We start from the raw sequence: 115,343 nt of genomic DNA, 5'->3' as shown, positions 1-115,343 counted from the left end.
AGTTTGTGCAGGTCACCGGGGAGGGAGCCGGCCGCGTTGAGGAGGATGTCGTCGCCGGACACGATCGCGTCGAGGGCGCCCAGGACCTGGGTCTGGGTGGGGCGGGCGTTCTCGTCCCCGTCCTCGCGCGCCGCGAAACTTTCCGTCACGCGGGTCTCCCAGTGGTGCTTGGACCGCGTGTACGCCTCTACGTGGGCCGGGTCCGCGGAGTAGCCCCGCAGCGCCTCCGTCAGTGCCGTCAAGGACTCGCGGGCATCCGCCACCACCGGGTGCGCCGACAGCTTGTACGCGTCGAACGGGGCGATGTTCAGGTTCACGAAACGGACGCCGGGGCGGGTGAAGAGCGTGGCCGACGCCGTGGTGAAGTCCGTGTAGCGCGTGCCCACGCCGATCACCAGATCCGCCGCCCTGGCCAGCTCGTTCGCCGTCGCCGTGCCGGTGTGGCCGATGCCTCCCACGTCCGCCGGGTGGTCATGGCGCAGGGCGCCCTTGCCCGCCTGCGTGGACGCCACCGGGATGCGGGTCGCGTCCGCGAACGCCTTCAGGGCCTCCTCGGCCGCGCTGTGGTGGACGCCGCCGCCCGCGATGAGGAGCGGGCGTCCGGACGCGCGCACCGCCTGCGCCGCCGCCTCGATCCGGGCCCGCTCCGGGGGCGGGCGGCGGATCGTCCACGTACGGTCCGCGAAGAAGTCGTCCGGCCAGTCGTACGCCTCCGCCTGCACGTCCTGCGGCAGCGACAACGTCACCGCGCCCGTGTCGACGGGATCGGTGAGGACGCGCATCGCCTGCAGCGCCGACGGGATCAGTTGCTCGGGGCGCGTGATCCGGTCGAAGTACCTCGACACCGGACGCAGACAGTCGTTCACCGACACGTCGCCCGCGTACGGCGCCTCCAGCTGCTGGAGCACCGGGTCCGCCGGGCGCGTCGCGAACACGTCGCCGGGGAGCAGCAGTACGGGAATGTGGTTGATCGTGGCCAGGGCCGCGCCCGTCGTCAGGTTCGTCGCCCCCGGGCCGATGGACGTGGTCACCGCGTGCGCCGACAGGCGATTGCGCTGGCGGGCGTAACCGACCGCCGCGTGCACCATCGCCTGCTCGTTGCGGCCCTGGTGGAACGGCATCTCGTCGGCGTACTGGAGCAGCGCCTGGCCCAGACCCGCGACATTGCCGTGGCCGAAGATGCCCCACGTCGCGGAGATCAGGCGGTGGCGGGTGCCGTCGCGGTCCGTGAACTGGTGCGCCAGGAAGCGGATGAGGGCTTGGGCGGTGGTGAGGCGGGTCGTCTGCGTCGGGCTTGTGCCGGTTGGGCGTTGCGTCATCGGTAGCCCTCCGTCGCGTGGTCCGGGTGGAAGCTGATTCTCCACTCCCTGGTTCCGTCCGGGCCCGCCATCACGTTCAGGTAGTACATCGCGTGTCCCGGCTGGGCGATCGACGGGCCGTGCCAGCCGTCCGGGACCAAGACCGCGTCCCCCGTGCGGACCTCCGCCAAGAGGTCGGTGCCGCCCGGCCGGGACGGCGACACCCGCTGATATCCGTAACCCTCCGCGCCGGTCGCCGCGTCCCCGGCGATCTCGTAGTAGTAGATCTCCTCCAGGCGGGTCTCCGCGCCCGGCCTGTGCTCGTCGTGCTTGTGCGGCGGGTAAGAGGACCAGTTGCCGCCCGGGGTGATCACCTCCACCGCGATCAACTGGTCGCAGTCGAAGGTGTCCGCCGCGGCGAAGTTGCGGACCGTCCGGGCGCTGACGCCGCCGCCCCGCTGCTCGATCGGTACCTCAGGGGCGGGGCCGTACCGGGCGGGGAGTCGTCGCCCGCACTTCGCTCCTGCCAGCGCGAAGCGGCCTCCCGCGCCGGAGGCGATCTCTGCGCGGGTGTCGCGCGGGACGTACGCGAAGTCGCTCGCGCCGCTGAACACGTCCGCCCTGCCCAGGAGTTCGATGATCCGGCCGTCCACCGTCACGGAGCAGCCACCCGTCAGCGGCAGCACGATCCATTCACTCTCACCGGTGTCGAAGGTGTGCGCGGTGCCGGGTGCCAGTTCGAGGATGCGGAGTGCTGCGCGGGACCAGGTCGGGAGGCCCGTCCTGTCCGCGTTCACGGAGAGGGCGTACGGGGGCTCCGCCGCGGTGCCGTTCGGGAGGTGGGTGTTGGTCATCCCTGCGCCTTCTCCTTGCCGTCGTGGGGTGGGCCGGCCGTCGTTCCGGGTTCGGTGGGGGTCACAGGAGGGACACCGCCGTGTCCACCGCCTGGGCCACGTCGCCGTCCGGCGGGTACAGCAGCGAACGGCCCGCCACCAGACCCTGCACCGTCGGCAGTCGCAGCGCGCCGCGCCACTTCTCGTACGTGGCCTCCTGGTCGCCGTCCTTGATGTCGCCGCCCAGCAGTACGGCGGGCAACGTCGATGTCTCCAGAACCCGCGCCATCGCCTCCGGGTCCTCGGGGTCGTCGGTGACCGGGAGCTTCAGCCACGTGTACGCCGACGTGCCGCCCAGGCCGCTCGCCACCGCGATGGACCTGGTCACCGCGTCCGGGCGCGTGTCGTTGACGAGGCCGCCGGTGGTCGGGTCGCGGCGCGACAGGAACGGTTCCACGAAGACCGGGAGGCGGCGGGCGGCCATCGCGTTCACGGCCTGCGCCGCCGCTTCCAGCGTCCGTACGGAGGCCTCGGTACGGTCGTCGTAGTCGATGCGCAGCAGCAGCTTGCCCGCGTCGAACCTCATGCGGTGCAAGGTCTCCGGGGTGTAGCCGGTGAATCTGTCGTCCAGCTCGAACGCGGCGCCGGCCAGGCCGCCGCGGTTCATCGACCCGATGACGATCTTGTTGTGCAGGGCGCCCAGGAGGAGCAGGTCGTCCAGGACGTCCGCGGAGGCCAGGACGCCGTCCACACCTGGGCGGGACAGGGCGAGGCACAGCCGTTCCAGGAGGTCTGCGCGACCCGCCATGGCGAGGGGGCGGTCCCCTGCGGCCAGCGCTCCGCGGGCGGGGTGATCGGCGGCAACGATCATCAGCCGTGCTCCGGGGCCGGGGAGGAGTTCCCGCCGGGTACGGGCCGCGGCGGCTTCCTCGACGGCGTGGGGGCGCTCCGCGCGGGTCCGGGCGAGGGTGCGGGGGTCCGGGGGTGAGGGCGACGTGGCCGACTGCGCGGGCTCCGACGGCTGGGTGGGGGCGGGGGAATCCAGCAGCCGCCCGCCGCGCTGGTGCCGCTCATGCGGCGCGGGGGCGGGGCCGCCCCGATAAGACCCCTCCCCATCACCCTCACCGACACCGGCGGCGTCCCGCCCCGCCTTGGGCAATCTGCCGCCAGGGGCGGCAGGGTGGGCAAGGCGGCCCCCCAGCGCCGGACCGCTGTCGCCATCGGGCAGCAACTCATCACCGCCCCGGCCGGAGGCCAACGCCGAGTCACCCATGCCGCCGGGCGGAAGCCCATCACCGCCCCGGCCGGAGGCCAACGCCGAGTCACCCATGCCGCCGGGCGGAAGCCCATCGCCGCCCCCGCCAGAGGCCAACGCCGAGTCACCCGTGCCGCCGGGCGGAGCCCCATCGTCGTCATCGGCGGAGGCCGGGACTCGGCCCGCGGACAGGGCCGCGAAGACCTCGGCCCGCACCGGCATCGCCGAAGAGCATTCGAGCCGCGATGCCACAATCGCCCCCGCCGCGTTCGCGAACCGCAGGGTCCGGCCGAGTTCCCACCCCGCCAGCACTCCATGACACAGCGCCCCGCCAAACGCGTCGCCCGCCCCGAGCCCGTTCAACACCCGTACGGGCAGGGGCGGGACCTCGACCGTCTCCCCCGTGGAGGTCATGGCGAGGACCCCGTCCGGGCCCCGTTTCACGACGGCGAGCCGCAGGCCGAACGACAGCAACGCCCGCGCCGCCGCGACGGGTTCCCGCTCCCCCGTCGCGATCTCGACCTCGTCGATGTTGCCGACGGCGATCGTGGCGTGCCGCAACGCCTCCGCGTAAGGGGCCCGCGCGGTCTCGGGGTCGGCCCAGAACATCGGCCGCCAGTCGAGGTCGAAGACCGTGTCGCCGGGGACACCGCCGTCCGCCCGGTGGGCGAGGGCGCGGAGCGTCGCCGAGCGGCTGGGCTCCGCGCTGAGCCCCGTACCCGTCATCCAGAAGATCCGCGCGGAGCGCACCGCGTCGAGGTCCAGTTCGGCGGGCTCGATGGCCAGGTCGGGGGCGTTCGGGCGGCGGTAGAAGTAGAGCGGGAAGTCGTCCGGCGGGAAGATCTCGCAGAAGGTGAGCGGGGTGGGGAGGTCCGCCACCGGCGTCACCCAGCGCGCGTCGACGCCGAACCGGGTGAGTTCCTCGCGGAGGTAGTCGCCGAACGGGTCCTGCCCCGTACGGCTGATCGTCGCGGCGCGCAGGCCGAGCCGGGCCGCCGCGACGGCCACGTTCGTCGAGGAGCCGCCGACGAACTTGCCGAAGGTGTCGACGTCCGCGAGTCCGCGCCCGGCTTGCAGCGGATAGAGGTCCACCCCGATGCGGCCCATGGTGATCAGGTCGAACGCGTCCTCGTCCCGGGCCATGCGGTGTTCCCTCCGTGTCGGACGAACCTCGGCAACCTCGTGAGCCTCCCGCCAGATCTAGCCCGCGCGGGCAGCGCTGTCAATGTTTTGTCCGGACATTCGGACTATGCCTTGACACTGTTCCGCCGCCCCTCAAGGCTTGCCCCATGACGACCAGGACGAATAGGACTCCCCTCCCTCGTATCCGTGTCGGCTCCGCCCCCGACTCCTGGGGCGTCTGGTTCCCCGACGACCCCCGTCAAGTCCCCTGGCAGCGTTTTCTCGACGAAGTCGCCGAGGCCGGCTACGAGTGGATCGAGCTCGGCCCGTACGGATACCTGCCCAGTGATCCGCGTGTGCTGGGTGAGGAGACCGGGCGGCGCGGCCTGAAGGTGTCCGCCGGCACCGTGTTCACCGGGCTGCATCACGGGCCCGCCGTCTGGGAGCGGACCTGGGAGCACGTCGCGTCCATCGCCGCCCTCACCCGCGACATGGGCGCGGGCCACCTCGTCGTCATCCCCTCCTTCTGGCGCGACGACAAGACCGGGGAGGTGCTGGAAGGGGACACGCTCAGCGCCGAGCAGTGGCGGTTCCTGGCCGACGGCACCGAGCGGCTCGCCCGTGAGGTGCGGGAGCGGTACGGGCTGCGGGTCGTCGTCCATCCGCACGCCGACACCCATATCGACACCGAGGAGAACGTCACCCGTTTCCTCGACGCCACCGACCCCGATCTCGTCTCGCTGTGCCTGGACACCGGGCATTACGCGTACTGCGGCGGCGACAGCGTCAAGCTGATCCGGACCTACGGCGAGCGCATCGGCTATCTGCACCTCAAGCAGGTGGACCCGGCGGTCCTGGCCGGGGTGCGCGAGCAGGGCACGCCGTTCGGTCCGGCCGTGGCGCGGGGGGTGATGTGCGAACCGCCGCGCGGCGTACCGGAGTTGGAGCCCGTTCTCGCGGCCGCCGCCGAGCTCGACGTCGACCTCTTCGCCATCGTCGAGCAGGACATGTATCCGTGCGAACCGGAGCGTCCGCTGCCGATCGCGCGCCGTACGCGGGGCTATCTGAGGTCGTGCGGCGTGTAGCAGTATCGGCGGATGAGTCCTCGCGCGACGAGTTCCTCACCGCCCGGCGCCCCGCCCGCCGCCCGGCCCGCCGTACCGCCCGTCGGCGGGCCTGCCGTACCGACTGTCCGCGGGCCTGCCGTACCGACCGCCGGCGGGCCTGCCGTACCGACCGTCGTCGGCGGGCCTGCCGTACCGACCGTCGTCGGCGGGCCTGCCGTCCGGACCGTCGTCCGGCCCGTCCGCAGCCCGGACGGCTCCTGGGAGACGGTGTCCGCCCGGCCGCATCCACGGTTGCGCCCCGGCGTCATCGGCTACCGCGGCTTCCGGCTCGCCTTCCCCGGGCCGCGCGCCCGCCTGGAGGCGCCGATCGGCGCGGTGACGCTGATGCTCGGTTTCGAGGGGTCGGTCCGTATCACCGAGGCGACCGGCGGCTGGGTCGGGGTGCGCGACGGCAAGGGCGGCACCCCGCCCGCCGGGCTGCGCACGGTCGAGCTGTCCACCGTCCTGTCCGGCATGTCCACCACCCCCGTACTCGGTGAGCACGACGGCCGCCTCGCGGGGATCGAGGTGCTGCTGACCCCCTGGGCCGCCTTCACGATCTTCCGGACCGCCCTGCACGAACTGACCGGCTGGCGCGGGCACCCGGACGACCTCGGCGCCCTGCCCGGCGAAGCCGCGACCGGCGAACTCGCGCACCGGCTGGGCGCGTTGTCCTCCTGGCGCGCCCGGTTCCACCTGCTCGACGAGGTGCTCGGGCACTGGCTGGCGTCCGGGCCGCGCTGCGCGAGCGGCACGGTGCGCGCCTGGTACGCGCTGACGCACAGCGGCGGCTCCGCGCCCGTCGCGCAGGTCGCCGAGCAGGTCGGCTGGGGCGTACGCCATCTGGAGAACCGTTTCCGGGAGCAGATCGGCCTGACCCCGAAGGCCGCCGCCCGGGTGCTGCGGCTGCAACGGGCCCGGCGTCTGCTCTGCGCCGGCAGCACCCAGGCCGAGACGGCGGCGGCCTGCGGCTACTACGACCAGGCCCATCTGAGCGGCGAGTTCAAGGCGATGACCGGGTGCACGCCCCGCGAGTTCGCCCTCGCGCGCGGCCCCCGCACCGATCCGGGCGGGCCGCCCGCCACGGACCGTCTGGCGGGCGAGGCGACCAGTCTCGTCCTGCGCCGGCCGGCCCGCCGCGCCGGTCCCGGCAGTGCGTATTTCTCCAAGACCCGCGATCCGCGCTGACGGCACCCTTGTCCTTCGGGTCACGCACCCGGGGGGATGCGGGGGACGGTGGGCCGGGCCGGATGCGGGGGGGCCCGGCCCACCGCTAGGAAAAGGCATGGTTTGTGGGGCGTACGGGGCTTGTCTCCTGTCCCGTTCCGCGCCCGGGTATGCGTCCGCGGCGGGACCCGATTGCTGCATTCCCGTAACAAACGCCCCTTTCTTGCCACACATGTCCGGCCTACGCAGGTTCTGCGTCACAGGAGTCACACAGGCCCTCCCTTCACCTCAAGACCCATCGTTCTCGGGTCGAAGGTGGGTGATCGTCGGCGGCCACCCCCGCGCCGCCGTCGCGACACCCGTCAGGGAGGAGCCACTGATGACCGACCGCAGGCTCTGGTCGTACAAGGAGATCGCCGCGCACATCCGGGTCCAGCCCGACACCGTCCGCTCCTACCGCAAACACGGACTGCTGCCCCCACCCGACCATGTGGAGAACGGCAAGCCCTACTGGTACGCCGACACGGTCCGGTCCTGGGTCGCCTCACGCCCACGCAACCGCGACCGTTCGAGAGAGTGAGACCGGAGCGAATCGAAGGGGGCGCCGCCAGGCGCCCCCTTCGGGGGCGCGGGGAACTGCGCGAGCAACCACGACGCACCCGCAGAGCCCGACACCCGAACCCCCTACGGCGCGAACGGCGCGTACGGCTCGATCACGGCGCGAACGGCTCGACCACCGTCACCCCCGCCCCGGACGCCCCAAAAGCCCCGGACGCCCCGGAAGCCCCACCCATAGCGGCCAGCGCACCCCCCGCCTCCCGCAGCGGAACAACCGACGTCACCAGCAGCTCCGGCCGCAACACCCCACCCCGCACCAGCTCCAGCATCTCCGGATACGCGTGCGCAGCCATCCCGTGGCTGCCGATCAGCTCCAGCTCCCAGGCCAGCGCCCGCCCCATCGGCACGACCGGGTCCTCGGGCAGCAGCCCCACCTGTACGTGCCTCCCCCGGCGCCGCAGCCCGTTCACGGACGCCGCGCAGGTCGCCGCGGAGCCGAGGGCGTCGAGTGACAGGTGAGCGCCGCCGCCGGTCAACTCCCGTACGGCGCCCGCCACATCATCCGTCCCGCGCGCGTCCAGGCACGCGGCCGCCCCGAACTTCCTGGCCAGGTCCAGCGCGTCCGGTGCGATGTCCACCGCCACCACCCGCGCCCCGGCCGCCGCCGCGATCATCACGGCGGAGAGGCCGACGCCGCCGCACCCGTGCACCGCCACCCACTCCCCCGCCGCGACCCGCCCCTGCCGCACGACGGCCCGGAACGCGGTCGCGAACCGGCAGCCGAGCGCGGCCGCCGTCGTCGCCGCCATCCCCTCCGGCAGCGCTACGAGGTTGACGTCGGCGTGGTCGAGGGCCACGTACTCGGCGAACGAGCCCCAGTGCGTGAACCCGGGCTGCGTCTGCCGCTCGCACACCTGCTGGTCACCGGCCGCGCACGCCGCGCACCGGCCGCACGCGCACACGAACGGCACCGTCACCCGGTCCCCGGCCCGCCACCCGCGTACGCCGGCGCCCACCTCCTGGACCACTCCGGCGAGTTCGTGCCCGGGGACGTGCGGCAGCACGATGTCCGGGTCGTGGCCCATCCAGCCGTGCCAGTCGCTGCGGCACAGGCCTGTCGCCTCCACCCGTACGACGACGCCGTGCGGCGCCGGGGCCGGGTCCGGCACCTCACGCACTTCGGCCGGTCCGCCGAACCGTTCGAACACGACGGCGCGCATCGTCCACCCACCTCACTGCCTTCGCGCCCTGCGACGAGATCCGCAACAGGCGACATATCGGTCAATTAACTAAGCTTCCGGCACATACCTCGGTACACAGGAACACGTACCGGCACGCACGTGTACGCACGCAGGGAACCCCGGAGGGAACCGCCTTGACGCACCCGCAGCCCCCCGGATCCCCCAGGGCCCACATCCCCCAACAGCCCCTGCCGCCGGGCCCGCAGGTTCGCGCCGGTCTCTGGAAGCGCTGCCTCTGGGGCGGCCTGGCCCTGTGGGTGCTGACGGCGCTCGTCACGTACGCCACGAAGAACACCACCCTCCTCCCCACCCTCATTCTGCTCGGCAGTTTCCTCGTACCGGCGGTCTTCGTGCTGTGGGCGTACGAGCGGCACGGCCGCGACCTCGGGGTGCATCTGATCCTCGGCTGCTTCCTGGTCGGCGGCGTCCTCGGGGTGCTCGGCGCCTCGGTCATGGAGTACTACCTGCTGCACCCCTCGGTCTGGATGTTCGTCGGCGTCGGCCTGATCGAGGAGGCCGTCAAGCTCCTCGCCCTGATGTACGTGCTGCGCCGCCATCCCCGCATCCGGGGGCTGCGCGCCGGGCTCGTCCTGGGTGCCACGGTCGGGTTCGGGTTCGCCGCGTTCGAGAGCGCGGGCTACGCCTTCAACGCGGCGGTCACCATGAAGGGCATCGACCTGCGCTCGCTCCTGGAGACCGAGGTGCTGCGCGGGCTGCTCGCCCCGTTCGGGCACGGCCTGTGGACGGCGATCGCCGGTGCGGTGCTCCTCTCGTACCGCAGGCCGAACGGGCACTTCCGTTTCGCGGCCCCGGTCGTCCTCACCTACGTCGGGGTCGCCGTGCTGCACGCACTGTGGGACTCCATGCACGGGATCGCGCTGTGGCTGGTGGTCCGGCTCACCAGTACCGGGCTCGACCGCTCCCTGTTCGCCGAGGGATACCTGCCCGCGCCGACCAGCGCGCAGGAGCACCTCTTCACGCTGTTCTCGGTCGGCGGGCTCGTGCTCGTGTCGCTGGTCGGACTGGTCTGGGCGCGTTCGCTCGCACGCCGCGATCCTTCTTGGACTAGTACCCCCTAGGGGTATACAGTCGGCTGGGTCAGCGCGGGTCGGAAGGTGCCGGGGGTACCCGGCCTCCCCGGCCCCGGCCTTACAGCTAGGAGAACGACATGAGCGCGCGGACCGAACTCCACCAGACCGGCACCGACGACGCGGCCGACCAGTCCTCCGTCACCAGTGTCTACGAGGTCAAGGGCATGACCTGCGGGCACTGCGAGGGCGCGGTCGCCAGTGAGATCGGTGAGCTCGACGGCGTCTCCTCCGTGCAGGCGGTCGCCGCCTCCGGACAGGTCACGGTCGTCTCCGAGGGCCCGCTCGACGAGGAGGCCGTCCGCGCCGCCGTCGACGAGGCCGGATACGAGCTCGTCGGCAAGGCCTGACGGCGGGACGACCCGGACGCGCCCGGACCGGACCGAACCGGGCCCCGGCGGGCCGGCCCGGCCGCCGTACCCTCGACAGCACCATGACGGACGCGCCCCTCACCGACATCGACCTCGCCATCGGCGGCATGACCTGCGCCGCCTGCTCCGCCCGCATCGAGAAGAAGCTCAACCGGCTCGACGGCGTGACAGCGACGGTCAACCTGGCCACGGAAAAGGCGAAGGTCTCCTACGCCGCCGACGCCGACATCACCCAGCAGACCTTGATCGACACGGTCACCAAGCTGGGCTACACAGCCGAACCGATCACCAAGGCGGAGAAAAACCCTGCCAAGGGCGCGGGGAACGGCGCGACCAGCCACGACACACCGTCGGCCGAGAACGCACCGGACACCCCCACGGCGACCGGCACCCCTGTCGGCCGGCGTCTGAAGATCTCCGCCTGGCTGACAGTCCCGGTGATCCTCATGGCCATGATCCCCGCCCTGCAGTTCGACAACTGGCAGTGGCTCTCCCTCACCCTGGCCGCCCCGGTCGTCGTCTGGGGCGGCCACCCGTTCCACCGCGCCGCGTGGACGAACCTCCGCCACGGCGCCGCGACCATGGACACGCTCGTCTCCCTCGGGACGCTCGCCGCGTTCGGCTGGTCGTTGTGGGCGCTGTTCCTCGGGGACGCCGGGATGCCGGGGATGCGGCACGGGTTCACGTTCGTCACCGAAGGGGCCGACGCGTCCTCCACGATTTATCTGGAGGTGGCGTCGGGCGTCGTCACGTTCATCCTCGTCGGCCGGTATCTGGAGGCGCGGGCCCGGCGCAGTGCGGGTGCCGCGCTGCGGGCACTGCTCGAACTCGGCGCGAAGGACGTCGCACTGCTCGGCGCGGACGGCGTCGAGGTGCGGGTGCCCGCCGACCGTCTGGCGCCGGGCGACCGGTTCGTCGTACGGCCCGGGGAGAAGATCGCCACGGACGGCACGGTCGTCGAGGGCGCGAGCGCCGTCGACGTCTCCCTGCTCACCGGGGAGTCGGTGCCGGTGGATGTCGGGGCCGGGGACGCCGTCACCGGGGCGACCGTCAACGCAGGTGGGCGGATCGTCGTCGAGGCCACCCGGGTCGGCGCCGACACGCGGCTCGCGCACATGGCCCGCCTCGTGGAGGACGCGCAGACCGGGAAGGCGCGGGTGCAGCGGCTCGCCGACCGGGTGTCCGCCGTCTTCGTCCCGGTGGTCGTCGCGATCGCCCTGGCCACGCTGCTCGTACGGTGGGGGGTCACCGGTGACGTCACCGCCGCCTTCAGCTCCGCCGTCGCCGTACTGATCATCGCCTGCCCGTGCGCCCTCGGCCTCGCCACACCCACCGCGCTCATGGTCGGTACGGGGCGGGGCGCGCAGCTCGGCATCCTCATCAAGGGGCCCGAGGTCCTGGAGGCGACCCGCGCGGTCGACACCGTCGTGCTCGACAAGACCGGCACGGTCACCACCGGCCGCATGTCCCTGCTCGCCGTGCACCCCGCCGAGGGCGTCGACGAGAAGGAGCTGCTGCGGCTCGCCGGCGCCGTCGAGCACGCCTCCGAGCATCCGGTCGGGCGGGCCGTCGCCGCAGGCGCCGTGGACCGCGCGGGTGAGCTGCCGCCGGTGGAGGGTTTTCGCGGGGTGCCTGGACTCGGGGTGCGCGGCAGCGTCGAGGACCACGTCGTCTTCGTCGGGCGGGAGCGGTTGCTCACAGAGGCGGGGATCACCGTTCCGGACGCGCTCGGGACGGCCCGGCAGAAGGCCGAGGCGGAGGGCGGGACGGCCGTCATGGTCGCCTGGGACGGGGTGGCCCGGGGCGTACTGACCGTGGCCGACACCGTCAAGGAGACGAGCGGCCAGGCCGTCGCCGAACTGCGGGCGCTCGGGCTCACGCCCGTACTGCTCACCGGGGACAACCGGGCCGCCGCCGTGGCTGTCGCGCGGGCGGTCGGGATCGAGCCCGGCGACGTGATCGCCGAGGTGCTGCCGGAGGAGAAGGTGGAGGTCGTCCGGCGGCTGCGGGCCAAGGGGCGGGGTGTCGCCATGGTCGGCGACGGCGTGAACGACGCCGCCGCGCTTGCCACCGCCGACCTGGGCCTCGCCATGGGGACGGGCACGGACGCGGCGATCGAGGCGGGCGATCTGACGCTCGTACGCGGCGATCTGCGGGTGGCGGCCGACGCGATCCGGCTCTCCCGGCGGACCCTCGCCACCATCAAGGGGAACCTCTTCTGGGCCTTCGGCTACAACTGCGCCGCGCTCCCGCTGGCCGCCGCCGGACTGCTCAATCCGATGATCGCGGGGGCCGCGATGGCCTTCTCCTCGGTCTTCGTGGTCACAAACAGCCTGCGACTTCGGAGATTCACTTAGGAAGTCCTGGACCTCCACACAATCCACACGGCACAATTGCAGCAACCTCACGCGTGAGGTTCGAATCGGCATATCGGACCGCTTGCGTACACATGGGACATAAGCAAGAGACGCAGATCACAAAGATGAGAACGTAACCCTTTGCGGGTCCCGTGAGTCTAAGGAGGCGATGCAGGAACGTCTTGGGGGGCGTGAATGCATCGACGGGACCGTCTTGGGGGACGGGACCGACTGCGTTGGCCGGGGCACGTGCACCGGGGAGCTTGAGCGGCCCACCCGTGCGTACGTGTTCCGGCGGCCGACGCGGACCACAGACGCCCGGCCGGATCCCGTGGGGGGAATCCGAACCGGGAAAAGGAGAGCGCCCCGACTGTCGACCCGTGGGGGGATCGACAGGGGGGCGCTCTCCGCTATTCAGGGGGCCGACGGGCCTCGGGTGAGGCTCAGCGCTCCTCGACGGGGACGAAGTCCCGCTCGACGACGCCCGTGTAGATCTGGCGCGGGCGGCCGATGCGCGAACCCGGCTCCTTGATCATTTCCTGCCACTGGGCGATCCAGCCCGGGAGGCGGCCGAGGGCGAACAGGACCGTGAACATCTCGGTCGGGAAGCCCATGGCCCGGTAGATCAGGCCGGTGTAGAAGTCGACGTTCGGGTAGAGCTTGCGCTCGACGAAGTAGTCGTCGGCCAGCGCGTGCTCCTCCAGCTTCAGCGCGATGTCGAGCAGCTCGTCGGACTTGCCGAGCGCCGAGAGGACGTCGTGCGCCGCCGCCTTGATGATCTTCGCCCGGGGGTCGAAGTTCTTGTAGACGCGGTGCCCGAAGCCCATGAGCTTCACGCCGTCTTCCTTGTTCTTCACCTTGCGGATGAAGGTGTCGACGTCGCCGCCGGCGGCCTGGATGCCTTCCAGCATCTCCAGGACCGACTGGTTGGCGCCGCCGTGCAGCGGGCCCCACAGGGCCGAGATGCCCGCCGAGATCGAGGCGAACATGTTGGCCTGCGAGGAGCCGACCAGACGCACCGTGGACGTCGAACAGTTCTGCTCGTGGTCCGCGTGCAGGATGAGCAGCTTGTCGAGCGCGGAGACGACCGTCGGGTCCAGCTCGTACTCGGCGGCCGGCACGGAGAACGTCATGCGCAGGAAGTTCTCGACGTAACCGAGGTCGTTGCGCGGGTAGACGACCGGGTGGCCCTGCGACTTCTTGTACGCGTAGGCGGCGATCGTCGGAAGCTTGGCGAGCAGGCGGATCGTCGAGAGGTGACGCTGCTTCTCGTCGAAGGGGTTGTGGCTGTCCTGGTAGAAGGTGGACAGCGCGGACACCACCGACGACAGCATGGCCATCGGGTGGGCGTCGCGCGGGAACCCGTCGTAGAACCGCTTGACGTCCTCGTGCAGCAGGGTGTGCTGCGTGATCTCGTTCTTGAAGGTGGAGAGCTCGTCGACGGTGGGGAGCTCGCCGTTGATCAGCAGGTACGCCACCTCGGTGAAGGTGGAGCGCTCGGCCAGCTGCTCGATCGGGTAGCCGCGGTAGCGCAGGATGCCCTGCTCGCCGTCCAGATAGGTGATCGCGGATTTATAGGCGGCGGTGTTGCCGTATCCGCTGTCGAGGGTCACCAGTCCTGTCTGGGCCCGGAGCTTCCCGATGTCGAAGCCCGTGTCGCCGACGGTGCTGTCGATCACCGGGTAGGTGTACTCGTCATCGCCGTACCGCAGTACTACAGCGTTGTTGGTCTGCTCGCTCACGTCTCGTCCCTCACCGACGTAGTGCCTCTTCTTCGAGGTGCCCTGACTGTCTCTACCATCCCCCACTTGGCCCAGCAGAGTGCACTCGGGGTCGTCCATTGGGCCTATTGACGGCACTGAGTGCCGCCAACCTGCTCATCCTGCCCCCTTCGCCCTGGTTCCGGAAGTGCCGTGTGAGCTTTGCGACGAATTTGATCGATCAAAATTCTTGAACGGTTGACCCTGCCAACCGGAAATCGAGTGCTGTACAGCGTCTGCCCGCCGAAACCGTGCGCACCGCCTGACCTAGAGCCTTGCGCGAACCGACCAGGACCACCAGCTTCTTCGCACGGGTCACCGCCGTGTAGAGCAGGTTCCGCTGGAGCATCATCCAGGCCCCGGTCGTGACCGGGATCACGACACACGGGTACTCGCTGCCCTGCGAGCGGTGGATCGTGACGGCATAGGCATGCGTCAGCTCGTCCAGCTCGTCGAAGTCGTACGGCACCTCCTCGTCCTCGTCCGTCAGGACCGTCAGCCTCTGCTCGTCGGCGTCGAGGGAGGTGACGACGCCGACCGTGCCGTTGAAGACGCCGTTGGCGCCCTTCTCGTAGTTGTTCCGGATCTGCGTGACCTTGTCGCCCACCCGGAAGACCCGGCCGCCGAACCGCTTCTCGGGCAGCTCCGGGCGGCCCGGGGTGATCACCTGCTGGAGCAGTCCGTTCAGCGTGCCCGCGCCGGCCGGGCCGCGGTGCATCGGGGCGAGCACCTGGACGTCACGGCGCGGATCGAGCCCGAACTTGGCGGGGATGCGCCGGGCGGCCACGTCGACCGTCAGCCGCCCGGCTTCCTCGGTGTCCTCCTCGACGAAGAGGAAGAAGTCCTTGAGTCCCTGGGTCTGAGGCGGCGTACCGGCATTGATGCGGTGGGCGTTGGTGACGACGCCGGACTCCTGGGCCTGGCGGAAGATACGGGTCAGGCGGACCGCCGGAACGGGGCTGCCCTCGGCCAGCATGTCGCGCAACACCTCGCCCGCGCCGACGCTCGGCAGCTGGTCCACGTCCCCGACGAAGAGCAGGTGGGCGCCGGGCGGGACGGCCTTGACCAGCTTGTTGGCGAGGAGCAGGTCGAGCATGGACGCCTCGTCGACCACGACCAGGTCGGCGTCGAGCGGCCGGTCCTTGTCGTACGCGGCGTCACCGCCCGGCTTCAGCTCAAGGAGCCTGTGCACCGTGGAGGCGTCGGCACCGGTCAGCTCGGCGAGCCGCTTGGCGGCCCGCCCGGTCGGAGCGGCGAGCACCACCTTCGCCTTCTTGGCGCGGGCCAGCTCCACGATGGAACGGACGGTGAACGACTTGCCGCAGCCGGGGCCGCCGGTCAGCACCGCGACCTTACGGGTCAGCGCCAGCTTGACGGCCTCCTCCTGCTCGGGCGCGAGGTCGGCCCCCGTACGGCCGGCGAGCCAGGTGAGCGCCTTGTCCCACACCACGTCGCGGAAGGCGGGCATCCGATCCTTGTCGGTGCGGAGGAGGCGGTTGAGCTGGGCGGAGAGGGAGATTTCGGCGCGGTGGAAGGGGACGAGGTAGATCGCGGTGACGGATTCGCCGTGCTCGCCGGGGACCTGTTCCCGTACGACGCCGGGCTCGCCGGAGTCCTCGTCGGGGAGGGCGAGTTCGGCCAGGCACTCGATGACGAGCCCGGTGTCGACCTGGAGCAGCTTGACGGCGTCGGCGATGAGCCGCTCCTCGGGGAGGAAACAGTGCCCCTGGTCGGTGGACTGGGAGAGGGCGTATTGCAGACCGGCCTTGACGCGCTCGGGGCTGTCGTGCGGGATGCCGACGGACTGGGCGATGCGGTCGGCGGTGAGGAAGCCGATGCCCCACACGTCGGAGGCGAGCCGATAGGGCTGGTTGCGTACGACGCCGATCGACGCGTCCCCGTACTTCTTGTAAATCCGCACGGCGATGGAGGTGGACACCCCGACGCTCTGCAGAAAAACCATCACCTCCTTGATCGCCTTCTGCTCCTCCCACGCGTCGGCGATCTTCTTGGTCCGCTTGGGACCGAGGCCCGGCACCTCGATGAGCCGCTTCGGCTCCTGCTCGATGATGTCGAGGGTGTCCAGGCCGAAGTGCTGGGTGATGCGGTCGGCGAAGACGGGGCCGATGCCCTTGACCAGGCCGGATCCGAGGTAGCGGCGGATGCCCTGGATGGTGGCGGGGAGGACTGTCGTGTAGTTCTCCACGGTGAACTGCTTGCCGTACTCAGGGTGCGAGCCCCAGCGGCCCTCCATCCGCAGCGACTCCCCCGCCTGCGCGCCGAGCAGCGAGCCGACGACGGTCAGCAGGTCGCCGGCGCCTCTGCCGGTGTCCACGCGGGCGACGGTGTATCCCGTGTCCTCATTGGCATACGTGATCCGCTCGAGAACCCCCTCGAGCACCGCCATGGGCCGGGCGCCGCCCTGACCGCCCTGCGCCTGCTGCTTCGCCATGATCCGACGGTATCGGTGGGGTACGACATCGTGGCGCCCGCCGGGTGTTTCGAGGCTGACCTAGGGTGCGGGGATGGTTGAGATGAGCGGGGCTGGTACGACCGGCGGGGTGCCGGTCAGTGTGCGGCGGCTGCTGCCCGACCTGTTGACGGCGGTGGCGCCGGTGGTCGGCGAGCGGGTGGTCGGGGTGTGGCTGTACGGGTCGGTGGTGACGGGGTCGTTCGAGCGGGGGGTGAGCGATGTCGACGTACTGGTGGGGGTGGAGGGCTCCGAACTCGGCTTCGGCGTCGACGAGTTGCGGGCCGTCGAGGCGCGGGTCCTGCGGGCGCACCCCGGGTTCCGTGACCGGCTCGACCTGACCTTCGCGCCGACCCCCGCGCTCGCCGGAAGCCTCCTCGAACCCCTCCTCGTCGTCTCCCCCGGCGAACCCCCGCACACCGCGCGCGTGCTGCCCCGCTGGGCGCTGACCCGGGCCCTCGTCCGCGAGACGGGCCTGACACTGGCGGGCCGCCCGGCACGGGAGACGCTGGCCGCTGCGCAGCCGGACGAGGTGCGCACCGCGCTGATCGACTCCGTCGCGGGGCTGCGGGACTGGGCGCCGCGGGTACGGCACCGGGGCGGCCACGCGTACCTGATCCTGACGGCGTGCCGGGCCCTGCGGACGCTGACCACGGGCGAGTTGGCGGACAAGGCGCAGGCCGCGCAGTGGACGGCCGAGCGGTGGCCCCGCCTCCGGCCGCTCCTGGAGGCGGCGCTGGCTTGGCGCCGGACGCAGGCGGTACGGGATGAGACGCCGGTCCCGGAGGAACTGGTCTTGCTAGAGGCCGAGTTGCTGGACCTGGTGGCGGCGACGGCGGGCGCGGGGCAGGCGGGGCCGGGCGGGCGAGTGGGCGACTGAGGTCTGTGGCCATCGGGGTGAATGGACCTGGCACGACGCAAGCCCCAAACGTCGGAGGGCCGGTCAGCTCGCACCCAAGAGCGGACGGGGTTCAGAGCACCCAGGTGGCGTGCCCCATTGCACCACCGCCGAAGCGGAGTCGAGCGCAGAGCTCCCAGCCGGACTCGAACCTGCGGCCAAGCGCTTGGAAGGCGCTGAGGTGGCGCCAGGGAGGGCAGTGCCTGACCTGGTCAGTGTGAATGATCGGCTGATAACGAGACGATTTCGACGCACATTCGAAAGGCGGTTGCTTCGCTACCAGTCGCGCCACCTGTCGGTGAGTTCGTAGCGCCCCAACCCTTGTCGCGCGGTCAGAGCGACTACATCGAGTCCCTGCTCAGTGAGAGCCTTGTCGATGTAGTCGCACAGCTGCTCACGCTCGTCCGTCTCGTAGGCGCCGCCGTTGTGCTCGTCGTTTATGGCGTTCAAGGCCAGAACAACACGCTCCACGGCGGCGAAAACGCGCTCGTCGGAGGCGCCTTGGAGCGACGGAAGCTCCGCTTCGAACGCGTCCAGGACGTTGTCGGTGACGCTGAGCAGACGTTCGGGGAACAGCTCGGCCATGCACGCGCACTCCGGATCCAACGTGCCGTCGGCCAACTTCCGTTGCTCCTCCGTTATGCCCTCTCGCCAAGCTGTCGTAGGTCTCTCGGTCATAGGTGGACCGTACAGCTGGCCACTGACAGCCTTAGGTTCTGATCGCAGACAACTGAGAACCTCCAGCCACCGCTGGCCAGCACAGCACCTCACAGCCAGTTTGCTGCACCAGCCATCCGCGTCGTCGGTCCATGCCGCCGTCTCGGAGGTGCGTCGCGAAAATCGTCAAGCAGGTGGGCGAACGTCACCCTTCCTGCATGGCACGGGCGCTGCGCCCCATGGCTACCGCCGTGACCCTCGGGGTCTCTCACCGCGCTCTTCGAGATTGCCGGCATCGCCACGACCATCGTAGACATTCGATCCGCCGGGAAGCGCCTAGCTGGCTACTTGAAGCGGCCTCGCCACGTGTACGCCTCGGCCGGCCTGGCTGTTGCCTTCGCTGCCGCTGGGGACCCGACAGCCGGAAATCAGACGCTTGAGCAGCGCATGGGCGCGCTGGAGGCGTGGCGTCGCGGACTTTCCAACGAACTCAGGAATCGAAAAGACCAGTTGAAGGACCAACTGGCGGGCGACTTCAGTAATGCGCTTACCGCCGCTACTGAGAAGACTATCGACGACCAGTTCAAGGGCTGCGCGAGTATGTGGAAGGGGCACAGCACTCCTTCTGGGCGAGCTACCGAGGGCCCAGCATCTTGGTCGTAGGAGTCGCGCCTGGCCTGATCGCAAACATCGCCTCCTCTCTGCCTACCTGGAATAGGCACAACGCCTATCCGCGGTGATTGATCGGGATCTCGTAGACGATCTCGCAGTGAGCGGCGGGTACGACGATGTCCGCGGTCTCCACGGGCTGCCCCTGGTCGCTGTAGTACGTGCGACGGATGTGGGTGACGAGCCCGGCCTTCTGGATGCCGAGCAGTGCGGCTTCCTGGGCGCTGGCCTGTCGTGGTTCGGGCTGCTCGACGGCGTGGCTGACGGTGATCCCGATAGCGGCCATGCGGTTGACGACGCCTGACCCGGCATGTGGCCCACCCTCGGGCAGGACGACGAGCGTGCCGGAGGTCAGCTCGTAGGGCTCCCAACTGGTGGAGAGCTGCACGGGGCGACCGTCGCCGAGGAACTCATACGACGTACGGACGCAAAGGTCGCCGACACCGATGCCCAGCCGCGCCGCGATGTCGGCGGGCGCCGGCACCTTGGCGTCGGTGCGACTTTCCCAATCTCCTTGCCTGCCGACAGCCTGCATGTCGGCGCGGAACGGCGACCCTCCGGGCTGCTCGCGAGCCGACGACCGCACGACCCGCACTCGTTGGCGGGGTTCGGCGACGTAAGTGCCCGAGCCTGCGCGTCCCTCAAGCACGCCCTGGGAGATCAACAGCTCCTGCGCCCGCCGGACCACGTTCTCCCCGACGCCGCACTCCTGCCCGATCTGCGCGCGGGAGGGCAGACGGTCTCCGGGCTCCCACACGCGCTCAGCGATCCGCTGCCGGAGTTCATCGACGAGGCGGAGGTAGGGCGGCTGCTCAGGCATGTGGCAAATCTAGTCCACTAGCTCTAGGCCTCTCCAGGTCAGCACCGTGGCAGGGGCTCGGTGGAACAAGAACCCCCGCCGCTTCAGCCGACGACCGTCATAGGCCGGAACGCGGGCCCACGAAGGCGCAGGGCGCGGGCGTGGCGTGGATCACAGCACAGGCCCGATGAGTTCCGCCCAGGCCGCACGTCATACCCGGTGACACCATCCGCGCCCCGGACGACAGGAACGCCGCCATGACCACCAGCGCCAAGGGCCCCGCCAGCTACTTCCCCTCCATCGAGAAGACGTACGGGCAGCCCGTATCGCACTGGCAGGAACTCATCCGGTCCTCGCCGCTGACCAAGCACATGGAGCTGGTCACCTGGCTCAAGGCCGAGCACGGCCTGGGGCACGGGCACGCCAACGCGCTGGTCGCGTACACGCTCGCCGAGGAGCGGAACAAGTAGCGCTCGGCGGGGCGGTCAGATGCCGCCCATCGGCTTCATGTCCACCTTCACCGGCGTCCCCCACACCCGCACCACCTCGTAATCCGTGAACTCGTGCACCAGGCGGTACGCCATCGCCGCGTCCGGGCGGCGGCGCTGGGCCGCCAGGTAGAGGTCCGCCTCGCGGCGGTCGTGGCGCGGGGTGCCGCACAGTTGCCAGACCTGGCCGTTCCACATCTCGGGGATCCAGCGCTGCTGGGGCTGGGGGCGGTCCTCGCGGGTGCCGTAGCGGGAGAGCACCGGCTGCTCGTCGGCGCGGCGGGGCGCGGGGCCGCCGCCGTACTCGGAGCGGCGGGCCTGGCGGCGGCGGGTCTCGCAGAGCAGGCACAGGTCGGGCGCCGACTCGTCGACCGCGCCCTGGGGGTGCTCGGGGCAGCGGGTCGTCGGCGCCGAGCCGGTGACCGTGTCGTCGAGCAGTTCCAGCGCCCTCTTCACGTCGCCGCGCACCTCGTGCAGCTTGGCGTCCGAGGTGTCCCCGGTGAGCGCGTCCCCGTGCTCCCCGAGCAGGCGCAGGGCGCGGCCTAGTGCGGTGAGCTGCGCGTGGTTCACGGTCCTGGTCTCCGTTCGTCGCCATTTCGCGGGGATGCGTGTGCGTGTCGTACGTCCTCAACCATCGCACGCGGCACCGACAACCCCCGGCCGACGCCCACAGCCCCCGTCACGCTCATCACGATCCGGTCACGACAACCGGAACCCCTCTTGCCATCCGCTCATGTAATCGATTCCAATCTCCGAGCAAGGTCGATGTAATCGATTCCACGCAGCCACGAGGAGGTGGCCGACGCGATGGCGAGCATCAAGGATGTCGCGGCCGCGGCCGGGGTTTCCGTTGCCACGGTGTCCCGGGTTCTCAACAGTCACCCGTCCGTCAGCCCGGACGCGCGGACCCGCGTCATGGCCGCCGTGGACGCCCTCGGCTACCGGCCCAACGCCGTCGCCCGTTCCCTGCGCACCGATCAGACCCGGACCCTGGGTCTCGTCATCAGTGACGTGCTGAACCCTTACTTCACCGAGCTGGCCCGCTCCGTCGAGGAGGAGGCCCGTGCCCTCGGGTACAGCGTGATCATCGGCAACGCCGACGAGCGGCCCGACCTGCAGGATCATCACGTACGGACTCTCCTCGACCGGCGGATCGACGGGCTGCTCGTGTCGCCCACGGACGGCGGGTCCCCGCTGATGCTGGACGCCGCGCGCGGCGGCACCCCGATGGTCTTCGTCGACCGGTGGATCCCGGGGGTCGACGTTCCCGTCGTGCGGTCGGACGGGCAGGGCGCCGTCCGGGACCTCGTCGCCCATCTGCACGTGCTCGGGCACCGGCGGCTCGCCATCATCGCGGGCCCTGCCGCGACCACGACGGGCAGTGAGCGCGTCGCCGCGTTCCGGGAGGCGCTCGCCTCGTACGAGATCGAGCTGCCGGACGCGTACATAGGGCAGGGCGACTTCCAGGCGGGCAGCGGGCGCCGCGTGACCGACGGGTTCCTCGACCTTCCCGAGCCGCCCGAGGTCGTGTTCGCCGCCGACAACCTGATGGCGCTCGGCGCGCTCGACGCCATCCGCGCGCGCGGGATGCGCGTCCCGGACGACATCGCGCTCGCCGCGTTCGACGACATCCCCTGGTTCGTGCACACCGATCCGCCGGTCACGGCGATCGCTCAGCCGACCACGGAGCTGGGGCGGGCCGCCGTGCGCGCGCTCGTCGAGCGCATCGAGGGGCGGGCGGCCGACTCCCTCACACTCCCCGCCCACCTCGTCGTACGGCGCTCGTGCGGAGAGCCACCAACCGCCAACAAGCCAGAAACGCCTACCTCAACGGAGAGGAGCAACCGGTGAGCAACCCGGACGAGTTGCTGCGTATCGAAGGGATACGGAAGACCTTCCCCGGCGTGGTCGCGCTCGACAGCGTCGACTTCGAGCTGCGCCGGGGCGAGGTGCACGTCCTGCTCGGCGAGAACGGGGCCGGGAAGAGCACGCTGATCAAGATGCTCTCCGGCGCCTACACGCCCGACGCCGGCCGCATCACGGTCGGCGGCGAGCAGGTCCGTATCCATGGTGCGCAGGACGCCGAACGGCTCGGCATCGCCACGATCTACCAGGAGTTCAACCTGGTCCCCGATCTGACCGTGGCCGAGAACATCTTCCTGGGGCGCCAGCCGCGCCGCTTCGGTCTCATCGACCGCAAGAAGATGGACGCCGACGCCGAGGCGCTCCTCGCGCGCGTGGGCGTGAATGTGTCGCCACGCGCGCGTGTGCGTGAACTCGGCATCGCCCGGCTCCAGATGGTGGAGATCGCGAAGGCGCTCAGCCTGGACGCCCGCGTTCTGATCATGGACGAGCCGACGGCCGTGCTCACCTCCGAGGAGGTGGAGAAGCTCTTCGCCATCGTGCGCGCGCTGCGCGAGGACGGCGTCGGGATCGTCTTCATCACCCACCACCTGGAAGAGATCGCCGCTCTCGGCGACCGGGTCACCGTCATCCGCGACGGGCGGAGTGTGGGCCAGGTGCCCGCCTCCACCCCCGAGGACGAGCTGGTGCGGCTCATGGTGGGGCGCTCCATCGAGCAGCAGTATCCGCGGGAGCGGCCCGAGACCGGTGCCGCGCTCCTCAAGGTCGAGGGGCTCAGCCGCGACGGCGTCTTCCACGACGTGAGCTTCGAGGTGCGGGCCGGTGAGGTCGTCGGCATCGCCGGGCTCGTCGGCGCGGGACGGACGGAAGTCGTCCGGGCCGTCTTCGGAGCCGATCCCTACGACGCGGGCAGCGTCGAGGTCGGCGGGGCCCGGCTCCCCCGGCACGACGTGAACGCCGCCATGGCCGCCGGCGTCGGGCTCGTGCCCGAGGACCGCAAGGGGCAGGGGCTCGTCCTCGACCAATCGGTCGAGGAGAACCTCGGGCTCGTCACCATGCGGACCGCGTCCCGTGGCGGGTTCGTCGACCTCAAGGGGCAGCACACCGCCGCCGAGCGGATCGCCGGTCAGCTGGGCGTGCGCATGGCCGGGCTCGGCCAGCATGTGCGCACCTTGTCCGGCGGCAACCAGCAGAAGGTCGTCATCGGCAAGTGGCTGCTCGCCGACATCAAGGTGCTGATCCTCGACGAGCCGACGCGCGGCATCGACGTCGGCGCCAAGGTCGAGATCTACCAGCTCGTCAACGAGCTGACCGCCGCCGGGCACGCCGTCCTCATGATCTCCAGCGATCTGCCGGAGGTGCTCGGCATGAGTGACCGGGTGCTCGTGATGGCGCAGGGCCGTATCGCCGGTGAACTCGCCGCCGAGGACGCCACCCAGGACTCCGTGATGGCGCTCGCCGTCAGCAACCAGCAGCTCAGTAACCAGCAGCACAGCGCCTTCGAGGAGGAGGGCTCCCGTGACCACTGACACGCTCAAGAAGACACAGGCCAAGAACAACGGGAGCCTGCTGCGGCTGCTCCTCGACAACGGCGCGCTGACCGCGCTCGTCGTCCTCGTCATCGTGATGTCGCTGCTGTCCGGCGACTTCCTGACCACCACGAACCTGCTGAACGTCGGCGTGCAGGCGGCCGTGACCGCCATCCTCGCGTTCGGCGTCACCTTCGTCATAGTCTCGGCGGGCATCGACCTGTCCGTCGGCTCGGTGGCCGCGCTCTCCGCGACCGTCCTCGCCTGGGCCGCCACGAACGAAGGGGTGCCGGTCGTCATAGCCGTACTCCTCGCCGTCGTCACCGGCGTGGCCTGCGGGCTCGTCAACGGCGCGCTCATCTCGTACGGGAAGCTGCCGCCGTTCATCGCGACGCTCGCGATGCTGTCGGTCGGGCGCGGGCTCTCGCTGGTGATCTCGCAGGGCAGCCCCATTCCGTTCCCCGACTCCGTCTCGCACCTCGGTGACACGCTCGGCGGCTGGCTGCCGGTGCCGGTCATCGTGATGGTCGTGGTGGGAATCGTCACCGCTGTCGTCCTCGGGCGTACGTTCATCGGGCGCTCCATGTACGCCATCGGCGGCAACGAGGAAGCCGCCCGTCTCTCCGGGCTTCGCGTCAAGCGGCAGAAGCTCGTCATCTACGGTCTGTCCGGGCTGTTCGCGGCCGTCGCCGGTATCGTCCTCGCCTCCCGTCTCGCCTCCGCGCAGCCGCAGGCCGCGCAGGGGTACGAGCTGGACGCCATCGCCGCCGTCGTCATCGGCGGCGCCTCCCTCGCCGGTGGTACGGGCAAGGCGTCGGGCACCTTCATCGGCGCCCTGATCCTCGCCGTGCTGCGCAACGGGCTCAACCTGCTCTCCGTCTCCGCGTTCTGGCAGCAGGTCGTCATCGGCGTCGTCATCGCCCTCGCCGTGCTGCTCGACACGGTGCGCCGCAAGGCCGGGGCCACGCCGACCGCGGCCGGTGCCGGGTCCGGGGGGCCCAAGCAGAAGATGCAGTACCTGATCGCGGCCGTCGTCGCGGCGGCGATCGTCGGCGGGCTCGCGCTGTGGAACAACGGCTCGTCGTCCGACGCCAAGAAGGACCTCAAGCTGGGCATGGCGGTCTCCACGCTCAACAACCCGTTCTTCACCGAGATGCGGGCGGGCGCGCAGGCCGAGGCCAAGAAGCAGGGCGTGAAGCTGACCGTCACCGACGCGCAGAACGACGCCTCGCAGCAGGCCAACCAAGTGCAGAACTTCACCAGCACCGGGCTCGGCGCGGTCATCGTCAACCCGGTCGACTCCGACGCCATCGGCCCGGCCGTGCGCGGCGCCAACGACGCCGACATCCCCGTCGTCGCCGCCGACCGCGGCGTGAACAAGGCGGAGACGGCGACGCTCGTCGCCTCCGACAACGTCGCGGGCGGCAAGCAGGCCGCGAAGACCCTCGCCGAGAAGCTCGGCGGCAAGGGCACCATCGTCATCCTGCAGGGCCAGGCCGGTACGTCCGCCAGCCGTGAGCGCGGCGCGGGCTTCGCCGCCGGGCTCAAGGAGTTCCCGGGCATCAAGGTCGCCGCCAAGCAGCCCGCGGACTTCGACCGCACCAAGGGCCTGGACGTCATGACGAACCTGCTCCAGTCGCACCCCGACATCGACGGTGTCTTCGCCGAGAACGACGAGATGGCGCTCGGCGCGGTCAAGGCGCTCGGCTCCAAGGCAGGCAAGTCCGTCGCCGTCGTCGGCTTCGACGGCACCCCGGACGGCTTCAAGGCGGTGAAGGCGGGCACCCTGTACGCCTCCGTCGCCCAGCAGCCGCGCGAGCTCGGCAAGATGGCCGTGCAGAACGCGATCCGGGCCGCCCAGGACAAGAAGATCGCGGACGCGGTGAAGGTGCCGGTGAAGGTCGTCACCGCGAAGAACGTCGGCGACTTCCAGTGACGCTCCCCGAAGGACGACAGTGACGTTCTCGTAGCCTTTGCGGTGACGTACGAAGAAAGGCACAGCATGAACACGTACGACCTGCTCGTCGTCGGGTCGGCCAACGCCGACCTGGTGGTGGGCGTCGACCGCCGCCCGGCCGCCGGGGAGACCGTCCTCGGCTCCGACCTGGTCACCCACCCGGGCGGCAAGGGCGCCAACCAGGCGGTCGCCGCCGCCAAGCTCGGCGCACGTACGGCGCTGCTCGGGCGGGTCGGCGACGACGGGCACGGCACCCTGCTGCGCGAGTCGATGGAGGCGGCGGGCGTCGACACGTCCGGGGTGCTCGTCGGCGGGGCGCCGACCGGGGTCGCGCTGATCACCGTCGACCCGTCCGGGGACAACAGCATCGTGGTGTCCCCGGGCGCGAACGGGCGGCTCACGCCGGACGACGTACGGGCGGCGGGCGAGCTGTTCGCCGGGGCCAAGGTCGTCTCGACGCTGTTGGAGATTCCGCTGGAGACGGTCGCGGAGGTCGCGCGGAGCGTGGCGGAGGGGGCGCGGCTCGTGCTCAACCCGTCGCCGCCCGCGCCGCTGCCCGACGAGGTCCTCGCCGCGTGCGACCCGCTCATCGTGAACGAGCACGAGGCCCGCGTGGTCCTCGGCACCGACACGAAGGGCGAGCCCGAGGACTGGGCGCGGGCGCTGCTCGCGCTCGGCCCGCGCTCGGTGGTGATCACGCTCGGCGCGGAGGGCGCGCTCGTCGCCGACGCGTCGGGCTCGTCCCGGGTCGCGTCGGTGAAGGTGAAGGCCGTGGACACGACGGGCGCCGGTGACGCGTTCACCGCCGCGCTCGCCTGGCGCCTCGGCACCGGGGAGTCGCTGGCGGAGGCCGCCGCCTACGCGGCCCGGGTCGGCGCCGCCGCCGTCACCAAGCAGGGCGCGCAGGTGTCGTACCCGACGGCCGAAGAGGTCGCGGCGCTGTGAAGAGGTCCGGCATCCTCAACCGTCATCTGGCAGGCGCCCTGGCCGAGTTGGGGCACGGTGACGGCGTGCTCATATGCGACGCCGGGATGCCGATCCCGGCCGGGCCGCGCGTCGTCGACCTCGCCTTCCGGGCCGGGGTGCCGTCGTTCGCGGAAATCCTGGACGGGCTCCTCGACGAGCTGGTGGTCGAGGCGGGCACGGCCGCGCACGAGGTGCGGACCGCGAACCCGGCGGCGGCCGAGCTGCTCGGCGAGCGGGTGCCGTCCCTCGGCTTCGTCTCGCACGAGGAGCTGAAGTCGCTGTCCGGCGGCGCCCGCCTGATCGTGCGGACCGGGGAGGCGCGGCCGTACGCGAACGTGCTGCTGCGTTGCGGCGTCTTCTTCTGACCCGTCCGGAACGCGAGCGGTGAAATGCCCGAGGGGCCCGGTACACCGACCGGGCCCCTCGGGCCTTCCCCTCCTGCGCCGGAACGTCCTCGATCCCCCCGGATCCCCCTCCGGACATCCCGACGCACGCTAGACCCGCGATGGGCGCGGATGGTTGTACGGATGCGGAGCGTTTTCTTCCCGGGATTTTCCCGGCACCCCAGAAGCGCGGGTCAGCAGGCGTGTTCCGTGAATCGGCGCGCCGTCTCCGCGAGGACTTCGCGCCCGTCCCGCGCCCAGAGGCCGTCGTTGAACAGCTCGACCTCGATGGGCCCGGCGTACCCCTGCTGTTCGACGAGGCCGCGCCAGTACCGCATGTCGACCGAGCCGTCGCCGAGCTGGCCGCGCCCGTTGAGCACGCCCTCGGGCAGCGGCGTCACCCAGTCGGCGAGCTGGAACATGGCGATACGTCCTTGCGCCCCGGCCCGCGCGATCTGCGCGGGCGCCTGGTCGTCCCACCAGACGTGGTACGTGTCCACGCAGACGCCGACCTGGTGCGCGGGGAAGCGTTCGGCTATGTCCAGGGCCTGGGCGAGCGTCGAGACGACACAGCGGTCGGCCGCGAACATGGGGTGCAGCGGTTCGATGGCGAGCCGCACCCCGTGGTCGGCGGCGTAGGGGGCGAGGTCGGCGAGCGCGTCGGCGATCCGTTCCCGGGCGCCGGCGAGATCGTATGAACCGGCCGGGAGGCCGCCCGAGACGAGGACGAGGACGTCCGCGCCGAGGGTCACCGCCTCCCCGACAGCCCGCTTGTTGTCCTCGATCGCGGCCTTGCGCCCGGCCTCGTCGATGCCGGTGAGGAAGCCGCCGCGGCAGTGCGTGGAGACGCTGAGGCCCGCGTCGCCCAGGAGCTTGGCCGCCGCCTCGACGCCGTACGCCTGGACGGGTTCGCGCCAGGTGCCGACGTACTGGACGCCCGACTCCGCGCAGGCGGCGACGAGTTCGGGCAGGCCGAGCTGCTTGACCGTCATCTGGTTGATCGAGAAGCGGGGGTCGGCGGCGGCGCTCATGAGGTCACTCCGTACAGGGCGAGCAGGTTCTTCATGCGGGCCTCGGCGAGGTGCGGGTCCGGGAACAGGCCGAGGCCGTCGGCGAGTTCGTAGGCGCGCGCGAAGTGCGGGAGCGAGCGGGCCGACTGGAGGCCGCCGACCATCGTGAAGTGGTCCTGGTGGCCCGCGAGCCAGGCCAGGAAGACGACGCCGGTCTTGTAGAAGCGGGTCGGGGCCTGGAAGAGGTGGCGGGAGAGTTCGACGGTCGGGTCGAGGAGGGCGCGGAAGCCCTTCTCGTCGCCGGTGTCGAGGGTGCGGACGGCCTGGGCGGCGAGCGGTCCCAGCGGGTCGAAGATGCCGAGCAGCGCGTGGCTGAAGCCGCGGTCGTCGCCGGCGATCAGCTCGGGGTAATTGAAGTCGTCGCCGGTGTAGCACCGCACGCCGTTGGGGAGGCGGCGGCGCAGTTCCACCTCGCGGCGGGCGTCGAGCAGGGACACCTTGATGCCGTCGACCTTGTCCGGGTGGGCGGCGATGACCTCCAGGAAGGTCTCCGTCGCGGCGTCGAGGTCGGCGGAGCCCCAGTAGCCGTCGAGCGCCGGGTCGAACATGGGGCCGAGCCAGTGCAGGACGACGGGTTCGGCGGCCTGGCGCAGGAGGTGGCCGTAGACGTCGAGGTAGTCCTCGGGGCCCTTGGCGACGGCGGCGAGCGCGCGGGACGCCATGAGGATGGCCTGCGCGCCCGTCCCCTCGACGAGGGCGAGCTGCTCCTCGTAGGCGGCGCGTACGGTCGCCAAGTCCGCGGCAGAAAAGACCAGTTGATCGGTGCCGACGCCGCACGCGATGCGGCCGCCGACCGCCTTCGCCTCGGCTGCGGAGCGCCGGATGAGTTCGGCGGCGCCCGCCCAGTCCAGGCCCATGCCGCGCTGGGCGGTGTCCATCGCCTCGGCGACGCCGAGCCCGTGCGACCACAGGTGGCGGCGGAAGGCGAGGGTGGCGTCCCAGTCGACGGCGGCCGGTGAGTCCGGGCTCGTGTCGGCGAACGGGTCGGCGACGACGTGCGCGGCCGAGAAGACGACACGGGAGGCGAGGGGCGCGCCCGCGTCGACGACGAGGGGCGTGGCGCGGGGCTCGTACGGCCGCAGGCCCCCGGTGGCGTCGGGAAGCCGGATCGTCACAGCGTGATCTCCGGAACCTCGACGCGGCGACCCTCGGCGGACGACTTCAGGCCCAGCTCGGCGAGTTGGACACCGCGCGCCCCTGCGAGCAGGTCCCAGTGGTAGGGCGCGTCGGCGTAGACGTGCCTGAGGAACAGCTCCCACTGCGCCTTGAAGCCGTTGTCGAACTCGGCGTTGTCGGGCACCTCCTGCCACTGGTCGCGGAAGGAGTACGTGGCCGGGATGTCCGGGTTCCAGACGGGCTTCGGGGTGGCGCTGCGGTGCTGGACGCGGCAGTTGCGCAGACCCGCGACGGCGGAGCCCTCCGTGCCGTCGACCTGGAACTCCACGAGTTCGTCGCGGTTGACGCGGACGGCCCAGGAGGAGTTGATCTGGGCGACGGCGCCGCCGTCCAGCTCGAAGACGCCGTACGCGGAGTCGTCGGCGGTGGCGTCGTAGGGCTTGCCGTTCTCGTCCCAGCGCTGCGGGATGTGGGTGGTGATCAGCGCCTGGACGGAGGTGACGCGGCCGAACAGCTCGTGGAGCACGTACTCCCAGTGCGGGAACATGTCGACGGCGATGCCGCCGCCGTCCTCGGCCCGGTAGTTCCAGGACGGGCGCTGCGCCTCCTGCCAGTCGCCCTCGAAGACCCAGTAGCCGAACTCGCCGCGCACGGACAGGATGCGGCCGAAGAAGCCGCCGTCGATGAGGCGCTTCAGCTTGAGCAGCCCCGGCAGGAAGATCTTGTCCTGGACGACGCCGGACCTGATCCCCGCGTCCTTGGCGAGCCGGGCCAGGTCGAGGGCGCCCGCGAGGTCGGTGGCGGTGGGCTTCTCGGTGTAGAGGTGCTTTCCCGCGGCGATCGCCTTCTTCAGCGCCTCCTCGCGGGCGGAGGTGACCTGCGCGTCGAAGTAGATGTCGATCGAGTCGTCGGCGAGGACGGCGTCGAGGTCGGTCGAGACGTTCTCCGCCGGGAGGCCGTGCCGCTCGGCGAGCGCGCGCAGGGCGTGCTCGCGACGGCCGACGAGGACCGGCTCGGGCCAGAGGACCGTGCCGTCGCCGAGGTCGAGTCCGCCCTGCTCGCGCAGGGCGAGGAGGGAGCGGACGAGGTGCTGGCGGTAGCCCATGCGCCCCGTCACACCGTTCATGGCGATGCGCACCGTCTTGCGTGTCACGTGAGTCCCTTCGTCCTTCGCTACGGGTGGCAGGCGGCGCCCGCACCCCGGAACGAGCCGACAGCAAGCGCTTTCTACGTAGAAAGAAGCTAGCCTCTGCACAGCCGCTCGGACAAGGGCGGAAACAACGGAGGATGGTTCGATGACCGTGACCCTGGCGGACGTGGCCGCCCGCGCGCAGGTGTCCCCCGCCACCGTGTCACGCGTGCTGAACGGCAACTATCCGGTCGCCGCCGCCACGCGCGAGCGCGTGCTCAAGGCCGTGGACGAACTGGACTACGTGCTCAACGGCCCCGCCAGCTCCCTCGCGGCCGCCACCTCCGACCTCGTCGGGGTCCTGGTCAACGACATCGCGGACCCGTTCTTCGGGATCATGGCGTCCGCCGTGCAGTCGGAGATCGTCGGTCCGGGCGGCCGGGCCGGCGGCGAACGGCTCGCGGTCGTCTGCAACACGGGCGGTTCACCCGAACGGGAGCTGACGTATCTGACGCTGCTCCAGCGCCAGCGGGCCGCGGCGGTCGTCCTCACCGGCGGCGCGATCGAGAACGAGACGCACGTCGCCGCCGTCTCCGGCAAGCTGCGGCGGCTCTCGGAGGCGGGCACCCGCGTCGTGCTGTGCGGGCGGCCGCCCGTACCCGGCACGGACGCGTCGGCGCTCACCTTCGACAACCGGGGCGGCGCCCGGCAGCTCACCCACCACCTGCTCACCCTGGGCCACCGCAGGATCGGCTACGTGGCGGGCCCCGAGGAGCGCACCACGACCCGCCACCGCCTGGAGGGCCACCGGGAGGCGCTGGCCGAGGCCGGGGTCACGGAGTCGGACGGCCTAGTGGCGCACGCGCCCTACGACCGCGGGGCGGGCTACGAGGCGACGGTACAACTACTGCGGAAGGACCCGGAGTTGACGGCCGTGGTCGCGGCGAACGACACGATGGCGCTCGGCGCGTGCGCGGCGCTGCGCAAGGCGGGCCTGCGTATCCCCGAGGACGTGTCGGTGGCGGGCTTCGACGACCTGCCCTTCAGCGTCGACGCGGTCCCGGCGCTGACGACGGTCCGCCTCCCGCTGGCCGAGGCGGCGGCACGGGCGGGCCGCATCGCGATGGGCCGCGAGGCGGAACCGCCCGGCGGGGTGGACGTGGTGCGCGGTGAGCTGATGGTGCGCGGGTCGACGGGGGCGCCGCGTGGCCGGTGACACGGGGACGCCCCGATGGCCCTCGCGGTGGGCGGCCCCGGTCCTGGCCAACCTGGCGCTCGGGCTGCCCGCGCTCGCGCCGCTCGGGTGTGCGTGGTGGGTGCTGAGCGAGTGGCTGCCGATGGACTGCGGCAGCATCGAGGAGTCCTACGCGCCCGGGTTCACGGGCAGCTGCGACTACGACACGCTGGACAACGGCCCCATCGTGCTGGGCCTGGGCGTCATGTCCGGCCTGCTGGTCCTGTTCCTGGTCCTCCTGGCGAACCGTGGCTTCGCGCGGGAGGCGGACATCGGCCGCTCGGTGTGGACCCGGGCGGTGCCGTTCGTGCTGCTGCCGTTCGCGGTGCTGTGGACGCTGCTGTGAGCCGGTACGAACCGGGCGTCGAGGGTGCCCGCAAGCTCCTGGACGCGAGGGCCTGAACGGCGTGGGGCGGCGCCCCGCGCCGTTCAGGATCCGGGGTGTCACACGTGCGGCCGCCGCCCCCTCTCCTGGTGCGGGAACTGCTGGTCCGCGCCGGGCAGCGTGGGCTTCGGCAGGGTGGCCACCTCCTCCTTCGCCTGCTCCAGCTGTTTCGCCGTGTCGTGGGGCAGACGGGGCGGGCGCGGCGCGGTGTGGGTGAAGCGGAACGCCGAGGTGAGGTCGCCGAAGGTGGAGCGCCGCCAGTCGGTGATGTTGGGCTCCTCCACGCCCGTGAACTTCTCCAGGAACTGGAGCGCCGAGGTGTGGTCGAACGTCTCGGAGGCCACCCAGCCGCCGACCGTCCACGGCGAGACGATGATCGCCGGGACCCGGAAGCCGCCGCCGATCGGCAGGCCGCCCACGAACTCGTCGGCGGTGCCCGCTGGGGGTGTCGGCGGGGGCACGTGGTCGAAGAGGCCGTCGTTCTCGTCATAGTTGAGGATGAACGCGGTCTTCGCCCAGACCTTCGGGTTGGACGCGATCGCCTCGATCTTGCGGGCCACGAAGTCGGCGCCGGCGGCGGGCAGGTAGTCGGGGTGCTCCGACTGGTAGCTGGTCGGCATGATCCAGCTGACCGCCGGGAGCCGGTCGTTACGGGCGTCGTCCTCGAAGGTGCCCTCGGGCTGCGGCCGCACACCGCGCTCGTAGAGGTCGGAGCCCGGCTGCGCGTTCTTGAAGCTGGCGAACTGTTCGAGCAGGTTGCAGCCGTAGTCGTCGTCCTGCTGGTACACCTTCCAGCTGACTCCGGCGGCCTGGAGCCGTTCGGCGTACGTCGTCCAGCGGTACGGGGTCGGTGCCGTGTTGTTGAGCACCGGGCCGCCCTCGGTGCCGGACGGGTCGATGGAGGCGGTCATCCAGTAGAGCCGGTTCGGCCAGGTCGGGCCGAAGACCGAGCAGAAGTAGTGGTCGCAGATGGTGAAGGTCTCGGCCAGCGCGAACTGGAACGGTATGTCCTTGCGCGTGTAGTACCCCATCACGTAGGGCCCGTTGACGCCGTCGGCCTTGCGGTGCGCGGGGAGCCACCGGTCCATCGCCCCGTTGTTCCACGCCTCGTGCTGGACGGACCAGGCGTGGCTGGTGGAGGGGATGGCCTGGGCGCTGGTGGAGTGCGTGTCCAGGTGGAAGGGGAGCAGGTAGCCCTTGGGGTTCTCGGGGTCGGGCTGGAAGAACACGGAGCGGCCGTTGGGCAGCTTCAGCGCGTGGGGGTCGTTGAAGCCGCGTACGCCCTTGAGGGTGCCGAAGTAGTGGTCGAAGGAGCGGTTCTCCTGCATGAGCATGACGACGTGCTCGATGTCGCGCAGCGAACCCTTGCGGGGCGGCCCCGCGGCCACCGCCTTCTGCACGCTGGGCGGCAGCAGCGAGAGCGCGGCGGCGCCCCCGACCGCGCCCGCCGCGGAACCGAGGAGTCTGCGTCGGGTCAGTTCGGCCATGGAAGTAGCCCCCTAAAGCTGGCTGGACGGACGGTTCGGACATGCCAACGGCCCGTGAAGGACGGGCCGTTGGCACCACTGTGCGGGCCGTTCACCATGGAGCGGAGGGGGCGAACGGTGAAATCGCGGCCAACGGGCGGGAAGGGGTTGGCCAACCCATGGGCCGCTCTTGAACCGCCATACCTGCCATATGCACGGTCTTGACCTCAGGAGGACGCGCCAGGCTCCCGCCAGATGGGGGGCCGAGGTGCACCGGATGGCGGCCGGACGTCCGGGCCATGGACGCGGCCCGGCGCCCGGCGTAACGTGACGCCCACTTCGGACCTCTGACTGAGTCAACCATTCGCTGAACGTCATGAGCGTCATGAGCTTCGTGAGCGTCATGAGCTTCGTGAGCGTCATGAGCTTCGTGAGTTACGTGAGTTTCGTGAGGTGAGCCGAATCATGACCGTGCAGGACATCCGGTCCTTCAACCGCTTCTACACGAACGTCATCGGCGCGCTGGACTACAGCCGCCACCTGTACGCCCCGTACACCCTCACCGAGTCGCGTGTGCTGTACGAACTGGCGCACCCGGAGCGCGGACGGCGCCCCGACGCGGCCGATCTGCGGGCGCGACTGCACCTCGACGCCGGGTACTTGAGCCGCATCCTCGGCAAGTTCGAACGGGACGGCCTCGTCGAGCGCGGAACCTCCGAACGGGACTCGCGCCGCCGCAGCATCACCCTCACCCCGCGCGGCCGCACCGCCGCCGAGTTGCTCGACGAGCGGTCCAGGGAAACGGTCGGGGCGCTCCTCGACACCGTCCCCGCGGCCGAGCGCGGCCGGCTCGCGGAGGCGCTGCGCACCGTCCGATCGCTCCTCGGCGACGGCCGCGCCGCCCCGCGCGCCGAGGACGTCGCCCTGCGCGATCCGGCCCCCGGCGACCTCGGCTGGATCGTCGCCCGCAACGGCGCGGTGTACGCCGCCGAGTTCGGCTGGAACGCCGAGTACGAGGGCCTCGTCGCCCGCATCGTCGCCGACTTCGCCCAGGACCACGACCCGCACCTGGAGCGCGTGTGGATCGCCGAACTCGACGGCCGCCCCGTCGGCTGCGTCATGTGCGTACGCGACGAGGCGCCCGGCACGGCACGGCTCCGGCTGCTCCTCGTCGAGCCGGAGGCGCGCGGCCTCGGCATCGGCGACCGGCTCGTGCGCGCGGTGATCGACTTCACCCGCGGCGTCGGCTACCGCGAGCTGGTGCTGTGGACGAACGACGTCCTCGAATCCGCCCGCGCGCTCTACCAGCGACACGGATTCGTGCTGGTCGGAGAGGTCCCGCACCGTTCCTTCGGCGCCGACCTGACCGGCCAGGACTGGCGGCTCCCGCTGCACGGCACACCTGAGTGAGCGACGACAGCGCGGGTATGGTCCGCCCCATGAAACTGGCGTTCTCCACTCTCGGTGTCCCCGGCCAGCCGCTGGCCGACGTCCTCAGCCTCGCGACCACGCACGGCTACCACGGCGTGGAACTGCGCGCCCACCCCGAGGAGCCGGTCCACCCGGGCCTCGACGTGGCGGCCCGCGCCGACGTGGCCGAACGGTTCAAGGCCGCGGGCGTCGAGATCCTCGGCGTCGCCGGGTACGCGCGCGTGGCCGCGCCCGGCGACGACACCGCCGTGCTCGACGACGTACGCGCCCTGATCGACCTCGCCCGCGACCTCGGCGCCCCCTACGTCCGGGTCTTCCCCGGCGGCGGCGACGACCTCGACGAGAAGGGGCTCGCGGAGGCCGACGCCACGGCCGCCCGCCGCCTCGGCGTCGCCGCCGAGTACGCGGCCGACCGCGGCGTCCGCGTCCTCCTCGAAACCCACGACTCGCACCGCACGGGCGCCGCCGCCTCCCGCGTCGTCGGCCCCGTCGGCCACCGCAACGTCGGCGTGCTCTGGGACGTCATGCACACCTGGCTCGGCGGCGAACAGCCCACCGTCTCCTACGCCGCCCTCTCCCCCTACCTCGGATACGTGCAGGTCAAGGACATCGCCGGGCCCGACGACACGACTCCGCTGCCGCTCGGGGCCGGGGCGCTGCCGCTCGGCGAGTGCGTGGAGGTGCTCAGCCGGGAGGGCTGGGACGGGTGGCTCTGCTGGGAGTACGAGGCCCGCTGGTACGAGTCGGCCGCGCCGCTTCCCGGGATTCTCGGCGCCGGGCGGGAGTACATGGCTCGGCTGCTCAACGAGTCGGCGTGAGTTCTGAGCTCGCCGACTCGTCCGCCGTGTGCGGTACGTCGCCGGAGGGCTTGCTTCGTCGTGGTCGCTCGCGCCGTTCCCCGCGCCCCTTCGGGGCGCCCTTCAGCGAGGCCAGTGCCACGCCTGCCACCAGGAGGGCCGCCGCGCACCAGCGCAATGGGGTGACCTCCTCGTTGAGGAACAGGGCCGCCGACGACATGCCGAAGACCGGGACCAGGAGGGAGTACGGGGCGACCGTCGACGCGTCGTAGCGGCGCAGCAGGCGGCTCCACGCGCTGAAGCCGAAGAGCGTGGTGACCAGGGCTACGTAGAGGATCGCGCCGATGCCGGGGAGATCGAGGGAGGCGAGCGCGCGGGCGTCCCGGGCCGGGCCCTCGAAGAGAAGGGAGAGCGCGAGGAGCGGCAGGACCGGTACCGCGCTCGACCACACCATGAAGGTGAACGGCGCGTCGGGCGCCGCCTTGCGGGTCAGCACGTTCGACACGCCCCAGAACGCCGCCGCCACCAGGACCAGCGCGAACGCGCCGAGCGGGCCCGAACCCCCCTCGTCCACGCCCGCCACCCCGATGCCGACGAGCGCCACCGCCATGCCAGCCGCCCGGACGCGGCCGGGGCGCTCCCCCAGGAACGCGAAGGCGATCAGCGCGGTGAAGACCGACTGCACCTGGAGCACGAGGGAGGACAGGCCCGCCGGCATCCCCGCGTTCATCCCGAGGAACAGCAGGCCGAACTTGCCGACGCCCAGAGCGAAGCCGACCCCGGCCACCCACCGCCACCGCACGCGCGGGCGACCGACCAGGAAGACCGCGGGCAGCGCCGCGAGCAGGAAGCGCAGGGCGCAGAAGAGCAGCGGCGGGAAGTGGGCGAGGCCGATGTCGATGACGACGAAGTTGACGCCCCACAGGGCAGCTACGAGGACGGCGAGGCCGGTGTGCGCGGGTCTCATGCGTCGAGCATCGGGCCCGGTGACCATGTAGCACCAGCGATGATTGCTGCATGGTTGGATGAAGAGACGCTAATGACTCGTGCTGGTCCTGGAGGCTGTCTTGCTCGACATCCAACGTCTGCGCGCGTTGCACGCCGTCTCCGTCCACGGCACCGTCGGCGGTGCCGCCGCCGCGCTCGGATACACCCCGTCCGCCGTCTCGCAACAGATCGCCAAGCTGGAACGGGAGACCAGGACGGTGCTTCTCGAGCGCGAAGGGCGCGGAGTCAAACTGACGGATGAAGCACGTCAACTCGTCGATACGGCAAGTGAGTTGCTGGCGATACTCGAACGTGCCGAGACCGGGATCGAGGAGCGGCGCGGAGTGCCCGCCGGGCGGCTGACCATCGCCGCGTTCGCCTCCGCGGCCCGCGGACTGCTGCCCGCGACCCTCGCGGATCTCTCCGCCCGGCATCCCGGGCTCGAACCCCGCCTGTCCGAGGTCGACCCGCACCTGTCGGTGCCGCTCGTCGCCAAGGGGGCGGTCGACCTGGCCGTCGCACACGACTGGGACATCGCGCCCCTGCCGGTCCCCGCCGGGGTGGAGCAGGCCGTGCTCGGTGCCGACCTGTGCGATCTGCTCGTCCCGGACGGGCATCCGCTGGCGGGGCGAGCCGCCGTGCGGCGGGAGGAACTGGGCGGGGAACGGTGGGTGTCGCAGCCGCCGGGGCGGGTGTGCCACGACTGGCTCCTCCGCACGATGCGCTCCGCTGGGTTCGAGCCGGAGATCGTGCATCAGGCCGACGAGAATCCGACGCTCGTCGCGCTCGTCGCGGCGGGGTTGGGGGTGGCGGTCATTCCCCGGCTCGGACGAGGTGCCTTGCCGGCGGGGGTGGGGGTGGTGCGGCTGGTTCCCTTGCCGCGGCGTCGGATCTACGCGCTGTGGCGGACCGGGCTGTCCAGCCGCCCCGCGATCACCGCGACGATCGAAGCGCTGCGCGCCCAGGGCCGCGCATACCTGGCCCCGGCCTGACCCCGAGTGCGGCCCGGCCACGACCGACCGCGCCGTTCCCGCGCCCCTGGGGGTTGCGGCCTACCCCCATCCGCAGCTTTCGCCACACCTGAGCACACCGTCCCGCGCGCCCCCGGGGGGGCTGCGGTCCACCCCCATCCGCGGGCGCTTCGTGGCTGAGCGCGCAGTTCCCCGCGCCCCTGGGGGGTTGCGGTCTACCCCCATTCGCAGCTTTCGCCACACCTGAGCGCGCCGTCCCGCACGCCCCTGGGGGGTGCGGTCCACCCCCATCCGCAGGCGCTTCGTGGCTGAGCGCGCAGTTCCCCGCGCCCCTGAAATGCGCACTGCGTGCGCCATTGCAGGGGGCGCGTGCGGCTGAAGTGCGCACTGCGTGCGCCATTTCAGCGGGCGCGTGCGGCTGAAGTGCGCACTGCGTGCGCCATTTCAGCGGGCGCGTGCGGCTGAAGTGCGCACTGCGTGCGCCATTTCAGCGGGCGCGTGTCCCTGGAGCCGCGGCGAAGCCGCACGCTCCAGGGGCGCGGGGAACTGCGCGACCAGCCACGACGAAACCCGCACGCGAAAGACGGGAGCAGAACGCCGCACGCAGTGCGCGTTCCAGGGGCGCGGGGAACTGCGCGACCCGCCACCACGAGAGCCGCACCCGAACGACGAGGAAAGGATGCCGCACGCAGTGCGCATCTCAGGGGCGCGGGGACCTGCGCGGCCGGTCAGCGACGGCGGAACCCGTGCTTGGCAACCGAACAAGCGGAGCGAAACGCCCCGGGGCCGTGCCGATTCCCTTGACCGGCAGAAACTTTCCAGGTAACCGTGTCGCGCGGAAGTAATTTTCAGCACCCCGCACAACCAAAGGCAGAGCTCGTGCCCCGCCCCTCCCCCGGAAGGAGCGCAAGTGCACCACCGCCACACCACCCCCCGCAGCAGGGGTTTCTCCAGACGGACGCTGCTCGCCGCGACCACGGCCGGCATCGCCGCCGCAGGCCTGAGCACCGCACCCGCCCAAGCCGCCGCCTCGGGCAAGGGCAGGCCCGACAAGGCACTGCGGAAGATCATCTCCGGGATGTCCCTGGAGGAGAAGGTCGGCCAGCTCTTCGTCATGCGGGTCTACGGTCATTCGGCCACCGCCCCTGACCAGGCCGACATCGACGCCAACCTGAAAGAGATCGGCGTCCGCACCGCCGCCGAGATGATCGACAAGTACAAGCTCGGCGGCATCATCTACTTCGCGTGGGCGCACAACGTCCGCGACCCGCACCAGATCGCCGATCTCAGCAACGGCATCCAGGAGGCGGGCCGCCGCCAGCCCTCGAAGATCCCGCTGATCGTCTCGACCGACCAGGAGCACGGCATAGTGGCCCGGGTCGGCAAGCCCGCGACGCTGCTCCCCGGCGCGATGGCCCTTGGCGCGGGCGGTTCGCGGTCGGACGCGCGCCGGGCGGCCGCGATCGCGGGTGCGGAACTGCGCGCGCTCGGCATAAACCAGGACTACGCCCCGGACGCGGACGTCAACATCAACCCGGCGAACCCGGTCATCGGCGTACGCTCCTTCGGTTCGGATCCGGCGGCGGTGGCCAGGATGGCCGCGGCGCAGGTCGAGGGGTATCAGTCGGCCGGTGTCGCCGCCACCGCCAAGCACTTCCCCGGTCACGGCGACACCGCCACCGACAGCCACACGGGCCTGCCTGTGATCACGCACACGCGTGAGCAGTGGGAGAAGCTGGACGCCCCGCCGTTCAGGGCCGTGATCGCCGCCGGGATCGATTCGATCATGACGGCCCATCTCGTCGTCCCGGCCCTTGACCCGGCGGAGGACCCCGCGACGCTCTCGCGCCCGATCCTCACCGGCATCCTGCGCGAGAAGCTCGGCTACGACGGCGTCGTGATCACCGACTCGCTGGGCATGGAGGGCGTCCGCACGAAGTACGGCGACGACCGCGTGCCGGTGCTGGCCCTGAAGGCGGGTGTCGACCAGTTGCTGAACCCGCCGTCCCTGGACGTCGCGTGGAACGGTGTGCTGAAGGCCGTGCGGAGCGGGGAGCTGACCGAACAGCGCCTCGACGAATCGATCCTGCGCATTCTGCGGCTCAAGACGAAGCTGGGCCTCTTCAAGGACCCGTACGTCACCCGCCGCGGCGTCGACCACACGGTGGGCACCCGCGCTCACCTGGCGGCGGCCGACAAGATCGCCGAGCGTACGACGACGCTCCTGGTCAACAAGGACCGCCTGCTCCCCCTGAACCGGCGCACCCACAGGAACGTCCTCGTGCTCGGCGCCAACCCCGCGTCCCCCTCGCTCAGCGACGGCCCGCCCACCACCGTGCTCGGCGCCGCCCTGACCGAACTCGGCTTCTCCGCGACGGTCCTGGCGACCGGCACCGCGCCGAACCAAACGGTCATCGACCAGGCGGTGGCCGCCGCCGCGGGCAAGGACGCCGTGCTCGTCGGCACGTACAACGTGACGGCGGGCAGCGCCCAGCAGAAGCTGGTGAACGCCGTCGCGGCGACGGGCGTACCGGTGATCACCCTGTCCCTGCGCAACCCGTACGACGTGGCCCAGCTGGGCGCGGCCGCCGCGCACGTGGCCGCGTACTCGTGGATCGACGTCGAACTGCGGGCGGCGGTACGGGTGCTCGCGGGCCGCGCGGAACCGCGCGGCAAGCTGCCGGTGCCGGTGCAGCGCGCGGATGATCCCGGGCAGGTCCTGTATCCGGTCGGGTACGGCCTGCGGTACTGATTTCCGTACCGGACCGGTACGCGGCCGGGCGTACGGGGGCGTACGGCGCACCAGGGACGCACCGCCCCCGAACGTCGCAAAGCGCCCCCGCGCGTCTGGCGTGGGCCCGGCTCCCGGGTCACGCTTGACGGGTGTCTCGGGGGGCTGCCATGGACGCGCGGACGGTGGGGGCGGTGTGCGCGACGCCATTCCTGGCGCTCGCGCTGGTCGGGTGTCAGGCCCTGTCGGGTTCGGGTGACGATCCGCCCCCGAAGCCGACGCCCTCCGGCACGGCGGCGGTCTTCCTCTCCGCCGGTGAGTGCGGCGCCCGCCGGTCCTCAGGGTTCGTCGAGGTGCGGTGCGGTGGCGGGCGCGCCGTCGCCCGGGTGACCGCGCGGCACGAGGGCTCCACCGCGAACGGTCCCGCGTGCCCCGCCCGTACCGACTTCGTCCTGCACATCAGCGAGACCCACATGACGCCGGACGGGCACGACGCCGACGAGAACGGCGACGGCGAGGTCACCCGCGGCTACGCCTGCATGCGCAACCTCCGGCCGCCGCACCCCGGCGACCCGGGCGCCGGCGGCGGGCCCCGCACGATCGTCGGCGACTGCGTGTACTCCACCGGGAGGGGGCAGGTCCGGGAGACCGCCTGCGACGGCTCGGGCGGCCACGCACCGCAGTACCGCGTCGGCTCGGCGGTGCCGGACCGCATCGACTGCCCCGCGACGACCACCCTCTACGTGACGCTCGGCGGGACGGACATGGTGGGGTGCGCGACGAGGACATGAAGCGCGACGCGGGGACATGAAAAAGGGGCCGCTCGTGCGGCCCCCTTCTCACTTCTCCGGTGTCACGGGCGCAGCGTGAACTTCCGCGCGGTCTCGACCCGGTCGAGCTTCGCGTCGTGCGGCGCCTTGGCCGTCGTACCGGACAGGCCCGCCCATGCGAGGATTCGCTCCGTGGCGAGCGCCTTGTCGTCGGCGTTCAGACCGGCGACGTTCGCACCGTGGTTGGCGTGCGGCGCCGTCATGACGTAGCTGTCACGGGCCCCGGCGCCGAGGCGGAAGGGCTCGGCACCCCACGGGTCGTTGTCGCCGTAGACGTAGAGCATGCGGGTGGCGTGGTGGCGCACCCACGTGTCGACGTCGCGCATGACGTGCTTCTGGAACTTCATCGGGATGGTCTTCGGGACGAAGTTCCGCGGCGGCTGGTAGCCGTAGCGGGAGAGCTTGCCGAGCCAGGGCTGCTTGATGTCGGGCGAGCCGAGCTGGGTGCCCGCCTGGTAGTAGTACGGCGTGTACTGCTCCAGGCCCTGGTCGGCGTAGGAGGACCAGCCGCCGACCTGGTCGACGTAGTCGAAGAGCGCCTGGTCGGTGACGGTCTTGGCGTCCGGCACGTCCGCGCAGGCCGACTCGGGCTGGTACTGCCAGAAGCCCCACACGAGGTCGAGGACGGTCGCCTCGTACGCCTTGTCGAGCGAACCCACCGTGTTCACGGTGTAGTTGTTGGCGGCCAGGTACTCCTTGTACTTCTTCTCCAGGGCGGTGCGGCGCACGAGCGTCTCGCGCTGCACCTTCTGGAGCGCGACGCGGCAGTCCTTCGGGCCGACGTTCGCGAGGAAGCGGTCGTAGGCCGAGTCCTCGTCGTTGTTGACGTCGTTCGGGGCGACGTAGGCGACGACGCCGTCCATGTCGCGCGGGTAGAAGCGCTCGTAGTAGGTGGCGGTCATGCCGCCCTTCGAGCCGCCGGTGGTCAGCCAGTTCTGGCCGTAGACCGGCTTGAGCGCCTGGTAGATGCGGTGCTGGTCGCTGGCGGCCTGCCAGATGTCGAGCTTCGACCAGTCGGCGGGCTGCGGCCGGGACGGCGTGAAGAAGCGGTACTCGACGGAGACCTGGTTGCCGTCGACGATGCGGGTCGGCTCACTGCGCGACGGGTTCGTCGAGACGTTGTAGCCGCTGGTGAACATGACCGTCGGGCGGCTGACGTCCTTGTGCAGCACGGTGATGCGCTGCTGGAAGGTGCCCTTGGACGGGTGCCGGTGATCGACCGGCTGGGTGTAGTTGAGGACGAAGTACCGGTAGCCGGTGTAGGGCTTCTCCTCGATGAGGCTCATGCCGGGTACGGCGAGGAGCCGGTCCTTGATGTCGGTGCTGTCGGCCGCGGCGGCACCGGCCGGTCCTGCGGCGGCCGCCGTGGATATCCCTGCGGCGCTCACCGTGCCTATGAGCACCACGAGCGACAACAGCCATCTGAGCGCTTTGCGCATACACCCTCCCCTGGAGTTACACGGGTCGCTCCGGAAACTATCGGAGGGTCTCGCGTACCACCAGGGGTACTTGGTGTCCGCTCAGCACGACATCTGTGCGGCAACTGTGTGCGGACGCCGGTCGGCTCAGCACAGAATCCAGCCCGTACCGACCGATTTCGTACCGACCTTGGCCTTGATCCGTACGCAGCGGTGTCCGGCGTGGACGGTGACCGGGCCCGCGTGGTGGGTGAAGCGGCCCTGGTCGACGACGGCGCGGCTGCCGCGGGCCTGGACGCTGACCGACATGGTCTGGCGGACGCCGGTCCGCTTGGCGAGGGTGACGGCGCAGACGTAGTCCCGGGTGCGGTAGACGACGGCCTTGCCGGTGGCGAAGGACAGGGTGCGGACCTTGTGCCCGGCACAGAGCGCGGCGGCGTGCGCACCGCCGGTGCCGGGCCCTGCGACGACGAGCAGCGCGGCGGAGACGAGCGCGGCCAGCGTGAACACGAGCAGGCGGCGTGGCCCTCGGGCACCCGCTGTCCCGCGGGCACCCGCTATATCGGCTTCGTCACCTCTTCGCACCACTGTCCCCTCCCGGCCTGTTTCGGCGTACCCCGTCACCTCGGCATCAGCGTACTGAGGTACGGACGCGGGAGACGGGCCGCACGGTTGCACACCGGTCACACCGCCGTCGCACCGACGTCCTCCCCGATGAAGGTCCGCCACAGCCGGGCGTACTTCCCGCCGCGCGCGAGCAGCTCGTCGTGCGTGCCGTCCTCGGCGACGCGGCCGTGGTCCATCACCACGACCCGGTCGGCGCGGGCGGCCGTCGTCAGGCGGTGGGCGACGACGAGGGTCGTGCGCTTGCCCGCGATGCGGTCGGTGGCCTGGTTGACCTGCGCCTCCGTGGCGAGGTCCAGCGCGGCGGTGGCCTCGTCGAGCAGGAGGATGTCCGGATCGACGAGTTCGGCGCGGGCCAGGGCGATGAGCTGGCGCTGCCCGGCGGAGAGGTTGCGGCCTCGCTCGGTGACCTCGTGCAGGTAGCCGCCGTCGAGGGTGGCGATCATGTCGTGCGCGCCGACGGCCCGCGCCGCCGCCTCGACCTGGGCGTCGCTCGCGTCGGGCCGCCCGTAGGCGATGGCGTCGCGGACGGTGCCGGGGAAGAGGTAGGCCTCCTGCGGGACGACGCCGAGCCGGTGGCGGTAGGCGGTGAGGTCGAGGTCGCGCAGGTCGGTGCCGTCGACGGTGACACGGCCGCCGGTCGGGTCGTAGAACCGGGCGACCAGCTTGACCAGGGTCGACTTGCCCGCGCCCGTCTCACCGACGAAGGCGACGGTCTGGCCCGCCGGGATGCGCAGGGTCACGTCCCTGAGCGCCGCCTCGGGATCGCCGTCGGCGCCGTACGCGAAGTCGACGTCCTCGAAGGCGATCTCGCCGCGCAGGGCGGGGACGTCGCGGGGTGCGCGCGGGTTCTTCGTCGAGGTCGGCTCGCGCAGCAGTTCCTGGATGCGGCCGAGGGAGACGGTGGCCTGCTGGTAGCCGTCGAAGACCTGGGACAGCTGCTGCACGGGCGCGAAGAACAGGTCGATGTAGAGGAGGTAGGCGACGAGCGCGCCGGTGGTCAGGGTGCCCGCGTCGACCCGGTGCGCGCCGACCATCAAAACGGCGGCGGCGGCGACGGACGACAGGAGCTGCACGAACGGGAAGTAGACGGAGATCAGCCACTGCCCCCGGATACGGGCCTTGCGGTAGGCCTGGCTGCCCGCGGCGAACCGCTCCACGCCGTCCTTCTCGCGCCGGAACGCCTGCACGATCCGCAGCCCGGCGACGGACTCCTGGAGGTCGGCGTTGACGACGGAGACCCGCTCGCGCGCCAGCTCGTACGCCTTGACGCTGGAGCGGCGGAAGAAGAACGTGCCGACGATCAGCGGCGGCAGCGTCGCGAAGACGACGAGGGCGAGCTGTACGTCGATGACGAGCAGGGCGACCATGATGCCGAAGAACGTGACGACGGAGACGAACGCGGTGACGAGCCCGGTCTGCAGGAACGTCGACAGGGCGTCCACGTCGGTCGTCATCCGGGTCATGATCCGGCCGGTCAGTTCGCGCTCGTAGTAGTCGAGCCCGAGCCGCTGGAGCTGGGCGAAGATCTTGAGCCGGAGCGAGTAGAGGACCCGTTCGCCGGTGCGTCCCGTCATCCGGGTCTCGCCGGTCTGCGCGACCCACTGCACGAGCACGGCGACCAGGGCGAGCCCGGCCGCCGTCCACACGGCGCCGAGCGCCATCCGCGAGACGCCCTCGTCGATGCCGTGCCGGATGAGGACGGGCAGGAGCAGGCCCACGCCCGCGTCGACGGCGACCAGCGCGAGGCTGATCAGCAGCGGCCTGCCGAAGCCGGCCAGGAGCCTGCGGAGCCCGTACGACTTCTCGGGGGTGACGGCCCGCGCCTCGTCGATCTCCGGGGTGTCGGTGGCGGGCGGCAGGGCGTCGACCTGGGCGAGCAGCTCGGGTGTGGCGGGCATCCCGGACAGGGCGGTGTCCTTGGGCTCGCGGTCGCCCGTCCACAGCCTGGGGGTGACGCCCCGCTCGGCGTCGAACTCGGCGTCCAGCTCGTCCCGTACGGAGGTGTCCTCCGGCTGTCCGGCGGCGGGCAGGGCGTGGCCCGGCGAGACGCCGCCCAGTTCGTCGGGGTCGGTGAGCAGGCGCCGGTAGAGCGGGGAGTCCGCCTCCAGCTCCTCGTGCGTGCCGAGGGCGGCGAGGCGGCCGTCGTCGAGGACGGCGATGCGGTCGGCGAGGCCGAGGGTGGAGCGGCGGTGGGCGATGAGCAGGGTGGTGCGGCCCGCCATGACGCCGCGCAGCGCCTCGTGGATCTCGTGCTCCACGCGCGCGTCGACGGCCGAGGTGGCGTCGTCGAGGACCAGCAGGCGCGGGTCGGTGAGGATGGCGCGGGCGAGCGCGAGGCGCTGGCGCTGGCCGCCGGAGAGGGTGAGCCCGTGCTCGCCGACCTTGGTGTCGTAGCCGTCGGGCAGCTCGGCGATGAACCGGTCGGCCTGCGCGGCGCGCACCGCCGCCTCGATCTGCTCGTCGGTGGCGTCCGGGGCGCCGTAGGCGAGGTTGGCGCGGACGGTGTCGGAGAAGAGGAACGAGTCCTCGGGGACGAGGCCGATCGCGGCGCGCAGCGAGTCCAGGGTCAGTTCGCGCACGTCATGGCCGCCGATGAGGACGGCGCCGTGCGTGACGTCGTAGAAGCGCGGCAGGAGCAGCGAGACGGTGGACTTGCCGGAGCCGGAGGAGCCGACGACGGCGAGGGTCTCGCCCGCGCGGATCTCGAAGGAGAGCCCGTTCAGGACGGGGCGGTCGCCGCCGGCGTACTCGAAGGCCACGTCGTCGAACTCGACGGTCGCGGGCGCGTCGGCGGGCAGCTCCTTCTTCCCGTCCTCGATGGACGGCTCGGTGTCGATGAGTTCGAGGACGCGCTCGGCGCCCGCGCGGGCCTGCTGGCCGACGGTGAGCACCATGGCGAGCATCCGGACCGGGCCGACGAGCTGGGCGAGGTAGGAGGAGAACGCGACGAACGTACCGAGCGTGATCTGCCCGCGCACGGCCAGCCAGCCGCCGAGGGCGAGCATGGCGACCTGCCCGAGGGCGGGCACGGCCTGGAGCGCGGGGGTGAACTTGCTGTTCAGCCGCACAGTGCGCAGACGCCCGGCGAAAAGCCGCCGCCCGACCTCGCGCAGCTTCCCCGTCTCCTGCTCCTCCTGCCCGAAGCCCTTGACGACGCGGACACCGCTGACGGCGCCGTCGACGACCCCGGCGACGGCGGCGGCCTGCGCCTGCGCGTACCAGGTCGCCGGGTGCAGCCGGGAGCGGCTGCGCTTGGCGATGAACCACAGGGCGGGGGCGACGGCGAGCGCGACAAGGGTGAGCGGCAGCGAGAGCCACGCCATGATGACGAGCGAGATGACGAAGAGGAGGAGGTTCCCGATCGTCATCGGGAGCATGAAGAGCAGGCCCTGGATGAGCTGCAGGTCGCTGGTGGCGCGGCCGACGACCTGCCCGGTGGACAGCTCGTCCTGGCGCCGCCCGTCGAGCCGGGTGATCGTCCCGAACATCTCGGTGCGCAGGTCGTGCTGGACGTCGAGCGCGAGGCGCCCGCCGTAGTAGCGGCGGATGTACGTCATCACGTACACGACGACGGCGGCGCCGATCAGCACGCCGACCCAGGTCCCCATGGAGCGGGAGTGGTCGCCGATGACGTCATCGATGATGACCTTGGTGATCAGCGGGACGAGCGCCATGACGGCCATGCCGCCGAGCGAGGCCCCGAGCGCGAGCAGCACGTCCTTGGGGTACCGCCACGCGTACCCCGCGAGCCTGCGCGCCCAGCCCCGTTTCTCCGCCACGCCGTGCACCTTCCACTTCCGTCAAGCTGTCGTCGATTCCGCCGAAGGGCCAACACGGGAAGAAGCGGATTTCATCCCACCGCAACAATTGGGGCTCTCTCGCGCGTCGGGGGGCTTTCGCGCGTGGCGCGGGGGCTCTCGCGCGTGGCCCGGGGCTTTCGCGCGTGGCCCGGGGGCTTTCGCGGGTGGCCCGGGGGCTCTCGCGCATGGCGCCGGGGGCTATCGCGCGTGGGGGATCCACAGACAACCCTCAGGCTGACCACAGTGCGTACCCACACCGCCCCGGCACTGTGGCCGGGTGACCTCAGCCACCGATCCCCACTCCCCCGTGCCCACGCCCCCGGGCCGATCCGACGGACCCCGGCCGGAGCCACCCGCCGCGCCCCCGGCCAGGGCCCCGCGCTGGTCGCTGCCCGCGCTGCTCGCGATCCTCGTCCTGGCCGGGGTCCTGTACTCCTGGAACCTGTCCTCCTCCAGCCTCAACAGCTTCTACAGCGCGGCCGTGCTCAGCGGAACGGAGAGCTGGAAGGCGTGGTTCTTCGGCTCGCTCGACGCGGGCAACTTCCTGACCGTGGACAAGCCGCCCTTCGTCCTGATGGTGATGGGCCTGTCCTGCCGGGTCTTCGGCTTCGGCACCTGGCAGATGATGCTGCCGCTGATCGCGGCGGCGCTCGGCACGATCTGGATCCTGCACTCCTCCGTGAAGCGGGTCTGGGGCCACGGCGCGGCGGCGATCGCCGCGCTCGTCCTCGCGCTCACCCCGATCACGGTCGCCATCAACCGCGACAACAACCCGGACGCGCTCCTGGTCCTGCTCATGGTCGCGGGTGCCGCCCTGGCCCTGCGGGCGACGCGCGACGGCAGGCTGCTCCCGCTCATCGGCTCGGCCGTCTGCTTCGGCCTGGCCTTCAACACCAAGATGCTCCAGGGCTACATCCCGCTGCCCGCCGTCTTCGCCGTATACCTGTACGCGGCCCGGGGCGGCCTGTGGCGACGGGTGCGGAACCTGTTGATCGCGGGGGTCGCGCTCGCCGTGGCCAGTTTCTGGTGGGCGGCGGCCGTGTCGTTCGTCCCCGCGTCCGAGCGCCCGTACATCGGCGGCTCAACGGACGGCACCGCCTGGGACCTGATCATGGGCTACAACGGCCTCGGCCGGGTCCTCGGCGGCGACGGCAACATGGGCGGCGGAGGCATGGGCGGAGGCGGCGGCTTCTCCGGCACCGCGGGGCTCGGCCGCCTCTTCAACGACGTGCTCGGCGGCCAGATCTCCTGGCTCCTCCCCTTCGCGGGCATCGCGCTCGTCGGCGGCCTGATCCTGCGCGGCCGCGCCCCACGCACGGATCCGACCCGGGCCGCGCTGATCCTCTGGGGCGGCTGGACCGTCCTGCACTACCTGACCTTCGCCATGGCCGAAGGCACGATGCACCCGTACTACACGACCGCGCTCGCCCCCGGCATCGCGGCGCTGTGCGGAGGCGGCGGCCTGATGCTCCTGCGCGCCTTCCGCGCCGACAAGCGCTGGGCGTGGGTGCTGCCCGCCGCGCTCGGCGTCACCGGGCTCTGGGCGATCGTGCTGCTGCGCCGCGCCTCCGGCTGGAACGGGTGGCTGTGGCCGGTGATCGCGCTGGTCATGGCGGCGGCCATCGCAGGCCTGCTCCTCTTCCGTACGGCGTCCGGCCACCGTCTGCGCCTCCTTGCGGTGTCCGTCGCGGCGGCCGTGGTCGCCTCGGTCGCGGGCCCGGCGGCGTACGCCTGGTCGGTCCCGTCGTCCTCGGGCGGCGCGGGCGGTATGGGCGGCACGAACCCGACGGCGGGCCCGACCACCGGGGGCGGCATGGGCGGGCCCGGCGGTGGGGGCGGCCGGGGCGGATTCCCGGGCGGCGGGGAGATGCCCGGTGGCGGGGACATGGGGGAGATGCCTGGCGGCCAGTCCGGGGGCTTCCCCGGCGGCGGCGAGATGCCGGGTGGCGGCGAGATGCCGGGCAGTGGGGAGATGCCGGGCGGCTCCGAGACGGGCACCCCGCCCAGCGGCTCCGGGAACGGCCGCACGGACGGCGGCTCCATGGGCGGCTCCATGGGCGGCTCCATGGGCGGTGCCATGGGCGGTGCCATGGGCGACGGCGCCGACAGTCAGCTCACCTCATACCTGGAGAAGCACCGCGACGGCGCCAAGTGGCTGCTCGCGGTGTCGAGTTCGCAGTTCGCAGCACAGATGATCGTCGCCACGAAGCAGCCGGTCATCTCGATGTGGGGCTGGTCCGGCAGCGACAAGGCGATGACGCTCGCGAAGCTGAAGGAGCTGGTCAAGAAGGGCGAGTTGCACTACATCCAGCTCGGCGGCGGCATGGGCGGTGGTGGCGGCATGGGCGGCAGCAACGACGCGTCGTCCGAGGTCACCGCGTGGGTGAAGAAGCACGGTACGGCGGTGGAGGCGAGCGAGTACAGCAAGTCGAGTGGTGCGACGTCCGGGTCCGACTCCGCGTCGCTGTACCGACTGGACGCATCGGATGTGAGCTAACAACTCACCGCACAACGGCCCCTGACACCGCGTCAGGGGCCGTTACCGACACACAACCGACGCCGCACGTTCACCCAACCTCTACGTGTTCATGTCACGCTCCGGTCTACCCAGTCAACCCGCGTAGATCGGACGGACACCCCCCATGCCCGGAACCCGAACCCACATACGCACCATGGCCCTCACCGCCGCGGGCCTGCTCACAGCCGTCACCCTCCCCCTCGCCACCGCGGGCCCGGCGTCGGCGACCACGACCGCGTACGACTCGACCTACTACAAGAACGCGATCGGCAAGACCGGGGCGAGTCTCAAGTCCTCGCTGCACACGATCATCAGCAGCCAGACGAAGATCTCGTACTCCGCCGTCTGGAACGCGCTGATGGCCACCGACCAGGATCCGAACAACAGCAACAACGTGATCCTGCTCTACAGCGGCGTCTCGCGGGCCAAGTCCCTCAACGGCGGTGACGTCGGCGACTGGAACCGCGAGCACACCTGGGCCAAGTCCCACGGCGACTTCGGCGAGGCGACGGGCCCCGGCACCGACCTGCACCACCTGCGCCCGGCCGACGTCCAGGTCAACAGCGTGCGCGGCAACAAGGACTTCGACAACGGCGGCAGCACCGTCTCGGGCGGCGGCGGCAGCCTCACCGACTCGGACTCCTTCGAGCCGCGCGACGCCGACAAGGGCGACGTGGCCCGCATGATCCTCTACATGGCCGTGCGCTACGACGGCGGCGACGGCTTCGCCGACCTGGAGCCCAACGAGAAGGTCAACAACGGCAGCGCCGCCTACATGGGCAAGCTCTCCGTCCTCAAGCAGTGGAGCGACGAGGACCCGCCGAGCGCCTTCGAGGAGAAGCGCAACCAGGTCATCTACGACACCTACCAGCACAACCGCAACCCGTTCATCGACCACCCGGAGTGGGTCGAGTCGATCTGGTAGCCACCGGCGCGGCATCGACGAGCCGCTCGCCCCGACTGCGGGCGACGCGGTGCACGTCATGCAGCGACTCCGTCAACCGCGCCGCCAGGTAGCGCAACTGCGGCGCGGTTGCGCTGCCGTCGTCGACGAGGTCGACGGCATGGCCCAGCAGGTCCTCGGCCATGTCGAGCTGGACGGCCTCGATGTCATCGGCGATCCGTGACAAGTGACTGTTCCCGGTGGAGTCGGTGACGAGGTAACAGGGGTGGCCGTCGAGATTGTCCCAGGGCAGCAGCCGCGGCCGGCCGCCCGTCACGCGTACACCTCGACCGGCTCGACGGGTTCGACGGGCGGGGCGTTCGACGGGGGTGCGGGTGGCGGGTTCCCGGCGCATCGGGGGCAGCCGCCAATCAGGCGGGCGATGAGGTTGAACACGTCTACAACTCCTGTGCGGTGCAAGGATATCGCTGCGTAGCGATCCGCTCACAGAGTGAGACCGCGAGAGCTAGGCTCGCCAGAGGGTCGGATGTGACAAAGCATCTGTCACACGGGAGCTGACGTTGAGTAATACCTATGGGGAGTGGCTGCGGGCGGCGCGCGAGGCGGCCGGTCTGACGCAGCAGGAGCTAGCGGTGGCGGCCGTGATGACGCGCTCGCACATCGCGCATATCGAGGCGGGGCGCCGGTTGCCGTCGAGAGGGGACGCGCGGCGCCTGGACACGGCGTTGAACACCGGGGATGTGTTGAGCAGTTTTCTGCCGGACCGCGACACGGCGATAGCGGAACACTTCGAGTCGGCGCACGAGCTCGAACAACTGGCGTTGCACATCAGGGAGTTCGCCATCTCGTTCTTCCCTGGAATCCTCCAGACGGAGGGATACGCCCGTGCGGTTCTGAGCCCGTCGTACCCGCCCCTAGGCGAAAAGGAATGTGACAGGCTCGTTGTCACACGCCTTGAGAGGGCGAAGATCCTTGAGGATCCGGTGTCGCCGATCGTGTGGGCGCTTCTGGACGAAAGTGTCCTGCGCCGCCCCATCGGCGGCCCTGCCATGATGGCCGAGCAGATCACACACGTCGTTCGGTTGGCGGAGTCCGGACGTATCCGCGTGCATGTGCTGCCGCATTCGCTGGGCTTCCACCCGCTGCTCGAAGGCATGCTGACATTGATGTGGTTCGACGATCAGCCGCCAGTGGCATACAGCGAGGGGGTACGCATGGGGAAGGTGCACGATTCCCCGGCCATGGTTCAGCAGCTGCAAAGTCGTTACGATCTTGCGCTGAGCGACGCACTGCCACTCAAGGAGTCACTGACCCTCCTGCGGGCGACAGCAAAGGACTACGGACATCATGACTGAACCGATCATCCCGAACGCTGCCGCGCCGAGCGGCTGGCGGAAGTCGTCGTACAGCGGCAGCGAGGGCGGCAGCTGCCTGGAAGTCCTGGACCACCACCCCACCGGCGTACCTGTCCGCGACTCCAAAGCCCCGCAGGGACCCGCCCTGCTCATCTCGCCGCAGAGCTGGGTCTCTTTCATCGCGGCGGTCAAAAGGGACGCACGTTAGGTTGCCGCGAACATCCGCAACCGCGCCGGCAGTACGACCACTCGCGGCCCCGGCGCCTTGAGCGCCGCCGACAGGTCCTCCCGGAGCGCCTCCGGCGACGTACGTACGGCCGGGACGCCGAAGGACTCGGACAGGGCGACGAAGTCGGGGCGGGACAGTTCCGTGCCCGTCGGCTCCCCGTAGGCATCCGTCGCGTACTCGCGCAGGATGCCGTAGCCGCCGTCGTCGACGATCAGCCAGGTCACGTTCGACGACTCTTGCTTCGCCGTGGCGAGTTCGGCGATGGAGTACAGGGCGCCGCCGTCGCCGGAGACCGCGAGGACCGGGGTCGTCGGGTCCGCCGCCGCCGCGCCGAGGGCGGCCGGGTAGGCGTAGCCGAGGCCGCCCGCGCCTTGGGCGGAGTGCATCGCGCCGGGCCAGGCGGCCCAGGCCCAGTAGGTCAGGATCGTCATGTCCCAGAAGGACGGGGAGCGGGGCGGGAGCGCCGCGCGGACCGAGGACAGTACCTCCTGCTCCAGGGTCAGGTCCTGGCCGTCGATGCGTGCGCGTACCGCCCGCAGGACCTCGGCGACCCGGGCCGCCGCCCCCGCGTCCTCGCGCTCCTCCTCCACCGTTTCGAGCAGCGCCTGCAATGCCAAGCGCGCGTCCGCGTGGATGCCGAGGGCCGGGTGGTTGGACTCCAGCTTCCCCGCGTCCGCCTCGATCTGGATCACTCGGCCGCGCGGCGCGAACGTGTGGTAGTTCGAGGACAGTTCACCGAGCCCCGAGCCGACCACCAGCAACACATCCGCGTCCTCCAGGAACTCCGTCATGTGCCGGTCCTCCATCCATGACTGGAGGGACAGCGGGTGCTCCCACGGGAACGCGCCCTTGCCGCCGTACGTGCACACCACGGGGGCGGACACCCGCTCCGCCAGCTCGCGCAGCTTGCCCGCCGCATCCGCGCGGACCACACCGCCGCCCGCGATGACGGCGGGGCGTTCGGCATGGGACAGCAGGTCCGCGGCGAGCGCGGTGAGTTCGGGCGCCGGGGCCAGTTCGTGCGGGAACGCGTCCGCAGCCGACAGGACGGGCAGGGTGGCCGGGGCCTCCAGGACGTCCGCGGGGATCTCCACGTAGACCGGGCCGTGCGGCACGCTCAGCGCCGACTCCCAGGCCGCCGCGATCGCGGACGGGATCTGCGACTGGGTGCGGACCGGGTGGACCGACTTCACCACGTCGCGGAAGGCCGCCGGCTGGTCGCGGAGCTCGTGCAGGTAGCCCCGGCGACCGCCGCCCACGCCCGCCACCGGCACCTGGCTCGCCACCACGAGTACCGGCGCCGAGGCCGCCGCCGCCTCTTGCAGCGCGGGCAGCGTCAGCAGGGCGCCGGGGCCCGTCGACACGAACAGCGGGGCGACCTCCCCGGTGACGCGGCCGTACGCGTCCGCCGCGAACCCGGCGTTCGGCTCCGTCCGCAGACCCACGTACCGCAGCAGGTCGCAGCGGCGCAGCGCGTCGAAGAGGCCGAGGGCGTGCTGACCGGGCAGGCCGAAGACGGTGGACGCGCCGAGCCCCGCGAGCGCTTCCACGACGAGGTCGCCGCCCGTCCGCCCGGGTGGCGGGTTGAGCGCCGCCTCGGTCTGGTGGGGTGTGGGGCGCAGGACCAGGTCGTGGTCGTGGGTCATCGGGCGGCCCTTTCGTGGAGCGTTCCCGGAGATCAGAGAGCCGTACGGGACTCCGCGATCTGGCGGGACATGATCGTCGTCAGCTCGTACGCGGTGTGCGAGGCGGCGACGGCGGTGATCTCCGCGTGATCGTACGCGGGCGCCACCTCGACCACGTCGGCCGAAACGAGGTGGCAGGAGGCGAGGCCGCGCAGGATCTCCAGCAGCTCGCGCGAGGTCATGCCGCCCGCCTCGGGCGTGCCCGTGCCGGGGGCGTGGGCGGGGTCGAGGCAGTCGATGTCGATGGAGATGTAGAGCGGGCGGTCGCCGATGCGCTGGCGGAGCTGGTCGGCGACCTCGTCGGCGCCGCGCCGGTAGATGTCGGCCGAGGTGACGATGCCGAAGCCCATCTTCTCGTCGTCGGTCAGGTCCTGCTTGCCGTAGAGGGGGCCGCGGGTGCCGACGTGGGAGAGCGCGGACGTGTCGAGGATGCCCTCCTCCACGGCGCGGCGGAACGGCGTGCCGTGCGTGTACTCGGCGCCGAAGTAGGTGTCCCAGGTGTCGAGGTGCGCGTCGAAGTGGAGCAGGGCGACCGGGCCGTGCTTCTTCGCGACGCTCCTGAGCAGGGGGAGCGCGATGGTGTGGTCGCCGCCGAGCGTCATCATGCGGGCACCGGTGGAGAGCAGGTCGTCGGCCGCCGCCTCGATCGTCTCCACGGCCTCGTTGATGTTGAACGGGTTGGCCGCGATGTCCCCCGCGTCCGCCACCTGGGCGAGGGCGAACGGCGACGCGTCCTGCGCCGGGTTGTACGGGCGCAGGAGCCGGGACGCCTCGCGGATCGCGTTGCCGCCGAAACGGGCGCCGGGCCGGTAGGAGACCCCGGTGTCGAAGGGCACGCCGACCACGGCCACGTCCGCCGCGCCGACCTCGTCGAGGCGGGGCAGCCGGGCGAAGGTGGCGGGGCCCGCGTAGCGCGGGACGCGGGAGGAGTCGGTGGGGCCGACCGGCCCGGTCGGGGTGCTCTGCTGCTCGCTGGTCATGGCGTGCCTTTCCACGGTGTCGCTGCTGGAGGGAAGGGACGGGATCAGTTCCCGTACAGCTCGGGGCGGCGGTCCCCGAACACGTCGTTGTGCTCGCCGAGCCGCTTGTCGCGGGCGGCCGCGAGGTCGCAGGCGGCGAGCAGCAGGGCGGGGCCCTCGGTGGGGGTGTGTCCGGCGAGCGGGAAGCCGTCCGGGTCGACGATCACGGAGCCGCCGGTCCAGGGGACACCGCGCTCCTCCCCCGCCCGGTCGCAGGCGGCGACGTAGATCCGGTTGACGGCGGCGTCGGCCTGGACGCGGACGACCTCGCCGGGGCGCTCGCCCGCCGGTCGCGGGAAGAGCGGCCAGTTGACGGGGGCGCAGAGCAGTTCGGCGCCGGCCAGGGCGGTGCGCCGCACCCACTCGGGGAACTCGACGTCGTAGCAGACCATGACGCCGATCCGGCCGACGCCCTCGACGTCGACGACGGGCGGGGCCTGGTCCCCGGGCACGAAGAAGTCCTTCTCGGTGCCGAAGAGGTGGGCCTTGCGGTAGACGGCCCGGACGGTGCCGGCCGGGTCGATGAGCACGGCCGAGTTGCGGACCAGGCCGTCATCGTCGAGTTCGGCGAAGCCCGCTACGAGGGTCACGCCGTGGCGGCGGGCGGCTTCCCGCCAGGCGGTGACGGTCGGGCCGTCGACCGGTTCGGCCAGGGCGCGGGCCTCCGCCGGGTCGGCGAAGACGTAGCCGCTGTTGGCCAGCTCGGGCAGGACGACCACGCGGGCCCCGGCGTCGGCGGCGGCGCCGATCGCCTCCTCGGCGGCGGCCAGGTTCCCGGCGGTGTCACCCACCGCGAGGGCGAGCTGCGCACAGGCCACGGTCGTACGGGCCCCGGGCGCGGGGGCCGCCGTCGTGGCGGCCACAGGCGCGGGGGCCCCGGTCGTGGCGGCCACAGGCGCGGGGCCCGCGGTCGTGGCCGCCGCGGTCGTCGTCGTCACGGTTCGCTGCCTTCACTGACGTCACTGATCCGGATGTCTCCAGGATGCCTCCGCCGGACCGGCCCGCCGAACGCCGCCGGGGCACATTACGCCGCCCCACCTAGACATCGTGTACAGCCGCGCGGCCCGTCCACCTTCCGGAACCGATCAACGCCGCTGCGCGGCCCTGGGCACAATGGACCCATGCCGATACCCGGGATCCCCAGCGACAGTCCGACCCGTGCCGCCCTGATCGAGCACCTCGTCCGTACCCGTATCGCGGGCGATGTGGCCACCCCTCGCGAGAACAACCTCTCCCACTACCGCAAGCTCGCGAACGGCGACCGGCACTACTGGCTGGGCCTGGAACTGGGCGACCGCTGGAGCGACGAGCAGGACGTGCTCGCCGTCATGGCCGAGCGCTGCGGGGTCGTCGACGACCCGGAGCACCGGTACGGGCAGGACACCATCGACCCCGAACTGACCGTCGACGCGCTGGAGCGCATGGCGGCCCGTCTCCGCAAGGCCGCGCAGGACCGGCAGCGGGTGCTTCTCGCGACCGGGCACCCCGGAGGGCTGCTCGACGTCCACCGGGCGACCGCCGTCGCGCTGCGCGCGGCCGGGTGCGAGATCGTCGTCATCCCCGAGGGGCTCGCCACCGACGAGGGCATGGTCTTCCAGTTCGCCGACGTCGCCATGCTGGAGCGCGGGGCCACGCTGTGGCACACGCACGCGCCCGAGCCGATGACGCGGATCCTCGACGGGCTGCTCCGCGAAGGGCGCCCGCTGCCCGATCTCGTCGTCGCCGATCACGGCTGGGCCGGGTGCGCGGCCCAGCGGGGGCTCGACTCCGTCGGGTACGCGGACTGCAACGACCCCGCGTTGTTCCTGGCGGAGGCGGAGGGGACGATGCAGGTCACGGTGCCCCTGGACGACCATGTGACGAGCCCGCGCCACTATGACCCGATGACGGCGTACCTGCTGGAATCTGCGGGCCTGCTGGGCTGACGCCCGGTCGCCGTAGATCACCGGTGGGAGCGGGACTGCCGCACCGTCGTGGCTGGTCGCGCAGTTCCCCGCGCCCCTGAAATGCGCACTACGTGCGCCATTTCAGGGGCGGGGCGATCGGCGGAGGCGTGACCAGCCAGGTCGCACCCGCGCTCGCGCACCCTAGAACGGCCGCAGCCCTTCCTCCCGGCGCTGGGCGAACCCGGGTGTCGGATCCAGGTACACCCTGCGCACCGCGGGAAACCGCTCCCGCAACTTGCGCGCCGCGTCCTCACAGGCCCACTCGATCTGCGCGGCAGTGGACGCGTCGCGGAAATCGACCTTCGCCGCGACCAGCGCCTCCCGGGGCCCTTGCACCAGGGTGGTCAGTTCGAGCACGGCCTCGACGTGTTCCCCGGCGAGCAGGATCTTCCGGATCTCGGCCCGGACGGACCGGGGAAGGGGCCGCCCCACGAGCAGCTGCGCGTTGGCGCGGCCGAGCACCCAGGCGACCCAGAGCAGCAGGACACCGATGCACAGCGAAGCGATGCCGTCCCAGACCCCGGAGCCGGTGAGCTGCCCGCCCAGCAGCCCTCCCGCCGCGAGGAGCAGGCCGATGAGCGCCGCGCTGTCCTCCATGACGACGGCTTTCACGGCGGTGTCGGGCGTGTGCCGCAGGTACGTACGGAAGGGCGACCGCAGCCGGTGCGCCTCGCCGCGCGCCTGTTTGACGGCGGTCCGCAGGGAGAAGCCCTCGAGGACGAAGGCGACGGCGAGCACGATGTAGGAGACGAGCGGGTCGCCCAGGTCCTCCCCGGCGATCAGCGTGTGCACGCCGTCGTACAGCGAGAACACCGCACCGCCCACGAACGTGGCGACCGCCGCGAGCAGCGCCCACACGTAGCGTTCGCCCCCGTACCCGAGCGGATGCTCCTCGTCGGCCGGCTTCTCGCTCCGCTTGAGGGCGGTGAGGAGCAGCAGCTCGGTGACGGTGTCGGCGAAGGAGTGCGCGGCCTCGGAGAGCATGGCGCTGGAGCCGCTGATGAGCCCGGCGACCGCTTTGGCGAGCGCGATCCCGAGGTTGGCCCCGGCGGCGACGAGGACGGTGAAGACGCTCTCGCCGCCGGCCTCCTGCTCTTCCTCACGCTGCTCATCCCGTGCATCCATGTACGGGACGTTATGTCCGATCAGCGCGGGACGCGAACGACGCCTTCCTGGATGACGGTGATCGCGAGCCGCCCGTCCTGGGTGTAGATGCGGGCCTGGCCGAGCCCGCGCCCGCCGGACGCGGACGGCGACTCCTGGTCGTAGAGGAGCCATTCGTCGGCGCGGAAGGGCCGGTGGAACCACATGGCGTGGTCGAGCGAGGCGCCGACCACGTCGCCGACGGCCCAGCCGCCGCGCCCGTGCGCGAGCAGGACGGAGTCCAGGAGCGTCATGTCGGAGACGTACGTGGCGAGGCAGACGTGCAGCAGGTGGGCGTCGTCCCCGGAGGAGCTGTCGAGCTTGCCGTTGGTCCGGAACCACACCTGGGAGCGGGGCGGCTGCGGGTCGCCGACGAAGGCGAACGGGGGCGCGTCGACGTAGCGCAGGTCGACGGCTTCGCGCGCTTCGAGCAGCCGGTCGACGACAGAGGGGTCGACGAAGGCACCGGCGTGGCGCGGCAGCATCTCGGCGGCGGTGGGCAGCGTCTCGGGGTCGGGCGCGGGCGGCATGGCGGCCTGGTGGTCGAGCCCCTCCTCGTACGTCTGGAAGGACGCGGAGAGGTGGAAGATCGGCTGGCCGTGCTGGATGGCGACGACGCGGCGCGTGGTGAAGGAGCGGCCGTCCCTGATCCGGTCGACGGTGTAGACGATGGGCGCGCCCGGGTCGCCCGCGACGAGGAAGTACGCGTGCAGGGAGTGCGCGAACCGGTCCGCCGGGACGGTGCGTCCGGCGGCGACGAGGGCCTGCGCGGCCACCTGCCCGCCGAAGACGCGCGGGACGACGGCGGACCGGGACTGACCGCGGAAGACGTCCTGCTCGATCCGCTCCAGGTCGAGCAGATCGAGCAGGGACTCAAGTGCCTGGTTCATACAGATAGGTGTACGTGAGGTACTGGTCGGCCGGGTTACAGACCCATGTTCTTCGCGATGATCATCTTCATGACCTCGCTGGTGCCGCCGTAGATGCGGTTGACGCGGTTGTCCGCGTACAGGCGGGCGATCGGGTACTCGTTCATGAAGCCGTAGCCGCCGTGCAGCTGGAGGCAGCGGTCGATGACGCGGTGGGCGACCTCGGTGCAGAACAGCTTCGCGGAGGCGGCCTCCGCGGCGGTCAGCTCACCGGCGTCGAGCGCTTCCAGGGCGCGGTCGGCGACGGCCTCGGCGGCGTCGACCTCGGCCTGGCAGGCGGCCAGCTCGAACTTGGTGTTCTGGAAGGACGCGACCGGCTTGCCGAAGACGGTGCGCTCCTGGACGTACTCCTTGGCGAACCGCACGGCGGCCTTGGCCTGCGCGTACGCGCCGTAGGCGATGCCCCAGCGCTCGGAGGCGAGGTTGGTGCCGAGGTAGCCGAAGCCCTTGTTCTCCTCGCCGAGCAGGTCCTCGGCGGGCACCTTCACGTCGACGAAGGCCAGCTCGGCGGTGTCGGAGGTGCGCAGGCCGAGCTTGTCGAGCTTGCGGCCGATGGAGTAGCCCTCGGACTTGGTGTCGACGGCGAAGAGGGAGATGCCGAAGCGGCGGTCGTCCTCGCGCGGCGCGGAGGTGCGGGCGCAGACGATGACGCGGTCGGCGTGGACGCCGCCGGTGATGAAGGTCTTGGCGCCGTTGAGCACGTAGTGCGTGCCGTCGTCGGAGAGCTTGGCGGTGGTCTTCATGCCCGCGACGTCGGAGCCGGTGCCCGGCTCGGTCATCGCGAGGGCCCACATCTCCTCGCCGGAGACGAACTTCGGCAGGTAGCGCTTCTTCTGCTCGTCGGTGGCGAGCATCTTGATGTAGGGCAGGGCGAGCAGGACGTGGACGCCGGAGCCGCCGAAGGAGACGCCCGCGCGCGCGGTCTCCTCGTACTGGATGGCCTCGAACTTGTGGGTGTCCAGGCCGGCGCCGTCGTACTCCTCGGGCACGTTGATGCCGAACAGGCCGAGCTCCGCCATCTTGGCGTACAGCTCGCGCGGCACGACGCCGTCCTGGAACCACGCGTCGTAGTGCGGGACGACCTCGGCCTCGATGAAGGCGCGCAGGGTCTCCCGGAACGCCTCGTGGTCCTCATTGAAAACGGTACGGCGCACGGAGAACTCTCCCTCTACGACGGTCTCTACGGCATGTGCCCGATCGGGGCATACGCGACTAAGCGCTTGCTCAGAGAAACGTTACCGGCCAGTCACGGGAGCGTCCAGAGATACACGTCGTCCAGAGATACACGTCACTCCGCCGCGGCGGCGAACGCCCCGCGCGCCAGTTTGTGCAACATGGCGGCGGCCGCCGTCCGGCCGGGCAGCGCACCAGGGCGGCCGAGGTGCGGCGTGGAGTTCAGCAGGCCGAAGACCGCGTGCACGGCCACGCGCGCGTGGGGCTCCAGAAGGTCCGGGTAGACCTTGCGCAGGGCGTCCACCCACAGCTCCACGTACTGGCGCTGCAACTGCCGCACCAGCTTGCGGTCGCTGTCGCGCAGCCGGTCCAGCTCCCGGTCGTGCAGCGTGATCAGGTCCCGGTCGTCGAGCGCGAAGTCGATGTGGCCCTCGATGAGCGAGTCGAGCAGCGCCTCGGGGCCCGACCGCGCCTCCGCGACCCGCCGCTTGCCGCCGGTCAGCAGCTGCCCGCTGATCCCGACGAGCAGCTCGGCGAGCATCGCGTCCTTGCCCGCGAAGTGGCGGTACAGGCCGGGGCCGCTGATGCCGACCGCGGCTCCTATCTCGTCGACCCCCACCCCGTGGAACCCACGCTCGGCGAAGAGCCGCGCGGCCTCTTTGAGGATCTGCTCGCGGCGGGTGGGGGCGTCGGTTCTGGTGGCCATGGAACCAATTCTAGACAGGGGAGTTAGCGACCGTTAACCTGACGGCAACAGGTTAACGGTCATTAACGTTTTCGGCGGCCGCCCGGACATACATGCGTCATCCATGCCGTGGGGGCCGGCCACGCTCATTGCTTGATGAGGAGACCGCAGGATGCACGAGGCACCGGAGCTGACGAGCGCGGCGGATCCCGCGTCGGAGGCCTGGAAGGCCAATGAGGCGGCCCACCAGGCGCTCGGCGAGGAGCTGCGGAGCAAGCTCGCGGCCGCCCGGCTCGGCGGCGGCGAGCGGGCCAGGGCGCGGCACACCGCGCGCGGCAAGCTGCTGCCGCGCGAGCGCGTGGACACGCTGCTCGACCCGGGCTCGCCGTTCCTGGAGCTGGCGCCGCTCGCGGCCGACGGGATGTACGAGGGGCAGGCGCCGGCCGCCGGGGTGATCGCCGGGATCGGCCGGGTCGCGGGCCGCGAGTGCGTGATCGTGGCGAACGACGCGACGGTCAAGGGCGGCACGTACTACCCGATGACGGTGAAGAAGCACCTGCGCGCGCAGGAGGTGGCCCTGGAGAACCGGCTGCCGTGCGTGTACCTGGTGGACTCCGGCGGCGCGTTCCTGCCGATGCAGGACGAGGTGTTCCCCGACCGCGAGCACTTCGGGCGGATCTTCTACAACCAGGCGCGGATGTCGGGCGCGGGCATCCCGCAGATCGCGGCGGTCCTCGGCTCGTGCACGGCGGGCGGCGCGTACGTCCCGGCGATGAGCGACGAGGCGGTGATCGTCCGCAACCAAGGCACGATCTTCCTCGGCGGCCCGCCGCTGGTGAAGGCGGCCACGGGCGAGGTGGTGACCGCCGAGGAGCTGGGCGGCGGCGAGGTCCACTCCCGCGTCTCCGGCGTCACCGACCACCTGGCGGAGGACGACGCGCACGCGCTGCGCATCGTGCGGACCATCGCCTCCACGCTCCCCGAGCGCGGCCCGCTGCCGTGGTCGGTGAAGACGGCCGTGGAGCCGAAGGTCGACCCGGCGGGCCTGTACGGGGCGGTGCCGGTCGACTCGCGCACGCCCTACGACGTACGCGAGGTCATCGCGCGCGTGGTCGACGGTTCGCGGTTCGCCGAGTTCAAGGCCGAGTACGGGCAGACGCTCGTCACCGGGTTCGCGCACATCCACGGGCACCCGGTCGGCATCGTCGCCAACAACGGCATCCTGTTCTCCGAGTCCGCCCAGAAGGGCGCCCACTTCATCGAACTGTGCGACCAGCGCGGCATCCCGCTGCTGTTCCTGCAGAACATCTCGGGCTTCATGGTCGGGCGGGACTACGAGGCGGGCGGCATCGCCAAGCACGGCGCCAAGATGGTCACCGCGGTGGCCTGCACGCGCGTGCCGAAGCTGACCGTCGTCATCGGCGGCTCGTACGGCGCGGGCAACTACTCGATGTGCGGGCGCGCCTACTCGCCCCGCTTCCTGTGGATGTGGCCCGGCGCCAAGATCTCCGTCATGGGCGGCGAGCAGGCCGCGTCCGTCCTCGCGACCGTCAAGCGCGACCAGCTGGAGGCGCGCGGCGAGGACTGGTCGGCACAGGACGAGGAGTCGTTCAAGGCCCCGGTCCGCGCCCAGTACGAGACCCAGGGCAGCGCCTACTACGCGACGGCCCGCCTGTGGGACGACGGCGTCATCGACCCGCTTGAGACCCGCCAGGTCCTGGGCCTGGCCCTGACCGCCTGCGCCAACGCGCCGCTGCCGGAGAAGTCCGGCGGCTTCGGCGTCTTCCGGATGTGAGGGCCATGACCTCCCTGACCACCATCTCCGCGACCAGGGGAACCACATTGTTCGACACGGTACTTGTGGCCAATCGCGGCGAGATCGCCGTCCGCGTCATCCGCACGCTGCGCGACCTCGGCATCCGCTCGGTCGCGGTCTACAGCGACGCCGACGCGCACGCGCGGCACGTGCGCGAGGCGGACGACGCCGTACGCATCGGCCCGCCCCCGGCGACCGAGAGCTATCTGTCCGTCGAGAACCTCATCGAGGCCGCGAGGCGGACCGGCGCGCAGGCGGTGCACCCGGGGTACGGGTTCCTCGCTGAGAACGCCGGATTCGCGCGCGCCTGCGAGGAGGCGGGCCTCGTCTTCATCGGTCCCTCCGCCGACGCGATCGCGCTGATGGGCGACAAGATCCGCGCCAAGGAGACGGTGTCGGCGGTCGGCGTCCCGGTGGTCCCGGGCGGCCGCGACCCGGAACTGGCGCAGGCGGCCCGCCAGTTGGGTGCGCCGGTTCTCCTGAAGCCCTCGGCGGGCGGTGGCGGCAAGGGCATGCGCCTCGTCCGCGACCTGACCACCCTGGACGACGAGATCGCGGCGGCGCGGCGCGAGGCCCGCGCCTCCTTCGGCGACGACACGCTCCTGGTCGAGCGGTGGATCGACCGCCCCCGGCACATCGAGATCCAGGTCCTCGCCGACGCGCACGGCAATGTCGTGCACCTGGGCGAGCGCGAATGCTCCCTGCAGCGCCGCCACCAGAAGATCGTCGAGGAGGCGCCCAGCGTCCTGCTCGACGAGGCCACGCGCGCGGCGATGGGCGCGGCGGCCGTCGAGGCGGCCCGCAGTTGCGGCTACCGGGGCGCGGGCACGGTCGAGTTCATCGTCCCCGGCGAGGACCCTTCCGCGTACTGCTTCATGGAGATGAACACCCGCCTCCAGGTCGAGCACCCGGTCACCGAGCTGATCACCGGCCTCGACCTCGTGGAGTGGCAGGTCCGGGTCGCGGCGGGCGAACCCCTCCCCTTCACCCAGGACGACATCACGCTCACCGGCCACGCGGTGGAGGCGCGGCTCTGCGCCGAGGACCCGGCGCGCGGCTTCCTCCCCTCCGGCGGCACGGTGCTCGCCCTGAGCGAACCCACCGGCACCGGGGTCCGCACGGACTCGGGCCTCAGCGAGGGCACCGAGGTCTCCTCCCTCTACGACCCGATGCTCGCGAAGGTCATCGCCTATGGCCCCGACCGGGCGACGGCCCTGCGCAGGCTGCGCGCGGCGCTGGCCCGCACGGTGACGCTCGGCGTCCCGACGAACGCGGGGTTCCTGCGGCGCCTTCTGGCCCACCCGGACGTGGTGTCGGGCGAGATGGACACGGGCCTCGTGGAGCGCGCGGCCGACACCCTCGTCGGCTCCGAGGTCCCCCCGGCCGTCTACGCGGCGGCGGGCGCCCTGCGCCAACAGCGCCTCGCGCCGCCCGAGCGGCCGGGCTGGTCGGACCCGTTCGCCCGCCCCGACGGCTGGCGCCTCGGCGGCGACCCGGCCTGGACGGTCCACCACGTCCGCGTGCCGGGCCACGACCCGGTGGAGGTCCGCGTGCGCGGCACGGAGATCCAGGTGTCCGGCACCCCCACCGAACCGGCCCGCCCGACGGCTGTCGCGGGCGACTGGCTCGCCCTCGACGGCGACGCCTGGCACATCCAGGACCACGACCCGGTGGCGGCGAGCCTGACGGGGGCGGGCGCGGGCGGCGCGGGCTCCCTGACGGCCCCGATGCCGGGCACCGTGACGGTGGTGAAGGTGGCCGTTGGCGACGAGGTGAGCGCGGGCCAGAGCCTCCTGGTGGTCGAGGCGATGAAGATGGAACACGTCATCGCGTCCCCGCACGCGGGAGTGGTGACGGAGCTGGACGTGACCCCGGGATCGACGGTGGCCATGGACCAGGTGCTGGCAGTGGTGGACCCGGCAGACCCCGAGCACGAGGGCGCCCCCTCAGGGGCGCGGGGAACTGCGCGACCAGCCACGACGACGCCGCACCCGGGACAGACGAGAACCCCCGACGGCGAGGAGGCACGCCGATGACCCCCTCCCTCCCCATGGTGGCCCCGGCCGAGAACCTGCCGCCCCGGGTCCGGATCCACGAGGTGGGCCCCCGTGACGGCCTCCAGAACGAGAGTTCCCTGGTCCCCACGGAGATCAAGGCCGAGTTCATCCACCGCCTGGCCGAGGCGGGCCTCACCACGATCGAGGCGACCAGCTTCGTCCACCCCAAGTGGGTCCCCCAACTGGCGGACGCGGAGACCTTGTTCCCGGTGCTCCAGGACCTCGACCCCGACACCGTCCACCTGCCCGTACTCGTCCCGAACGAGCGGGGCCTGACCCGGGCCCTGGATCTCGGCGCGCGCCGCATCGCCGTGTTCGCCAGCGCCACGGAGTCCTTCGCGAAGGCGAACCTGAACCGCACGGTCGCGGAGTCCCTGGACATGTTCACCCCGGTGGTGACCCGCGCCAAGGAGCACGGCGCGCATGTCCGCGGCTACCTGTCGATGTGCTTCGGCGACCCCTGGGAGGGCGCGGTCCCGGTCCCCCAGGTCGTGGCGACCGCCAGGTCCCTCATCGACATGGGCTGCGACGAGCTGAGCCTCGGCGACACGATCGGGGTCGCCACGCCCGGCCACGTCACCGCCCTGCTGACCGCGCTGAACGAGGCCGGCGTCGGAACGAACCGCGTCGGTGTCCATTTCCACGACACGTACGGCCAGGCCCTCGCCAACACCCTGGCGGCGCTGCAGCACGGCGTGAGCACCGTGGACGCCTCCGCGGGCGGCCTGGGCGGCTGCCCGTACGCGAAGAGCGCCACCGGCAATCTCGCCACCGAGGACCTCGTCTGGATGCTGCGCGGACTCGGCATCGAGACCGGGGTCGACCTAGGCCGCCTCACCGCCACCAGCGCGTGGATGGCCGAACAGCTGGGCCGACCGAGCCCGTCCCGCACCGTCCGCGCCCTGACCCACCAGGAGCAGTGAGTACACGATGGACCACCGTCTGAGCCCCGAGCTCGAAGAGCTGCGCCGTACGGTCGAGGCGTTCGCGCACGACGTCGTCGCGCCGAAGATCGGCGACTACAACGAGCGCCACGAGTTCCCGTACGAGATCGTCCGCGAGATGGGCCGCATGGGCCTGTTCGGCCTGCCGTTCCCGGAGGAGTACGGGGGGATGGGCGGCGACTACTTCGCGCTCGGCATCGCCCTGGAGGAGCTGGCGCGCGTCGACTCCTCGGTGGCGATCACCCTGGAGGCGGGCGTCTCCCTCGGCGCGATGCCGCTGCACCTGTTCGGCACCGAGGAGCAGAAGCGGGAGTGGCTGCCGCGCCTGTGCGCGGGCGAGATCCTGGGCGCGTTCGGCCTCACCGAGCCGGACGGCGGTTCGGACGCGGGCGGCACCCGTACGACGGCCGTGCGCGACGGCGACGAGTGGGTGATCAACGGCTCCAAGTGCTTCATCACCAACTCGGGGACGGACATCACGGGCCTGGTCACGGTCACCGCCGTCACCGGCCGCAAGCCGGACGGCCGCCCCCTGATCTCCGCGATCATCGTGCCGTCGGGCACGCCCGGCTTCACAGTCGCGGCCCCGTACTCGAAGGTCGGGTGGAACGCGTCGGACACGCGCGAGCTGTCCTTCGCCGACGTCCGCGTGCCCGCGGCGAACCTGCTGGGCGAGGAGGGCCGGGGCTACGCCCAGTTCCTGCGGATCCTCGACGAGGGCCGGGTCGCGATCTCCGCGCTGGCCACCGGGCTCGCGCAGGGCTGTGTCGACGAGTCGGTGAAGTACGCGGCGGAGCGGCACGCGTTCGGCAAGCCGATCGGGACGAACCAGGCGATCCAGTTCAAGCTGGCGGACATGGAGATGCGGGCGCACATGGCCCGGGTCGGCTGGTACGACGCGGCGTCGCGGATGGTCGCCGGTGAGCCGTTCAAGAAGGAGGCGGCGATCGCGAAGCTGTACTCCTCGACGGTGGCGGTGGACAACGCGCGGGAGGCGACGCAGATCCACGGCGGCTACGGCTTCATGAACGAGTACCCGGTGGCCCGCATGTGGCGCGACTCCAAGATCCTGGAGATCGGCGAGGGCACGAGCGAGGTGCAGCGCATGCTCATCGCGCGGGAACTGGGCCTGACCCCGTAAACCCGGGCCCGCGCATCCGTAGGGCGGGGGCAGATCACACCCCCCGCCCCCTGGACATGCCGAGAACTTAGGTTAACCTTCCCTCAGTTCTTGAGACCCCGCCCGGCGCCGGTCCGGCACGTCCGAAAGCAGTGCGAGATGCCCAACGCCCGACTGTCCCGCCCCACCCGCCGCGGCATCCTCGCCGCAGGCGGCGCTCTCGGCCTCGGTGTCGCGCTCGCCGCCTGCGGCAACGACGACGGCGGCAAAGACAGCGGCTCGGGCTCGGGCACGAAGGAGAAGTCCGGTCCCTGGTCGTTCAAGGACGACCGCGCCACCACGGTGAAGCTGGACAAGGTCCCGGCGAACATCGTCGCCTTCACCGGTGTCGGCGCCGCCCTGTGGGACTACGGCGTCCAGGTCAAGGGCGTCTTCGGCCCGACCACCACCAAGGGCGGCAAGCCGGACGTGCAGGCCGGCGACATGGACGTCTCCAAGGTGACGGTCCTCGGCAACGCCTGGGGCCAGTTCAACATCGAGAAGTACGCGGGCCTCGCCCCGGACGTGCTGATCACCACGACGTTCGACGACGCGGGCACGCTGTGGTCCGTCCCGGAGGAGTCCAAGGACAAGATCGCAAAGCTCGCCCCGAGCGTCGCGATCTCCGTCTTCGACCGCCAGATGACGCAGCCCCTTGAGCGCATGTACGCGCTGGCCGAGTCGCTCGGCGCCGACATGAAGGCCGACAAGGTCGTCGCGGCGAAGAAGCGGTTCGAGGAGGCGGCGGCCCGGCTGCGCAAGGCCGCGAAGGCCCACCCCGACATCAAGGTCCTCGCGGGCTCCGCGAGCCAGGACATCTTCTACGTGTCCGGCACGGACCTCTCCATCGACCTGGAGTACTTCAAGGCGCTCGGCGTGAACTTCGTCGAGCCGACGGAGGCCGCGAAGAAGGCGTCCGGCGGCTGGTTCGAGAACCTGAGCTGGGAGAACGTCGACAAGCACAAGGCCGACATCATCATGATGGACGACCGCAGCCAGACGATCCAGCCGGCCGACATCGACGAGCCGACCTGGAAGCAGCTGCCCGCCGTGAAGGCCGGCCAGGTCATCCCGCGCTCCCCCGAGCCGATCCTGTCCTACGACAAGTGCGCCCCGCTCCTGGAGAACCTGGCCAAGGCCATCGAGACGGCGAAGAAGGTGTCCTGATCCCATGACCGTGACGGCCGAAGCCCCCGCTGTAACCCCTTTCCGATTCTTCGATCTGCGAGTGGTGCGCACCCGGCGCCTCGGCCCGTCACTGCTGAGGGTCACCTTCACCGGGGACGAGCTCGCCGCCTTCCACGGCGGCGGGCGCGACCAGTCCCTCTCCCTCTTCCTGCCGCGGCCGGGCCAGCACGCGCCCGTCATGCCGCCCGTCGAGCCCGGCGACGACGGCCGCGCCTGGCACGCGGCCTACCGGGCGATCCCGGCCCACGAGCGCGCGATCATGCGCTCGTACACGCTGAGCGGCCAGCGCCGCGCACGCCCCGGGCACCTCGAAGAGATCGACATCGACTTCGTGCTGCACAACGACGGTCCGGCCGTCGCCGGTCCCGCCTGCCGCTGGGCGGAGGGCGCGCGGCCCGGCGACCGGGCGGCCGTGCTCGGCCCGGCGATCGCCGACAACGCGGCGGTGCGCTGCCGACCGCCGCGGGACTTCGACCACATCCTCATGTGGGGCGACGAGACGGCGCTGCCCGCCGCGCTCGGCGTCCTCGCCTGGCTGCCCCCGGACGTCTCCGCGCACGTGATCCTGGAGGTCCCGCGCCGCGGCGACGTCCAGCCGATCGTGACCGCCGCCGACGTCACCGTGGAGTGGCTGGTGCGCGAGGAGGGCTGCGCCACGGCGCTCGACACGCTCGGCAAGGCCGAACTCCCGCCCTGTGCGACGCCGTACGCGTGGCTGGCGGGCGAGTCGGGGACGATGAAGGAGCTGCGCCGTCACCTCGTGCGCGAGCGCGGGTACGACAAGCGCGCGGTGACGTTCGTCGGGTACTGGCGGCGCGGGCTGAGCGAGGACGCGCTGCGCGAGCAGCCGGCCGCTGCCTGACGCCCCTCAACGACCCCCGCACATACGGCCGTTATCCGGCCAGAGCGGAGCATTCCGGTCACATACCCGGGGCGGGGTCGCGCACCGAAGTTAGGTTAGGCTAACCTTACTTTCGAGTTCGCGACCTCGCCCTTTTCCATGCCCCGCCCCACACGCCCCACACGCCCCGCCTCCCCGTCCCACCCGGGAACACCCCGCCCCCACCCGGAGGAACCGTTCATGCGCTCGCACCTGCTCAATGACACGACCGCGGAGCTCTACCGCAGCTCCGTGACCGAGGGAATCGAGCGGGTGGCGGCCAAACTCGCCACCACCGCACGGCCGTTCACGGGTGTCACCCCGGACGCCCTCGCGCCGACCATCGACGCCGTCGACCTGGACAAGCCGCTCCACGACACGATGGCCGTGCTCGACGAGCTGGAGGACGTCTACCTCCGCGACGCCGTCTACTTCCACCACCCCCGCTACCTGGCGCACCTCAACTGCCCGGTCGTCATCCCGGCCGTCGTCGCCGAGGCCGTCCTCTCCGCCGTCAACTCCTCGCTCGACACGTGGGACCAGTCGGCGGGCGGCACGCTCATCGAGCGCAAGCTCATCGACTGGACCGCCGCCCGCATCGGCCTCGGCCCCGCCGCCGACGGCGTCTTCACCTCCGGCGGCTCGCAGTCCAACCTCCAGGCGCTGCTCCTCGCCCGCCAGGAGGCCAAGACCGGCCCGGAGAGCTGGGAGGGCCCCGCCTCGCTCGCGAAACTGCGGATCTTCGCCTCCGAGGTCAGCCACTTCAGCGTCAAGAAGTCGGCGCAGCTCCTCGGGCTCTCCGCCGACGCGGTCGTCACCATCCCCGTCGACCGGAACAAGCGGATGCAGACCGTGGCGCTCGCCGCCGAGCTGGAGCGCTGCCGCGCCGAGGGCCTCGTCCCCATGGCCGTCGTCGCCACCGCGGGAACGACCGACTTCGGGTCCATCGACCCGATGCCGGAGATCGCCGAGCTGTGCGCCCAGTACGACACGTGGATGCACGTCGACGCCGCGTACGGCTGCGGCCTGCTCGTCTCGCCGAGGAACCGCGACCGGCTCACCGGCATCGAGCGCGCCGACTCCGTCACCGTCGACTACCACAAGTCGTTCTTCCAGCCGGTGAGTTCGAGCGCCGTCCTCGTCCGCGACGGGGCGACGCTGCGCCACGCGACCTACCACGCCGAGTACCTCAACCCGCGTCGTACGATCGCCGAGCGCATCCCCAACCAGGTCGACAAGTCCCTCCAGACGACCCGCCGCTTCGACGCGCTCAAGCTGTGGATGACGCTCCGGGTGATGGGCGCCGACGGCATCGGCAGCCTCTTCGACGAGGTGTGCGACCTCGCCCACGAGGGCTGGCGGGTGCTCGCCGCCGACCCGCGCTTCGACGTCGTCGTGGAGCCGAGCCTGTCCACGCTCGTCTACCGCTACATCCCCGCCGCCGTCACCGACCCCTCGGAGATCGACCGCGCCAACCTCTACGCCCGCAAGGCCCTGTTCGCCTCCGGCGACGCCGTCGTCGCGGGCACCAAGGTGGGCGACCGCCAGTACCTGAAGTTCACCCTGCTCAACCCCGAGACGACCCTCGCCGACATCTCGGCCGTCCTCGACCTCATCGCCGGCCACGCCGAGCAGTACCTGGGAGACACCCTTGACCGCGCTTCCTGAGTCCCGTGACTCCTCCTCCGCGTACGACTTCATCGGGATCGGACTCGGACCGTTCAACCTCGGCCTCGCCTGCCTGACCGAACCCATAGCCGAGCTGAACGGCGTCTTCCTGGAGTCCAAGCCGGACTTCGAGTGGCACTCCGGCATGTTCCTGGAGGGCGCGCACCTCCAGACCCCGTTCATGTCCGACCTCGTCACGCTCGCCGACCCGACCTCCCCGTACTCCTTCCTCAACTACCTTAAGGAGCAGGGCCGCCTCTACTCGTTCTACATCCGCGAGAACTTCTATCCGCTGCGCGTCGAGTACAACGACTACTGCCGCTGGGCCGCCGCGAAGGTCTCGTCCATCCGCTTCAACACGACGGTCACCTCCGTCACGTACGACGAGGGCGACGGCCTCTACACCGCCACCACCGAGGACGGCACCACCTATCGCGCCCCGCACCTGGTCCTCGGCACCGGCACCCCGCCGCACATCCCCGAGGCCGTCCAGGGTCTCGGCGGCGACTACCTGCACAACTCCCGCTACCTCCAGCACAAGCGGGAGCTGCAGAAGAAGGAGTCGATCACGCTGGTCGGCAGCGGTCAGTCCGCCGCCGAGATCTACTACGACCTGCTCAGCGAGATCGACGTCCACGGCTACCGGCTGAACTGGGTCACGCGCTCCCCGCGCTTCTTCCCGCTCGAGTACACCAAGCTGACGCTCGAGATGACGTCCCCGGACTACATCGACTACTTCCACGCGCTGCCGGAAACCACCCGGTACGCCCTGGAGGAGCGGCAGAAGGGCCTGTTCAAGGGCATCGACGGCGAGCTGGTCGACGCGATCTTCGACCTGCTGTACCAGAAGAAGCTCGGCGGCCCCGTGCCCACCCGGCTCCTCACCAACTCCGCGCTGGTGAGCGCCGCTTACGAGAACGGCACGTACACCCTCGGCCTGCACCAGGAGGAGCAGGACAAGGCGTACGAGCTGCGCACCGAGGGCCTGATCCTCGCGACCGGCTACAAGTACCAGGCGCCCGCCTTCCTGGAGCCGGTCAAGGACCGCATCCGGTTCGACGGGCGCGGCCGCTTCGACGTCGCCCGCAACTACGCCATCGACACCACCGGGCGCGGCATCTTCCTGCAGAACGCGGGTGTGCACACGCACAGCATCACCAGCCCCGACCTGGGCATGGGTGCTTACCGCAACAGCTACATCATCGGCGAGCTGCTCGGCACCGAGTACTACCCCGTCGAGAAGACCATCGCCTTCCAGGAGTTCTCCGTATGACCTTCGCGATACGCACCCTCGACCCCACCAAGGACGCCGAGCTCGTCCACGGCTGGGTCACCCACCCCAAGGCCGCCTTCTGGCTGATGGGGGACGCGTCGCTGACGGACGTCGAGCGCGAGTACATGTCGATCGCGGCGGCCGAGCACCACGACGCGTTCATCGGCGAGCGGGACGGCGTCCCCGTGTTCCTGATGGAGCGCTACGACCCCCGCCACGTGGAGCTGGTCGGCCTGTACGAGCCCGAGCCCGGCGACACCGGCATGCACTTCCTCGTCGCGCCGACCGACACCCCGGAGCACGGCTTCACCCGCGCCGTGATCACCGCCGTGATGGCCCACCTCTTCGCGGACCCGGCTGTCGAGCGCGTCGTCGTCGAGCCGGACGTCCGCAACAAGGCCGTGCACGCGCTCAACGAGGCCGTCGGCTTCGTCCCCGACCGGGAGATCGACAAGCCGGAGAAGAGGGCGCTGCTGAGCTTCTGCACACGCGCGCAGTTCGAAGCCGCCACCGCCGAGGGGGCCCGCGCATGAGCCTCGCCGACGCCGTCACCCACCTCTCCCCCGAACGCTGGGCCGAGGCCAACCGCCAGCTGATCCGCAAGGCGCTCGCCGAGTTCACCCACGAACGCCTCCTCACCCCCGAAGCCCTGGACGACGGCCGCTACGTCGTGCGCAGCGACGACGGCAACACCCGCTACGAGTTCAGCGCCCGCCGACTGCGCCTGGACCACTGGCAGATCGCCGCCGGCTCGATCACCCGCCACCGCGACGGCCGGGAACTTCCCCTCCAGGCCTTGGAGTTCTTCACCGAGCTGAAGGGCGCGCTCGGCCTGTCCGACACGATCCTGCCGGTCTACCTGGAGGAGATCTCCTCCACCCTCTCCGGCACCTGCTTCAAGCTGACGAAGCCCGACGTCACCGCCGCCGAACTGGCCGCCTCCGGGTCCTTCCAGGACATCGAGACGGGCATGACCGAGGGCCACCCCTGCTTCGTCGCGAACAACGGCCGCCTCGGCTTCGGCATCCACGAGTACCTCTCGTACGCCCCGGAGACCGCGAGCCCCGTACGCCTGATCTGGCTGGCGGCGACACGCGAGCGGGCCGCGTTCACCTCGGGCATCGGCCTGGACTACGAGTCGCTGCTCCGCGCCGAACTGGGCCAGGACACCCTCGACCGCTTCGACGCCACCCTGCGCGACCAGGGCCTCGACCCGGCCGACTACCTGCTCATCCCCGTCCACCCGTGGCAGTGGTGGAACAAGCTGTCCGTCACCTTCGCCGCCGAGGTCGCCCAGCGCCGCCTCGTGCTCCTGGGCGAGGGCGACGACGAGTATCTGGCGCAGCAGTCGATCCGTACGTTCTTCAACTCCACGTCGCCCGAGAAGCACTACGTGAAGACGGCCCTGTCCGTCATCAACATGGGCTTCATGCGCGGCCTGTCGGCGGCGTACATGGAGGCCACGCCCGCCATCAACGACTGGCTGGCCGGGATCATCGAGAGCGACGAGGTCCTCAGGGGCACGGGCCTGACGATCATCCGCGAGCGCGCGGCTGTCGGCTACCGGCACCTGGAGTACGAGGCCGCGACCGACCGCTACTCGCCCTACCGCAAGATGCTGGCGGCCCTGTGGCGCGAATCCCCGGTCCCGTCCCTCGCCGAGGGCGAGCGGCTCGCCACCATGGCGTCGCTCCTTCACGTGGACCGCGCGGGCCGCTCCTTCGCGGGCGCGCTCATCGAGCGCTCGGGCCTGACCCCGCGCGCATGGCTCAAGCCCTACCTGACGGCCTACCTGACCCCGCTCCTGCACAGCTTCTACGCCTACGACCTGGTGTTCATGCCGCACGGTGAGAACGTCATCCTGGTCCTGGACGAGCGGGGCGTGGTCACGCGGGCGGTGTTCAAGGACATCGCCGAGGAGATCGCGGTGATGGACACGGACGCGGTGCTCCCGCCGAAGGTGGACCGCATCCGGGTCGACGTCCCCGACGACATGAAGCTGCTCTCGATCTTCACGGACGTCTTCGACTGCTTCTTCCGCTTCCTGGCGGCGAACCTGGTCGAGGACGGCGTCCTGGACGAGGACACGTTCTGGGCGGCGGTCGCCGACTGCGTCCGCGACTACCAGGAGTCGGCGCCGCACCTGGCGGACAAGTTCAAGCAGTACGACATGTTCGCCCCGACGTTCGCGCTCTCCGCCCTCAACCGGCTCCAGCTGCGCAACAACGCGCAGATGGTGGACCTGGCGGACCCGTCGGGCGCGCTCCAGCTCGTCGGCGATCTGGAGAACCCGATCGCGTAACCGCGCTCCGAAGACCGAAAGGGGCTCGGGAGACGGTCCTCCCGAGCCCCTTTCTCAACAACTCACTTTGTTGGGCTCACTGTGTCGGCCACGGCACCTGCGGCGACTTGTAGTACCCGATGCCGAGCGCGTCCCAGCGGGGCGCCTGCGCGGCGAGCCGCACCTTGTACGTGTCCCAGTCGTGCGTGGCGGCGGGCGACCAGCCGAGCTCGGCGACCCCGGGAAGCCTCGGGAACGCCATGTAGTCCAGGTGCGCCGACGTCGACAGGGTCTCCGACCACAGCGGCGCCTCGACGCCCTTCACCGATGAACTCGGGGCGCCGGTGAGGTAGGTGCCCGGGTCCCAGTCGTAGGAGCGCTGCACCTCCACGTAGCCCGCCCAGGACAGGCCGAGCGGGGTGTCCTTGGTGTACTTCATGTCGAGGTAGGTCCGGTCGGCGGGCGAGATGATGAGCCCGGTCCCGTTCTTCGCGGCCTCGGCGACCTGCGCCTTCTCGGCGGCGCTCGTCCCCTCCGTGCCCCAGTACTGCGCGAGCGCGCCCTTGATCGGCGTGGCGGCGGTGAGCTGGTGCCAGCCGACGACCGTCTTGCCGTACTTGGCGACGATCGGCTGCACCTTGTTCATGAAGGCCACGTAGTCGTCGTGGCTGGTGGAGTGGGCCTCGTCGCCGCCGATGTGGAGGTAGCGGCCGGGCGTGAGGGCGGCCAGCTCCCGGACGACGTCGTCGACGAACTCGTACGTGATGTCCTTGTTGACGCACAGCGAGCTGAAGCCGACCTCGGTGCCGGTGTAGAGCGGGGGCGCGACGCCGTCGCAGTTCAGTTCGGCGTACGAGGCGAGGGCCGCGTTCGTGTGGCTCGGCATGTCGATCTCGGGCACGACCTCCAGATAGCGGGAGGCGGCGTACCGGACGATCTCCTTGTACTGGGCCTTCGTGTAGTAGCCGCCCGCCCCGCCGCCGACCTGCGTGGACCCGCCGTAGGTGGCGAGCTTCGGCCAGGAGTCGACGGCGATGCGCCAGCCCTGGTCGTCGCTCAGGTGCAGGTGCAGCTTGTTGACCTTGTAGAGGGCCAGCTCGTCGATGTACCGCTTGACCTGGTCGACCTGGAAGAAGTGGCGGGAGACGTCGAGGTGGGCGCCGCGCCACTCGTAGCGCGGGGTGTCCTCGATGGTGCCGCCCGCGACCAGCCACGGCCCGGACTGCCTGCTGTCCGCCTCCACCTTGGCGGGCAGTTGCTGGCGCAGCGTCTGGACGCCGTGGAAGAGCCCGGCGGCCTCGCGCGCGACGACGGTGACGGACCGTCCGTCGCTGGTCAGCCGGTACCCCTCCGCGCCGAGCTTGCCGTCCTTGCGGTGCAGTTCGAGCCGGATGCCGTCCCGTCCCGCGTCGTCGGTGACGGGCAGCTTGTAGCCGGTGGACGGGCGCAGGACGCCGGCGAGGTAGTCGCCGACCTTCCGTGCCTCGCGCGAGCCGTCCTCGACCCGGATGCGGGTCGCGGCGGTGATCCGGTACGCGGGCCCGCCCGGGGTGGCCTTCGCGGGCGCGGGCACGATCTGCCCGAGCGGGGTCGCGGCGGCGGGCGCGGTGGGAGAGGCGGCGGCCGGGACGGCGCCGAGGGCCCCGGCTCCGGCGGCGACGAGGAGGAATGAGCCGAGCACGGCCGCGGCGGGCCCGGGAAGCGATCTGTGGTGCGTCCTCACGAACAGTCCCTTCGACGGTGGTCGTTGCGGAGTTCGTCGTACGAGCATGCGTGCGCGGGTGCGCGTACGGGTGCGTGTTCAGGTGTGTGCACAGGTGCAACCGATCGGTCACCATGCGTACCCCCCGTCCCGCGACCGGTCAAGGTGTAGACCACTCCCCGGGGGCCGGATGCCAGAATTGCCCCATGGCGGAAATCATCCAGCGCGACGGTACGTGGACGTTCGACGGCGAGGCTCTGCGGCTCACGCCCGGACGGGACAAGAACGTCAGTCTGCTCCGCAAGACGCTGGGCGAACTCGTCGTCCCGCTGGAGGCGTTGGCGGGCATCTCCTTCGAGCACGGCAAGAAGTCGGGCCGCCTTCGGCTGCGTCTGCGCGACGGCGCGGACCCGCTCCTGCAGGCGTCGGGCGGCAAGCTGACGGACGGCTCGGACCCGTACCAGCTGACGGTCGAGTCGGACCGGTACGGGGTCGCCGAGTACCTCGTGGACGAGGTGCGCAACGCGCTGCTGATCGAGCAGGTCCCGTCGGCCGCCTGCACGGCGTACGTCCTGCCGGGCCCGGCCGTGCCGCTCTCCGTCTCCGCCGGGGACGGCACGGTCAGCTTCGACGGGGAGCACATACGCCTGGAATGGAACTGGAAGACGGACGACGCCAAGGCCGCCGCCGGGGCGCGGATGCTCGCCCTCGGCGACATCGCGGCGGTGGAGTGGCAGCCGGCCGTGGGCCTGGAGAACGGCTGTCTGCGCTTCGTCGTCAGATCGTCGCCGACGAAGGCCCCGCCGAAGTACGACCCGAACTCCGTCGAGCTGTGGGGCTTCAAGAAGGACCCGCTGATGGCCCTTGTCGCGGCGGCCGTCCAGGCCCGGCTTCCGCACCCGGCCGCACCCGCCGCCCCGGCCGTCGCCCCTGCCGCCCCGAAGGACCCGGCCCCGGCGCCGCGGGCCGCCCCCGTCGAGGACGACCACGACGCGCTGCTGCGGCGCCTGCGCGAGCTGGGTGAGCTGCACCGGGCCGGGGTCCTGACGGAGGACGAGTTCAGCGCGGCGAAGCAGGCGGTATTGAAGCGGCTCTAGCCCGAACCAGCCCCTCCGGCGTTTGAGGAGCGGGGTCCGGGGCGGAGCCCCGTGTCGTTCGCCGTCCGACCGCCGGTGGGGGCTGGTCGCGCAGTTCCCCGCGCCCCTATCGGCGTACGCGTCGAGCGATGACGAAACGGTCGATCTCCTCCCCCGTCTCGGCGATGCCGCGCACCGTCAGCTTGGCCGTACGGCCCACCGGCGCCGGTTCCACGTCCACCCGCAGGAACGAGTAGTTGGTGTAGCGCACCCGGGACCAGTCGACGGTGACGGCCTTCTTGGAGCCGTCGGGCTGGACCACGTACGACTGGAACGGGTCGATCTTCTTCTCGTGGCCCTGGTAGGTGTCCTCGACCGGGAAGGCGTACAGGCTCTTGCCCGCCGCGCCCGCCGTGACGTAGACGACGCCGTCGGTCTCCGGGTAGGCGGTGGCGCCGATCGGCAGCTCCTTGGTGACCTTCTCGCCCTTGAGCACGTCGGAGCGCTCGTAGACGTGGTTGTGGCCGTTGATGACCAGGTCGACCGTGTACTGCTCGAACAGCGGCACCCACTCCTTGCGCACGCCCCCCTCCGAGGCGTGCGCCGTGGCGGTGCAGTACGCGCAGTGGTGGAAGAAGACGACGATGAAGTCGATCCCGGAGCCGTGGCGGCGGAACTTCTTCAGCTGCGCCTCGAACCATGTGGTCTGCGTGCCGCCCGAGATGCCGAGGTTGGCCGGGATCTCGAAGGACACGTCGTTGGCGTCGAGCGAGATGACCGCCGTGTTGCCGTGCACGAACGAGTACACGCCCGGCAGGTTCTTCGGGTCCGGGCCGTTGCGCGGCGGCGCGAAGCGGGCCTCCTGGCTGCCGTAGCCGTTCGGCGAGTACCAGGCTTCCATGTCGTGGTTGCCGTAACTGACCATCCAGGGCACGGTCTTGGCGACGGACTCGGTCTGCGCGAGGAACTGGTCCCAGGTCCGCGCGTCGAACGTGTCCGTGGTGCGGCCCGAGCCCGACGGGTCCGCGTACGCGATGTCACCGGCGTGCAGGTGGAAGGCCGGGCCCTGGGCGAGGATCAGGCTGTCGTTGGCGAGGGCGTGGTAGCTGACGCCCTGGTCACCGAAGGCGGTGAAGGTGAAGGGCTGCGAGCGGGCGGGCGCGGTGGTGAACGTGCCGATGGTGCCCGCGAACTTCGGCGACGCCGGGTCGAAGCCCTGGTGGCCGACGCCGTAGTAGTACGTCCTGCCGGGCTTGAGGTGGGTCAGCTCGGCGTGCACGTAGTACTGGGTGTGGTCGGCGCTCGTGCCGACGCCCGCCGGGGTGTACAGCGCGCGGACCTCGGCCGGGATCTTCCGCGACAGGTCACCGGCGTGCGCGCCGACGCGGATGAACGGGTTCTTCACCGGCACGGGCACCTGCCACGACACCGTCATCTCGGTGCGCGGGTCGCTGCCGTAGGCGAGGTGGCGGCCGAAGGGGGCGACGAGCGCGCCGTCCACGTGGTCGTGCGAGGTGCCGGCGCGGGAGGCGGCGGAGGCGGCCGGGGCGGCGGCGTTCGCCGCGCCCGGGACGAAGACGCCGCCCGCGACCGCGCCGAGGGTGACGGCGCCGCCGCGCATCATCGTGCGGCGGGAGAACGTGGAGCGCAGGTACTCGTGCTGCTCGGCGAGGCTCCGGCCGGCCAGCTCGTCGGGTACGCCCATACGGGGAATGTCCATGGCCTGAAAGTTGCTGGGGGCACCCATCTCATGCGGGTACGCCGGATGAACGAGGCCCGAACATACGGCATAACCCGCTTCAAGCCGTGATCATATCGACTCGAATCCTCCGATCCATTGCGCCACTCCGACCATCCCTGCCCGATATCGGGCAGATTTCTTGCGAAAGCCCCGGCGCTGCCCCAGGATCGTCCGAGTGCACGAGGAACTCGTCGATCACCTGACCCCCGCAGCACGCCCCTGGGACGGGGCGAGGCGCTGCGGGTGATCCAGGACGTGCTCGCCTACTTCGACGAGTCGACGGAGGACTACGTCCGTCGCCGCCACCGCGAACTCCAGGCCCAGGGCCAGGTGAACGCGAAGATCTTCGAACAGATCAGGGCGGACCTGCGGTACCGGGCGGTGGCACCGCCGGAGCTGTCCCTCAGACAGCTCCGCCGGATCGTCTACGGCTGACCCACAGTGTGACCTAGAGGGGATCTTTCTAACTTATGTGCGGAATTGTCGGTTACATCGGCAAGCGTGACGTGGCCCCGCTCCTCCTGGAGGGGCTGCAGCGTCTGGAATACCGCGGCTACGACTCCGCGGGCGTCGTCATCACCAGCCCGAAGGCCACGGGCCTGAAGATGGTCAAGGCCAAGGGCCGCGTCCGCGACCTGGAGGCGAAGGTCCCGGCCCGCTTCAAGGGCACCACCGGCATCGCCCACACCCGCTGGGCCACCCACGGCGCCCCCTCCGACGAGAACGCGCACCCGCACATGTCCGGCGACGACAAGGTCGCCGTCGTCCACAACGGCATCATCGACAACGCCGCCGAGCTGCGCGCCAAGCTGACCGCCGAGGGCATCGAGTTCCTCTCCGAGACGGACACCGAGGTCCTCACCCACCTCATCGCCCGCTCGCAGGCGACGGACCTGGAGGACAAGGTCCGCGACGCGCTGCGCCTCGTCGAGGGCACGTACGGCATCGCGGTCGTGCACGCCGACTTCCCCGACCGCATCGTGGTCGCCCGCAACGGCTCGCCGGTCGTCCTCGGCATCGGCGACAAGGAGATGTTCGTCGCCTCGGACATCGCCGCGCTCGTCTCCCACACCCGCCAGATCGTCACCCTCGACGACGGCGAGATGGCCACCCTCAAGGCCGACGACTTCCGTACGTACACGACCGAGGGCACCCGCACCACCGCGTCCCCGACCACCGTCGAGTACGAGGCCGCCTCCTACGACATGGGCGGCCACGACACGTACATGCACAAGGAGATCTTCGAGCAGGCCGACGCCGTCGACCGCGTCCTGCGCGGCCGCATCGACGACCGCTTCTCCACCGTGCACCTCGGCGGCCTGAACCTGGACGCCCGCGAGGCCCGCTCCGTGCGCCGCGTGAAGATCCTCGGCTGCGGCACCTCGTACCACGCAGGGCTGATCGGCGCCCAGATGATCGAGGAGCTGGCCCGTATCCCCGCGGACGCCGAGCCCGCCTCCGAGTTCCGCTACCGCAACGCGGTCGTCGACCCCGACACCCTCTACATCGCCGTCTCCCAGTCCGGCGAGACCTACGACGTGCTCGCCGCCGTCCAGGAGCTCAAGCGCAAGGGCGCCCGGGTCTTCGGCGTCGTGAACGTGGTCGGCTCGGCGATCGCCCGCGAGTCGGACGCCGGTGTCTACGTGCACGCGGGCCCCGAGGTCTGCGTCGTCTCCACCAAGTGCTTCACCAACACCACGGTCGCCTTCGCGCTGCTCGCCCTGCACCTGGGCCGCATCCGCGACCTGTCCGTCGCCGACGGCAAGCGGATCATCGAGGGCCTGCGCAAGCTGCCCGCGCAGATCACCGCGATCCTGGAGCAGGAGGCGGAGATCAAGAAGATCGCCGAGGAGTACGCGGACGCCCGCTCGATGATGTTCATCGGGCGCGTCCGGGGCTACCCGGTGGCCCGCGAGGCGTCCCTGAAGCTCAAGGAGGTCTCCTACATCCATGCCGAGGCCTACCCCGCCTCCGAGCTGAAGCACGGCCCGCTCGCCCTCATCGAGCCGGCGCTCCCCACGGTCGCGATCGTCCCCGACGACGACCTCCTGGAGAAGAACCGCGCCGCCCTGGAGGAGATCAAGGCCCGCTCCGGCCGTATCCTCGCCGTCGCCCACCAGGAGCAGGAGAAGGCCGACCGCACCATCGTCGTCCCGAAGAACGAGGACGAGCTGGACCCGATCCTCATGGGCATCCCGCTCCAACTCCTCGCCTACCACACGGCGTTGGCGCTCGGCCGGGACATCGACAAGCCGCGCAACCTGGCGAAGTCCGTGACGGTGGAGTAGCCACCACGCACGGCGCGGACAGACGAACGGGCCCCATGCGCGCCACCCTGCGCATGGAACCCGTTCCCGCATGGCCGGGGTCGCCCATTACCCCGGCCGCAGCCGCCAGTCGGTCCGCTCCCCCGCGAGCGATACGTACCCTTCACAAGGGCACAAGGCACCTCGTACGGGCGAGTAGGTTCGGTGGGGCCGCGAAGCGCCCGGCCGGGCCGCTACGGGATGACGATGACGGGCCGCTGCGCGCGCCGCGCGAGCCGCCCCGCGACCGAGCCGAAGATCCGGCCGACGAGCCCGTGGGTCGAGCCCACGACGATGGCGTCGGCCGAGTACTCGCGGCCGACCTCCTCCAGCTCGTGGCAGATGTCGCCGCCGCGCTCGACGAGGATCCAGGGCACCTCGGCCAGATACTCCGCACAGGCCAGTTCGAGCCCGAGCACCTCGGTGCGGTGGTCCGGCACGTCGACGAAGACGGGGGGCTCGCAGCCGGCCCACACCGTGGTCGGCAGCCGGTTGGCGACGTGGACGATGATCAGCCCGGAGCCGGAGCGATGGGCCATGCCGATCGCGTAGGCGAGGGCGCGCTCGCTCGACGTCGAGCCGTCGAAGCCGACGACGACACCGTGCTGGAACGCGGGGTCACAGGCGTGACGTGGCTCTTCCGCCGCGAGGGGGGTCTCCGTGGGTTCGGCGACCTGCCGCTTGCGGTCCGCGGGTTCGGGAATCTCGTGACCGGCCATGAGTGTCTCGGCGTGTACTCCGTGGGCCTCTGAATTGAGGGAACGACAACGGACTCGGCGGAGCTGTGTCCGGGAATCATCTTCCCAACCCCATACCCCCAAGGGTACGGCGGCACTCCTCCTCTGCCCAGACTCCGGCCTGCTGCCAGGCCCGCTTCCCACCTGCTGTGGGGTCCCGCTCCGCAGCGTTCAGGGGAGCATGCACGAGGCACGCCCGTATGGCAATGGTTGCTGCCCCGTACAGGCGGTTTGCGCACTCTTGTGGCCCCTGTCCGGGCCGCGCCAAGTGACCGCGGCGGCCGCCGCGCGTTGAACTCCCGAACCGAAGACACAGGGAGCACTCCGTGCCCGGACCGGCCCGCGCGCACCGCGCCGCCACGACGCACCCCCGTACCGACCCGGTACCCGCCCCGCGAAACGGGGCGAACGGTGTAGACGGAGCGGACGGCGCGGACAGAGCGGACAGCGCGGACGCCGTGGTCCGCTGGGCGGCGTTCAGCTGTGTCGTGGTCCCGGTCGTGCTCGTCGGGTACGGCATCTCGGCCGCCGGCACCGCGGGGGCCGCCCTCGGCCTCGTCGCCGTCACAGCGGTCTGCCGGATACTGCTCCGCCGCTCGGAACGTGGCGCAGAACAGTTGCACAGTGAACAGTGCTGCCGCCATCGTGGACGACATGGAAAGAGCGCGTAGGGGGCGCGTGGGGGCGGGCATCGGGCGGATCGGAGTGCGCCGGTGGAGTGACCGGTAGCCGCACACCACCCCGTATATTTTCAGCCAACTTCACGTCGGAGGGCACCCCTTGTCCTGGGGACCCCCCAACCCCCGTTCCACCAGGGCTGAAAGGACCGCGGAGGCCGCTTGCACCCTACGGGGACCGGCCACTGAGGACAGGCGTACTTCCCAGCAACGCCCACGAGTGCAACGCTTCGTGATCGACTGCTTCACGCCACGTTGCCATGTCGACAATGTGCCAGGTCCTTAACTGGTCACGACGGCACCACGGGACACAGTAGATTCGATCATGACTGTCTGATCTGTAGGCGGCGGGGGACTTCGTGCAGGACCGAGGGGAAACGTGCAGGAGCGAACAGCCCGTCAAAGTATTGAGGGAGCCGCGATCACCGAGGGGGGCTTAGCAGGATGAGCCACGACTCCACCACCGCGCCGGAGGCGGCGGCTCGCAAGCTGGCAGGGCGCCGCCGACGAGAGATCGTCGCGGTACTTCTGTTCAGCGGCGGACCCATTTTCGAGAGTTCCATTCCGCTCTCCGTGTTCGGAATCGACCGTCAGGACGCGGGAGTTCCCCGGTATCGGTTGCTCGTGTGCGCCGGTGAAGAGGGACCCCTGCGGACCACGGGGGGACTTGAACTCACCGCACCACACGGACTCGAGGCGATCTCGCGGGCGGGCACGGTCGTCGTGCCGGCCTGGCGGTCCATCACCTCACCGCCACCGGAGGAGGCGCTTGACGCGATCCGGCGCGCCCACGAGGAGGGCGCGCGCATAGTCGGCCTGTGCACCGGCGCGTTCGTGCTCGCCGCCGCAGGCCTGCTCGACGGCCGTCCGGCCACCACGCACTGGATGTACGCACCGACGCTCGCCAAGCGCTACCCGTCGGTCCACGTGGACCCGCGCGAGCTCTTCGTCGACGACGGGGACGTACTGACGAGCGCGGGCACCGCGGCCGGTATCGACCTGTGCCTGCACATCGTGCGCACGGACCACGGCAACGAGGCGGCCGGTGCGCTCGCCCGCCGCCTGGTGGTCCCGCCGCGCCGCAGCGGCGGCCAGGAGCGCTATCTCGACCGGTCGCTGCCCGAGGAGATCGGCGCCGACCCGCTGGCCGAGGTCGTCGCCTGGGCACTGGAGCATTTACACGAGCAGTTCGACGTGGAGACGCTGGCGGCCCGCGCCTATATGAGCCGCCGGACGTTCGACCGGCGGTTCCGTTCCCTGACCGGGAGCGCGCCGCTGCAGTGGCTGATCACCCAGCGGGTGCTGCAGGCCCAGCGGCTCCTGGAGACCTCCGACTACTCCGTCGACGAGGTCGCCGGGCGCTGCGGCTTCCGGTCGCCGGTCGCGCTGCGCGGGCACTTCCGCCGCCAGCTCGGCTCGTCCCCGGCCGCGTACCGGACCGCGTACCGCGCGCGCCGGCCGCAGCCGGGCGAGGCGGGACCCGCGGGGAAGCCGGAGAAGCCGGTGGAGCTGGCCCCGGTGCCGGGGCACGAGCCGCCCGGCCACGGGCCCGTGCCCGCGCAGTCCCGGCGGACCGCGGCTGCGCACGCGCTCGGGGCGCCCGCGGCCTCGATGCCGACGGGTCCGTCCGGGCCGACGAGCCACGGGGAGGGCGGCAGACCGTCGTCCGACGCGTTCGCGCAGGGCCGGGCCAGCCTGCCCGGACAGCGCTCGGCCCCGTAGCCGCCACGAGCGCCACCGGGGCACGAGCCGACGACCGTCGTCTGCCAGCGGGAAGGTCCGACCCGTAGGGTTGGTCGCATGAACGATCGCATGGTGTGGATCGACTGCGAGATGACCGGACTCTCGCTGGCGAACGACGCGCTCATCGAGGTGGCCGCACTGGTCACCGATTCGGAGCTGAACGTACTCGGCGACGGTGTGGACATCGTGATCCGCCCGCCGGACGAGGCACTGGAGACCATGCCGGAGGTGGTGCGCACCATGCACACCGCCTCCGGTCTCCTCGACGAGCTGGCGGGCGGCACGACGCTCGCGGACGCCGAGGAGCAGGTTCTCTCCTATGTACGTGAGCACGTCAAGGATGCGGGCAAGGCCCCGCTCTGCGGGAACTCGGTCGGCACCGACCGCGGCTTCCTGCTGCGTGACATGCCGACGCTGGAGGAGTACCTCCACTACCGGATCGTCGATGTGTCCTCGGTCAAGGAACTGGCCCGGCGCTGGTACCCGAGGGCGTACTTCAACAGTCCGGAGAAGAACGGCAACCACCGGGCGCTCGCCGACATCCGCGAGTCCATCGCCGAGCTGCGCTACTACCGCGAAGCGGTCTTCGTGCCGCAGCCCGGACCCGACTCCGACACCGCGAAGTCGATCGCGGCGAAGTACGTCCTGCCTGCGGAATAACCCGTCGCAGGTCCGCTCGTACGGGGTCCGGAAAACGGGTGCGCGAGCACCCCTTCGGACCCTGTACACTTTTTCTCGGCCGGTCGGAAGAGCGACAGAAGACCGGACATGGTGGGTGTAGCTCAGTTGGTAGAGCACCTGGTTGTGGTCCAGGTGGCCGCGGGTTCAAGTCCCGTCACTCACCCTGATCGACCAAGGGCCCCGGTTCGAGAGAACCGGGGCCCTTGATGTGTGCCGCTCTCTTCTACGACGAGGCGCGGATCACCAGCTCCGTCGGGAGCACCACGTGGCGCTCGGCGCCGCGCCGCACCGAGGAGCGCTTGCCCTCAGCGGCCAGGGCGATCTCGTCGAGCAGCAGCTCGGTGGCGGCCCGGCCCATGTCCCGGGTGGGCTGGCGGACGCTGGTCAGGCCCGGCTCCATGTGGCGGGCGATCACCGAGTCGTCGAAGCCGACGAGGGCCACGTCGTCCGGGATGCGGCGGCCGGCCCGGCGCAGCTCCTGGCGGGCGCCCGAGGCCATCAGGTCGGAGCAGGCGAAGACCGCGTCGAGGTCGGGCCGGCGTTCGAGCAGCTCGGCCATGCAGCGGCGCCCGCCGTCCTCGGTGAAGTCTCCGTAGGCGACCAGCTTCTCGTCGTACGGGATTCCGTCCGCGGCGAGCTGGCTCTCGTACCCGGCGAGGCGGCGCTCGGCGCCGTACACGTCGAGCGGGCCCGTGATGATCGCGACCGAGCGGCGGCCGCGGGAGGTCAGGTGGGCGACGGCGGAGCGGGCCCCCGCCACGTTGTCGGTGTCGACCGAGGGCAGCGGCTCGTCGGCGGAGCGCGGGCCGCTGATCACCGTCGGGATGTCCATCTGGAGCAGCCGGTCCGCGAGCGGGTCGTCGGCGTGCGCGGAGACGAGCAGGACGCCGTCGACCCGGTGGGCGGCCAGGTAGGCGGCCAGGCGGTCCTGCTCGCGCTCGCCGCGGGCGAAGGTCAAAAGGAGCTGGAGGTTGGTCTCGGCGAGGGCGACGCCTACGCCGCCGACCATGCCGGAGAAGTACGGCTCGGAAAAGAACCGGGACTCGGCCTCGGGGACGACCACGGCGATCGAGTCCGTGCGGTTGGCCGCGAGGGCGCGGGCCGCCGTGTTCGGGACGTAGCCGAGTTCGGCGACGGCCTCCTCGACCGCGGCCCGGGTCCGGTCGCTGACCCGCGGCGATCCGTTGATCACCCGCGAGACCGTGCCACGGCCCACGCCCGCCCGGGCCGCGACCTCCTCAAGGGTGGGCCGCCTGCTGTGCGTGCCGTGATGCGCCTTCACTGCTACCTCCAGAAGTCTCAGGCGGAATCTAACAGCCGGATAACCAGACCGAGTTGGATCCGCCCGGTGTCTTGACACCAATCGGCCGAGCGGCGAGTCTCTTCAACACATCACGTGTGGGAGCGCTCCCACCGTATCGGATGCCTACATAACCCGCACTCTCCCCGCCCGAGCCGCATGTAGTAACGAACGGGCCCAGCTGTGCAGTTGGCCGGGGTCAGCGCATCAGATCAGTGAAAGCACATTGGAGGACGCAATGCGCACTTCGGGCAACTCCGGCGGCCGTGCCCGCCGCACCACCATGGCGTACGCCGCAGGGCTCGCCGCGGTGGCACTGCTGAGCACCGCCTGCAGCGCGAGCGACGACGACAGCGACTCGGCCGGGGACAGCGGCGGCAAGATCACCCTGCACGTCGGCACGTTCGGCACCTTCGGCTACGACAGCAAGGGCGCCGACCTCTACGCCGCGTACGAGAAGTCGCACCCGAACATCAAGATCGTCGAGGACAACGTCCAGGACGGCCAGAAGTACTGGGACACCCTCAAGCTGCGCATGTCCCGCAACAGCGGCCTCGCCGACATCCAGGCCATCGAGGTCGGCTACATAGCCGAGGCGACCGGACCCACCATGGCCAACAAGTGGGTCGACATGTCCAAGGCGAAGGGCGCGGACGCCGCCGCGTTCGTCGACTACAAGTCCAAGCAGGCCACCGTGCCCGGCACCGACCAGGTCATCGGTCTCGGCACCGACATCGGCCCGATGGCCATCTGCTACCGCAAGGACTACTTCAAGCAGGCGGGTCTGCCGGACGACGCCGACGCCGTCGCCAAGCTGTGGCAGGGCGACTGGTCGAAGTTCCTCGACGTCGGCGCCGACTACAAGAAGAAGGCGCCCAAGGGCACCTCCTTCACCGACTCCGCGAGCGGCCTCTTCAACGCGGTCCTCTCCAGCCAGCCCCAGCAGTACTCCGACGACAAGGGCAAGCTCGTCTACGACACCAGCCCCGGTGTGAAGACGGCATGGGACCTCTCGGTCAAGGCGGCGGAGGGCGGTTACACCGCCAAGCTGCGGCAGTTCGACGAGAAGGGCACCTGGAACGCGGCGATCAAGAACGGCAAGTTCGCCACGGTCGCCTGCCCGGCGTGGATGACCGGCATCATCAAGGACAACGCCCCCGCGGACCAGGGCAAGTGGGGCATCGCCCTGCCCCCGCAGAACGGCAACTGGGGCGGGTCCTTCCTCGGTGTCCCGAAGTCCGGCAAGCATGTCGCGGAGGCGACCGAGCTGGCCGCCTACCTGACCGCCGCCGCGCAGCAGGAGAAGGTCTTCGGCGTCAACGGCAACACCCCGTCAAACAAGGAGGCGCTCACCGCCACCGAGTCCGCCAAGATCGAGTACTTCGGTGACACCCCGGCGGGCAAGATCTACTCGACCATCGCCCAGGGCATCAAGCCGGCCCCGATCGGTGCCAACGACGGCCAGGTCAAGACGTTCGTGACCGACAACGGCATCCTCGACATCGAGCAGCGCGGCACGGACCCGAAGAAGGCGTGGGACAACGTGCAGAAGCTGGTGGACGACAAGATCGAGCAGTAGCCGTCCCGGCGGACCGGGCGGGGCGAACCCGGGGCCACTTCGACCCCGGGCGGGCCCTGGCTCCCGGCGGGGGGGTGAGGTTCGTGTCCGGGGGGCGGTTGGTTCCGGGCGGGCCTGGGCCCAGCAGGGGTGAGGTCCGCGCCCGGCGAACGTTGGTTCCCGGGGGGCCTGGCCCCAGCGGGGGTGAGGTTCTCGCCCCGGGGGGCGGTCGGTCCCCGGCGGGCCCGATCCCCTGCGGGGGGTGAGGTCCCCGCTCCGGGGTCGGTCGATCCCGGCGCAGGCCCGATCCCCAGCGGGGTGAGGTTCGCGTCCGGGGGGCGGGGGCCCTGAGGGTCTGGTCTCTCGGTACGGGGTCAAGCCCGTGACTCGGGGTCCCTGGCGGGTCCGTCCCCCAGCGAGGGGTCAGGTCCGTGCCCAGGGGCTGGTCGTCCCCGGCGCTCGGTCCGCCTCACGGAGGGGGTGAGGCGGGCAGACACCGGGGCGCTTGCGCCCGGGGTCAGGCGGGCCGGAGCGAAAAGGCACCGGGCACGACGGGTGCCGGACGGGCGCCGAAAAAGCGCCAGCCGGACAGGCGCCGAGCACGGCGGGTGTCGGCCGGGCGGGCGCCGCTTCGGAGGGGCGCCGGGGGTGCGAGTGCTCCGCGTGTGCCTCACGCGGAGCACTCGGAACCGCCCGGCGCGGGCACCACGCACCACCCGCACCAAGCTCGACCGGCGTCCAGCTCAACCCCGCCCGCTGCACCACCGCACCCCGCACCGGACGCACCCCGAGACAACCCCCGCACCAGGCGCACCCCGCACACCGACCCAGCCGCACCAAAGGCACCCCGGGACCACCACCGCGCCCCGCGCCAAACGCATCCCGGCCGCGCTCCAGCTCGGCCCCGCCGTACCACCGCACCCCGCACCACCGTCCCGCACAACGCACAACGCACCGCGCAAGCGCACCACATCCGAACCGGAAGGAACGCCCCCGTGGCCACCTCCGTCAAGGCGGATGCCGGCGGCAGTCCGTCGTCCGCACCGCCCTCCGCCGGGTCGTCCCGGCGGCCCGAACCCTCTTCCTGGCGCAGCAGGCTGTTCCGCTGGGACATGAAGGGCTCGCCGTACGCGTTCATCACGCCGTTCTTCCTCTGTTTCGCGGCCTTCGGCCTGTTCCCGCTGATCTACACCGGCTGGCTGTCGCTGCACCAGGTGCAGCTCGGTGCCGAGAGCGACGCGAAGTGGGTCGGCTTCGGCAACTACAGCTGGCTGATCGACAGCGAGTTCTTCTGGCGCGCGCTGACGAACACGTTCACCATCGGCGTGATATCCACCGTTCCGCAGCTGCTGATGGCCCTGGGCCTCGCGCATCTGCTCAACTCGCATCTGCGCGGCCGCGCGTTCTTCCGGATCGCGGTGCTCGCCCCGTACGCCACGTCGATCGCCGCGGCGACGCTGGTCTTCGCCCAGTTGTTCAACACCGACTACGGCATGATCAACTCGCTGCTCGACGTGTTCGGTCTCGGCCCGATCCGCTGGGACTCCGACAAGTGGTGGGCGCAGATCGCCATTTCGACCATCGTGACGTGGCGCTGGACCGGCTACAACGCGCTGATCTACCTCGCCGCGATGCAGGCCGTGCCGAACGACCTCTACGAGGCCGCCTCGCTGGACGGGGCGTCGCGCTGGCGCCAGTTCACCAGCGTGACGATCCCGTCGATCCGCCCGACGATCCTGTTCACGATCATCGTCTCGACCATCGGCGCGACCCAGCTGTTCGGTGAGCCGATGCTGTACGGCGGTTCGGTCGGTATCGGCGGCGGCAGTGGCGGCCAGTACCAGACCCTGTCGCTGCTCATGTACCAGACGGGCTGGACCAACAACTCGCTCGGCCGGGCCTCCGCCATCGCCTGGGTGATGCTGCTGATCCTGCTGCTGATCGGCGCGATCCAGGGGCTCGCGGCCCGTTACAACGCCAAGAAGCTGGGAGGCTGATCCATGACCGTCCAACTCCCGGCGCCCGTCCCCGCGACGTCCGCCCCGCTCGCGGCGGCGCCCGCGCGCCGCCGCCGGTTCGGCCCCGCCGCGGGCGACCAGCGCAAGGCGGGCTGGCTGACGTACGTACTGCTGGCCGTGGCGGCGTTCGTCTCGCTGTTCCCGCTGTACTGGAACGTCGTCGCGGCGTCGCACGACGCCACGCGCGTGCAGCAGGCGCCCGCGCCGCTGCTGCCTGGACCGCATCTGCTGGACAACCTGTCCACGGCGTGGAACCAGGTCCACATGGGTGTGGCGCTCATCAACACCACCGTCGTGGCGAGCGTCATCAGTCTCAGCACCGTGCTCTTCGCGACGCTCGCCGGTTTCGCCTTCGCCAAGCTCCAGTTCAAGGGCCGCAATCTGCTGCTCGCGCTGGTCGTGGCGACGATGACCGTGCCGCCTCAGCTGACCGTGATCCCGCTGTACCAGATCATCACGGACCTGAAGTGGACGGACACCCTCCAGGCCGTGATCATGCCGTCGCTCGTCGCGGCGTTCGGCGTGTTCTTCATGCGGCAGTTCCTCGTCGAGGCGCTTCCGGTGGAGCTGGTCGAGGCGGCCCGGGTGGACGGCGCGAACAGCCTGCGGATCATCTGGCACGTGGTCTTCCCGGTGGCCCGGCCCGCGATGGCCGTGCTCGGGATGCTCACCTTCGTACAGGCGTGGAACGACTTCTTCTGGCCGTTCATCGTGCTCACCGACACCGGTACGCCCACGCTCCAGGTCTCCCTCGCGGGCCTCGGCGCCGGGAACCACACCGTGGACACGGCCGTCGTGCTGACCGGCGCGCTGATCTCCACGGTGCCGCTGCTCGCCGTGTTCGCCCTGCTCGGCAAGCACATCGTGGGCGGCATCACGGCGGGCGCGGTCAAGAACTGACCCGCGCGCCCCGACCCCAGCACCGTCGAGAACTGACCCGCGCGCCCTTCGCGGCCGCGGCCAAGGACTGACCCGACGCGCCCCGTTCGCGGACACCGTCAAGCACCACCCGCGCGCCCGGACCCCAGCACCGCCAAGCACCACCAGGCGCGCCCCGACCCCAGCACCGTCAAACACCGACCCGCGCGCCCCAACCCCAGCACCGTCGAGAATTGATCCCGCGCGCCCGTCGCGGGCGCGCGGCCCGGCCCCCTTCTCCTCTGACCCCGAAACCCCATGGGAGCGCTTCCATGACCTCCGGCACCTCCGCCGCCCCCACCCCGGGCACCTCCGCCGCCCCTTCCGCGGCCGTCTCCTTCCCCAGCGACTTCGCGTGGGGCGCGGCCACCGCCGCGTACCAGATCGAGGGTTCGGCGACCGCCGACGGCCGCACCCCGTCCATCTGGGACACCTTCAGCCACACCCCGGGCAAGACCCTCGGCGGCGACACCGGTGACGTGGCCGTGGACCACTACCGCCGGCGCCCCGACGACGTCGCGCTGATGGCCGAACTCGGCCTGACCGCCTACCGGTTCTCGGTCTCCTGGTCGCGGGTGCAGCCCACCGGGCGCGGCCCCGCCGTCCAGCGCGGCCTCGACTTCTACCGCGGCCTCGTCGACGACCTGCTCGCCCGCGGCATCACCCCCGCCCTCACGCTCTACCACTGGGACCTCCCGCAGGAGCTGGAGGACGCGGGCGGCTGGCCGGTGCGCGAGACGGCCGAGCGGTTCGCCGAGTACGCGGCCCTGGTCGGCGAGGCGCTCGGCGACCGCGTCGAGATGTGGACGACCCTCAACGAGCCCTGGTGCAGCGCCTTCCTCGGCTACGGCTCCGGCGTGCACGCCCCGGGCCGCACCGACCCGGTCGCCGCCCTGCGCGCCGCCCACCACCTCAACCTCGGGCACGGACTCGCCGCCCAGGCGCTGCGCTCGGTGCTGCCCGCGCGGGCCCGCATCGGCATCAGCCTCAACCCCTCGGCCGTCCGCGCCAGGACCGAGGACCCGGCGGACCTGGACGCGCGGCGCCGGATCGACGCCCTCGCCAACCGGGTCTTCGCCGACCCGATCCTGCACGGCCACTACCCGGCCGACCTGCTCGCGGACACCGTGCGGCTCACCGACTGGTCCTTCGTCGCGGACACCGACCTCACCGCGATCCACCAGCCGCTGGACTTCCTCGGCATCAACTACTACCAGCCGACGGTGGTCTCGGCCCCGGACCCGGACGCCCCGGCGGGCCCGCGCTCGGACGGCCACGGCGCCTCCGACCACTCCCCCTGGCCCGGCTCCGAAGACATCGTTTTCCACCCGGCGCCGGGTGAGCGCACCGCGATGGGCTGGTCCGTCGACCCGACCGGCCTTCACGAGCTGCTCATGCACTACAGCGCGGAGGCCCCGGGCGTCGCGCTGTACGTCACGGAGAACGGTGTCGCCTACGACGACAAGCCCGGCCCGGACGGTTCGGTCCACGACCCCGACCGCATCCGCTACCTCGACGGCCACCTGCGCGCGATCCGCCGCGCGATCACCGAAGGGGCCGACGTCCGCGGCTACTTCCAGTGGTCCCTGATGGACAACTTCGAGTGGGCGTACGGGTACAGCAAGCGGTTCGGCCTGGTCTACATCGACTACGAGACGCAGCGGCGCACGCCGAAGTCGAGCGCGCGCTGGTACGCGCAGGCGGCCCGGAGCGGGGAGCTGCCGCCGCTGCCGTAGCCGCGCGCCCCGTGCGTCCCGCGCGCCCCACGCATCCCGCGCGTTCCCGGGGAGTACGCCGCGTCCGAGGGGAGTACGCCGTGTGGCGGAGCGGCGTACTCACCATTACGTTCCCGATATGACCCATTTCGCCCAGTTTGCCGCACGGTCCTGAGCCGCCCATGGGCGTCCTCAAGGAACACCCCGAACTCGTCCTGTTCCTCAGCCTCGCGCTCGGCTACCTCGTGGGCAAGGCACGCGTGGGGCCGCTCACACTCGGCGGTATCTGCGGCACCCTGATCGTCTCGCTGCTGCTCGGCGCCTGGACGAAGGCGCAGGTGTCGGACGACGTGAAGACGGTGTTCTTCGCGCTGTTCATCTTCGCCCTCGGCTACATGGCCGGACCGCAGTTCTTCCGCAACCTCAACAAGAAGAGCCTGCGCTTCTTCGTCCTGTGCGCCATCGAGCTGGTCTGCGTCCTCGGTATCGCCTTCACCCTGGCCAAGTGGTTCGACCTCGACGTCGGCACCGCGTCCGGCATCCTCGCGGGCGCGGCCACCGAGTCCGCGGTGGTCGGTACGGCCACGGAGTCGATCGGCAAACTGTCCGGCCTGACCTCGCAGCAGATCACCGAGTACCAGGGCAACGTCGCCACCGCGTACACCGTCTGCTACCTCTTCGGCCTGATCACCATCGTGCTGTACACGAGCCAGATCATGCCGATGCTGATGCGGATCAACCTGCGGGACTCCGCCCGTCAGCTGTGGGAGCGCACGCGCAGCAGCGGCTCCCTGGAGTCGGACGAGCGGCCCGCGCTGCCCGGCATGGTCGGCCGTACGTACCTGGTGACGACGGCCGACGGGCAGACCGTCGGCGCCCTGGAGTCCCGTCTGGACGAGCGGGTCACGATCGAGTCCGTGAAGCGCGGCAGCAAGGTCATGGCCGCCGACCCCGGCCTGGAACTGACCCTCTCCGACCTGGTCCTGGTGGTCGGCCGGCGGGCGCAGACCATCGAGGCGGGCCGCCTCATCGGCCCCGAGACTCCGGGCGTCCCGGGTCTCGACTCACCGCTCGCCACGGCGCAGGTGTCGGTGACCCGCAAGGAGGACGACGGCAAGACGATCGACCGCCTCCAGCGCGAGAACGACGAGTTCCTGAAGGACGGCGTCTACGTCACCGACGTCACCCGCGCCGACACCGACCTGCCCGCCACCGGTGACACGGTCGTGCACCGCGGTGACGTCCTCACCCTGGTCGGCGCCCGCTCGGGCCTGAACAAGCTGGTGGCGAAGCTCGGCTCGGTCGTCAGGAACGACTCCACGGACTTCATCTACCTCGGGCTCGGCATCGCGGCGGGTTCGCTGCTCGGCCAGGTCGTGGTCAAGTTCGGCAGCGTGCCGATGTCGCTCGGCACCGGCGGCGGCTGCCTCATCTCGGGGCTGCTGTTCGGCTGGTTCCGCTCGCGCAAGCAGACCTTCGGCGCGTTCCCGCCGCAGGCCGCGTCCACCATCAAGGACATGGGCCTCGCGGTCTTCATCGCCTGCACCGGCCTGGTCTCGGGCCCGCAGGCGTGGCCGCTGATCAAGCAGTACGGGGCGCTGCTTCCGTTCGCCGGGATCGCGATGGTGCTGATCCCCGCCACGCTCTCGCTGATCATCGGCCGCAAGCTGCTGAAGATCGAGCCGCCGCTCCTGATCGGCGCGATCGCGGGCCAGCAGTGCTCGACCCCGGCGATCACCGCCGTCACCCAGGTGGCGCAGTCGTCGGTGCCGATGCTGGGCTACACGATCACGTACGCCCTCTCCAACTTCCTGCTGCCGCTGACGGGCCCGGTGCTCGTCGGCATCCTCGGATCCTGAGGGGGCCCACCCGTGATCGACTTCCTCAACCGGAACATCTTCCAGCCCCACCCCGAACTGCTCGTCTTCATCACCGTGGCGATCGGCTTCCTCTTCGGGAAGATCCGCTACAAAGCCATCGCGCTCGGCGCCGTCACCGGCTGCCTGGTCGCGGGCCTGCTGCTCGGCGCGCAGTTCAAGGTCACGGTCGACGGAACGGTGAAGAACCTCTTCTTCACCATGTTCCTGTTCGCCCTCGGCTACAAGGTCGGCCCGCAGTTCTTCCGCGGCCTGAAGAAGGACGGCCTGCCGCAGGTGGTCAACGCCCTCGTCGTCTGCGTCACCGGCCTCCTCGTCTGCTGGGGCTTCGCCGCTCTCCTCGGCTACGGTCCCGGGCTCAGCGCCGGTCTGCTCGGCGGGGCCCTGACCCAGTCCGCGGTGATCGGTGTCGCGCAGGACGCCATCGGCAACCTGCCGGGCCTGTCCTCGGGCGCCGCCAAGAACGAGCAGAACCTCGTCGCCATCGGCTACGCGGTGACGTACCCCCTCGGCACCATCCTGTGCGCGATGCTGCTCGCCAACGTCCTGCCGAAGCTGTACCGCAAGGACCTCGCCGCCGAGTCCGCCGCCCTCGCCAAGGAGCTGGACGCGCCCGAGGACGACCCCGACCTGCACGAGGGCTACTACGAGGTCGTCCTGCGCGCCTACACGATCCAGCGCCCCGACATCGCCGGCCGTACCATCGACGACTTCGAGCGGCAGCAACAGCGGCTCGGCCACCGCATCTACCTGACCCGGGTCCGCCGCGACGGGCAGATCCTCGACCACGACCAGCACACGGTCCTGCGCGAGGGCGACGTCGTCGCGGTGAGCGCGCTGCGCGGGTCCCTGGTCGACTACGACGCCCGTACGCACATCGGGGCGGAGACCGACGACGTCGAACTGCTCGGCTACCGGACGGAGACGCTGCACGTCGTGGCCGCCGAGCAGGCGCAGCTCGGCCGCACCATCGGTGACCTGCGCAAAGAACCGTTCATGGTCGGCGTCTACATCGACAAGGTGTACCGGTCGGGGGCCGAGTTCCCCTACCGGCTCACCACGAAGGTCGAACGCGGCGACACGCTCGTCCTGACCGGCCCGAAGCGGCTGGTCGACCCGGCGGGCAAGGCGCTCGGCAAGCCGGTGCCCACCTCGTTCGCCACGGACATGATCTGGGTCGGGCTCGGCATCTTCCTCGGCGGCTGCATCGGTATCCCGGCGCTCACCGCGGGCGGCGTGCCCATCTCGCTCTCCACGTCCGGCGGCGCGCTCATCATGGGCCTGGTCTTCGGCTGGATCCGCGGCAAGTACCCGACGTTCGGCAATGTGCCGCCGGGCGCCCAGTGGTTCATGGACACGCTCGGCCTGTGCCTGTTCGTCGCGGTCGTCGGCATCAACGCGGGCCCGAGCTTCACCTCCGGTCTGTCGTCGGCCGGCTGGGGCCTGCTGATCTTCGGCGCGGTCGCGACGGTGATCCCGCTGATCGTCGGCTTCCTCGTCGGCCACCACATCCAGAAGATCCGCTTCCCGATCCTGATGGGCGTCCTCGCGGGCGGCCAGACCACGACGGCCGCGATCGGCGCCATCAACGAGGCGTCGAGATCCCAGGTCCCCACGCTCGGCTACACCATCCCGTACGCCGTCGGCAACGTCCTGCTGACCATCTGGGGCGCCGTGATCGTCCTCCTCCACCACTGAGCACCGCCAGCACCGCCAGCACCGCCGTTTAGGAACAGGAAGCAGAGGCCCATGCCCAAGTCGAGCCTGACCCGCGAACAGATCCGGCAGTACGCGCAGCTCTCCCCCTTCGAGCTGAAGAACGTCTTCATCGACCTCGCCAAGGAGGCGCAGGCCGACCAGCCGGGCCAGAAGGGCAAGTCGAACGTCCAGATGCTCAACGCGGGGCGCGGCAACCCGAACTGGGTCGCGACCGGCCCCCGCGAGGCGTTCTACGCGCTCGGCTACTTCGCCCTGGAGGAGTCACGCCGCGTGTGGACGGCCGACAACCTGGGCGGTATGCCCGAGGTGCGGGGCTCCTACGAGCGTTTCGACACCTTCGTGCGGCGCCACCCGGACCTGCCCGGCATCGACCTGCTCGCGCAGTGCGTCCAGCTCGGCATCCAGCGCTTCGGCTTCGGCAAGGACTCGTTCGTGCACGAGCTGACGGACAGCTCCGTCGGCGACAACTACCCGGTGCCGGACCGCATCCTCCCGCACGTCCAGGACATCGTCCGCGGCTACATCGCCGACGAGATGTTCGCGAAGAACCCGCCCCCCGGCGACTTCTCGTACTTCGCGACCGAGGGCGGCACCGCCGCCATGTGCTACATCTTCGACTCGCTGATGAAGAACGGCATCCTGCACAAGGGCGACAAGATCGCCCTGATGGTCCCCGTCTTCACGCCGTACATCGAGATCCCCGAGCTGGACACCTACGAGTTCGACGTCACCTACGTCCAGGCCAGCATGTTCGCCGAGGCGGGTGTGCGCGAGTGGCGCTACCCGGAGCACGAGGTCGAGAAGCTGGCCGACCCGGAGATCAAACTGGTCTGCCTGGTCAACCCGTCGAACCCGCCCTCGCTCGCCCTGTCGCAGCGCGTCGCGGACCAGATCAAGGACATCGTCGCGACGAAGAACCCGAACCTGCTCCTCGTCACCGACGACGTGTACGGCACTTTCGTCGAGGGCTTCCGCTCCATCGCCGCGGACCTGCCCCGCAACACGCTCCTCGTCTACTCCTACTCCAAGCACTACGGCTGCACCGGCTGGCGGCTCGGGGTGATCGGCCTGCACGACGACAACGTGATCGACGAGCTGCTCGCGAACCTCCCGGCCGCCGAGAAGGAGCGCCTGAACAAGCGCTACGGAACGCTCACCCTGGAGCCGGAGAGGATCAGGTTCATCGACCGCCTGGTCGCCGACTCGCGCCAGGTGGCCCTCAACCACACGGCGGGCCTCTCCCTCCCCCAGCAGGTCATGCTCAGCCTGTTCTCGCTCTTCGACCTCCTGGAGGAGGGGCAGGAGTACAAGCTGCGCATCCGCGAGATCGTCCAGCGGCGCCTCGAACTCCTCCTCGAAGGCGCCCACATGAAGATCGCGGACGATCCGCACCGCGCGGCGTACTACATCGAACTGGACCTGCTCGCCCAGGCCGAGCTGGAGCACGGCGCGGAGTTCGCCCAGTTCCTGGAGCGCGAGTACGAGCCCGTGGACCCGCTCTTCCGCCTCGCCCGCCAGACCGGCGTCGTCCTGCTGAACGGCGGCGGCTTCGAGGGCCCGGAATGGTCCGTCCGCGTCTCCCTCGCCAACCTGGACGACCTGGACTACCTGAAGATCGGCCACCATCTCCGGGCGATCTTCGACGCTTACGCGCAGGAGTGGCGGGCGGCGACCGGCCCCCGGCAGTGACCCGGACATGACCGCAGCCCCGGCCGGGTGGGGGGACCTACCTGAAGGTCTCCGGCCGGGGCTGGGCCCCCGTTGTCCGAGATGGCTTACTGGCCTACTGGCCTACCGGCCTACTGGCCTACTTGAACGCGGCGAACGCCTTCTGGAACGCGTTCGCGCTCTGCTCGATCGAGCTGCACGTCGGCTGCGCCGAGTTGGTGGCGCCGCCGGGGCACGCCTTGTCGCGGGTCGCGGACCACATGGAGAGGCCGCCCAGGCCCTTGGCCTTCGCGAAGGAGACGAGCTGCGTGGCGTCGTCGACCTTGAAGACCTCCGAGGCGACGTCGTTGACGCCGATCATCGGGGTGATGGCGACGGCCTTCCAGGCGGCGGCGTCCGAGAGGCCCAGGGCGCTCTTGATCTGGGCCTGCGTCGCGGTCGCGGCCTGCTCGGCGTACGTGCCCATGTCGCCGCTGTAGGAGGCGCCGTAGTCCATCGCCATGATGTTGACGAGGTCGGTCGTGACGCCGTTCGACTTGGCGTTCTTCAGGAAGTTCACGCCGTCCGAGGTCAGGCCCTCCGGCATGACGGGCAGCGTGAAGGAGACGTTCAGCTTCGGGTTGTTCTTCTGGAGCGTGGCGATCGCCTGGGCCCGCTTGGTGTTGGCGGCCGTGTCCGGCAGTGCGGCGCCCTCGATGTCGAAGTCGACCTTGGTGAGCTTGAACTGGTCGATGACCTTCTGGTACGCCGCCGCGAGGTCACCGGCGGACGAGCAGGCCAGGCCCAGCTCCGTGCCGGACGCGCCGCCGAACGACACGCGCACGTCGCCGCCCGCCGAGCGCAGGGCGCCGATCTGCGCGGCCACCTCGTCGCCGCCGAGGTCGGTGACGCCGCCCCACTTCGGGGCGCAGGTCCCGCCGGAGGTGATGAAGGCGAGGTTGTACTCCTTGACGCCGGTGGCCTTGGAGGAGGCGACCAGGTCGAACTTCGGGTAGAGGGACGTGTCCACGTACGGGGCGAACCCGGCCCCGGCGGTCGTGCCCGAGCCCGTGCCCGTACCGGTGGACGGTGCGTCCGTCGGCTCCGAGGTCGGCTCCGACGTGGGCGTGGAGGTGGGCGCGTCCGTCGGGCGGCCGCTCGGCTCCGGCGCCGGCTCGCCGCCGTCGACCGAGCACTTCGCGTCGTTGATCAGACAGCCGGTCGGGTCCGCGTCGCCGGAGACGACGAAGCCGACGGTGACGGACTTGCCGGGCGCGATGCCCTGCTTGTCCCAGGCGGCGGGGACCACGGTGACGTGCGAGCCGCTGACCTTCGACTCGGCGTTCCACAGCGAGCTGAGCTTGGCGCCCGACGGCAGGTCGAACTCGAGGGTCCAGCCGGACTGCGCCTTGTCCGTGTCGTTGGTGACGACGTACTGGCCGGTGTAGCCGCCGGACCAGCTGCTGGTCTTCGTGTACGCGGCGCCGACCGAGGCCGCCGACGCGCTGGACGCGAAGACGAACGCGCCGCCGCCCACGACAGCCGCCGCGACGATGCCGCCTATCGCCTTGTTCCTGCCGCTGACCCTGCGCCGGTGCGTGCTGCTCATTCGCGTGCCTGCCTTAGCTGTACGGATGTACCGAGGTACGGGTGGGGGTTGGTGCTGCGGCAGCACGCTAGCGGCCCCGAACCCGTCAATCCGGGCAAGCCGGACGGCAGTTGTGGATCTTAGGGTTGGCTTAAGGAAGGGATCGGGAGCGGTTAATGGTCACGGGCGGCGACCGGGGCGCGGCCGCCCCTGCGCTCCCTGCCGCCCCGGTGCCCCCGGCCTCGGCGGCCGCCCTCGCGCGGCCCGCGCCCGTGGAGCTGCACCCAGATCCGCACCTCGGTGCCGCCGAGCACGGACGAGCCGATGCGGACGTCGCCGCCGGTCGACTCGGCGAGGCGGCGCACGATGTCCAGGCCGAGCCCGGTCGAGCCGTCGCTGCCCGAGCCCTTGCCGCGCGCCATCGCCGCCTCCGGGTCGAGGATGCCGGGCCCCGCGTCGGAGACGAGCACGATCACGGCGTCCTCCCCGCTGTGCACGTCGACCGCGAACGCCGTGCCCTCGGGCGTGTGCCGGAAGACGTTGCCGAGCAGCGCGTCGAGGGCCGCCACCAGGTCGCCGCGCGCCACCGGGATGCGGACCGGCCGGTCGACGCCGGCGACCCGCACCTTGCGGTCCTCGTCCTCGGCGAGTGCCGACCAGAAGTCCATGCGTTCCCGGATCACCTCGGCGGCGTCGCAGCCCGCGCCGGGTCCGGCCGCCGCCGTCTGCGGCTTGGCGTCCCGCGCCGTCCGGATGATGGTGTCGACCTCGCGCTCCAGCTGCGCGACCGCGACGCGGGTCTGCTCGGCGGCGGTGCCCTCGCCGAGCGAGGCCGCGTTGAGCCGGAGCACGGTCAGCGGGGTGCGCAGCCGGTGCGACAGGTCCGCCGCCAACTCCCGCTCGTTGGCCATGAGTTGCACGACCTGGTCCGCCATCGAGTTGAACGCGACCGCCGCGAGCCGCAGCTCCGTCGGCCCGTCCTCCGGGACCCGCGCGCCGAGCCGCCCCTCCCCCAGCTCGTGGGCAGCGCTCACAAGGCGCTGCGCGGGCTGCACCATCCGCACCCCGAGCCGGTCCGCCACCGCGACCGAGCCGATGATCAGCGCGATGCCGACGCCCGCGAGCACGACCCACGCGGTCGTCACGCCGTTGGTGACCTCGGCCTCGGGCACGTACACCTCGACGACCGCGATCTTCCCGCTGCTGACCGCGATCGGCTGGAGCCACACGGACCCGCCGGGCACGTCGTCGATCCTGGCGCGCCTGATGTCCAGCTTGTCCGCCGAGACCCGCTGCTCGCCGAGCCGGATCGCGGGCTTGCCGCCGGCCGCCGGCACGTACACCGACATCCGGTCCTCGCCGCCGGTCTGCGCGGTGGCGAGGGCGCGGGCGAGTTCGTCGCGGTCGGTGGTGATCGAGAGGGTGGGCTGGATGGCGGCGGCGGTCCGTTCGGCGTTGGAGAACGCCCGGTCGCGCGCCATCTCCTTGATGACGAGCCCGAGCGGCACGGCGAACGCCACCACCACCATCGTCGTCACCGCAAGGCACACCTTGACCAGCGCCCACCTCATGGCGCGGACCCCGGCCGCTCCGGACCGGCGTACGGCGGTTCGAGCTTCACGCCGACACCCCGCAGCGTGTGCAGATAGCGCGGCCGTGCGGCCGTTTCGCCCAGTTTCCGCCGCAGCCACGACAGATGGACGTCGATGGTCTGGTCGTCCCCGTAACTCTGCTGCCACACCTCGGCGAGCAGCTCCTTGCGCGGGACGACGACGCCGGGGCGCTCCGCGAGGAACGCGAGCAGGTCGAACTCGCGGCGGGTCAGGTCGAGCCGCGCGCCGTCCAGTTCGGCCTGGCGGCGCAGCGGGTCGATGGACAGGCCGCCGACCCGGAGGATCCGCGACGGCGGTTCGGCGCTCGTGCTGCTCCGGGCGCGGCGCAGCACGGCGGCCATCCGCGCCGCGAGGTGCTCGGGCGAGAAGGGCTTGGTGAGGTAGTCGTCGGCGCCGTCGTTGAGCAGCCGGACGATCTCCGCCTCGTCGTCCCGCGCCGTCGCGATGATCACGGGTACGTCGGTGATGCCCCGCAGCATCTTCAGCGCCTCCGACCCGTCCAGGTCGGGCAGACCGAGATCGAGGATCACCACGTCGAACCGGAGATGGGCGACCTCGCGCAGCGCCTCCAGGGCCGTGCCGACACTGCGCACGGTGTGCGCGGCGTCGGTCAGGTGCCGGATGAGGGCGGAGCGCACGAACTGGTCGTCCTCGACCACGAGCACACTTGCCATGGGCCGCACCGTACGCCATACGGCTGATCTCGGTCCCCGCCCGGGTGACCACGGGCTCCGTGGGACAGACGCGCGGGGCGTGGTGCAGTATGGCCCGCGATGCGACCGACCCGACCGACGCCCCCGACGCGCCCCACGCCCCCCGAACCGCCCGAACCGCTGGACGTCCCCCGGACGCCGCGCCCGATGCGGCGCGGCCTGGTGCACTCGGTGGCGTGGCTGTGCGCGACCGGGGCGGCGGTGACGCTGTCGTGGTGGGGCGTGCACACGGTGATGTCGGGCACGGCGTACGACCCGCCGCGGGCGCTGCCGGTGGCCGGGGCCGACGCGTCCGACGGGGCGCTGCCGGTCTCCTCGTCCACGCACCGCCCGGAGCCGTCGCCGCCCGCGACCTCGTCCGGCCCGTCCGCGAAGCCCTCGGCGCACCCGTCCTCGAAACCGTCGGGGTCGGCGCCGGGGCCCGGGGCGGGCACGGGCTCGGGGAGCACCCCGTCGTCCCCGCCTCCCTCCGCCTCCTCGCAGCCGCCGGGCACCGCCTCGTCCGGGACCGTGAAGAGTTACGAGACCGCGGGCGGCCGTGCCGTGTTCGACCTCGGCGACACGTCGGCGACGCTGGTCTCCGCGACGCCGAACAGCGGCTGGTCGGTGCAGGTGTGGAGGCAGACGACGTGGATCCGGGTCGAGTTCAGCGCCGGGGAGCAGCGGGTGTCGGTGTTCTGCACATGGCACGACCACCGGCCGTCCGTGGAGATCGCGACGTACTGAACGGCCCGTGCACCCCGGGTCCGGGTCCGGGTCAGCGGAAGACGGACGGCGGCGGCGCCGGTGACGCCTTCGCGGAGGCGTCCGTGACCGGCGCCGCGCCGCCCGCGAAGTCCAGCAGCGCGCGCCCGTGTTCGACCCGCCCGGCATGGGGATCGCCCGCCGCGCGCCGGGTGAGGTCCGCCACCGGCAGGGGCCGCCCCGACGCCACCAGGATCGCGTTGCCGAACCGTCTGCCGCGCAGCACGGCCGGGTCGGCGATCAGCGCGAGTTCGGGGAAGAGCGCCGAAGCGGTGGCGATCTGGGCGCGCAGATACGCCAGCGGCGGCCCGTCGGCGACGTTCGCGACGTAGGTCCCGCCGGGCCGCAGCACGCGCCGCACCTCGCCGAGGAACTCGCCGGTGGTGAGGTGGGCCGGGGTGCGGGCCCCACTGAACACGTCCGCGACCAGCACGTCCGCCCAGGCGTCGGGGAGCTTGGCGAGCGCTTCGCGCGCGTCCGCCGTACGGACCCGGATCCGGGCGCCAGGATCCAACGGGAGATTTTCACGGACGAGTTGGACGAGCGGCCCGTCCCGCTCGACGATCTGCTGGGTGGAGCGCGGCCGGGTCGCGGCGACGTAGCGGGCCAGCGTGAAGGCGCCGCCGCCGAGGTGCACGGCCTGCACGGGGCGGCCGGGCTCCGCGGCGAGGTCGAGGACGTGGCCGATACGGCGCTGGTACTCGAAGGCGAGGTGCGCGGGGTCGGCGAGGTCGACGTGCGACTGCGGGGCGCCGTCCAGGGACAGCGTCCAGCCCGAGGGCCGGTCGCGGTCGGGTATCAGCTCGGCGAGACCACCGTCGACATCGCGCACGACGGGCTCACGGGCGCCCCGGCCGCCCTTGCCGCTCCCCCTCGGACCCCCCTTGCCGCCCTTGGTGTCCCCTTGCTTCCCGCGTGACCTGGCCATTCCGCCATTATCCGCACCGGGTGACGGTACGGCTCAGCGGCAGTTGTCCGCCGCTTCGATGAGCCGGGCCGCCTCGTCGAGCGCGGCACGCAGCGCGGCGGGGTCGGTGACCAGGTCGTCCTCGCCCGCGCCCGCCGGGGCCGGGGGCAGCAGCCAGCCGGTGCCCTCGACCGGCGGCGCGAGGGAGAGGCCCCGCCCCACGGTCTGCGTACAGGCGCTGCCGGGCAGGTCCCAGCCGTCGGCGGTGCCGGGCGGGACGAGGAAGCCGAGGGTGTCGCCGCCGCCGTCGTGCAGGACCGGGCCGACCGGGTCCGCGCTGGCACGGCGCAGGATGTCGACGGCCTCCAGGCCCTGCCGGGAGCCCACGGTCACCAGGTCGCAGGCGCCGGGCGGCTGCTCTCCGTGACCCTCGGTCTCCGGGGCAAGCTGTGGCGTCGTGGGTTGTGAGGCGTCCAACACGTCGGCCCCTCCTCGCTTCTCGCGTACGTGGCACTCGTGCCCGTGGGGTATCGCCAATGGGTTCAACGCCCGGCGGCGTCAACGGCAACGGCGGCGCGCCGCCGCAAAGGATGGCAGTTCATGGCAGATCAAGGGTGAGATATCCGGTTTGTAGCCAAACGCTGTGTGTCGACACCGTCACTGCCGGTATCTTCGAGCCTCGCCGGACATGAGGGGCGACGGACCGCGGGCGGCACGGAAACCCGAGATCCAAGGCCCCTTAGGTGTCCGGCACGGTTCGCACGGGAGGACCCGCCCATGACGTCGTCTCCGTCGGTCCCGGACGCTCCGGCACCGCGCTCCCCGCGGCCGAATCTCGCCTTCCGGCGGCTGCGCGGCCGGCGCTCACCGGGCGAGTTCGCGGCCGCCGTGCGCCGCGCGGCCCGCGACATCGGCGAGTGCGTCAGCTGCGACGCGCGCTACATCGGCCGCGTCGAGTCCGGCGCCATCCGCTGCCCCAACTACGCGTACGAGCGGGTGTTCCTGCACATGTTCCCCGGCCGCTCCCTCACCGACCTGGGATTCGCGCCCCGCGCCTCGGTACGGGGCCGGAGCGCGCGCCCGGAGACCGAGAGCCCCCGCGGCCCCGGAGACCCCGAAGTTCCTGAGCACACGCACCACGAGGAGAGCGACGTGCGGCGTCGCGCATTCATGGCCGGCATGACCGGCTCGACGGCCACGGTCGCCGTCACCACCCTGTCCCCCTTCGCCACCCCGGCCTTCGCCGCGCCACCCCCCGCCGTACCCGGGGACGCCCCCTTCGGCCACCCACTCGAACGGCACTCCGCGCGCACCGGCGCCCGCGCCGTGGAGGACGCGATCCTGCGCATCCGGCTCCACGACGACCGGCACGGCGCCGACGGCCTCTACCGGCGGGCCGCGGAACCCCTGCGGACCGCCTTCGAACTGCTCGACGCGGGCACCGCGCAGCGTGACCTCGCCGACCGGCTCCAGGCGGGCGCGGGCGAACTGGCCATCTCCGTCGGCTGGCTCGCCCACGACTCCGGCCGCTTCGACGACGCACGCTCCCACTACGCGGAGGCGCTCGCCACGGCGCGCATGACCGGGGACGAGGCCCTTGAGGCGCACGCCTTCTGCAACACCGCGTTCCTCGCCCGCGACGCCGGGCGCCCCCGCGAAGCCGTACGGGCCGCGCAGGCGGCGATGCGGGTGGCCGCGCCGCTCGGCTCGCCCCGGCTGCTCTCGCTGCTCGCGCTGCGCGAGGCGGGCGGCTGGGCCGGGCTCGGCGACCGCGCCACCTGCGAACGGTCCCTGGCCCAGGCCCAGGCCCTCTTCGCCCGCGGGGTCTGCGACGCCGACCCCGACTGGATGACGTTCTACGGCGAGGCCGAGCTCGAAGGCCTCGAAGCCCAGTGCTGGTCCGCGCTCGGCTCCTGGCACCGCGCCGCCCGGCACGCCCGCCGCGCCGTCGCCCTCCAGGACCCGCACTTCACCCGCAACATCGCCCTCTACACCGCCGAACTCGCCGACGACCTGGCCCGCGCGGGCCGCCCCGACGAAGCCGCGGCCGCGGGGTCGCGGGCCCTGGGGCTGCTCCGTGACGTCCGGTCCTCGCGGATCGAGGCGATGCTCGGCGCGACGGCGCGCGTCCTCCTGCCCCACCGGCGCTCGGGCGGCGTCTCAGGGTTCCTGGAAGCCCACGCGACGTCCCGACGGTAGCTGTCCGGTGAAGCGCCCTCGACTCTCGTCGTGGCTGGTCGCGCAGTTCCCCGCGCCCCTAAACGGCGCACTTCGTGCGCCGCTCATGGGGCTGCGGCGAAGCCGCACGCTCCAGGGGCGCGGGGAACGGCGCGACCAGCCACGACGAGACGCGCACCCGCCGACGAACCGGCCCCCCACGGCGAGGAAGCGATCCCGGCTCAGCCCACCGCCAGGTGCCCCGTCTCGTTCCAGCTCACCAGCGCCGCCTCCCCATAAGCCCACCCGAGCTCCGACAGCGACGTCGGATTGAGCCGGATCCGCGCCGCGAAGGCGACCGGCATCCCGAGCCACCGCGCGGCGATGGCCCGCAGGATGTGCCCGTGCGCGAAGAGGAGGAGGTCCCGGTCGCCGCGGTCGGCGGAGCGGGCGTACGCGACGACCTCGTCGGCGCGGGCGGTGAGCTGGTCGAGGGTCTCGCCGTCGGGGACGCCGTCGCGCCAGATGAACCAGCCGGGGCGCCGCTCCTGGATCTGGGCGGGGGTGAGGCCCTCGTACGCGCCGTAGTCGAACTCCATGAGCGCGTCCCAGGCGGTGGCCCGCTGCCCGAACCCGGCGAGTTCGCAGGTCTCGGCGGCACGGATCAGCGGGGAGGTGCGGACCTCGGCGTCGGGGAGGCCGTGGTGGGGCGCGCCGTGCAGCCGCTCGCCGAGGAGCTTGGCGCCGCGCCGCCCCTCGTCGAGGAGCGGGATGTCCGTTCTGCCCGTGTGCCGTCCGGACTGGGACCATTCGGTCTGTCCGTGCCGGGCCAACAGAATGCGCGGTGCCATGCGGGGACCTTTCACGACTGCATGCGTCCGTAGCGACAGGACGAGCGAGAGGACGTACGGGGTGAACAAGGGACGAAGAGGCGGCGCTGCCCCGTCCATCATCGCGTAACCGGATTGGGCGCCGCTCCTCGGGCAACCCGGTGGCTGATCTCGACGTCTACGAGGGTCAGGGGTCAGCCGCGCGGCACCCCGCGTACACCTTAGGGTGGGCAATGTGGCCGGAGGCCGCCGGACGAGGAAGAGGGGGAGCGGCCCGAATGTCGCAGATCGACCACGCACCACGCACGGAGGCGACACCCGCTGTGCGGCTCCGTTGGTGGACCGAGCTGCCGCTGATCCTCCTCGTGTACGGCGCGTACTCGGCGGGCCGGCTGCTCGCCCGGGGCGATGTGAACACGGCCGTCGACCACGGTCTGGCGATCCTGCGGGCGGAGAAGGCGGTCCGCCTGAACCTCGAACATCCGCTGAACCGTCTCTTCACCCGTGAGCCCTGGATCGGCGTCCCCGCCGACTTCTGGTACGCCTCGCTGCACTACGTGGTCACCCCGGCCATCCTGATCTGGCTCTTCCGGCGCCGCGCGCATCTGTACCGCGCGGCCAGGACCTGGCTGATGACGTCGACGCTGATCGGCCTGATCGGCTTCACGCTGCTGCCGACGTGTCCGCCGCGGCTGCTGAGCGCGGGCCACGGCTTCGTCGACACGATGGCGCAGTACAGCTCGTACGGCTGGTGGGGCGGCGCGGCCAGCGCGCCCAAGGGGCTCGGCGGGATGACCAACCAGTACGCGGCGATGCCGAGCCTGCACGTCGGGTGGGCGCTGTGGTGCGGGATCATGCTGTGGCGCAACGGCCGGAACCCGTATGTGAAGGCCGCCGGTGTCGCCTATCCGCTGATCACCACGATCGTCGTCATGGGCACGGCCAACCACTACTTCTTCGACGCGCTCGCCGGTGCCGCCGTGATGGGCGTGGGCCTGCTGCTCACCAAGCCGGTCATGCGGGTCGCGGCGCGGGTCAGGGACCGGGTGAACGCGGTCCTCGTGAACGGGGTGCGGGCCGGTTCCGCCGCCCCTTCCGCCACTCGTTCCTCGATTGTCAGTGGAGAGTGCCAGACTTCGGCGGGTGAGCGAATACCCCGACAGCGCAAGGCCGCCGCGCACGACACCGGTGACGGGGCTGCGGCACCGGCTCGCTGAGCTGCGCGGCCCGGACCATCAGCCGCGCCCGCTGGACGCCCGCGCCCTGGCGGCGCTCGCGGCGAACCCGGGCTGTGACAGACGTGCGCTGCTCGACGGCGCCGGGGTGGACAAGGCCGCGCTCGCGGACGCGCTCGGGGCCCCCTCGGGGTTCGGACAGTCCCAGTTCGCTCTGGCGCGCGGCAATGTGTTCGAGGCACGGGTGAAGGCGGACGGCGGCGCCCAGCTGCTGCGCCTCGTCCACGCGCGCGTGGACGGCGATGCCCCCGAGCCGGCCCCCGATCTCGTCCGCGCCCCCGATCTGACGGCGGCCGGGCCCGAGGGCCGTACCGCGCGGACCGCGCTCGCGCTGCGGGAGGCGGTGGCGGCGCCGGGCACCTGGACGTTCCTCGACCATCCGATGCTCGCGCTCGACGTGGCGGGCAGCCCCGCCTTCCTGGAACCCGACGCGGTGGTCGTGCACCCGGACGGTTCCTGGACCGTCGTCGAGATCAAGTCCTTCCCGATGATCGACGGCGCGGCGGACGCGGCGAAGGTCGGCGCGGCGGCCCGCCAGGCGGCGGTGTACGTGCTGGCCCTGGAGGAGGTAGCGGCCCGCCTTCCCGACAGCGGCGTACGCGTGCGGGAGCGGGCCGTCCTGGTCTGCCCCAAGGACTTCTCCAACCTCCCGGCCGCCTCCGCCGTCGACGTCCGCAAGCAGCTGTCGGTCACGCGCCGCCAGCTGCGCCGTCTCACGCGGATCGAGGACATCGCGGCGCAGCTGCCGCCCGGCACCGTCCTCGACCCGGACCGGCCCGCCGCCGAGCTGACCGCCGCCGTCGAGTCGGTGCCCGCCACGTACGCGCCGGAGTGCCTGGCCGCGTGCGAGCTGGCGTTCCACTGCCGCGCGCGCTCCCGCGCCGAGGGGGCGGTGACGTCGCTCGGCAGGGCGCTCCGTGCCGAACTGGGCGGCCTGACCACGGTGGACGCGGTGCTCGCGGCGGCCCACGGCGAGACGGGCGACCCGGCCGACCCGACGGTGGCGGCGCTGCGCCGTGCGGCGGCTCTGCGGGCCGAGGCGCTCGACATGGCCGAGTCGGCGCAGGGCGCGGCCCGGCCGTTCGAGGGGGCGGCCCCGTGAGCCTCATCAACCACCTGGCCCGGCTGGAAGCCACCAGTTCCGGGCGGGCCCAGCCCATCGCCACCGTCCGGCACCGGCACCTGTCGCAGCGGCCGCTGGTCCTCGTGCCGCTGACGACCGCGGGCGAGACCGGCGCCCCGCTCGGCGCCCTCGTCGGCACCGAGCGCACCTCGCCGCGCCTCCTGGTCGTGCCCCAGCCGCGCGACCGCGACCTGCGTTTCGCGTTCCTGACGCGGCTCGCCGAGACGGTCCTGCCGTACGTCGACGGGTTCGCGGCGGACGTCGAGGCCGCCGAGCGCAGCGAGACCGACCCGGAGACCGGCAAGAAGGTCAAGGTCGAGGTCGAGCTGTGCGCGGACGCGCCGCAGATCATCGTGCCGAGCCGCGCGGGCATCGACCTCGTCCGCCTGCTCGGCCGCTCCATGCGGTTCCGCCGCACCGCCGAGCAGGACCCGGAGACGCCGTACCCGGCGCCGCCGCACGTGCCGCTGCTCGGCCGCTGGCTGACGCACTTCGGGGAGCGGGCGCGCGTCCCGGGCTCCTCCCTCCTGCTCGCCATGACGGACCTGCTGTCCCGGCACTGGGCGACGGGCCAGTCGAGCCTGGAGGACCAGCACCTGGGCGCGCTGCTCGCCTGGATCACCGCCCCGGAGGGCAGCTCGGGCGCCGAGGCCGCGCTCCGGGCCGAGCTGGGCCGGGGCCAGGACGGCCAGCTCTTGTGCCCTCCGGCGGGGCCCGCCACCGACCCCGCGTTCGACAACAAGCTGCTCGCGCCGGCGATCGAGCGCTACGACCGGGCCCGTACACGCCTGGCGGCGACCGAGGACGCGGTCGAGGCCGACGGGCGGCTCGCCGAACTCACCGCCGCCGAGCGGGAGATCCACCGCCTGGTCGAGTCCCGTACCCGGCCCACCTGGGACGCGGTCTGGCGCGGCCTCGACCTGCTGTGCACGCTGCCCGAGGGGCCGCGCGCGGCGGAGCGCTGGACGCGGGACCGCTGGTCGTTCACCGGGCACCGGGACCGGGTGGCGGCGGGCGAGCCGCCGCAGCCGCGCCGCGACGACGCGGTGACGGCGGCGAACAAGCTGGCCACGCGCGAGCGCGAACAGGCCCGTCTCGACGCGCAGGAGGCGCTCGACGACCCGCTGGTGATGGCGGGCCGGCGGCTGTCCGGGGAGGCGTTCGCGGGCGAGGTGACCGAGGTCGTCGCGGCGTACAACGACAAGAAGCGGCCGCGCCCGCTGGTCACGGTCCGCACCGACGACCGGCCGCACCTCGGCGAGCGCGTGAAGGTGTTCCGCTCGCTCGACGGCAAGCCGCAGACCGCCGAGTTCGTCGCGTACGAGAGCGAGGCGCGGGACGCGGTCGTGCTGCGGGTGCTCGACAAGATGGGGCGCGGCAAGGAGCCCGAGGAAGGGTCCCTGCCGCGGAAGGGCGACCGGGTCTGCTGGACGCTGTTCGAACACGAGCAGCGCGGCGGGCCCAAGCTGCCGGACCCCGAGGAGACGCCCTGGACGCACGGCGGCCCGCCCGGCGCCGAGCCGAACGGACCGATGCCGGACGCCGTGACCTCGGAGGACATCCTGTGACCGCTCCTGTGACCGCTCCCGTGATCCCGCTCGACCCGGCGTCGCTCAGCCCGTCCGCCGCCGCCGCGCGCGCGACCGAGGCGATCCTGCGCGACACGCTCCACGGTGACGCCCGCGGGGTCGTCGTGGACTCGCCGCCCGGCGCGGGCAAGTCGACCCTGGTGGTGCGGGCGGCGCTCGAACTGGCCGACGCGGGACGCCGGCTGATGATCGTCGCGCAGACGAACGCCCAGGTCGACGACCTCGTCCTGCGCCTGCACGAGAAGAACCCCGAGCTACCGGTGGGCCGGCTTCACAGCAGCGACCCGGACGCGTACGACAAGGCGCTCGACGACCTGCCGCACGTCCGCACCTCGACCAAGGCGGGCGATCTCGCGCCGCTCCCCGTGGTCCTGTCGACCGCCGCGAAGTGGGCGCACGTGAAGGTCGCCGACGCGGGCGGGCCCTGGGGTCACGCCATCGTCGACGAGGCGTACCAGATGCGCTCCGACGCGCTGCTCGCCGTGGCCGGACTGTTCGAACGGGCACTGTTCGTGGGCGATCCGGGCCAGCTCGACCCGTTCGCGATCGTCGGCTCCGAGCAGTGGGCGGGGCTCTCCTACGACCCCTCGGCCTCCGCGGTGTCGACACTGCTCGCGCACAACCCGGACCTGCCGCAGCACCGGCTGCCGGTGTCGTGGCGGCTGCCCGCGTCGGCGGCGCCGCTGGTGTCGGGCGCGTTCTACCCGTTCACGCGGTTCCGCAGCGGCACGGACGAGGGCGACCGGCGCCTGGAGTTCCGTGCGGCGCCGGACGGTTCGGGCCCCGACCGGGTCATCGACGAGGCGGCCGAAGCCGGTTGGGGCCTGCTCGAACTGCCCGCCGCGCACACGCCCCGCACCGACCCGGAAGCGGTGCGGGCGGTCGCGCTCGTCGTACGGCGGCTGCTCGACCGGGACGGCGTCACGTACTCCGAGCGGGGGCCCGACCCGGCGCCGCTGACCGCCGACCGGATCTGCGTCGGCACCGCCCACCGCGACCAGGCGGCGGCGGTCCGCGCGGCCCTCGGCGAGCTGGGCGTGCGGGACGTCACGGTGGACACGGCGAACCGGTTGCAGGGCCGGGAGTACGACGTGACCGTCGTGCTGCATCCACTCTCCGGGCGACCGGACGCGACCGCGTTCCACCTGGAGACGGGGCGGCTGTGCGTGCTGGCGTCCCGGCACCGGCACGCGTGCGTCGTCGTCTGCCGGGCCGGGGTCGCCGAACTCCTCGACGAGCATCCCTCGACGGAGCCCGTGCAGCTCGGGGTGGACGTCAAGTTCCCCGACGGCTGGGAGGCGAACCACGCGGTCCTCGCGCGGCTCTCGGAGCACCGGGTGGCGTGGACGCCGTAGCGCGTCCCCCGCGCACGGAGGCGTACTTGCGCCCCGTCGGACAATGGAAGGCGGCCCGGGCACAGGGCGGGCCGCAACCGGCACAAGGAGGAACCACCATGGCGGAGCCCGAGGGGCCCCGTACCCCGCAACCGCGGCTGCGGCCCGTGCCGCTGATCTTCGAGCCCGCGGAGGCCGCCGGCGATGCCGAGCACTTCTTCGACCTGGAGTCCATCGAGGACCCGCGGGAACTGCTCGCCCGCGCGACGGAGCTGACGCTCGCGTTCCGCGCGGCGACCGACCGGTCCGTGGAGTTCCAGGCCGTCGCGGCGGCGCAGCTCGCCGATCCGCGCCGCTTCGACCGGCTGTCGACGGCCGACATCGCGGAGCGCGGGGGCTGGACGGAGGACTACGCCAAGAAGATGGTCGAGTTCGGGCGTGACCTGCTGCGCAGCGGTTCGGAGCAGTCGCCCTGAGCGGGGGCGGGGGGCCGGTCCGGTGCCGGGCGAGGCGTCCTGAGCCTCGTCGGGCAGACGCGCCACCGGAGGCTTTGGCATATGCCAGAGGGGCAAGATACCGCGCATACCCCGGCTGTGTCCCGATTTTGGACAACTCTGCGGAGCCGTCTCCTCACCCCCGGTAGAGGTGGTGTACATGAACACCGCGCACCCGCACTTCGCCCCTGTCCCCGGCACCCCCCGCGACGGTTCCGACACCCCCCACGTCCACGACGTCACGGGTGTCACCCCTGAAGGCGCCGCATGGCTCGCCTCCGCAGGAACGTATCCGCGCTCCACGCTCTCCCACTGGCACTCCCGGCCCAGCGCGCCGGTCGTGCTGCCCTGCGGCTCGGTCTTCGACGTGGTCAACGTCCCCGCGATCTTCGGCCGGCGCATGTTAGACCGGCTCTGGTCCGAGGGGCCCGGGTCCGGCCCCGTCGCCACACATCGCGGCCGCATGCTCCTGTTCACGGCCCCCGGCACGGCACAGCGCCTGCCGTCGCTGCTGCGCTGGGAGGAGTGGGGCCCCGCCGTGCCGCCCCTGCTCTGCCACGGCACCGGCGACGCGGTCACCGTGCCCGCGCCCACGACATCCGCCGAGCCCCGCCCCGAGTCCCGCTGGGTCGTCGCCCCCGACACCCGCCACCCCTGGCTGCCCGGCCCCGAGGTCCTCCTGTGGGCCTGCGTCCGAGCGGCCCGCACCGGCGCGCACGCGGCCGTCCGCATATCGATTTTTCCTGCCGCCGATCAGGATGCTAAGGTCTACGACGTCAGCAGGCGCCGCTAGCTCAGTTGGTTAGAGCAGCTGACTCTTAATCAGCGGGTCCGGGGTTCGAGTCCCTGGCGGCGCACAGACGGTAAGAAGGCCCCCCGCGAAAGCGGGGGGCCTTCTTACATGCCCAGGGGGCCCGATGGCGGTGGGGCTAGCCCGTCGTCACCTTCACCGTCCACGCTCCGGACGCCGTGCGGTTCTCCGCCTCGATCTGGAGGTTTTCGCCGGGGACCGTGTAGCTCTCCCCCACCGCCAGGGGCGCGTCCGCCAGTGGCGGGTAGACCGAGTCGCCGTGGCAGGAGGCTGTCGTCGGGTGGGTGTCGAGGACCTGGACGGGACCCGCGCCGGAGGCCGAGTCGCCGTGGACGCGGTAGACGAGGACGCCCTGGTTGCAGGTGGTGCTGTCGTTGCCGGCGGCGCCGCGCGCCTCCAGGGCGACGGCGCTGGAGGGCCCGGTGCGCACGACCGCCAGCTTGGTGCCGCCGCCCGCGCCGAAGGGGGCCCCGGCCGCACGCGGCGCCGTGCTGAGGGGTTCGAGGGTCAGCCGGGTGACGCCCGTGCGGGTGACGCAGGAGACCTGCTCGGGCTCCAGCCAGCCGAGTTTCCACTTGTGCCAGCCGAAGAGGTCGGGGGCGAGCCCGAACTGGCTGCCCATGACGTCCCAGTCCCCGACGTACGTGTCCCAGTCGCCCTTGCCGTCGGACGGCCGGTGATAGAGGTCGGGCAGGTCGAAGACGTGCCCGGTCTCGTGCGCGAGGACGTTGCGGTCCGGCGGGTGCTGCTCGAAGACGGTGACGACGCGCCGGATCTCGGTGTCGTCGGCCCGCATCGGACGGTCGAAGTTGACGACCTTGGTGGCGTCGGAGTCGACGCCGGGCGCGTCCGGGTCGGCGACGAAGTAGACGATGTCGTACTTGCTGAAGTCGGTGGAGGCGTCCGCCGCGGCCAGCGCGTCCCGAAGGTAGGCGCTGCGGTCGGACGGCGCCCAGTCGCGCCGTATGCGGTACGAGGTCGAGGGCCGCGGCATCTTCAGCCACGCGCGCTGCGGATGCGGCGTGAGCGTGAACTTGCCGTACGAGGCCCGGTCGTAGAACTCGCTGGTGGCCGGGAAGTAGTCCGCCGTGAGCTGCTCGGGCGTGGTGAGCGGGGCCGCGTCCGGGAAGGACAGGAAGATCATCACCGCGTCGAGGCTCTTCCTGGGGCGCGGATAGTCCGCGTTCCAGGTGTCGAGGCCCTCGGAGTGATGGGCCGCGGTCCGTTCCAGGGCGCAGGGCCCGCCGTAGGGGGCGGCGGCGGCCGGGCCCGCGACCAGGCCCGTCGCGGCGAGGGCGGTGAGTGCGGTCAGGGCCGCCGCGGCGGCGCGCAGGCGGGCCCTGTCCACCCCCGCGGGTGGCTGCGGGCGCTCCAAGGCGACCTCCGGGAAGGGAAAGTGAGACACCCCACCCAGAGTGTTGGTGTTTGTATGGTTTCGCCTTGTTTATCTGGCCCGGACGAGTGAGCCGCGACACCCCCGATGATCACAGGCCGTCACAGTCGGTCGGGGTGCGGCAGAAGCCCGTAAAGGGCCGGGCAGAAACGATCTGGCGGGGCGGGTCGGTAGCCCCGCCTCCGGTTCGGACCGTGGACAAGGCTGGATAGGCCGTCCGACCGGCCTCTATGATCGGCACACTTTCCTGCCGGGACCCCGGCCGCACCAGCACCACGCGACCGGCCGACGCACCACGGGGAGCGAAGCGGTGAGCGCACATCCCGAAGGGCCCACGACCGCGGCGGAGGTGTCCGCACCCGACCCCTGCCCCGATTTCATCACCGAGAGTGAGCAACCCCAGGCGTGTCGGCCGGGGCCGGTCCATGGCGCCGCTTTCCTGGCCGCGCCCCAGCCGATGCTGCTCGTCGACCGCGACGGCGTGATCGTCGGTGCCAACGCCGCCGCCCGTACCCTCCTGCACGGCGCGGGCACCGAGCCGCTGGTCGGCAGGGTCGCCGCCGACCTCCTCGACCTCGGCTCCGACCCGCGCACCCGGGACTCCTACCTGGAGGTGCTGCGCGGCCGGCAGGCGCCGCTCGGCCGCACCCGGCGCCTCAAGCACGCCGCGGGCCACTCCGTGTGGGTGCGGATCACGGTGTCGCCCGTGCCCGGCGCGGACGTCGTACTCCTCTCGCTCAACGACATCAGCGCCCACCGCGACCTCCAGGCGGGGCTGCGCCACCTCCAGACGCACGACCCGGTGACCCGGCTGCCCAACCGCGCCCTGTTCTTCGAGCGCCTCACCGGCGCCCTGGAGGCGGGGGCGTACGAGGGCACGGGCGCGACTGGCCGGGTCGGCCTGTGCTATCTCGACCTCGACGGGTTCAAGGCGGTCAACGACACCCTGGGCCACCACGTCGGCGACCGGCTGCTCGCCGCCGTCGCCGAGCGGCTCACCCACTGCGCCGACATGGCCCGGCACGCCACGGGCGCCCCGCTGGTGGCCCGGCTCGGCGGCGACGAGTTCGCGCTGCTCATGGAGGACTCCACGGGGACGGACCAGCTGGCGGATCTCGCGGAGACGGTCCTGGAGGCGCTGCGCGAGCCCTTCGACCTGTCGGGGCAGCTGCTCTCGGTCTCGGCGTCGATCGGCGTCGTCGAGCGGGACGTCGCGGGCACCAGCCCGATGGGCCTGATGCAGGCCGCGGACACCACGCTGTACTGGGCGAAGGCCGACGGCAAGGCGCGCTGGACCCTGTTCGACCCGGAGCGCAACGCCCGCCGGGTGACCCGGCAGGCGCTGTCGTCGGGGCTGCGTCCGGCCGTCGAGCGGGACGAGTTCGTCCTCGCGTACCAGCCGCTCGTCCGCCTGGAGGACGGCGGCCTGCGCGGGGTGGAGGCACTGGTGCGCTGGCTCCACCCGGAGTTCGGCCTGCTGACGCCGAATCGGTTCATCGCACTGGCCGAGGAGGACGGGTCCATCGTGCAGCTGGGGCGGTGGGTCCTGGAGACCGCCTGCCGTCAGGCGCGGGCCTGGCAGCTCGCGCACCCGGACGTGCCGCCGGTCTTCGTCAGCGTCAATGTGGCGGTGCGGCAGGTGTGGGACTCGGACCTGGTGGCGGACGTCGCCCGGATCCTCGCCGAGACCGGGCTGCCCGCCGAGCTCCTGCAGCTCG

Annotated in this window: 91 protein-coding genes, 2 tRNA genes and 2 pseudogenes (2 of these 95 running past the window's edge); 58 read left to right on the top strand and 37 right to left on the bottom strand. The window is 71.5% G+C overall.

Features of this window, described 5'->3' with window-relative positions:
• From iolD to iolC, 4 genes and pseudogenes are all read right to left on the bottom strand, one after another.
• A protein-coding gene (gene iolD / locus C1N81_RS29035) for a 3D-(3,5/4)-trihydroxycyclohexane-1,2-dione acylhydrolase (decyclizing) (RefSeq protein WP_394433956.1) crosses the window boundary here: on the bottom strand, positions 1 to 1,319 show its 5' portion. Its footprint begins 607 nt before the window's first position; only the first 1,319 of its 1,926 coding nucleotides appear in the window; it begins with the start codon at positions 1,317 to 1,319; the stop codon falls past the left edge of the window.
• A complete protein-coding gene (gene iolB, locus C1N81_RS29030) occupies positions 1,316 to 2,152 on the bottom strand; it encodes a 5-deoxy-glucuronate isomerase (protein WP_394433954.1) in 837 nt (278 codons plus the stop codon). Before iolB ends, iolD begins: the two co-directional genes overlap by 4 nt.
• Positions 2,153 to 2,213: 61 nt before the next feature.
• Positions 2,214 to 3,002, bottom strand: a complete 789-nt coding sequence (locus tag C1N81_RS29025) for a Cgl0159 family (beta/alpha)8-fold protein (protein ID WP_394438310.1) — start codon at positions 3,000 to 3,002, stop codon at positions 2,214 to 2,216.
• Between the two features lie 558 nt (positions 3,003 to 3,560).
• Positions 3,561 to 4,529: pseudogene (gene iolC, locus C1N81_RS29020) on the bottom strand (5-dehydro-2-deoxygluconokinase); the annotation flags it as partial.
• Positions 4,530 to 4,675: 146 nt separating this feature from the next.
• Between iolC and C1N81_RS29015 the strand changes: the two are divergent.
• From C1N81_RS29015 to C1N81_RS29005, 3 genes are all read left to right on the top strand, one after another.
• On the top strand, positions 4,676 to 5,593 hold the full coding sequence (locus C1N81_RS29015) for a sugar phosphate isomerase/epimerase family protein (RefSeq protein ID WP_394433952.1): 918 nt from the start codon (positions 4,676 to 4,678) through the stop codon (positions 5,591 to 5,593).
• A 12-nt stretch (positions 5,594 to 5,605) separates the two neighbouring features.
• Positions 5,606 to 6,802 (top strand): helix-turn-helix domain-containing protein, encoded by a 1,197-nt coding sequence (locus C1N81_RS29010; protein WP_394433950.1) that lies wholly within the window; start codon positions 5,606 to 5,608, stop codon positions 6,800 to 6,802.
• A 358-nt stretch (positions 6,803 to 7,160) separates the two neighbouring features.
• A complete protein-coding gene (locus C1N81_RS29005) occupies positions 7,161 to 7,361 on the top strand; it encodes a helix-turn-helix transcriptional regulator (protein WP_394433948.1) in 201 nt (66 codons plus the stop codon).
• Positions 7,362 to 7,494: 133 nt separating this feature from the next.
• Here C1N81_RS29005 and C1N81_RS29000 read toward each other — a convergent pair whose 3' ends face one another.
• Complete coding sequence (locus tag C1N81_RS29000) at positions 7,495 to 8,559, bottom strand: zinc-binding dehydrogenase (RefSeq protein ID WP_394433946.1); 1,065 nt, start codon at positions 8,557 to 8,559, stop codon at positions 7,495 to 7,497.
• 155 nt (positions 8,560 to 8,714) lie between these two features.
• Here C1N81_RS29000 and C1N81_RS28995 point away from each other — a divergent pair, with 155 nt between their 5' ends.
• The 3 genes from C1N81_RS28995 (at position 8,715) to C1N81_RS28985 (ending at position 12,396) form a co-directional block, all read left to right on the top strand.
• Positions 8,715 to 9,659, top strand: a complete 945-nt coding sequence (locus tag C1N81_RS28995; protein WP_394433944.1) for a PrsW family intramembrane metalloprotease — start codon at positions 8,715 to 8,717, stop codon at positions 9,657 to 9,659.
• A gap of 89 nt (positions 9,660 to 9,748) precedes the next feature.
• Positions 9,749 to 10,018: a heavy-metal-associated domain-containing protein gene (locus C1N81_RS28990; RefSeq protein WP_394433942.1), complete on the top strand. Its 270-nt coding sequence runs from the start codon at positions 9,749 to 9,751 to the stop codon at positions 10,016 to 10,018.
• A gap of 83 nt (positions 10,019 to 10,101) precedes the next feature.
• Entirely contained in the window at positions 10,102 to 12,396 is a 2,295-nt protein-coding gene (locus C1N81_RS28985; protein ID WP_394433940.1) for a heavy metal translocating P-type ATPase, read from the top strand.
• A 443-nt stretch (positions 12,397 to 12,839) separates the two neighbouring features.
• Here the strand turns inward: C1N81_RS28985 and C1N81_RS28980 are convergent, their stop codons facing one another.
• Complete coding sequence (locus C1N81_RS28980) at positions 12,840 to 14,138, bottom strand: citrate synthase (protein WP_394433938.1); 1,299 nt, start codon at positions 14,136 to 14,138, stop codon at positions 12,840 to 12,842.
• Between the two features lie 199 nt (positions 14,139 to 14,337).
• Positions 14,338 to 16,608 carry an SF1B family DNA helicase RecD2 gene (locus C1N81_RS28975; RefSeq protein WP_394433936.1) on the bottom strand — a complete coding sequence of 757 codons (2,271 nt, stop codon included), beginning with the start codon at positions 16,606 to 16,608 and terminating at the stop codon, positions 14,338 to 14,340.
• 73 nt (positions 16,609 to 16,681) lie between these two features.
• On the opposite strand from C1N81_RS28975, the gene C1N81_RS28970 reads away from it, so the two are divergent.
• Positions 16,682 to 17,506, top strand: coding sequence for an aminoglycoside adenylyltransferase domain-containing protein (locus C1N81_RS28970; RefSeq protein WP_394433934.1), 825 nt, complete (start codon positions 16,682 to 16,684; stop codon positions 17,504 to 17,506).
• A gap of 294 nt (positions 17,507 to 17,800) precedes the next feature.
• Here the strand turns inward: C1N81_RS28970 and C1N81_RS28965 are convergent, their stop codons facing one another.
• On the bottom strand, positions 17,801 to 18,145 hold the full coding sequence (locus C1N81_RS28965; protein WP_394433932.1) for a hypothetical protein: 345 nt from the start codon (positions 18,143 to 18,145) through the stop codon (positions 17,801 to 17,803).
• Positions 18,146 to 18,908: 763 nt separating this feature from the next.
• Positions 18,909 to 19,670, bottom strand: coding sequence for a GntR family transcriptional regulator (locus C1N81_RS28960; RefSeq protein WP_394433930.1), 762 nt, complete (start codon positions 19,668 to 19,670; stop codon positions 18,909 to 18,911).
• 236 nt (positions 19,671 to 19,906) lie between these two features.
• Between C1N81_RS28960 and C1N81_RS28955 the strand changes: the two genes are divergently transcribed.
• Positions 19,907 to 20,119 (top strand): DUF4287 domain-containing protein, encoded by a 213-nt coding sequence (locus C1N81_RS28955; RefSeq protein WP_394433928.1) that lies wholly within the window; start codon positions 19,907 to 19,909, stop codon positions 20,117 to 20,119.
• Between the two features lie 15 nt (positions 20,120 to 20,134).
• On the opposite strand, the gene C1N81_RS28950 is transcribed toward C1N81_RS28955, so the two are convergent.
• Positions 20,135 to 20,707 carry a hypothetical protein gene (locus tag C1N81_RS28950; protein ID WP_394433926.1) on the bottom strand — a complete coding sequence of 191 codons (573 nt, stop codon included), beginning with the start codon at positions 20,705 to 20,707 and terminating at the stop codon, positions 20,135 to 20,137.
• Between the two features lie 237 nt (positions 20,708 to 20,944).
• On the opposite strand from C1N81_RS28950, the gene C1N81_RS28945 reads away from it, so the two are divergent.
• From C1N81_RS28945 to rbsD, 5 genes are all read left to right on the top strand, one after another.
• A complete protein-coding gene (locus C1N81_RS28945) occupies positions 20,945 to 21,988 on the top strand; it encodes a LacI family DNA-binding transcriptional regulator (RefSeq protein WP_394433924.1) in 1,044 nt (347 codons plus the stop codon).
• Positions 21,985 to 23,529: a sugar ABC transporter ATP-binding protein gene (locus tag C1N81_RS28940; protein ID WP_394433922.1), complete on the top strand. Its 1,545-nt coding sequence runs from the start codon at positions 21,985 to 21,987 to the stop codon at positions 23,527 to 23,529. The genes C1N81_RS28945 and C1N81_RS28940 overlap by 4 nt, the downstream gene beginning before the upstream one ends.
• On the top strand, positions 23,519 to 25,465 hold the full coding sequence (locus C1N81_RS28935) for an ABC transporter permease/substrate-binding protein (RefSeq protein ID WP_394433920.1): 1,947 nt from the start codon (positions 23,519 to 23,521) through the stop codon (positions 25,463 to 25,465). Before C1N81_RS28940 ends, C1N81_RS28935 begins: the two co-directional genes overlap by 11 nt.
• 66 nt (positions 25,466 to 25,531) lie before the next feature.
• Positions 25,532 to 26,431 carry a ribokinase gene (locus C1N81_RS28930; protein WP_394433918.1) on the top strand — a complete coding sequence of 300 codons (900 nt, stop codon included), beginning with the start codon at positions 25,532 to 25,534 and terminating at the stop codon, positions 26,429 to 26,431.
• Positions 26,428 to 26,817 (top strand): D-ribose pyranase, encoded by a 390-nt coding sequence (rbsD, locus tag C1N81_RS28925; protein ID WP_394433916.1) that lies wholly within the window; start codon positions 26,428 to 26,430, stop codon positions 26,815 to 26,817. Before C1N81_RS28930 ends, rbsD begins: the two co-directional genes overlap by 4 nt.
• Before the next feature lie 212 nt (positions 26,818 to 27,029).
• On the opposite strand, the gene C1N81_RS28920 is transcribed toward rbsD, so the two are convergent.
• From C1N81_RS28920 to C1N81_RS28910, 3 genes are read right to left on the bottom strand one after another with little or no spacing between them, the layout of a single operon-like run.
• On the bottom strand, positions 27,030 to 27,866 hold the full coding sequence (locus C1N81_RS28920; RefSeq protein ID WP_394433914.1) for a sugar phosphate isomerase/epimerase family protein: 837 nt from the start codon (positions 27,864 to 27,866) through the stop codon (positions 27,030 to 27,032).
• Positions 27,863 to 29,020: a dihydrodipicolinate synthase family protein gene (locus C1N81_RS28915; protein WP_394433912.1), complete on the bottom strand. Its 1,158-nt coding sequence runs from the start codon at positions 29,018 to 29,020 to the stop codon at positions 27,863 to 27,865. The genes C1N81_RS28920 and C1N81_RS28915 overlap by 4 nt, the downstream gene beginning before the upstream one ends.
• On the bottom strand, positions 29,017 to 30,174 hold the full coding sequence (locus C1N81_RS28910; protein ID WP_394433910.1) for a Gfo/Idh/MocA family protein: 1,158 nt from the start codon (positions 30,172 to 30,174) through the stop codon (positions 29,017 to 29,019). Before C1N81_RS28910 ends, C1N81_RS28915 begins: the two co-directional genes overlap by 4 nt.
• A 142-nt stretch (positions 30,175 to 30,316) precedes the next feature.
• Between C1N81_RS28910 and C1N81_RS28905 the strand changes: the two genes are divergently transcribed.
• Together C1N81_RS28905 and C1N81_RS28900 are read left to right on the top strand one after the other, a co-directional pair.
• Entirely contained in the window at positions 30,317 to 31,366 is a 1,050-nt protein-coding gene (locus tag C1N81_RS28905; protein WP_394433908.1) for a LacI family DNA-binding transcriptional regulator, read from the top strand.
• The gene (locus tag C1N81_RS28900; RefSeq protein ID WP_394433906.1) at positions 31,356 to 31,730 is read left to right on the top strand and encodes a hypothetical protein; all 375 of its coding nucleotides are present in this window, start codon (positions 31,356 to 31,358) and stop codon (positions 31,728 to 31,730) included. Before C1N81_RS28905 ends, C1N81_RS28900 begins: the two co-directional genes overlap by 11 nt.
• Positions 31,731 to 31,828: 98 nt before the next feature.
• Here C1N81_RS28900 and C1N81_RS28895 read toward each other — a convergent pair whose 3' ends face one another.
• Positions 31,829 to 33,256, bottom strand: a complete 1,428-nt coding sequence (locus C1N81_RS28895) for an alkaline phosphatase family protein (protein ID WP_394433904.1) — start codon at positions 33,254 to 33,256, stop codon at positions 31,829 to 31,831.
• A 444-nt stretch (positions 33,257 to 33,700) separates the two neighbouring features.
• On the opposite strand from C1N81_RS28895, the gene C1N81_RS28890 reads away from it, so the two are divergent.
• Positions 33,701 to 34,645, top strand: coding sequence for a bifunctional helix-turn-helix transcriptional regulator/GNAT family N-acetyltransferase (locus C1N81_RS28890; protein ID WP_394433902.1), 945 nt, complete (start codon positions 33,701 to 33,703; stop codon positions 34,643 to 34,645).
• A gap of 29 nt (positions 34,646 to 34,674) precedes the next feature.
• On the top strand, positions 34,675 to 35,484 hold the full coding sequence (locus C1N81_RS28885; protein ID WP_394433900.1) for a sugar phosphate isomerase/epimerase family protein: 810 nt from the start codon (positions 34,675 to 34,677) through the stop codon (positions 35,482 to 35,484).
• Here C1N81_RS28885 and C1N81_RS28880 read toward each other — a convergent pair.
• A complete protein-coding gene (locus tag C1N81_RS28880) occupies positions 35,468 to 36,430 on the bottom strand; it encodes an EamA family transporter (RefSeq protein WP_394433898.1) in 963 nt (320 codons plus the stop codon). The genes C1N81_RS28885 and C1N81_RS28880 overlap by 17 nt on opposite strands.
• A gap of 100 nt (positions 36,431 to 36,530) precedes the next feature.
• Between C1N81_RS28880 and C1N81_RS28875 the strand changes: the two genes are divergently transcribed.
• The 3 genes from C1N81_RS28875 to C1N81_RS28865 all read left to right on the top strand — a co-directional run bounded on the left by C1N81_RS28875 (position 36,531) and on the right by C1N81_RS28865 (position 40,943).
• On the top strand, positions 36,531 to 37,442 hold the full coding sequence (locus C1N81_RS28875) for a LysR family transcriptional regulator (protein ID WP_394433896.1): 912 nt from the start codon (positions 36,531 to 36,533) through the stop codon (positions 37,440 to 37,442).
• 889 nt (positions 37,443 to 38,331) lie between these two features.
• The gene (locus C1N81_RS28870; protein WP_394433894.1) at positions 38,332 to 40,173 is read left to right on the top strand and encodes a glycoside hydrolase family 3 protein; all 1,842 of its coding nucleotides are present in this window, start codon (positions 38,332 to 38,334) and stop codon (positions 40,171 to 40,173) included.
• Positions 40,174 to 40,322: 149 nt separating this feature from the next.
• A complete protein-coding gene (locus C1N81_RS28865; RefSeq protein WP_394433893.1) occupies positions 40,323 to 40,943 on the top strand; it encodes a hypothetical protein in 621 nt (206 codons plus the stop codon).
• Positions 40,944 to 41,005: 62 nt separating this feature from the next.
• On the opposite strand, the gene C1N81_RS28860 is transcribed toward C1N81_RS28865, so the two are convergent.
• From C1N81_RS28860 to C1N81_RS28850, 3 genes are all read right to left on the bottom strand, one after another.
• Entirely contained in the window at positions 41,006 to 42,421 is a 1,416-nt protein-coding gene (locus C1N81_RS28860) for a S28 family serine protease (RefSeq protein ID WP_394433891.1), read from the bottom strand.
• Between the two features lie 126 nt (positions 42,422 to 42,547).
• Complete coding sequence (locus C1N81_RS28855) at positions 42,548 to 42,910, bottom strand: hypothetical protein (RefSeq protein ID WP_394433889.1); 363 nt, start codon at positions 42,908 to 42,910, stop codon at positions 42,548 to 42,550.
• 173 nt (positions 42,911 to 43,083) lie between these two features.
• Entirely contained in the window at positions 43,084 to 46,806 is a 3,723-nt protein-coding gene (locus C1N81_RS28850; protein ID WP_394433887.1) for an ABC transporter ATP-binding protein, read from the bottom strand.
• Positions 46,807 to 47,104: 298 nt separating this feature from the next.
• Between C1N81_RS28850 and C1N81_RS28845 the strand changes: the two genes are divergently transcribed.
• Both C1N81_RS28845 and C1N81_RS28840 read left to right on the top strand, forming a co-directional pair.
• Positions 47,105 to 49,324, top strand: a complete 2,220-nt coding sequence (locus tag C1N81_RS28845) for an ArnT family glycosyltransferase (protein ID WP_394433885.1) — start codon at positions 47,105 to 47,107, stop codon at positions 49,322 to 49,324.
• Positions 49,325 to 49,499: 175 nt separating this feature from the next.
• The gene (locus C1N81_RS28840; protein WP_394438308.1) at positions 49,500 to 50,270 is read left to right on the top strand and encodes an endonuclease I family protein; all 771 of its coding nucleotides are present in this window, start codon (positions 49,500 to 49,502) and stop codon (positions 50,268 to 50,270) included.
• Here C1N81_RS28840 and C1N81_RS28835 read toward each other — a convergent pair.
• Entirely contained in the window at positions 50,233 to 50,565 is a 333-nt protein-coding gene (locus C1N81_RS28835) for a hypothetical protein (RefSeq protein ID WP_394433883.1), read from the bottom strand. The genes C1N81_RS28840 and C1N81_RS28835 overlap by 38 nt on opposite strands.
• Positions 50,566 to 50,809: 244 nt before the next feature.
• Between C1N81_RS28835 and C1N81_RS28830 the strand changes: the two genes are divergently transcribed.
• Together C1N81_RS28830 and C1N81_RS28825 are read left to right on the top strand one after the other, a co-directional pair.
• On the top strand, positions 50,810 to 51,604 hold the full coding sequence (locus C1N81_RS28830; RefSeq protein WP_394433881.1) for a helix-turn-helix domain-containing protein: 795 nt from the start codon (positions 50,810 to 50,812) through the stop codon (positions 51,602 to 51,604).
• The gene (locus tag C1N81_RS28825; RefSeq protein ID WP_394433879.1) at positions 51,597 to 51,812 is read left to right on the top strand and encodes a DUF397 domain-containing protein; all 216 of its coding nucleotides are present in this window, start codon (positions 51,597 to 51,599) and stop codon (positions 51,810 to 51,812) included. The genes C1N81_RS28830 and C1N81_RS28825 overlap by 8 nt, the downstream gene beginning before the upstream one ends.
• Here C1N81_RS28825 and C1N81_RS28820 read toward each other — a convergent pair.
• The 3 genes from C1N81_RS28820 to C1N81_RS28810 are packed head-to-tail and all read right to left on the bottom strand — an operon-like array spanning position 51,809 to position 55,475.
• Complete coding sequence (locus C1N81_RS28820; protein WP_394433877.1) at positions 51,809 to 53,479, bottom strand: thiamine pyrophosphate-binding protein; 1,671 nt, start codon at positions 53,477 to 53,479, stop codon at positions 51,809 to 51,811. The two genes, C1N81_RS28825 and C1N81_RS28820, sit on opposite strands and share 4 nt — an antisense overlap.
• Before the next feature lie 32 nt (positions 53,480 to 53,511).
• Positions 53,512 to 54,498, bottom strand: coding sequence for an agmatinase (speB, locus tag C1N81_RS28815; protein ID WP_394433875.1), 987 nt, complete (start codon positions 54,496 to 54,498; stop codon positions 53,512 to 53,514).
• A 44-nt stretch (positions 54,499 to 54,542) separates the two neighbouring features.
• On the bottom strand, positions 54,543 to 55,475 hold the full coding sequence (locus C1N81_RS28810) for a nitrilase-related carbon-nitrogen hydrolase (protein ID WP_394433873.1): 933 nt from the start codon (positions 55,473 to 55,475) through the stop codon (positions 54,543 to 54,545).
• 183 nt (positions 55,476 to 55,658) lie between these two features.
• Here C1N81_RS28810 and C1N81_RS28805 point away from each other — a divergent pair, with 183 nt between their 5' ends.
• Positions 55,659 to 56,462, top strand: a complete 804-nt coding sequence (locus C1N81_RS28805; protein WP_394433871.1) for a phosphatase — start codon at positions 55,659 to 55,661, stop codon at positions 56,460 to 56,462.
• 162 nt (positions 56,463 to 56,624) lie between these two features.
• Here the strand turns inward: C1N81_RS28805 and C1N81_RS28800 are convergent, their stop codons facing one another.
• The 4 genes from C1N81_RS28800 to C1N81_RS28785 form a co-directional block, all read right to left on the bottom strand.
• Complete coding sequence (locus tag C1N81_RS28800; RefSeq protein ID WP_394433869.1) at positions 56,625 to 57,608, bottom strand: cation diffusion facilitator family transporter; 984 nt, start codon at positions 57,606 to 57,608, stop codon at positions 56,625 to 56,627.
• Between the two features lie 20 nt (positions 57,609 to 57,628).
• Entirely contained in the window at positions 57,629 to 58,516 is an 888-nt protein-coding gene (locus tag C1N81_RS28795; protein WP_394433867.1) for an acyl-CoA thioesterase, read from the bottom strand.
• Between the two features lie 35 nt (positions 58,517 to 58,551).
• Positions 58,552 to 59,709: an acyl-CoA dehydrogenase family protein gene (locus tag C1N81_RS28790; protein ID WP_394433865.1), complete on the bottom strand. Its 1,158-nt coding sequence runs from the start codon at positions 59,707 to 59,709 to the stop codon at positions 58,552 to 58,554.
• A gap of 134 nt (positions 59,710 to 59,843) precedes the next feature.
• Positions 59,844 to 60,434, bottom strand: coding sequence for an SACE_7040 family transcriptional regulator (locus C1N81_RS28785; RefSeq protein ID WP_394433864.1), 591 nt, complete (start codon positions 60,432 to 60,434; stop codon positions 59,844 to 59,846).
• Positions 60,435 to 60,585: 151 nt separating this feature from the next.
• On the opposite strand from C1N81_RS28785, the gene C1N81_RS28780 reads away from it, so the two are divergent.
• The 10 genes from C1N81_RS28780 (at position 60,586) to C1N81_RS28735 (ending at position 73,700) form a co-directional block, all read left to right on the top strand.
• Complete coding sequence (locus C1N81_RS28780; RefSeq protein ID WP_394433862.1) at positions 60,586 to 62,208, top strand: carboxyl transferase domain-containing protein; 1,623 nt, start codon at positions 60,586 to 60,588, stop codon at positions 62,206 to 62,208.
• A 47-nt stretch (positions 62,209 to 62,255) separates the two neighbouring features.
• Complete coding sequence (locus C1N81_RS28775) at positions 62,256 to 64,265, top strand: ATP-binding protein (protein ID WP_394438306.1); 2,010 nt, start codon at positions 62,256 to 62,258, stop codon at positions 64,263 to 64,265.
• A complete protein-coding gene (locus C1N81_RS28770) occupies positions 64,262 to 65,209 on the top strand; it encodes a hydroxymethylglutaryl-CoA lyase (RefSeq protein WP_394433860.1) in 948 nt (315 codons plus the stop codon). Before C1N81_RS28775 ends, C1N81_RS28770 begins: the two co-directional genes overlap by 4 nt.
• 7 nt (positions 65,210 to 65,216) lie before the next feature.
• Positions 65,217 to 66,371 (top strand): acyl-CoA dehydrogenase family protein, encoded by a 1,155-nt coding sequence (locus C1N81_RS28765; protein WP_394433858.1) that lies wholly within the window; start codon positions 65,217 to 65,219, stop codon positions 66,369 to 66,371.
• A gap of 138 nt (positions 66,372 to 66,509) precedes the next feature.
• Positions 66,510 to 67,556 carry an ABC transporter substrate-binding protein gene (locus C1N81_RS28760; RefSeq protein ID WP_394433856.1) on the top strand — a complete coding sequence of 349 codons (1,047 nt, stop codon included), beginning with the start codon at positions 66,510 to 66,512 and terminating at the stop codon, positions 67,554 to 67,556.
• Positions 67,557 to 67,560: 4 nt separating this feature from the next.
• A complete protein-coding gene (locus C1N81_RS28755) occupies positions 67,561 to 68,439 on the top strand; it encodes a siderophore-interacting protein (protein ID WP_394433855.1) in 879 nt (292 codons plus the stop codon).
• Positions 68,440 to 68,658: 219 nt separating this feature from the next.
• Entirely contained in the window at positions 68,659 to 70,125 is a 1,467-nt protein-coding gene (desA, locus tag C1N81_RS28750; RefSeq protein ID WP_394433853.1) for a lysine decarboxylase DesA, read from the top strand.
• On the top strand, positions 70,109 to 71,398 hold the full coding sequence (locus C1N81_RS28745) for a lysine N(6)-hydroxylase/L-ornithine N(5)-oxygenase family protein (RefSeq protein WP_394433852.1): 1,290 nt from the start codon (positions 70,109 to 70,111) through the stop codon (positions 71,396 to 71,398). The genes desA and C1N81_RS28745 overlap by 17 nt, the downstream gene beginning before the upstream one ends.
• The gene (locus C1N81_RS28740) at positions 71,395 to 71,931 is read left to right on the top strand and encodes a GNAT family N-acetyltransferase (RefSeq protein WP_394433851.1); all 537 of its coding nucleotides are present in this window, start codon (positions 71,395 to 71,397) and stop codon (positions 71,929 to 71,931) included. The genes C1N81_RS28745 and C1N81_RS28740 overlap by 4 nt, the downstream gene beginning before the upstream one ends.
• Positions 71,928 to 73,700 (top strand): IucA/IucC family protein, encoded by a 1,773-nt coding sequence (locus tag C1N81_RS28735; RefSeq protein WP_394433849.1) that lies wholly within the window; start codon positions 71,928 to 71,930, stop codon positions 73,698 to 73,700. Before C1N81_RS28740 ends, C1N81_RS28735 begins: the two co-directional genes overlap by 4 nt.
• Before the next feature lie 76 nt (positions 73,701 to 73,776).
• Here C1N81_RS28735 and C1N81_RS28730 read toward each other — a convergent pair whose 3' ends face one another.
• Positions 73,777 to 75,402 (bottom strand): beta-N-acetylhexosaminidase, encoded by a 1,626-nt coding sequence (locus C1N81_RS28730; protein ID WP_394433848.1) that lies wholly within the window; start codon positions 75,400 to 75,402, stop codon positions 73,777 to 73,779.
• A 185-nt stretch (positions 75,403 to 75,587) separates the two neighbouring features.
• On the opposite strand from C1N81_RS28730, the gene C1N81_RS28725 reads away from it, so the two are divergent.
• Entirely contained in the window at positions 75,588 to 76,478 is an 891-nt protein-coding gene (locus C1N81_RS28725) for a DUF4429 domain-containing protein (RefSeq protein ID WP_394433847.1), read from the top strand.
• Positions 76,479 to 76,584: 106 nt separating this feature from the next.
• On the opposite strand, the gene C1N81_RS28720 is transcribed toward C1N81_RS28725, so the two are convergent.
• Positions 76,585 to 78,177 carry a purple acid phosphatase family protein gene (locus C1N81_RS28720; RefSeq protein WP_394433845.1) on the bottom strand — a complete coding sequence of 531 codons (1,593 nt, stop codon included), beginning with the start codon at positions 78,175 to 78,177 and terminating at the stop codon, positions 76,585 to 76,587.
• A 196-nt stretch (positions 78,178 to 78,373) separates the two neighbouring features.
• Here C1N81_RS28720 and C1N81_RS28715 point away from each other — a divergent pair.
• Together C1N81_RS28715 and glmS are read left to right on the top strand one after the other, a co-directional pair.
• Positions 78,374 to 78,633, top strand: a pseudogene (locus C1N81_RS28715) (hypothetical protein).
• Between the two features lie 35 nt (positions 78,634 to 78,668).
• Complete coding sequence (gene glmS / locus C1N81_RS28710) at positions 78,669 to 80,486, top strand: glutamine--fructose-6-phosphate transaminase (isomerizing) (RefSeq protein ID WP_394433843.1); 1,818 nt, start codon at positions 78,669 to 78,671, stop codon at positions 80,484 to 80,486.
• A gap of 212 nt (positions 80,487 to 80,698) precedes the next feature.
• Here glmS and C1N81_RS28705 read toward each other — a convergent pair whose 3' ends face one another.
• Positions 80,699 to 81,223, bottom strand: a complete 525-nt coding sequence (locus tag C1N81_RS28705) for a universal stress protein (RefSeq protein ID WP_394433841.1) — start codon at positions 81,221 to 81,223, stop codon at positions 80,699 to 80,701.
• Positions 81,224 to 82,362: 1,139 nt separating this feature from the next.
• Here C1N81_RS28705 and C1N81_RS28700 point away from each other — a divergent pair.
• The 3 genes from C1N81_RS28700 to C1N81_RS28690 all read left to right on the top strand — a co-directional run bounded on the left by C1N81_RS28700 (position 82,363) and on the right by C1N81_RS28690 (position 84,505).
• Positions 82,363 to 83,640: a GlxA family transcriptional regulator gene (locus tag C1N81_RS28700; RefSeq protein WP_394433840.1), complete on the top strand. Its 1,278-nt coding sequence runs from the start codon at positions 82,363 to 82,365 to the stop codon at positions 83,638 to 83,640.
• Positions 83,641 to 83,718: 78 nt separating this feature from the next.
• Positions 83,719 to 84,321 carry an oligoribonuclease gene (gene orn / locus C1N81_RS28695; protein ID WP_394433838.1) on the top strand — a complete coding sequence of 201 codons (603 nt, stop codon included), beginning with the start codon at positions 83,719 to 83,721 and terminating at the stop codon, positions 84,319 to 84,321.
• 111 nt (positions 84,322 to 84,432) lie between these two features.
• A tRNA-His gene (locus C1N81_RS28690) sits at positions 84,433 to 84,505 on the top strand.
• A 60-nt stretch (positions 84,506 to 84,565) separates the two neighbouring features.
• Here C1N81_RS28690 and C1N81_RS28685 read toward each other — a convergent pair.
• Entirely contained in the window at positions 84,566 to 85,624 is a 1,059-nt protein-coding gene (locus tag C1N81_RS28685; protein WP_394433836.1) for a LacI family DNA-binding transcriptional regulator, read from the bottom strand.
• A 256-nt stretch (positions 85,625 to 85,880) separates the two neighbouring features.
• On the opposite strand from C1N81_RS28685, the gene C1N81_RS28680 reads away from it, so the two are divergent.
• The 7 genes from C1N81_RS28680 (at position 85,881) to C1N81_RS28650 (ending at position 97,136) form a co-directional block, all read left to right on the top strand.
• Positions 85,881 to 87,221: an ABC transporter substrate-binding protein gene (locus C1N81_RS28680; RefSeq protein ID WP_394433834.1), complete on the top strand. Its 1,341-nt coding sequence runs from the start codon at positions 85,881 to 85,883 to the stop codon at positions 87,219 to 87,221.
• A 974-nt stretch (positions 87,222 to 88,195) separates the two neighbouring features.
• Complete coding sequence (locus C1N81_RS28675; protein ID WP_394433832.1) at positions 88,196 to 89,197, top strand: carbohydrate ABC transporter permease; 1,002 nt, start codon at positions 88,196 to 88,198, stop codon at positions 89,195 to 89,197.
• Positions 89,198 to 89,200: 3 nt separating this feature from the next.
• On the top strand, positions 89,201 to 90,118 hold the full coding sequence (locus C1N81_RS28670) for a carbohydrate ABC transporter permease (protein ID WP_394433830.1): 918 nt from the start codon (positions 89,201 to 89,203) through the stop codon (positions 90,116 to 90,118).
• Between the two features lie 290 nt (positions 90,119 to 90,408).
• The gene (locus C1N81_RS28665; protein ID WP_394433828.1) at positions 90,409 to 91,872 is read left to right on the top strand and encodes a GH1 family beta-glucosidase; all 1,464 of its coding nucleotides are present in this window, start codon (positions 90,409 to 90,411) and stop codon (positions 91,870 to 91,872) included.
• Positions 91,873 to 92,033: 161 nt separating this feature from the next.
• On the top strand, positions 92,034 to 93,710 hold the full coding sequence (gene aspT / locus C1N81_RS28660) for an aspartate-alanine antiporter (RefSeq protein ID WP_394433826.1): 1,677 nt from the start codon (positions 92,034 to 92,036) through the stop codon (positions 93,708 to 93,710).
• Positions 93,711 to 93,722: 12 nt separating this feature from the next.
• On the top strand, positions 93,723 to 95,426 hold the full coding sequence (gene aspT / locus C1N81_RS28655) for an aspartate-alanine antiporter (protein WP_394433824.1): 1,704 nt from the start codon (positions 93,723 to 93,725) through the stop codon (positions 95,424 to 95,426).
• A gap of 51 nt (positions 95,427 to 95,477) precedes the next feature.
• Positions 95,478 to 97,136, top strand: a complete 1,659-nt coding sequence (locus C1N81_RS28650; protein ID WP_394433822.1) for a bifunctional aspartate transaminase/aspartate 4-decarboxylase — start codon at positions 95,478 to 95,480, stop codon at positions 97,134 to 97,136.
• Between the two features lie 118 nt (positions 97,137 to 97,254).
• On the opposite strand, the gene C1N81_RS28645 is transcribed toward C1N81_RS28650, so the two are convergent.
• The 3 genes from C1N81_RS28645 to C1N81_RS28635 all read right to left on the bottom strand — a co-directional run bounded on the left by C1N81_RS28645 (position 97,255) and on the right by C1N81_RS28635 (position 100,969).
• Entirely contained in the window at positions 97,255 to 98,703 is a 1,449-nt protein-coding gene (locus tag C1N81_RS28645) for a cellulose binding domain-containing protein (RefSeq protein WP_394433820.1), read from the bottom strand.
• Between the two features lie 152 nt (positions 98,704 to 98,855).
• On the bottom strand, positions 98,856 to 100,253 hold the full coding sequence (locus C1N81_RS28640; protein ID WP_394433818.1) for a sensor histidine kinase: 1,398 nt from the start codon (positions 100,251 to 100,253) through the stop codon (positions 98,856 to 98,858).
• The gene (locus C1N81_RS28635) at positions 100,250 to 100,969 is read right to left on the bottom strand and encodes a response regulator transcription factor (protein WP_394433816.1); all 720 of its coding nucleotides are present in this window, start codon (positions 100,967 to 100,969) and stop codon (positions 100,250 to 100,252) included. Before C1N81_RS28635 ends, C1N81_RS28640 begins: the two co-directional genes overlap by 4 nt.
• 186 nt (positions 100,970 to 101,155) lie before the next feature.
• Here C1N81_RS28635 and C1N81_RS28630 point away from each other — a divergent pair, with 186 nt between their 5' ends.
• Entirely contained in the window at positions 101,156 to 101,734 is a 579-nt protein-coding gene (locus C1N81_RS28630; protein ID WP_394438304.1) for a hypothetical protein, read from the top strand.
• Between the two features lie 31 nt (positions 101,735 to 101,765).
• Here the strand turns inward: C1N81_RS28630 and C1N81_RS28625 are convergent, their stop codons facing one another.
• Together C1N81_RS28625 and C1N81_RS28620 are read right to left on the bottom strand one after the other, a co-directional pair.
• Positions 101,766 to 102,680: a spermidine synthase gene (locus C1N81_RS28625; protein ID WP_394433814.1), complete on the bottom strand. Its 915-nt coding sequence runs from the start codon at positions 102,678 to 102,680 to the stop codon at positions 101,766 to 101,768.
• 33 nt (positions 102,681 to 102,713) lie between these two features.
• Entirely contained in the window at positions 102,714 to 103,055 is a 342-nt protein-coding gene (locus C1N81_RS28620; protein ID WP_394438302.1) for a hypothetical protein, read from the bottom strand.
• Positions 103,056 to 103,436: 381 nt separating this feature from the next.
• Here C1N81_RS28620 and C1N81_RS28615 point away from each other — a divergent pair, with 381 nt between their 5' ends.
• A complete protein-coding gene (locus C1N81_RS28615; protein WP_394433812.1) occupies positions 103,437 to 104,858 on the top strand; it encodes a tetratricopeptide repeat protein in 1,422 nt (473 codons plus the stop codon).
• A gap of 200 nt (positions 104,859 to 105,058) precedes the next feature.
• On the opposite strand, the gene C1N81_RS28610 is transcribed toward C1N81_RS28615, so the two are convergent.
• On the bottom strand, positions 105,059 to 105,667 hold the full coding sequence (locus C1N81_RS28610) for a histidine phosphatase family protein (RefSeq protein WP_394433810.1): 609 nt from the start codon (positions 105,665 to 105,667) through the stop codon (positions 105,059 to 105,061).
• Positions 105,668 to 105,924: 257 nt separating this feature from the next.
• Between C1N81_RS28610 and C1N81_RS28605 the strand changes: the two genes are divergently transcribed.
• The 7 genes from C1N81_RS28605 to C1N81_RS28575 all read left to right on the top strand — a co-directional run bounded on the left by C1N81_RS28605 (position 105,925) and on the right by C1N81_RS28575 (position 112,278).
• Positions 105,925 to 106,863, top strand: a complete 939-nt coding sequence (locus C1N81_RS28605) for a phosphatase PAP2 family protein (RefSeq protein WP_394433808.1) — start codon at positions 105,925 to 105,927, stop codon at positions 106,861 to 106,863.
• A complete protein-coding gene (locus tag C1N81_RS28600) occupies positions 106,790 to 107,983 on the top strand; it encodes a hypothetical protein (RefSeq protein WP_394433806.1) in 1,194 nt (397 codons plus the stop codon). Before C1N81_RS28605 ends, C1N81_RS28600 begins: the two co-directional genes overlap by 74 nt.
• The gene (locus tag C1N81_RS28595) at positions 107,980 to 109,572 is read left to right on the top strand and encodes a hypothetical protein (RefSeq protein WP_394433804.1); all 1,593 of its coding nucleotides are present in this window, start codon (positions 107,980 to 107,982) and stop codon (positions 109,570 to 109,572) included. The genes C1N81_RS28600 and C1N81_RS28595 overlap by 4 nt, the downstream gene beginning before the upstream one ends.
• Before the next feature lie 8 nt (positions 109,573 to 109,580).
• Positions 109,581 to 110,948, top strand: a complete 1,368-nt coding sequence (locus C1N81_RS28590) for an AAA domain-containing protein (RefSeq protein WP_394438300.1) — start codon at positions 109,581 to 109,583, stop codon at positions 110,946 to 110,948.
• A gap of 98 nt (positions 110,949 to 111,046) precedes the next feature.
• Positions 111,047 to 111,403, top strand: coding sequence for a hypothetical protein (locus tag C1N81_RS28585; protein ID WP_394433802.1), 357 nt, complete (start codon positions 111,047 to 111,049; stop codon positions 111,401 to 111,403).
• A gap of 178 nt (positions 111,404 to 111,581) precedes the next feature.
• A complete protein-coding gene (locus tag C1N81_RS28580; RefSeq protein WP_394433800.1) occupies positions 111,582 to 112,214 on the top strand; it encodes a bifunctional DNA primase/polymerase in 633 nt (210 codons plus the stop codon).
• Positions 112,205 to 112,278: transfer RNA gene (locus C1N81_RS28575), tRNA-Lys, on the top strand. Before C1N81_RS28580 ends, C1N81_RS28575 begins: the two co-directional genes overlap by 10 nt.
• A 72-nt stretch (positions 112,279 to 112,350) precedes the next feature.
• Here C1N81_RS28575 and C1N81_RS28570 read toward each other — a convergent pair.
• Positions 112,351 to 113,637 (bottom strand): M6 family metalloprotease domain-containing protein, encoded by a 1,287-nt coding sequence (locus tag C1N81_RS28570; protein ID WP_394433798.1) that lies wholly within the window; start codon positions 113,635 to 113,637, stop codon positions 112,351 to 112,353.
• Positions 113,638 to 113,935: 298 nt separating this feature from the next.
• Here C1N81_RS28570 and C1N81_RS28565 point away from each other — a divergent pair, with 298 nt between their 5' ends.
• Positions 113,936 to 115,343: the 5' portion of a putative bifunctional diguanylate cyclase/phosphodiesterase gene (locus tag C1N81_RS28565; RefSeq protein WP_394433796.1), read on the top strand. Its footprint extends 431 nt past the window's final position; 1,408 of the gene's 1,839 nt are visible here — the first part of the coding sequence; its start codon is at positions 113,936 to 113,938; its stop codon lies beyond the right edge, outside the window.

The sequence above is a fragment of the Streptomyces sp. SGAir0957 genome (assembly GCF_043523415.1).
The sequence above is the reverse complement of the archived record's forward strand: the minus strand, read 5'-3'. Positions and strand labels throughout refer to the sequence as shown.

Bases quoted from the DNA above. Each gene is read 5' to 3' on its own strand.
- iolB (WP_394433954.1), bottom strand. From the start codon at position 2,152: ATGACCAACACCCACCTCCCGAACGGCACCGCGGCGGAGCCCCCGTAC.
- C1N81_RS29025 (WP_394438310.1), bottom strand. From the start codon at position 3,002: ATGATCGTTGCCGCCGATCACCCCGCCCGCGGAGCGCTGGCCGCAGGG.
- C1N81_RS29015 (WP_394433952.1), top strand. From the start codon at position 4,676: ATGACGACCAGGACGAATAGGACTCCCCTCCCTCGTATCCGTGTCGGC.
- C1N81_RS29010 (WP_394433950.1), top strand. From the start codon at position 5,606: ATGAGTCCTCGCGCGACGAGTTCCTCACCGCCCGGCGCCCCGCCCGCC.
- C1N81_RS29005 (WP_394433948.1), top strand. From the start codon at position 7,161: ATGACCGACCGCAGGCTCTGGTCGTACAAGGAGATCGCCGCGCACATC.
- C1N81_RS29000 (WP_394433946.1), bottom strand. From the start codon at position 8,559: ATGCGCGCCGTCGTGTTCGAACGGTTCGGCGGACCGGCCGAAGTGCGT.
- C1N81_RS28990 (WP_394433942.1), top strand. From the start codon at position 9,749: ATGAGCGCGCGGACCGAACTCCACCAGACCGGCACCGACGACGCGGCC.
- C1N81_RS28985 (WP_394433940.1), top strand. From the start codon at position 10,102: ATGACGGACGCGCCCCTCACCGACATCGACCTCGCCATCGGCGGCATG.
- C1N81_RS28975 (WP_394433936.1), bottom strand. From the start codon at position 16,608: ATGGCGAAGCAGCAGGCGCAGGGCGGTCAGGGCGGCGCCCGGCCCATG.
- C1N81_RS28970 (WP_394433934.1), top strand. From the start codon at position 16,682: ATGGTTGAGATGAGCGGGGCTGGTACGACCGGCGGGGTGCCGGTCAGT.
- C1N81_RS28960 (WP_394433930.1), bottom strand. From the start codon at position 19,670: ATGCCTGAGCAGCCGCCCTACCTCCGCCTCGTCGATGAACTCCGGCAG.
- C1N81_RS28955 (WP_394433928.1), top strand. From the start codon at position 19,907: ATGACCACCAGCGCCAAGGGCCCCGCCAGCTACTTCCCCTCCATCGAG.
- C1N81_RS28945 (WP_394433924.1), top strand. From the start codon at position 20,945: ATGGCGAGCATCAAGGATGTCGCGGCCGCGGCCGGGGTTTCCGTTGCC.
- C1N81_RS28930 (WP_394433918.1), top strand. From the start codon at position 25,532: ATGAACACGTACGACCTGCTCGTCGTCGGGTCGGCCAACGCCGACCTG.
- C1N81_RS28920 (WP_394433914.1), bottom strand. From the start codon at position 27,866: ATGAGCGCCGCCGCCGACCCCCGCTTCTCGATCAACCAGATGACGGTC.
- C1N81_RS28905 (WP_394433908.1), top strand. From the start codon at position 30,317: ATGACCGTGACCCTGGCGGACGTGGCCGCCCGCGCGCAGGTGTCCCCC.
- C1N81_RS28895 (WP_394433904.1), bottom strand. From the start codon at position 33,256: ATGGCCGAACTGACCCGACGCAGACTCCTCGGTTCCGCGGCGGGCGCG.
- C1N81_RS28890 (WP_394433902.1), top strand. From the start codon at position 33,701: ATGACCGTGCAGGACATCCGGTCCTTCAACCGCTTCTACACGAACGTC.
- C1N81_RS28885 (WP_394433900.1), top strand. From the start codon at position 34,675: ATGAAACTGGCGTTCTCCACTCTCGGTGTCCCCGGCCAGCCGCTGGCC.
- C1N81_RS28880 (WP_394433898.1), bottom strand. From the start codon at position 36,430: ATGAGACCCGCGCACACCGGCCTCGCCGTCCTCGTAGCTGCCCTGTGG.
- C1N81_RS28865 (WP_394433893.1), top strand. From the start codon at position 40,323: ATGGACGCGCGGACGGTGGGGGCGGTGTGCGCGACGCCATTCCTGGCG.
- C1N81_RS28860 (WP_394433891.1), bottom strand. From the start codon at position 42,421: ATGCGCAAAGCGCTCAGATGGCTGTTGTCGCTCGTGGTGCTCATAGGC.
- C1N81_RS28840 (WP_394438308.1), top strand. From the start codon at position 49,500: ATGGCCCTCACCGCCGCGGGCCTGCTCACAGCCGTCACCCTCCCCCTC.
- C1N81_RS28825 (WP_394433879.1), top strand. From the start codon at position 51,597: ATGACTGAACCGATCATCCCGAACGCTGCCGCGCCGAGCGGCTGGCGG.
- C1N81_RS28820 (WP_394433877.1), bottom strand. From the start codon at position 53,479: ATGACCCACGACCACGACCTGGTCCTGCGCCCCACACCCCACCAGACC.
- speB (WP_394433875.1), bottom strand. From the start codon at position 54,498: ATGACCAGCGAGCAGCAGAGCACCCCGACCGGGCCGGTCGGCCCCACC.
- C1N81_RS28805 (WP_394433871.1), top strand. From the start codon at position 55,659: ATGCCGATACCCGGGATCCCCAGCGACAGTCCGACCCGTGCCGCCCTG.
- C1N81_RS28800 (WP_394433869.1), bottom strand. From the start codon at position 57,608: ATGGATGCACGGGATGAGCAGCGTGAGGAAGAGCAGGAGGCCGGCGGC.
- C1N81_RS28795 (WP_394433867.1), bottom strand. From the start codon at position 58,516: ATGAACCAGGCACTTGAGTCCCTGCTCGATCTGCTCGACCTGGAGCGG.
- C1N81_RS28785 (WP_394433864.1), bottom strand. From the start codon at position 60,434: ATGGCCACCAGAACCGACGCCCCCACCCGCCGCGAGCAGATCCTCAAA.
- C1N81_RS28780 (WP_394433862.1), top strand. From the start codon at position 60,586: ATGCACGAGGCACCGGAGCTGACGAGCGCGGCGGATCCCGCGTCGGAG.
- C1N81_RS28770 (WP_394433860.1), top strand. From the start codon at position 64,262: ATGACCCCCTCCCTCCCCATGGTGGCCCCGGCCGAGAACCTGCCGCCC.
- C1N81_RS28765 (WP_394433858.1), top strand. From the start codon at position 65,217: ATGGACCACCGTCTGAGCCCCGAGCTCGAAGAGCTGCGCCGTACGGTC.
- C1N81_RS28760 (WP_394433856.1), top strand. From the start codon at position 66,510: ATGCCCAACGCCCGACTGTCCCGCCCCACCCGCCGCGGCATCCTCGCC.
- C1N81_RS28755 (WP_394433855.1), top strand. From the start codon at position 67,561: ATGACCGTGACGGCCGAAGCCCCCGCTGTAACCCCTTTCCGATTCTTC.
- desA (WP_394433853.1), top strand. From the start codon at position 68,659: ATGCGCTCGCACCTGCTCAATGACACGACCGCGGAGCTCTACCGCAGC.
- C1N81_RS28740 (WP_394433851.1), top strand. From the start codon at position 71,395: ATGACCTTCGCGATACGCACCCTCGACCCCACCAAGGACGCCGAGCTC.
- C1N81_RS28735 (WP_394433849.1), top strand. From the start codon at position 71,928: ATGAGCCTCGCCGACGCCGTCACCCACCTCTCCCCCGAACGCTGGGCC.
- C1N81_RS28725 (WP_394433847.1), top strand. From the start codon at position 75,588: ATGGCGGAAATCATCCAGCGCGACGGTACGTGGACGTTCGACGGCGAG.
- C1N81_RS28720 (WP_394433845.1), bottom strand. From the start codon at position 78,177: ATGGACATTCCCCGTATGGGCGTACCCGACGAGCTGGCCGGCCGGAGC.
- glmS (WP_394433843.1), top strand. From the start codon at position 78,669: ATGTGCGGAATTGTCGGTTACATCGGCAAGCGTGACGTGGCCCCGCTC.
- C1N81_RS28705 (WP_394433841.1), bottom strand. From the start codon at position 81,223: ATGGCCGGTCACGAGATTCCCGAACCCGCGGACCGCAAGCGGCAGGTC.
- C1N81_RS28700 (WP_394433840.1), top strand. From the start codon at position 82,363: ATGAGCCACGACTCCACCACCGCGCCGGAGGCGGCGGCTCGCAAGCTG.
- orn (WP_394433838.1), top strand. From the start codon at position 83,719: ATGAACGATCGCATGGTGTGGATCGACTGCGAGATGACCGGACTCTCG.
- C1N81_RS28680 (WP_394433834.1), top strand. From the start codon at position 85,881: ATGCGCACTTCGGGCAACTCCGGCGGCCGTGCCCGCCGCACCACCATG.
- C1N81_RS28670 (WP_394433830.1), top strand. From the start codon at position 89,201: ATGACCGTCCAACTCCCGGCGCCCGTCCCCGCGACGTCCGCCCCGCTC.
- C1N81_RS28665 (WP_394433828.1), top strand. From the start codon at position 90,409: ATGACCTCCGGCACCTCCGCCGCCCCCACCCCGGGCACCTCCGCCGCC.
- aspT (WP_394433826.1), top strand. From the start codon at position 92,034: ATGGGCGTCCTCAAGGAACACCCCGAACTCGTCCTGTTCCTCAGCCTC.
- C1N81_RS28650 (WP_394433822.1), top strand. From the start codon at position 95,478: ATGCCCAAGTCGAGCCTGACCCGCGAACAGATCCGGCAGTACGCGCAG.
- C1N81_RS28645 (WP_394433820.1), bottom strand. From the start codon at position 98,703: ATGAGCAGCACGCACCGGCGCAGGGTCAGCGGCAGGAACAAGGCGATA.
- C1N81_RS28640 (WP_394433818.1), bottom strand. From the start codon at position 100,253: ATGAGGTGGGCGCTGGTCAAGGTGTGCCTTGCGGTGACGACGATGGTG.
- C1N81_RS28635 (WP_394433816.1), bottom strand. From the start codon at position 100,969: ATGGCAAGTGTGCTCGTGGTCGAGGACGACCAGTTCGTGCGCTCCGCC.
- C1N81_RS28630 (WP_394438304.1), top strand. From the start codon at position 101,156: ATGCGGCGCGGCCTGGTGCACTCGGTGGCGTGGCTGTGCGCGACCGGG.
- C1N81_RS28625 (WP_394433814.1), bottom strand. From the start codon at position 102,680: ATGGCCAGGTCACGCGGGAAGCAAGGGGACACCAAGGGCGGCAAGGGG.
- C1N81_RS28615 (WP_394433812.1), top strand. From the start codon at position 103,437: ATGACGTCGTCTCCGTCGGTCCCGGACGCTCCGGCACCGCGCTCCCCG.
- C1N81_RS28610 (WP_394433810.1), bottom strand. From the start codon at position 105,667: ATGGCACCGCGCATTCTGTTGGCCCGGCACGGACAGACCGAATGGTCC.
- C1N81_RS28605 (WP_394433808.1), top strand. From the start codon at position 105,925: ATGTCGCAGATCGACCACGCACCACGCACGGAGGCGACACCCGCTGTG.
- C1N81_RS28585 (WP_394433802.1), top strand. From the start codon at position 111,047: ATGGCGGAGCCCGAGGGGCCCCGTACCCCGCAACCGCGGCTGCGGCCC.
- C1N81_RS28580 (WP_394433800.1), top strand. From the start codon at position 111,582: ATGAACACCGCGCACCCGCACTTCGCCCCTGTCCCCGGCACCCCCCGC.